General features: G+C 66.0%; 95 protein-coding genes, 1 other RNA gene, 3 pseudogenes and 2 riboswitches (2 of these 101 cut by a window edge). Of the genes and pseudogenes, 42 read left to right on the top strand and 57 right to left on the bottom strand.

The window, feature by feature from the left end; all coding sequences use genetic code 11:
* The 10 genes and pseudogenes from mraY to rsmI form a co-directional block, all read right to left on the bottom strand.
* A protein-coding gene (gene mraY / locus ACW7G3_RS08100) for a phospho-N-acetylmuramoyl-pentapeptide-transferase (RefSeq protein WP_456973648.1) crosses the window boundary here: on the bottom strand, positions 1-103 show its beginning. It extends 983 nt beyond the left edge of the window; only the first 103 of its 1,086 coding nucleotides appear in the window; it begins with the start codon at positions 101-103; its stop codon lies off the left edge, out of view.
* Complete coding sequence (locus tag ACW7G3_RS08095; protein ID WP_456982196.1) at positions 93-1,508, bottom strand: UDP-N-acetylmuramoyl-tripeptide--D-alanyl-D-alanine ligase; 1,416 nt, start codon at positions 1,506-1,508, stop codon at positions 93-95. The genes mraY and ACW7G3_RS08095 overlap by 11 nt, the downstream gene beginning before the upstream one ends.
* On the bottom strand, positions 1,505-2,989 hold the full coding sequence (locus tag ACW7G3_RS08090; RefSeq protein ID WP_456982195.1) for a UDP-N-acetylmuramoyl-L-alanyl-D-glutamate--2,6-diaminopimelate ligase: 1,485 nt from the start codon (positions 2,987-2,989) through the stop codon (positions 1,505-1,507). Before ACW7G3_RS08090 ends, ACW7G3_RS08095 begins: the two co-directional genes overlap by 4 nt.
* Positions 2,990-3,000: 11 nt before the next feature.
* Positions 3,001-4,731 (bottom strand): annotated as a pseudogene (locus tag ACW7G3_RS08085) (peptidoglycan D,D-transpeptidase FtsI family protein); the annotation flags it as partial.
* Positions 4,728-4,988, bottom strand: a complete 261-nt coding sequence (gene ftsL, locus ACW7G3_RS08080) for a cell division protein FtsL (RefSeq protein WP_456982406.1) — start codon at positions 4,986-4,988, stop codon at positions 4,728-4,730. The pseudogene ACW7G3_RS08085 and the gene ftsL, both read right to left, overlap by 4 nt.
* Positions 4,989-4,996: 8 nt before the next feature.
* Positions 4,997-5,959, bottom strand: a complete 963-nt coding sequence (gene rsmH / locus ACW7G3_RS08075; RefSeq protein WP_456982193.1) for a 16S rRNA (cytosine(1402)-N(4))-methyltransferase RsmH — start codon at positions 5,957-5,959, stop codon at positions 4,997-4,999.
* The gene (gene mraZ / locus ACW7G3_RS08070; RefSeq protein ID WP_456973753.1) at positions 5,956-6,402 is read right to left on the bottom strand and encodes a division/cell wall cluster transcriptional repressor MraZ; all 447 of its coding nucleotides are present in this window, start codon (positions 6,400-6,402) and stop codon (positions 5,956-5,958) included. The genes rsmH and mraZ overlap by 4 nt, the downstream gene beginning before the upstream one ends.
* A 435-nt stretch (positions 6,403-6,837) precedes the next feature.
* An RNA gene (gene rnpB, locus ACW7G3_RS08065) (RNase P RNA component class A) lies at positions 6,838-7,190 on the bottom strand.
* 11 nt (positions 7,191-7,201) lie between these two features.
* Complete coding sequence (locus ACW7G3_RS08060) at positions 7,202-8,110, bottom strand: alpha/beta hydrolase (protein WP_456982191.1); 909 nt, start codon at positions 8,108-8,110, stop codon at positions 7,202-7,204.
* A gap of 1 nt (position 8,111) precedes the next feature.
* A complete protein-coding gene (gene rsmI / locus ACW7G3_RS08055; RefSeq protein ID WP_456982190.1) occupies positions 8,112-8,975 on the bottom strand; it encodes a 16S rRNA (cytidine(1402)-2'-O)-methyltransferase in 864 nt (287 codons plus the stop codon).
* A gap of 122 nt (positions 8,976-9,097) precedes the next feature.
* Between rsmI and ACW7G3_RS08050 the strand changes: the two genes are divergently transcribed.
* The 4 genes from ACW7G3_RS08050 (at position 9,098) to ACW7G3_RS08035 (ending at position 13,411) form a co-directional block, all read left to right on the top strand.
* On the top strand, positions 9,098-10,462 hold the full coding sequence (locus ACW7G3_RS08050) for a penicillin-binding protein activator (protein ID WP_456982189.1): 1,365 nt from the start codon (positions 9,098-9,100) through the stop codon (positions 10,460-10,462).
* Positions 10,459-10,842: a YraN family protein gene (locus ACW7G3_RS08045; RefSeq protein ID WP_456982188.1), complete on the top strand. Its 384-nt coding sequence runs from the start codon at positions 10,459-10,461 to the stop codon at positions 10,840-10,842. Before ACW7G3_RS08050 ends, ACW7G3_RS08045 begins: the two co-directional genes overlap by 4 nt.
* Positions 10,843-10,944: 102 nt before the next feature.
* Positions 10,945-12,249, top strand: a complete 1,305-nt coding sequence (locus ACW7G3_RS08040) for an APC family permease (RefSeq protein ID WP_456973663.1) — start codon at positions 10,945-10,947, stop codon at positions 12,247-12,249.
* Between the two features lie 7 nt (positions 12,250-12,256).
* Complete coding sequence (locus ACW7G3_RS08035; RefSeq protein WP_456982187.1) at positions 12,257-13,411, top strand: MalY/PatB family protein; 1,155 nt, start codon at positions 12,257-12,259, stop codon at positions 13,409-13,411.
* A gap of 115 nt (positions 13,412-13,526) precedes the next feature.
* Here the strand turns inward: ACW7G3_RS08035 and thiL are convergent, their stop codons facing one another.
* From thiL to glyA, 8 genes are all read right to left on the bottom strand, one after another.
* A complete protein-coding gene (gene thiL, locus ACW7G3_RS08030; RefSeq protein WP_456982185.1) occupies positions 13,527-14,495 on the bottom strand; it encodes a thiamine-phosphate kinase in 969 nt (322 codons plus the stop codon).
* Positions 14,496-14,541: 46 nt separating this feature from the next.
* Positions 14,542-15,003, bottom strand: a complete 462-nt coding sequence (nusB, locus tag ACW7G3_RS08025) for a transcription antitermination factor NusB (protein ID WP_456973679.1) — start codon at positions 15,001-15,003, stop codon at positions 14,542-14,544.
* The gene (ribH, locus tag ACW7G3_RS08020) at positions 15,000-15,467 is read right to left on the bottom strand and encodes a 6,7-dimethyl-8-ribityllumazine synthase (RefSeq protein WP_456973681.1); all 468 of its coding nucleotides are present in this window, start codon (positions 15,465-15,467) and stop codon (positions 15,000-15,002) included. The genes nusB and ribH overlap by 4 nt, the downstream gene beginning before the upstream one ends.
* Before the next feature lie 75 nt (positions 15,468-15,542).
* Positions 15,543-16,646 (bottom strand): 3,4-dihydroxy-2-butanone-4-phosphate synthase, encoded by a 1,104-nt coding sequence (gene ribB, locus ACW7G3_RS08015; RefSeq protein WP_456982184.1) that lies wholly within the window; start codon positions 16,644-16,646, stop codon positions 15,543-15,545.
* A gap of 198 nt (positions 16,647-16,844) precedes the next feature.
* On the bottom strand, positions 16,845-17,450 hold the full coding sequence (locus ACW7G3_RS08010) for a riboflavin synthase (RefSeq protein ID WP_456982182.1): 606 nt from the start codon (positions 17,448-17,450) through the stop codon (positions 16,845-16,847).
* Between the two features lie 133 nt (positions 17,451-17,583).
* Positions 17,584-17,783: riboswitch (FMN riboswitch) on the bottom strand.
* 109 nt (positions 17,784-17,892) lie between these two features.
* Entirely contained in the window at positions 17,893-18,999 is a 1,107-nt protein-coding gene (gene ribD / locus ACW7G3_RS08005) for a bifunctional diaminohydroxyphosphoribosylaminopyrimidine deaminase/5-amino-6-(5-phosphoribosylamino)uracil reductase RibD (RefSeq protein WP_456982180.1), read from the bottom strand.
* A 54-nt stretch (positions 19,000-19,053) separates the two neighbouring features.
* Positions 19,054-19,593 carry a transcriptional regulator NrdR gene (gene nrdR, locus ACW7G3_RS08000; protein ID WP_456982178.1) on the bottom strand — a complete coding sequence of 180 codons (540 nt, stop codon included), beginning with the start codon at positions 19,591-19,593 and terminating at the stop codon, positions 19,054-19,056.
* Positions 19,594-19,611: 18 nt separating this feature from the next.
* The gene (gene glyA, locus ACW7G3_RS07995) at positions 19,612-20,880 is read right to left on the bottom strand and encodes a serine hydroxymethyltransferase (RefSeq protein WP_456982176.1); all 1,269 of its coding nucleotides are present in this window, start codon (positions 20,878-20,880) and stop codon (positions 19,612-19,614) included.
* A 190-nt stretch (positions 20,881-21,070) separates the two neighbouring features.
* On the opposite strand from glyA, the gene ettA reads away from it, so the two are divergent.
* Together ettA and pyrF are read left to right on the top strand one after the other, a co-directional pair.
* The gene (gene ettA, locus ACW7G3_RS07990) at positions 21,071-22,732 is read left to right on the top strand and encodes an energy-dependent translational throttle protein EttA (protein WP_456973693.1); all 1,662 of its coding nucleotides are present in this window, start codon (positions 21,071-21,073) and stop codon (positions 22,730-22,732) included.
* Positions 22,733-22,787: 55 nt separating this feature from the next.
* Positions 22,788-23,624, top strand: coding sequence for an orotidine-5'-phosphate decarboxylase (gene pyrF / locus ACW7G3_RS07985; RefSeq protein WP_456982174.1), 837 nt, complete (start codon positions 22,788-22,790; stop codon positions 23,622-23,624).
* Between the two features lie 329 nt (positions 23,625-23,953).
* Here pyrF and pncB read toward each other — a convergent pair whose 3' ends face one another.
* The 14 genes from pncB to gspE all read right to left on the bottom strand — a co-directional run bounded on the left by pncB (position 23,954) and on the right by gspE (position 37,787).
* Entirely contained in the window at positions 23,954-25,129 is a 1,176-nt protein-coding gene (gene pncB, locus ACW7G3_RS07980; RefSeq protein ID WP_456982172.1) for a nicotinate phosphoribosyltransferase, read from the bottom strand.
* Between the two features lie 64 nt (positions 25,130-25,193).
* Entirely contained in the window at positions 25,194-26,117 is a 924-nt protein-coding gene (locus ACW7G3_RS07975) for a glycosyltransferase family 2 protein (protein ID WP_456982171.1), read from the bottom strand.
* Positions 26,114-26,989 (bottom strand): glycosyltransferase family 2 protein, encoded by an 876-nt coding sequence (locus ACW7G3_RS07970; RefSeq protein ID WP_456982404.1) that lies wholly within the window; start codon positions 26,987-26,989, stop codon positions 26,114-26,116. Before ACW7G3_RS07970 ends, ACW7G3_RS07975 begins: the two co-directional genes overlap by 4 nt.
* 6 nt (positions 26,990-26,995) lie before the next feature.
* Positions 26,996-29,257, bottom strand: a complete 2,262-nt coding sequence (gene gspD, locus ACW7G3_RS07965) for a type II secretion system secretin GspD (RefSeq protein WP_456982169.1) — start codon at positions 29,255-29,257, stop codon at positions 26,996-26,998.
* A gap of 10 nt (positions 29,258-29,267) precedes the next feature.
* Positions 29,268-30,032 (bottom strand): hypothetical protein, encoded by a 765-nt coding sequence (locus tag ACW7G3_RS07960; RefSeq protein ID WP_456982168.1) that lies wholly within the window; start codon positions 30,030-30,032, stop codon positions 29,268-29,270.
* Positions 30,022-30,633 (bottom strand): type II secretion system protein GspM, encoded by a 612-nt coding sequence (gspM, locus tag ACW7G3_RS07955; RefSeq protein WP_456982166.1) that lies wholly within the window; start codon positions 30,631-30,633, stop codon positions 30,022-30,024. The genes ACW7G3_RS07960 and gspM overlap by 11 nt, the downstream gene beginning before the upstream one ends.
* Positions 30,614-31,825 carry a PilN domain-containing protein gene (locus ACW7G3_RS07950; RefSeq protein WP_456982165.1) on the bottom strand — a complete coding sequence of 404 codons (1,212 nt, stop codon included), beginning with the start codon at positions 31,823-31,825 and terminating at the stop codon, positions 30,614-30,616. Before ACW7G3_RS07950 ends, gspM begins: the two co-directional genes overlap by 20 nt.
* A complete protein-coding gene (locus tag ACW7G3_RS07945) occupies positions 31,818-32,675 on the bottom strand; it encodes a general secretion pathway protein GspK (protein WP_456982164.1) in 858 nt (285 codons plus the stop codon). Before ACW7G3_RS07945 ends, ACW7G3_RS07950 begins: the two co-directional genes overlap by 8 nt.
* A 17-nt stretch (positions 32,676-32,692) precedes the next feature.
* Positions 32,693-33,346, bottom strand: a complete 654-nt coding sequence (locus tag ACW7G3_RS07940; RefSeq protein WP_456982163.1) for a prepilin-type N-terminal cleavage/methylation domain-containing protein — start codon at positions 33,344-33,346, stop codon at positions 32,693-32,695.
* 8 nt (positions 33,347-33,354) lie between these two features.
* Positions 33,355-33,795: a type II secretion system protein XpsI gene (gene xpsI, locus ACW7G3_RS07935; protein ID WP_456982162.1), complete on the bottom strand. Its 441-nt coding sequence runs from the start codon at positions 33,793-33,795 to the stop codon at positions 33,355-33,357.
* Positions 33,792-34,241: a type II secretion system protein XpsH gene (xpsH, locus tag ACW7G3_RS07930; protein ID WP_456982160.1), complete on the bottom strand. Its 450-nt coding sequence runs from the start codon at positions 34,239-34,241 to the stop codon at positions 33,792-33,794. The genes xpsI and xpsH overlap by 4 nt, the downstream gene beginning before the upstream one ends.
* A gap of 18 nt (positions 34,242-34,259) precedes the next feature.
* Positions 34,260-34,637: a type II secretion system protein GspG gene (locus tag ACW7G3_RS07925; RefSeq protein WP_456973759.1), complete on the bottom strand. Its 378-nt coding sequence runs from the start codon at positions 34,635-34,637 to the stop codon at positions 34,260-34,262.
* A gap of 141 nt (positions 34,638-34,778) precedes the next feature.
* A complete protein-coding gene (gene xpsF, locus ACW7G3_RS07920) occupies positions 34,779-35,996 on the bottom strand; it encodes a type II secretion system protein XpsF (protein ID WP_456973715.1) in 1,218 nt (405 codons plus the stop codon).
* Between the two features lie 93 nt (positions 35,997-36,089).
* Positions 36,090-37,787: a type II secretion system ATPase GspE gene (gspE, locus tag ACW7G3_RS07915; RefSeq protein WP_456982402.1), complete on the bottom strand. Its 1,698-nt coding sequence runs from the start codon at positions 37,785-37,787 to the stop codon at positions 36,090-36,092.
* A gap of 222 nt (positions 37,788-38,009) precedes the next feature.
* On the opposite strand from gspE, the gene ACW7G3_RS07910 reads away from it, so the two are divergent.
* Entirely contained in the window at positions 38,010-40,454 is a 2,445-nt protein-coding gene (locus tag ACW7G3_RS07910; protein ID WP_456982159.1) for a protein kinase domain-containing protein, read from the top strand.
* Here the strand turns inward: ACW7G3_RS07910 and ACW7G3_RS07905 are convergent.
* Complete coding sequence (locus ACW7G3_RS07905; protein ID WP_456982157.1) at positions 40,433-41,056, bottom strand: ECF-type sigma factor; 624 nt, start codon at positions 41,054-41,056, stop codon at positions 40,433-40,435. The two genes, ACW7G3_RS07910 and ACW7G3_RS07905, sit on opposite strands and share 22 nt — an antisense overlap.
* 198 nt (positions 41,057-41,254) lie before the next feature.
* On the opposite strand from ACW7G3_RS07905, the gene ACW7G3_RS07900 reads away from it, so the two are divergent.
* Positions 41,255-41,605: a hypothetical protein gene (locus ACW7G3_RS07900; protein ID WP_456982155.1), complete on the top strand. Its 351-nt coding sequence runs from the start codon at positions 41,255-41,257 to the stop codon at positions 41,603-41,605.
* 51 nt (positions 41,606-41,656) lie between these two features.
* On the opposite strand, the gene ACW7G3_RS07895 is transcribed toward ACW7G3_RS07900, so the two are convergent.
* From ACW7G3_RS07895 to xerD, 5 genes are all read right to left on the bottom strand, one after another.
* Positions 41,657-43,549 (bottom strand): S8 family peptidase, encoded by a 1,893-nt coding sequence (locus ACW7G3_RS07895; RefSeq protein ID WP_456982153.1) that lies wholly within the window; start codon positions 43,547-43,549, stop codon positions 41,657-41,659.
* Between the two features lie 144 nt (positions 43,550-43,693).
* Entirely contained in the window at positions 43,694-50,830 is a 7,137-nt protein-coding gene (locus ACW7G3_RS07890) for an ESPR-type extended signal peptide-containing protein (protein WP_456982151.1), read from the bottom strand.
* Between the two features lie 752 nt (positions 50,831-51,582).
* Complete coding sequence (purL, locus tag ACW7G3_RS07885; RefSeq protein WP_456982149.1) at positions 51,583-55,497, bottom strand: phosphoribosylformylglycinamidine synthase; 3,915 nt, start codon at positions 55,495-55,497, stop codon at positions 51,583-51,585.
* 204 nt (positions 55,498-55,701) lie between these two features.
* Positions 55,702-56,505 (bottom strand): thioredoxin fold domain-containing protein, encoded by an 804-nt coding sequence (locus ACW7G3_RS07880; RefSeq protein WP_456982148.1) that lies wholly within the window; start codon positions 56,503-56,505, stop codon positions 55,702-55,704.
* 82 nt (positions 56,506-56,587) lie between these two features.
* Positions 56,588-57,559 carry a site-specific tyrosine recombinase XerD gene (gene xerD / locus ACW7G3_RS07875; protein WP_456982146.1) on the bottom strand — a complete coding sequence of 324 codons (972 nt, stop codon included), beginning with the start codon at positions 57,557-57,559 and terminating at the stop codon, positions 56,588-56,590.
* Positions 57,560-57,681: 122 nt separating this feature from the next.
* On the opposite strand from xerD, the gene ACW7G3_RS07870 reads away from it, so the two are divergent.
* Together ACW7G3_RS07870 and ACW7G3_RS07865 are read left to right on the top strand one after the other, a co-directional pair.
* Positions 57,682-58,272 (top strand): ComF family protein, encoded by a 591-nt coding sequence (locus ACW7G3_RS07870; protein ID WP_456982144.1) that lies wholly within the window; start codon positions 57,682-57,684, stop codon positions 58,270-58,272.
* A gap of 5 nt (positions 58,273-58,277) precedes the next feature.
* Entirely contained in the window at positions 58,278-59,135 is an 858-nt protein-coding gene (locus ACW7G3_RS07865; protein ID WP_456982142.1) for a helix-turn-helix domain-containing protein, read from the top strand.
* 59 nt (positions 59,136-59,194) lie between these two features.
* On the opposite strand, the gene ACW7G3_RS07860 is transcribed toward ACW7G3_RS07865, so the two are convergent.
* Positions 59,195-59,506: a type II toxin-antitoxin system RelE/ParE family toxin gene (locus ACW7G3_RS07860; protein WP_456982141.1), complete on the bottom strand. Its 312-nt coding sequence runs from the start codon at positions 59,504-59,506 to the stop codon at positions 59,195-59,197.
* The gene (locus tag ACW7G3_RS07855; protein ID WP_456982139.1) at positions 59,494-59,751 is read right to left on the bottom strand and encodes a type II toxin-antitoxin system prevent-host-death family antitoxin; all 258 of its coding nucleotides are present in this window, start codon (positions 59,749-59,751) and stop codon (positions 59,494-59,496) included. The genes ACW7G3_RS07860 and ACW7G3_RS07855 overlap by 13 nt, the downstream gene beginning before the upstream one ends.
* A 44-nt stretch (positions 59,752-59,795) precedes the next feature.
* Here ACW7G3_RS07855 and ACW7G3_RS07850 point away from each other — a divergent pair.
* The 3 genes and pseudogenes from ACW7G3_RS07850 to ACW7G3_RS07840 form a co-directional block, all read left to right on the top strand.
* A pseudogene (locus ACW7G3_RS07850) lies at positions 59,796-59,885 on the top strand (RDD family protein); the annotation flags it as partial.
* A gap of 173 nt (positions 59,886-60,058) precedes the next feature.
* Positions 60,059-60,346, top strand: a complete 288-nt coding sequence (nadS, locus tag ACW7G3_RS07845; protein ID WP_456973774.1) for a NadS family protein — start codon at positions 60,059-60,061, stop codon at positions 60,344-60,346.
* 70 nt (positions 60,347-60,416) lie between these two features.
* Positions 60,417-60,887, top strand: a complete 471-nt coding sequence (locus tag ACW7G3_RS07840; RefSeq protein WP_456982137.1) for an RDD family protein — start codon at positions 60,417-60,419, stop codon at positions 60,885-60,887.
* Between the two features lie 172 nt (positions 60,888-61,059).
* Here the strand turns inward: ACW7G3_RS07840 and ACW7G3_RS07835 are convergent, their stop codons facing one another.
* Complete coding sequence (locus tag ACW7G3_RS07835; protein WP_456982136.1) at positions 61,060-62,046, bottom strand: Rpn family recombination-promoting nuclease/putative transposase; 987 nt, start codon at positions 62,044-62,046, stop codon at positions 61,060-61,062.
* Positions 61,934-62,716 carry an XAC0095 family protein gene (locus ACW7G3_RS07830; protein ID WP_456982135.1) on the bottom strand — a complete coding sequence of 261 codons (783 nt, stop codon included), beginning with the start codon at positions 62,714-62,716 and terminating at the stop codon, positions 61,934-61,936. The genes ACW7G3_RS07835 and ACW7G3_RS07830 overlap by 113 nt, the downstream gene beginning before the upstream one ends.
* A gap of 1,082 nt (positions 62,717-63,798) precedes the next feature.
* Between ACW7G3_RS07830 and ACW7G3_RS07825 the strand changes: the two genes are divergently transcribed.
* From ACW7G3_RS07825 to ACW7G3_RS07800, 6 genes are all read left to right on the top strand, one after another.
* Positions 63,799-64,878, top strand: coding sequence for a hypothetical protein (locus tag ACW7G3_RS07825; protein ID WP_456982134.1), 1,080 nt, complete (start codon positions 63,799-63,801; stop codon positions 64,876-64,878).
* 122 nt (positions 64,879-65,000) lie between these two features.
* Positions 65,001-65,783, top strand: coding sequence for a HamA C-terminal domain-containing protein (locus ACW7G3_RS07820; protein WP_456982133.1), 783 nt, complete (start codon positions 65,001-65,003; stop codon positions 65,781-65,783).
* Positions 65,770-69,249 (top strand): DEAD/DEAH box helicase, encoded by a 3,480-nt coding sequence (locus tag ACW7G3_RS07815; protein WP_456982132.1) that lies wholly within the window; start codon positions 65,770-65,772, stop codon positions 69,247-69,249. The genes ACW7G3_RS07820 and ACW7G3_RS07815 overlap by 14 nt, the downstream gene beginning before the upstream one ends.
* Positions 69,250-69,792: 543 nt before the next feature.
* On the top strand, positions 69,793-70,233 hold the full coding sequence (locus ACW7G3_RS07810; protein WP_456982130.1) for a pilin: 441 nt from the start codon (positions 69,793-69,795) through the stop codon (positions 70,231-70,233).
* Positions 70,234-70,369: 136 nt separating this feature from the next.
* Positions 70,370-72,091 carry a type IV-A pilus assembly ATPase PilB gene (gene pilB, locus ACW7G3_RS07805; protein WP_456982128.1) on the top strand — a complete coding sequence of 574 codons (1,722 nt, stop codon included), beginning with the start codon at positions 70,370-70,372 and terminating at the stop codon, positions 72,089-72,091.
* A 163-nt stretch (positions 72,092-72,254) separates the two neighbouring features.
* Positions 72,255-73,523, top strand: a complete 1,269-nt coding sequence (locus ACW7G3_RS07800; protein WP_456982126.1) for a type II secretion system F family protein — start codon at positions 72,255-72,257, stop codon at positions 73,521-73,523.
* A 243-nt stretch (positions 73,524-73,766) separates the two neighbouring features.
* Here ACW7G3_RS07800 and ACW7G3_RS07795 read toward each other — a convergent pair whose 3' ends face one another.
* Both ACW7G3_RS07795 and ACW7G3_RS07790 read right to left on the bottom strand, forming a co-directional pair.
* On the bottom strand, positions 73,767-75,029 hold the full coding sequence (locus ACW7G3_RS07795) for a type II toxin-antitoxin system HipA family toxin (RefSeq protein WP_456982125.1): 1,263 nt from the start codon (positions 75,027-75,029) through the stop codon (positions 73,767-73,769).
* A gap of 4 nt (positions 75,030-75,033) precedes the next feature.
* Positions 75,034-75,315 (bottom strand): helix-turn-helix domain-containing protein, encoded by a 282-nt coding sequence (locus ACW7G3_RS07790; RefSeq protein ID WP_456973788.1) that lies wholly within the window; start codon positions 75,313-75,315, stop codon positions 75,034-75,036.
* A 164-nt stretch (positions 75,316-75,479) separates the two neighbouring features.
* On the opposite strand from ACW7G3_RS07790, the gene ACW7G3_RS07785 reads away from it, so the two are divergent.
* From ACW7G3_RS07785 to ACW7G3_RS07765, 5 genes are all read left to right on the top strand, one after another.
* Positions 75,480-76,655, top strand: coding sequence for an ATP-binding protein (locus ACW7G3_RS07785; RefSeq protein ID WP_456982123.1), 1,176 nt, complete (start codon positions 75,480-75,482; stop codon positions 76,653-76,655).
* Between the two features lie 133 nt (positions 76,656-76,788).
* Positions 76,789-77,652: a prepilin peptidase gene (locus ACW7G3_RS07780; RefSeq protein WP_456982121.1), complete on the top strand. Its 864-nt coding sequence runs from the start codon at positions 76,789-76,791 to the stop codon at positions 77,650-77,652.
* Positions 77,653-77,692: 40 nt separating this feature from the next.
* Positions 77,693-78,301: a dephospho-CoA kinase gene (gene coaE, locus ACW7G3_RS07775; RefSeq protein ID WP_456982120.1), complete on the top strand. Its 609-nt coding sequence runs from the start codon at positions 77,693-77,695 to the stop codon at positions 78,299-78,301.
* Positions 78,302-78,376: 75 nt separating this feature from the next.
* Positions 78,377-78,655: a type II toxin-antitoxin system RelE/ParE family toxin gene (locus tag ACW7G3_RS07770; protein WP_456973796.1), complete on the top strand. Its 279-nt coding sequence runs from the start codon at positions 78,377-78,379 to the stop codon at positions 78,653-78,655.
* Between the two features lie 12 nt (positions 78,656-78,667).
* Positions 78,668-78,967 (top strand): HigA family addiction module antitoxin, encoded by a 300-nt coding sequence (locus ACW7G3_RS07765; protein WP_456982118.1) that lies wholly within the window; start codon positions 78,668-78,670, stop codon positions 78,965-78,967.
* A gap of 234 nt (positions 78,968-79,201) precedes the next feature.
* Here ACW7G3_RS07765 and mutT read toward each other — a convergent pair whose 3' ends face one another.
* The 3 genes from mutT to ACW7G3_RS07750 all read right to left on the bottom strand — a co-directional run bounded on the left by mutT (position 79,202) and on the right by ACW7G3_RS07750 (position 84,389).
* The gene (gene mutT, locus ACW7G3_RS07760) at positions 79,202-80,239 is read right to left on the bottom strand and encodes an 8-oxo-dGTP diphosphatase MutT (protein WP_456982117.1); all 1,038 of its coding nucleotides are present in this window, start codon (positions 80,237-80,239) and stop codon (positions 79,202-79,204) included.
* Between the two features lie 307 nt (positions 80,240-80,546).
* Positions 80,547-83,288, bottom strand: a complete 2,742-nt coding sequence (secA, locus tag ACW7G3_RS07755; RefSeq protein ID WP_456982116.1) for a preprotein translocase subunit SecA — start codon at positions 83,286-83,288, stop codon at positions 80,547-80,549.
* Positions 83,289-83,468: 180 nt separating this feature from the next.
* Positions 83,469-84,389: a peptidoglycan DD-metalloendopeptidase family protein gene (locus tag ACW7G3_RS07750; protein ID WP_456982115.1), complete on the bottom strand. Its 921-nt coding sequence runs from the start codon at positions 84,387-84,389 to the stop codon at positions 83,469-83,471.
* An 8-nt stretch (positions 84,390-84,397) separates the two neighbouring features.
* On the opposite strand from ACW7G3_RS07750, the gene ACW7G3_RS07745 reads away from it, so the two are divergent.
* Positions 84,398-84,838 carry a DciA family protein gene (locus tag ACW7G3_RS07745; RefSeq protein ID WP_456982114.1) on the top strand — a complete coding sequence of 147 codons (441 nt, stop codon included), beginning with the start codon at positions 84,398-84,400 and terminating at the stop codon, positions 84,836-84,838.
* A gap of 656 nt (positions 84,839-85,494) precedes the next feature.
* Here ACW7G3_RS07745 and ACW7G3_RS07740 read toward each other — a convergent pair.
* Together ACW7G3_RS07740 and ACW7G3_RS07735 are read right to left on the bottom strand one after the other, a co-directional pair.
* Positions 85,495-87,993, bottom strand: coding sequence for a S9 family peptidase (locus tag ACW7G3_RS07740; RefSeq protein ID WP_456982113.1), 2,499 nt, complete (start codon positions 87,991-87,993; stop codon positions 85,495-85,497).
* A gap of 145 nt (positions 87,994-88,138) precedes the next feature.
* Positions 88,139-89,191, bottom strand: a complete 1,053-nt coding sequence (locus ACW7G3_RS07735; protein ID WP_456982112.1) for a GSU2403 family nucleotidyltransferase fold protein — start codon at positions 89,189-89,191, stop codon at positions 88,139-88,141.
* 172 nt (positions 89,192-89,363) lie between these two features.
* Positions 89,364-89,442, top strand: a riboswitch (S-adenosyl-L-homocysteine riboswitch).
* A 44-nt stretch (positions 89,443-89,486) separates the two neighbouring features.
* On the opposite strand from ACW7G3_RS07735, the gene ahcY reads away from it, so the two are divergent.
* Positions 89,487-90,980, top strand: coding sequence for an adenosylhomocysteinase (gene ahcY / locus ACW7G3_RS07730; RefSeq protein ID WP_456982111.1), 1,494 nt, complete (start codon positions 89,487-89,489; stop codon positions 90,978-90,980).
* A 154-nt stretch (positions 90,981-91,134) separates the two neighbouring features.
* Positions 91,135-92,097 carry a siderophore ABC transporter substrate-binding protein gene (locus ACW7G3_RS07725; protein ID WP_456982110.1) on the top strand — a complete coding sequence of 321 codons (963 nt, stop codon included), beginning with the start codon at positions 91,135-91,137 and terminating at the stop codon, positions 92,095-92,097.
* A gap of 106 nt (positions 92,098-92,203) precedes the next feature.
* On the opposite strand, the gene ACW7G3_RS07720 is transcribed toward ACW7G3_RS07725, so the two are convergent.
* Entirely contained in the window at positions 92,204-93,136 is a 933-nt protein-coding gene (locus ACW7G3_RS07720) for a M14 family metallopeptidase (RefSeq protein WP_456982108.1), read from the bottom strand.
* Positions 93,137-93,207: 71 nt separating this feature from the next.
* Entirely contained in the window at positions 93,208-93,765 is a 558-nt protein-coding gene (locus ACW7G3_RS07715) for a DUF3228 family protein (protein ID WP_456982107.1), read from the bottom strand.
* A gap of 236 nt (positions 93,766-94,001) precedes the next feature.
* On the opposite strand from ACW7G3_RS07715, the gene metF reads away from it, so the two are divergent.
* From metF to rfbD, 8 genes are all read left to right on the top strand, one after another.
* A complete protein-coding gene (gene metF / locus ACW7G3_RS07710) occupies positions 94,002-94,832 on the top strand; it encodes a methylenetetrahydrofolate reductase [NAD(P)H] (protein ID WP_456982105.1) in 831 nt (276 codons plus the stop codon).
* A gap of 219 nt (positions 94,833-95,051) precedes the next feature.
* Complete coding sequence (locus tag ACW7G3_RS07705) at positions 95,052-95,645, top strand: DUF4124 domain-containing protein (protein WP_456982103.1); 594 nt, start codon at positions 95,052-95,054, stop codon at positions 95,643-95,645.
* 181 nt (positions 95,646-95,826) lie between these two features.
* Positions 95,827-96,744 carry a branched-chain amino acid transaminase gene (locus tag ACW7G3_RS07700; RefSeq protein WP_456982400.1) on the top strand — a complete coding sequence of 306 codons (918 nt, stop codon included), beginning with the start codon at positions 95,827-95,829 and terminating at the stop codon, positions 96,742-96,744.
* 252 nt (positions 96,745-96,996) lie between these two features.
* The gene (locus tag ACW7G3_RS07695) at positions 96,997-98,631 is read left to right on the top strand and encodes a 4Fe-4S dicluster domain-containing protein (RefSeq protein WP_456982102.1); all 1,635 of its coding nucleotides are present in this window, start codon (positions 96,997-96,999) and stop codon (positions 98,629-98,631) included.
* A 145-nt stretch (positions 98,632-98,776) separates the two neighbouring features.
* Positions 98,777-99,838 (top strand): dTDP-glucose 4,6-dehydratase, encoded by a 1,062-nt coding sequence (gene rfbB, locus ACW7G3_RS07690; RefSeq protein WP_456982100.1) that lies wholly within the window; start codon positions 98,777-98,779, stop codon positions 99,836-99,838.
* Entirely contained in the window at positions 99,838-100,728 is an 891-nt protein-coding gene (gene rfbA, locus ACW7G3_RS07685) for a glucose-1-phosphate thymidylyltransferase RfbA (protein WP_456982399.1), read from the top strand. Before rfbB ends, rfbA begins: the two co-directional genes overlap by 1 nt.
* On the top strand, positions 100,725-101,291 hold the full coding sequence (gene rfbC, locus ACW7G3_RS07680; protein WP_456982098.1) for a dTDP-4-dehydrorhamnose 3,5-epimerase: 567 nt from the start codon (positions 100,725-100,727) through the stop codon (positions 101,289-101,291). The genes rfbA and rfbC overlap by 4 nt, the downstream gene beginning before the upstream one ends.
* A complete protein-coding gene (gene rfbD / locus ACW7G3_RS07675) occupies positions 101,288-102,187 on the top strand; it encodes a dTDP-4-dehydrorhamnose reductase (protein ID WP_456982096.1) in 900 nt (299 codons plus the stop codon). The genes rfbC and rfbD overlap by 4 nt, the downstream gene beginning before the upstream one ends.
* A gap of 6 nt (positions 102,188-102,193) precedes the next feature.
* Here the strand turns inward: rfbD and ACW7G3_RS07670 are convergent, their stop codons facing one another.
* From ACW7G3_RS07670 to ACW7G3_RS07655, 4 genes are all read right to left on the bottom strand, one after another.
* On the bottom strand, positions 102,194-103,432 hold the full coding sequence (locus ACW7G3_RS07670) for a glycosyltransferase family 2 protein (protein WP_456982094.1): 1,239 nt from the start codon (positions 103,430-103,432) through the stop codon (positions 102,194-102,196).
* Between the two features lie 162 nt (positions 103,433-103,594).
* Positions 103,595-104,944 (bottom strand): UDP-glucose dehydrogenase family protein, encoded by a 1,350-nt coding sequence (locus tag ACW7G3_RS07665; RefSeq protein ID WP_456982092.1) that lies wholly within the window; start codon positions 104,942-104,944, stop codon positions 103,595-103,597.
* A gap of 106 nt (positions 104,945-105,050) precedes the next feature.
* Positions 105,051-105,677 (bottom strand): CoA transferase subunit B, encoded by a 627-nt coding sequence (locus ACW7G3_RS07660; RefSeq protein ID WP_456982090.1) that lies wholly within the window; start codon positions 105,675-105,677, stop codon positions 105,051-105,053.
* An 11-nt stretch (positions 105,678-105,688) separates the two neighbouring features.
* Complete coding sequence (locus ACW7G3_RS07655; protein ID WP_456982089.1) at positions 105,689-106,441, bottom strand: CoA transferase subunit A; 753 nt, start codon at positions 106,439-106,441, stop codon at positions 105,689-105,691.
* 249 nt (positions 106,442-106,690) lie between these two features.
* On the opposite strand from ACW7G3_RS07655, the gene ACW7G3_RS07650 reads away from it, so the two are divergent.
* Genes ACW7G3_RS07650 through ACW7G3_RS07640 form a run of 3 tightly spaced genes read left to right on the top strand, consistent with a single transcriptional unit; the run spans position 106,691 to position 109,514 of the window.
* Positions 106,691-107,437 (top strand): electron transfer flavoprotein subunit beta/FixA family protein, encoded by a 747-nt coding sequence (locus ACW7G3_RS07650; protein WP_456982088.1) that lies wholly within the window; start codon positions 106,691-106,693, stop codon positions 107,435-107,437.
* Complete coding sequence (locus ACW7G3_RS07645) at positions 107,437-108,378, top strand: electron transfer flavoprotein subunit alpha/FixB family protein (RefSeq protein WP_456982087.1); 942 nt, start codon at positions 107,437-107,439, stop codon at positions 108,376-108,378. The genes ACW7G3_RS07650 and ACW7G3_RS07645 overlap by 1 nt, the downstream gene beginning before the upstream one ends.
* Positions 108,379-108,413: 35 nt before the next feature.
* On the top strand, positions 108,414-109,514 hold the full coding sequence (locus ACW7G3_RS07640) for a nitroreductase family protein (RefSeq protein ID WP_456982085.1): 1,101 nt from the start codon (positions 108,414-108,416) through the stop codon (positions 109,512-109,514).
* Between the two features lie 24 nt (positions 109,515-109,538).
* Here ACW7G3_RS07640 and ACW7G3_RS07635 read toward each other — a convergent pair whose 3' ends face one another.
* Both ACW7G3_RS07635 and ACW7G3_RS07630 read right to left on the bottom strand, forming a co-directional pair.
* On the bottom strand, positions 109,539-110,441 hold the full coding sequence (locus ACW7G3_RS07635; RefSeq protein WP_456982084.1) for a lysylphosphatidylglycerol synthase domain-containing protein: 903 nt from the start codon (positions 110,439-110,441) through the stop codon (positions 109,539-109,541).
* Positions 110,434-111,723: a polysaccharide pyruvyl transferase family protein gene (locus ACW7G3_RS07630; RefSeq protein ID WP_456982083.1), complete on the bottom strand. Its 1,290-nt coding sequence runs from the start codon at positions 111,721-111,723 to the stop codon at positions 110,434-110,436. Before ACW7G3_RS07630 ends, ACW7G3_RS07635 begins: the two co-directional genes overlap by 8 nt.
* A gap of 178 nt (positions 111,724-111,901) precedes the next feature.
* Between ACW7G3_RS07630 and ACW7G3_RS07625 the strand changes: the two genes are divergently transcribed.
* From ACW7G3_RS07625 to ACW7G3_RS07610, 4 genes and pseudogenes are all read left to right on the top strand, one after another.
* Entirely contained in the window at positions 111,902-112,846 is a 945-nt protein-coding gene (locus tag ACW7G3_RS07625; RefSeq protein ID WP_456982082.1) for a glycosyltransferase family 2 protein, read from the top strand.
* A gap of 135 nt (positions 112,847-112,981) precedes the next feature.
* Complete coding sequence (locus tag ACW7G3_RS07620; RefSeq protein WP_456982081.1) at positions 112,982-114,463, top strand: ArnT family glycosyltransferase; 1,482 nt, start codon at positions 112,982-112,984, stop codon at positions 114,461-114,463.
* A gap of 1 nt (position 114,464) precedes the next feature.
* Positions 114,465-115,154: a hypothetical protein gene (locus tag ACW7G3_RS07615; RefSeq protein WP_456982080.1), complete on the top strand. Its 690-nt coding sequence runs from the start codon at positions 114,465-114,467 to the stop codon at positions 115,152-115,154.
* A 48-nt stretch (positions 115,155-115,202) separates the two neighbouring features.
* Positions 115,203-115,343, top strand: a pseudogene (locus ACW7G3_RS07610) (IS3 family transposase) (it continues 949 nt past the right edge of the window).

Raw genomic sequence — 115,343 nt, 5'->3', positions numbered from 1 at the left:
TCAACGCCGTCAGCGCGGCCAGGATGCCGCGGAAGGTGAGGTAGTTGAACAGGCCGAAGAAGCTCTCCAGACCCTGCAGCCAGCGCGCCAGTTCAAGCAGCATCGGTGGAGCTCCCTTTGTTTTGCTGTGGCGTGGCGCCGTCTTCCAGCAGAGCTGCGACCACCCGTTCCATCGCGCTGCTGCGCGATCCCTTCACCAGCACCCGCGCCTGTGGATGCAGTTCGCCGCGCAGCGCGTCAATCAACGCTGCGTGGCTGTCGAAATTGCGGCCGCCCTCGCCGAATGCTTCCACCGCGGCCTGGCCAAGCTTGCCCATGGCGTACAGGCGGGCAATGCCGGCCTGTCTGGCGCGGTGGCCGACGCCGGCGTGCAGCGCCTGTGCATCGGCGCCCAGTTCGCCCATCTCGCCCAGCACCAGCCAGCCTTCACCCTGGATCCCGGCCAGCGTTTCGATGGCTGCCACCAACGACCCGGGGTTGGCGTTGTAGCTGTCGTCGATGAGCAGGGCGCCCGACGGCAGACGGTGGCGCACCAGCCTTCCCTGCACCGGGCGTGCGGCCGCCAGGCCGGTGGCAATCGCCTGCGGCGAGGCATCGGCCATGCCGATCGCCAGCGCCGCCGCGGCCAGCGCGTTGGCCACGTTGTGGCGGCCGGACAGGGGCAGCTCCACTTCGGCCTCGCCCTGCGGCGTGACCAGCGTGAAGCGCGAACCGTCCTCGCCCACATGCACGTCGCGCGCGGTCACATCGGCGCTGGCCTCCAGCCCGAAGCGGATCACCCGGCGCCCGTGCGAGCGGCCGGCAAAGAACTGTGCGAACGCATCGTCGGCGTTGATCACCGCCACCCCATCGGCCGGCAGCGCGTCGTAGATCGCACCCTTGGTCTCGGCCACGCCGAGCAGGCTGCGCATGCGCTCCAAATGCGCAGGCGCCACGTTGTTCACCAGCGCCACGTCCGGGCGCACCACGCCGGTCAGCCAGGCGATGTCGCCGGGCTTGCCCGCGCCCATCTCGTAGATTGCGTAGCGGGCGTCTTCCGGCGCATCAATCACCGACAGCGGCAGGCCGATCTCGTTGTTGCGATTGCCCGGGTTGGCGCAGGTCGAGCCCAGCGGCGACAGGATCGAAAGCAGGATCTGTTTCACGCCGGTCTTGCCATTGCTGCCGGTGATCGCCGCCACCCGGGTGGGACGGCCTTGCTGCATGCCGGCGGCAATGGCCGCCAGTGCATGCACCGTGTCCTTGACCACCACCTGCGGCATCCGCGCCGCCGACGGCCGCGACACCAGCGCTGCCCGGGCACCCAGCTCGGCAGCGGCTTGCACATGATCGTTGCCATCGAAGCGCTCGCCGACAATCGCCACGTACAGCGAGGCGCGCCCGTCGGCCGCGTCGAAGCTGCGGGTGTCAGTGCACATCGCGTCGATCAGCACGTCGGAGCCGTCGGTCACGCCGTGCAGGCGGCCGTTGGTCCACTGGGCGATGCGTGAGAGTGGCAGCGGATTCATGCCCTGCCCTCCAGCACTGCCTGCGCCACTCTGGCGTCATCAAAGGGATGGCGCACGCCGTCAATCTCCTGATACGGCTCGTGGCCCTTGCCGGCTACCAGCACGATGTCACCGGGGCCGGCAATGCCCACCGCACGTTCGATGGCGGTACGGCGGTTACGCTCGACGGTCACGGCGCTGCGATCGGCAAAGCCTTCCAGGATGTCGGCGACGATGGCATCGCCATCTTCCCGGCGCGGGTTGTCGTCGGTGACCACCACGGCGTCGGCCAGGCGTCCGGCGATCTCGGCCATCTGCGGGCGCTTGCCGCGATCGCGTTCGCCACCACAGCCGAACACGCACACGATCCGGCCACGCGCGTGGTCACGCAGGCTGGCGAGCGCCTGTTCCAGCGCATCCGGCGTGTGGGCGTAATCCACCACCACCAGCGGCTGACCGTCTCCATCCAAGTGGTTCCCGCCCAGACGATTCATGCGCCCGGCCACCGGCTGCAGCTGGCCAAGCACGTGGGCAATGTCAGAGGCGGATTCGCCCAGCGCGTCCAGCACCCCGGCCACCGCCAGCAGGTTGTCCACGTTGAAGCGCCCCAGCAGCGGCGTGCGCAGTGGGTACGTCTGGCCGCCGATATGCAGCTCAAAGCCAATGCCCGCTGCATCCAGGGTGATGTGTTCGGCCCGCACCCGGGCCTCCGCTGCCCCGCGGGCACTGGTGCCCACCCGGCGCAGCGCCTGCGGCAGCCCGGCATGCAATGCACGCCCGTGGACGTCATCGAGGTTGATCACCGCCGCCTGCAGGCCCGGCGCGGCGAACAGGCGCGCCTTGGCAGCGCCATAGGCCTGCATGTCGCCGTGGTAATCCAGATGGTCGCGGGTGAGGTTGGTGAACACGCCCACCGCGAAGCGGACCGCATCCGCGCGGCCCTGGTCAAGGGCGTGGGAGCTGACCTCCATCGCCACGGCAGCGGCGCCGGCGTCACGCAGCTGCGCCAGCAGCGCGTGCGTCTGCGATACCTGCGGCGTGGTGAAGCCGGTCGGCTCCACGTGGCCGTACAAACCTGCACCCAGGGTACCGACGCTGCCCGCGGTGCGGCCCAGCAGGGTCCAGGCCTGGGCCAGCATCTGCACGATCGAGGTCTTGCCGTTGGTTCCGGTCACCCCGACCACGGTCATCGCCGCGGACGGATTACCGTGGAAGCGATCGGCCATTTCACCAATCCGCGCGGTGAGGCCGGGCACGGCGATCGCATCGACCGGCACATCCACACCCTCGGGCGTCGGCGGCTCGAACACGATCGCCGCGGCCTTCGCTGCGCGCGCCTGCTCGAGGAAACGCAGCCCATGGGTGCCGAAGCCGGGAATGGCCAGAAAGGCATCGCCCGGCTGCAGCGCGCGGCTGTCCTGCGACAGCCCGCTCACCTGCAGCTCGGCAGGGACAGTTGTGATGTCAGGCAGCAGCGCTGCAAGAGGCATCGTGGCGCTCATTGCCTGTCCTCCTGCGCCGCCAGCCAGGTCTCGATGTCGTCCGGCGGCACGTCCATCAGCCGCAGCGCGCCTTCCATGACCTCCTTGAACACCGGCGCGGCCACCAGCCCGCCGTAGTAGCCCTTGGCGGGATCGGGGTCATCGATCACGATGGCCATCGAGAAGCGCGGGTTATCGACCGGCACCAGGCCGGCAAAGAAGGACACGTAGCGGCGCGAATAGCCGCCGCCGCTGGCCTTGCGCGAGGTGCCGGTCTTGCCGGCCACGTTGTAGCCCAGAATCCGCGCCTGGCGGGCGGTGCCGCCCGGCTCGGTCACCGTATGCATCATCTTCAACACGGCATCGGCCACGTCCGGCTCGATCGCCTGGCGCGTGTCCCCGTGCTGGCCCTTGATGAAGGTGGGCTGGGTCCAGAGGCCACCGTTGCCGATCGCCGCATAGGCCGCCGCCACCTGCAGCGGAGTGGCCGACAGGCTGTAACCGTAGGACATGGTCTGCTTGTCGGTCCCGCTCCACTGGCTCGGGTCGGCGAACAGGCCGGCTGCTTCACCCGGAAAGCCGCTGCGGGTGCTGGCGCCAAAGCCGAATGCACGCAGGACGTCGTGGAACTGCCGGTCGGTCAACATGGCCGCCAGCTTGCTGACGCCCACGTTGGAACTCTTGGTGATCACGCCGGTGACATCGAGCAGGCCGTAGTTGCGCACATCGGACGTGCGGAAACGGCCGTTGGCTATCCAGCCAGGGCTTGTATCAACCGGCGTGGTCGGGGTCACCACCCCGGCCTGCAGCGCGGCGGCAACGGTGATCGGCTTGATGGTGGAACCCGGCTCGATCAGGTCGGTGACCGCGCGGTTGCGGCGCGCATCGCGATCGTCGGCGCTGACCACGTGCGGGTTGTAGGCCGGCAGGTTGGCCATGGCCAGCACTTCACCGGTGGCCACGTCCAATACCACCGCCGAACCGGCGCTGGCGCCGGTGCGTACCAGGGTGTTGCGCAGTTCGCGATGGGCCAGGTACTGGATGCGCCGGTCGATGCTCAGCACCAGGTCCTTGCCCGGCTCGGCCGCACGCACCAGGTCCACGTTCTCGACGATCCGGCCGCGACGGTCGCGGATCACCCGCTGCGCGCCGGGACGGCCACGCAGCCAATCGTCGAACGCGAGCTCGACCCCTTCCTGCCCACGGTCATCAATGTTGGTGAAGCCCAGCACGTGCGCCATCGCCTCGCCCTGCGGGTAGAAGCGGCGATACTCGCGCTGGCTGAAGACTCCGGGCACGGCCAGGTCAAGCACCTTCTGCGCGTTGGCCGGATGGATCCGGCGCTGGCCCGGCAGGTACATGAATTCCTTGTCGGCGCGCTGGGCCACCCGGCGCGCCAGCTCATCGCCATCCACGCTGATGGCCGCGGCCAGCTCGATGATCCGGTCCGGATGCTTGACCAGCTCCTGCGGGTTGGCCCACAGCGAGGCCACCGGGGTGGAAATCGCCAGCGGCTCGCCGTTGCGATCGGTGATCATGCCGCGCGAGGTCGGGATCGGCAGTTCGCGCAGGAAGCGCGAATCCGCCTTCTGCTGGTAGAACGCGTTGTCGATCAGCTGCAGGTCCACGGCGCGCCCGACCAGCACCACGCTGCACAGCCCCATGGCACCGACCACCAGAGCCAGGCGGCCGCGCAGGTTGAAACGCGCGCGGCCCGGGCGCTGTGCCGGGCGGGCCTTGCTGCGGAAACGCTTGCCGATCATGGCCGCACCACCACGATGTCGACGGCTTCGGGGAACTTCATCCCCAGCCGTTCGCGTGCCACCTGGTCAATGCGGTTGCTTTCCGCCCAGGTGGCCTGCTCCAGCTGCAGGCGGCCGAAATCGATGTTGAGCTCGTCGCGATCGTGCTCCAGCCGGGTCAGCTCGACAAACAACTGGCGATGCTGGTGGCGTGCGTGGACCACGCCGATGGCGGTGATCACGCTGGCTGCCAGCAGCACCGCAACGATCAGGCGCATGGTCAGGATCACTGGCGCGCCTCCAGCTTTGCAGCCACGCGCAGCACCGCGCTGCGGGCACGTGGATTGCCCGCCAGCTCATCGGCATCGGCCTTGATGGCACCGCCGAGCGCGCGCAGGGTCGGCACGAAGCCGGCGGTCTCGGGCAGGCGACGGTTGGCCGGCGGCGGCTTGGCGCGGCCGGCAATGAAGCGCTTGACGATCCGGTCTTCAAGCGAGTGAAAGCTGATCACGGCCAGGCGGCCGCCCGGCTTGAGCGCGTCGTGGGCGGCTTCGAGCCCCGCTTCCAGGTCAGCAAGCTCGCGGTTGATGTGGATGCGGATGCCCTGGAACGAGCGCGTGGCCGGATGGATGTCAGGCTTGCCCGGCGCACGCCGCTGGCGCGGCACCGAGGCGGCAATCAGCTCGGCCAGCTCGCCAGTGCGGGTCAACGGCGCTTCGACGCGGCGGGCCACGACGGCACGGGCGATGCGCCGGCTCATGCGCTCCTCGCCGTAGGTCCACAGCACGTCGGCGATCTCGGCCTCGTCGGCCCGCGCAAGCCAGTCGGCTGCACTTTCGCCCGAGTCCGGATCCATGCGCATATCCAGCGGACCGTCCTTGCCGAAGCTGAAGCCCCGGCCGGCCACGTCCAGCTGCGGTGAGGACACGCCAAGGTCGAACAGCACCCCGTCCAGCCCGGCGGCCGTGGCTTCCCACTCCGCCAGCGCGGCGAAGCTGCCGCGACGGATGGCCACGCGCGGATCGGCGCCGAACTCCCGCTCGGCCACGGCGATCGCTTCGGGGTCCTTGTCCATGAGCAGCAACCGGCCTCCGGCTTCAAGGCGCGCCAGCACGCCGCGCGCATGCCCCCCGCGCCCGAACGTGCCGTCCAGATATGTACCGTCGCCGACCACCTGCAGCCCCTCCAAGGCCTGCCCGAACATCACCGGTAGGTGGCCGGACCGGACGTCCGCGCCACCGGCCGTCACAGCTGCAGACCCTCCAGGTCCTCACCAGCCATATCGTCATCGCCAAGGACCTGGCGAATCTGATCCTGGTGGGCCTGTTCGCTCCACAGCTCGAATTTGTCGCCCATGCCCACCAGCACGGCCTTGCGCTCGATGCCCACGGTGTTGCGCTGGCTGGCGGGAATGGAAATGCGTGCGCTGCCGTCCGGCTCCACCACGGCGGCCGCGCCAACCAGCTTCAGCTGCAGGGTGCGGTTGGTGGAGCGGGTGCGCGGAAGCGCGTTGACCTTCTCGCGGATGCCGGACCAGACGTCATGCGGGTACAGATAGAGGCCACCGGCGTCGAAGGGGTTGTACGTGATCACCAGACGATTGCCGGCGCGGGATACGTCTTCGCGCAGGCCGGTCGGGATCACCATCCGGCCCTTGTCGTCAATTGTGATGGCGTACTCGCCCTGGAACACGTTGGTCCTGCCCGTATGCCCGTCTGCGGCGGGCTTCAATTGGCGCGGTTTTCCACAAAATTCCCGGTAATCCCACGCACCGCCACCTTATGACCCGAGCTGGGGGTTGTCAACAAGCGGCCGCGGGAAAATTCATCAGGCAGGTCAATGACTTGCGAAACTGTTCACAGAGTTGTTCAAGGTTTATCCACAAGCTGCTGTTTAGCCTCAAATTTTGAGACCAGCGCCATTCTCAGCAGCAGTTGCGATAGAGACGCAATGCCCCCGACCGTGACCATCGTCACGGTCAATTCGCGCAAATTACGCGCCCGCAGCCCCCTGAGTCAGGGGGCGACTCGCGCCAGCGGCGCGAGTGGGGGTCTGGAAGTACAAGCGGGGCCCAAAGTTTGCTTTTGCAAACTTTGGGTTTTTCATGGGCGTAGCCCATGAAAAAGCTGGCGGAGCCGGCCTGTAAGCCGGGTTCTGTCGTGGGCAACCATTCCTCTAGGCGCATCGTCACCGATACGCTCAAGCAACCTACCCGGACCCGACGCGGGCAACGCCATGAGGTCCCTATTCGGTCTTGCTCCCGGTGGGGTTTGCCGTGCCGGCCTGTTACCAGGCTCGCGGTGCGCTCTTACCGCACCATTTCACCCTTGCCACGCATCCCGGAGGACCGTTCGGCGGTATCTTTCTGTTGCACTTTCCGTCGGCTCGCGCCGCCCAGGCGTTACCTGGCACCGTGCCCTGTGGAGCCCGGACTTTCCTCGGCACCCCCGAAGGGATGACGCGATTGCCCGGCCGACTCCGCCAGCGGTCATTATCCCACGTTGAGCCCCTCCCGCGCCGCTCCTACCGGGAGGCAGGCAGGATTTTCTTCGGCGATCTGGGCGACGAATGCCGTCATGGCATCGGCGAACGCCTGCGAACGGGTGGCATCGTTGTGACCGCGCCCGGGCACCACCAGCAGGCTGCGGCAGGAATCCGGCAGCGCGGTGGCTTCGTACAGCCGGCGGGTGAACTCCGGCGGCGTAGCGGGATCATCCTCGCCCACGACGAAGAGCACCGGCTCATCCAGCGCCACCACCACCGGCAGATTGCCCTGCTCGGCCAGGCTTCCTTCCAGATCGATCCTGCGTACCCACATGCGTTTCCACCATGGCAGGCGCGAACGCTGGTAAGCCACCCAGTCGGAAGTAGTGGTAACGCTGCTCTCCAGGACCAGGCCGCCAAGTTGCCGGTTGGCAGCCACATGACCGGCCATGAAGCTGCCCAGCGACTGGCCGTGCACGATCAAAGGCAGCGCCTGCAACGAGGCATCGCCAGCCACGTGGTCGTGGGCACGCAGCGCATCGCCCATCAGCGCATCCACGCCCGGACTCCCGGTACTGGTGCCGTAGCCGCGGTGGTCCACCAGCACCAGGTTGACCGGCAACGGGGCATAGACCCTTGCGCTGTAGGGTGCCGAGCGCCCGGTGCGGTAACCGTTGCCTCCGAAATACAACACCGTGGCCCGCGCATCGGGATGGGTCATGGCGAGCGTGTAGAGAGAGGCGCTGCCGGCGTCGATGCGGCCCTCCCGGAAATGGTGATCCGGGAACTCCTCACGCAGCACATCGAGCTCCGGAGCCTGGTCAGGCCGTGGGCTGACCAGATAGGCCTCGCGATAGGTGAAGGTACAACCGGAAAGCAGCAGCGCGGCGGCCATCAGGATCAGACTCTTGAACACTTCACCCCTCCCTGGATGATTGAACGGTTCCATACAGCGCCTTGCGCGGTGCACCGGTGATTTCCGCGGCAACCCGGGCCGCGGATGAGGGCGGCATGTGGTTGGCCAGCAGGGCGTAGACACGGCGGCCTTCGGCCAGGGCTGCCTCGGCATCGTCGCCGGCACCTTCCACCACCAGCACGAATTCGCCCTTGCGCTGGTCCGCGTCCGCGAGGACCCGCTGGTGAAGTTCTTCCAGGCTTCCGTCGAGGACGGTTTCAAACAGCTTGGTCAGCTCGCGCGCCAGCACCGCACGCCGCGCGGAGCCGAAGGCCGCGGCCATGTCTTCGAGCGCATCGGCAATGCGGTGCGAGGATTCGTAGAACAACAGGGTGCGGGGTTCGCCGGCCAGTTTCTGCAGGCGCTCGCGGCGGGCGCCGGGCTTGGCCGGCAGGAAGCCCTCGAAAGCGAAACGGTCGCTCGGCAGGCCGGCCACGCTCAGCGCAGCGATCAGGGCGCTGGGGCCGGGCACCGGGCTAACCTTGACCCCCGCGGCACGAGCGGCGGCCACCAGACGGAAGCCCGGATCGCTGACCAGCGGCGTGCCGGCATCGCTGACCAGGGCCAGCGACTCCCCTGCCTCCAATCGTTGCACCAATCGTGCGGCGAGCGACTGCTCGTTGTGTTCGTGCAGCGCCACCAGCTCTGCTTCGATGCCGAAATGCGACAGCAGCCGCCGGGTGTGGCGGGTGTCTTCGGCACAGACTGCGGCCACACCGGCCAGGGTCCGCTGCGCGCGGGGTGAAAGATCCTCGAGGTTGCCGATCGGCGTGGCAACGATGAACAGGGTGCCCCGGGAAGGGTCGCTGGCTGATTGGGCAGGCATGATGGCGACATCATAGTGCGACGGCGCCGCATCGCCTTCATGGGCCGGGCGGCGCCAGAACGGTAGAATCGCGGGCGATATCCCCAATGGACATGGAAACCATGCGCGTACAGGCGATTCGGATGGCCCTCCTCCTGGCAGCCCTGCTGCTGGCCGGCTGTACCTCGGTCCAGGTCAGCGGCCCTGCCGTGCCGGCCCAGCCCGCACATCCCGAGCTGGCGGCCGCCACCGAGCTGGCCCGTACCCACCAGTCGCTCAGCGGCGAGGCGCGTGCCGCCAATGCCGGCGATATCGAGCGCCTGCTGGCCCAGCTGGACGACGACACCCTGGCCCGCGGCGCCGCGGCGCTGGCGGAAGGCGATCCGCTGTACAGCTTCGTCGGCAGGGCCCTGATGGCCCGCGGCCTGCCGCTTCCGCGCCCGTTCGATCTGTCCCTGCTTTGGAACGTACAGGCGGGCAACCGTCCGCCCGCCGATCACGACAGTTACCGGCCGCCGTTGCGGTTGGCGGTCCTGCTGCCGCTGTCAGGCAGCGCTGCCGCCGCCGCTTCGCCGGTGCGCGACGGCCTGCTGGCCGGCTATTACGGCGAACGCCGCGCGCGGCCGGAAGTGGTGTTCTACGACACCATGGGCACGCCTTCCGGCGCCGTGGGTGCCTATGCACGCGCAGTGGCGGAAGGTTCCGACTACGTGCTCGGCCCGCTGACCCGTGGCGGGGTGGCCGCGGTGCTGGCCGACCCGGCGCGGCTGTCGGTCCCGGTGCTGGCACTCAACCGCGCCGGTGACGAAACCCCCACCGGCAGCTTCAGCTTCGCCATGGCACCGGAGGACGACGGCATTGCCGCGGCCAACCATCTGCTGGGGCAAAACGTGCAACGGGTGTTGGTGCTCAGCGGTGGCGACGACAGCGCCCGCCGCAGCGTGGAGGCGTTCCGCCGCCAGCTTGAAGCAGGTGGTGGCCAGGTGAGCGATCTGCTGGTGGTGATCGGTGAAACCCCGCCCGACATGGTCGAAGCCCTGCGCAACGCGATGCTGAAGGAGGAAGGCGCCCAGGCGGTGTTCCTGGCCCTGCGCGGTAGTGAGGCCCGGGCCATCGCGCCCCAGCTTGTGGAAGCCGGCTACGCGACCCGCCCGCGCGTCGGCACCTCGCAGCTGTTCGCCAGCGGCAACACCCAGAGTGACGCGGCGCTGGACGGCATCGCCTTCCCCACCGAGCGCTGGGCTTCCAGCGGGGTGGCCGGCCTGCCGATGGCATCGACCGTGGCGTCCACCCTGCCCACGGCCCGCGGGCCCGCGCAGCGGTTGTTCTCGTTCGGCTACGACGCCTGGCTCCTGACCGCGTTCATGGAACGCCTGGTCACCGGCACGGACGCCGAGCTGCGCGGCGCCACCGGTACCCTGCGCATCGACGGCTTCGGCAACATCCAGCGCACTCCGGCCTGGGCCACTTTCAGCGGCGGCCACGTAGTGCCGCTGGGCGGCGGTTGAGCAGCACCCGTGCACGCGGCGCGGTCGTGGAAGCGGCCGCCCGCGAGCACATGATCACTGCCGGGCTGCGCCCGGTGGCCGCCAACGCCAATTACCGGCTGGGCGAACTGGACCTGGTGATGCTGGACCGCGAGCGTTCCGGCACTTCAATTCTGGTATTCGTGGAAGTGCGCTATCGCCGCTCGAGCAGTTACGGCGGCGGCGCGGATTCCGTGGACTGGCGCAAGCAGCGCCGGATCATCCGCGCCGCCCAGCTGTTCCTGCTCGCGCACCGGCAGTACGCGGACGTGCCCTGCCGCTTTGACGTGATCGACGCCAGCGGCGATCCGGATGCGCCCACGCTGGACTGGATCCGCGACGCGTTCCGCGTGGACGGCTGAGTTGCAGGGGCTGCCTTCCTTCTTCACAACTGTGCCTACAATGTCGCCGATCCGAATACAGGCCAGGCGCATGATCCTTTCCGTACCGGTTACCGGTATCGCATGAGCAGCACCCAGGGGGAGAACAGGCCGCAGCCGGCACTGCTGCGCGCAGTCGGTCGCTGGCAGGTGGTGGGCCTGTCGATCAACGATGTGGTGGGCAGCGGCATCTACCTGCTGCCGGCGGCGGCATTCGCCATGCTGGGCTCTTTCAGCATCTGGGCGGTGTTGCTGGCAGGCATAACGGTGGGCTTGCTGGTGCTGTGCTACGCCAAGGCCTCCAGTTACTTCGACCAGCCCGGCGGCAGCTACCTGTACGCGCGGGAGGCGTTCGGGCCGTTCGTCGGCTTCCAGATCGGCTGGACCATCTGGCTGACCCGGGTGGTGGTGGCTGCATCGCTGAGCAACGGCCTGGCCGATGCCATCGCCCGCTTCTGGGAGCCCGCGGCCACGGCCGGGCCAGGCCGCACCGCAGTGATCGCCGGCTCGCTGCTGATGTTGACCACGATCAACATCATCGGCGTGAGCTGGGCCGCACGCGCGGCGGTGGTGCTGGTGGTGTGCAAGCTTGTGCCGCTGCTGCTGTTTATTTTCATCGGCCTCTTCCATATGGACTGGGGCCTGGCCTTCGGCGGGCCGGGGCCGCAGGACTATGGCCAACTGGGCGAGGCCGCGCTGCTGCTGCTGTTCGCCTACGCCGGCTTCGAGAACGTGCCGGCGGCGGCGGGCGAGTACCACAGCCCCAAACGCAACGTGCCGTTCGCCCTGCTGACCATGATCGTGGTGGTCACCCTGGTCTACGCCGCGGTGCAGATGGTGGCCCAGGGCCTGCTGCCGGACCTGGCCTCCTCCGCATCGCCGCTGGCGGACGCCGCGGCAATGTTCGGTGGCGAGGGCATGGCCTTCGTGCTCACCGTGGGCGCGGCGCTGTCGATCCTCGGCACCAACAACAACACGATGCTGCTCGGGCCACGCTTCCTGCACACGCTGGCGGCGGACGGCTACGGACCGCGTTACCTCGCCTCCATCCATCCGCGGTTCCGCACTCCGGCCGCCGCCATTGCCACCCAGTTCGTGCTGGCGCTGGCACTGGCACTCACCGGCTCGTTCGTGGCCCTGGCAGTGCTGTCGATGGTCACCCGCCTGCTGGGATACATCGCCACCGCGGCGAGCGTGCTGGTACTGCGGCGCCGTTACGGCGATCCGGCAGACGGGTTCCATCTGCCCGGTGGTCCGGTGATCCCGGTGCTGGCCCTGGTCTTGTCGGTGATCCTGTTGTTCAGTGCCAGCACGACCAACCTGCTGGCAGCCGTCGGTGCGATCGGCATCGGCACCCTGTTCTACCTTTCCCGCCGCCGCATCCGCTGACAATGCCATGAGCCACGAGGCCTTCGACGCCCTGACTATGGAACAGCTGCGCGACAGCGGCGCGCTGAAGTGGAACGCGTTTCCGGACTGCATCGGCGCCTTCGTGGCGGAGATGGACTTCGGCACGGCGCCGGTGGTGATGGCTGCGGTGCGCGACGCGCTTGATCGCGGCCAGATCGGGTATTTGGGCGACAGCCTGACCAGCGGCCTGGCAGAGGCCTGCAGCGACTGGCACCGCGACCGCTACGGCTGGGCGCCCGATCCAGCCTGGATCCAGCCGCTGCCCGACGTGCTCACCGGGCTGGAACTGGCCCTGCGCCACCTGCTTCCATCGGGAATGAAGGTTGTCCTGCCCACGCCCAACTACATGCCGTTCCTGCCGCTGCTGCGCATGCTTGGGCATGAGGTGGTGCAGGTGCCGATGCGGCAGACCGATAACAGCTGGAAGTTCGATTTCGATGCGCTTGAGGCGGCCTTCGCCGACGGCGCCGGGCTGCTGATCCTGTGCAATCCGCACAACCCGCTCGGCCGCGTATTCACCCGCAAGGAATTGAAGCAGCTGAGCGATATCGCTGGCCGCCATGGCGTACGGGTCTTCAGTGACGAAATCCACGCGCCGCTGGTCTTTGCCCCGCATCGGCACATCCCCTATGCCTCGATCAGCGAGGCCGCCGCACAGCAGGCCATCACCGCTACTTCGGCATCCAAGGGGTGGAACCTGGCCGGCCTCAAGTGTGCGCAGCTGATCCTCAGCAACCCGGAAGACCTCGCCGCCTGGCGGCGCATGCATCCGCTGGCCGGGCACGCCACCGCAACCCTGGGGGTAATTGCCAACACCGCGGCCTATCGGCACGGCGGGGCCTGGCTGGATTCGGTGATCGATTACCTGGAAGGCAACCGCCAGCTTTTGTCCGCCACGTTGGCGGCGGACATGCCGGGGATCGGGTACACCGCGCCAGAGGGCACCTACCTCGCGTGGCTGGACTGCCGGCCGCTGAAGCTGGAAGGCCCGGCCCGGCGGCTGTTCCACCGCGCCGGCGTGGCACTGACCGACGGCGCCGACTGCGGCGAGGCCGGCACCGGCTTCGTCCGTTTCAACTTCGCCCTGCCCCGCCCCATCCTGGGCGAGGCGCTGGCGCGCATGGCCCGGGCCATCGCCTGACGCCTGCAGCGCTGCCGGGGACCGGCGACGCAGTCATGCTGGACCTCGTCCCTCACGCACGCATTGATCAAAATCAGAATAAATCCGGCCCGGCCGTCCCAGCCTGCCGGGGTACTTAGCTGGAAAAGTGGACGTAGCCGGAGCGCGGCGGCGTCCATTTCACGCCGTCCGCGTCCCAGGCTTGCAGCCCCGTGCCGGCATGGATGGATCCGATCCGGGTCACGGTCACGTCTGCGGCGGCGGCGGCCGCAGCCACTGCTTCCCGGCGCGCGGGCGGAGCGGTGAAGCACAGTTCGTAATCATCCCCGCCACTTGCCTGCAGGGCCCGGCGCCGGCCTGCATCCAGATCCAGCGCATCCAGCGCCGCCGAAGATGGCAGCGCATCCACGTTGATGCGGGCGGCAACGTTGCTGGCAGCACACACGTGGCCCAGGTCAGCCAGCAGGCCATCTGACACATCGATGCACGCGTTGGCTACCCCCGCCAGCACCTGGCCCAGGGCCACGCGGGGTTCGGGGCGATCGAGCCGTGCGCGCAGCGCGGCTGCCACGGCAGTAGACGGTGCGTTCGTTCCATCTGCGGAGATCAGGGCAAGCGCCGCTGCGGCATCACCCAGCTGGCCGCTGACCCAGACGTCGTCACCATCGCGCGCATCATTGCGCCGCAGCGCAGATCCCGGCGCGACCAGGCCGTGCGCGGTGACGCCGATCGACAGCGGCCCGCGGGTGGTATCGCCGCCCACCAGCGCCACGTTATGCATCGCCGCAAGGCCCAGGAACCCATCCAGAAAGGCGTCCACCCAGCTCTCGTCTGACGTGGGCAGCGACAGCGACAGCAGGCACCAGACGGGCACGGCCCCCATGGCGGCAAGATCGGACAGGTTGACCGCCAGTGCCTTCCAGCCAATGTCGCCGGGGACACTGTCCTGCGGAAAATGCACGCCGGCGTTGAGGGTGTCCGCGGTAACCGCCAGCTGCATGCCAGCGGGCGGCTGCAACAGGGCGCAATCGTCGCCGATGCCCAGCACCACATCGGCGCGGGCCGCGGCACGGGCGCGAATACGAGCGATCAGATCGAATTCCACCGCCTGCCCTCCATCCAACTGCCGCCAGAGGCGGCAGGCACTGACCTCAGCGGCGTGGCGCCTGCGCCTCGGCCGCGCGCCACTGGGCCGACGCCTGGTCAAGCACGCCGTTGACGTAGGTATAGCCGTGCTCGGACCCGAAGCGCTTGACCGTGCGCAGCGCCTCGTCGATCACCACCCGGTACGGAACATCCAGGCGATGCTGCAGCTCGTAGGCGGCAATGCGCAGCATGGCCCGCTCGATCTGGTCCACCTCTTCCACCTTGCGGTCCAGGAACGGCTGCAGCGAGGCATCCAGCTCGGCCTGGTGGGTCAACACGCCGCGCACCAGATCCTCGAAGTACTCCAGATCGGCGACTTCATGGGCCTGCTCATGGGCGAACTGGGCGATCACCTCCTGGCTGCGCCCACCCGCCACCTGCCAGGTGTAGATGGCCTGCAGCGCGCGCCGGCGGGCACGGGTGCGCTGCGCGGGATCCACTCCATCAGGACGACGTGGCCTGTTCATGCCAGCTTCTCCATCAGTTCCGCCATCTCGATCACCACCAGTGCAGCCTCCTCACCCTTGTTGCCGTGGGAGCCACCAGCGCGGCGCTCCGCGTCTTCCGCGTCTTCCACCGCCAGCACGCCGTTGGCCACGGTGACCCCGGTATCCAGCGCGACCCGCATCAGCCCTTCGCTGCAACCGTCCGCCACCTGCTCGTAATGGCGGGTATCGCCGCGGATCACGCAGCCAAGTGCCACCACGCCCGCATAGCCGCCGGAAGCGGCCAGCCGCTTGGCGGCCATCGGGATTTCCCAGGCTCCAGGCACCCGGACCACGTCCACCGCTTCTTCGTCCACGCCGTTGGCGGCGAAAGCCCGACGCGCCCCGGCCACCAGGGTATCGGTGATGCGGGGGTTCCAGCGGCTGGCGATGATCACAAAGCGTGCGCCGGGAGGGGCACGCAGGTCGCCTTCGTAGTGGGTCATGCTGATACGGCTCCGGGAGGGGGGATCAAGTCTAGTGCATGGGCCGGCCGGGGCCGGCGGCGGCATGGGTTCCGGTTATGCCGGATCCACGTATTCAACCACCTCCAGACCGAAGCCCGGCAGCCCCACCTGCTTGCGTGCGGTGCCCATTGCGCGCAGGCGTCCGAAGCCCAGGTCCGACAGGATCTGGCTGCCGGCACCGTTGCGGCGCCACTCGGTCAGGTCGCTGCCACGCGTTGTGCCCGATGGCTCCGGGGTCTGGCGGATGCGCGCCAGCAGCGCATCGGCATCGGCGCGCTCTTCCAGCAGCACCAGCGCGCCGCTCGGCTCGGCGGCCAGCAACTCGAGCACCCCGCCCACGCTGAGGCCGAAATCGGCCCGCTGCCAGTGCAGCGCGTCAGCCAGCTGGTTCAGCGGCTGCACCCGCACCAGCGCGACATGTTCCGGATCGGGGGTGCCACGCACCAGGGCAAAGTGCAGCCCGTGGCTGAGCTGGTCGCGGTAGGTCACCAGCCGGAATGGACCATGAGGAGTCTGGATCTCACGATCGTCCATCCGCTGCACGGTGTGCTCGGTGGCCAGGCGGTAGCGGATCAGCTCTTCGATCGAGCCCATCTTGAGGCCGTGTTCGCGGGCGAACACTTCCAGCTCCGGGCGCCGCGCCATGGTGCCGTCAGGGTTGAGGATTTCGACCAGCACGCCGGCAGGCTCCAGGCCCGCCAGCATGGCCAGGTCCACGGCCGCCTCGGTGTGGCCAGCGCGGTTCAGCACTCCGCCCGGCTGCGCAGCCAGCGGGAAGATGTGGCCCGGCTGGGCAAGGTCGGCCGGCACAGCGTTCGGCTTGACCGCGGTGCGCACGGTGTGGGCGCGGTCGTAGGCGGAAATGCCGGTGGTCACGCCCTCGGCCGCCTCGATGCTGACGGTGAAGTTGGTGTGGTGCGAGGAAGTGTTGTCACGCACCATCGGCGGCAGGCCCAGCTGGGCGCAGCGCTCGCGGGTCAGCGACAGGCACACCAGGCCGCGGGCGTGGGTGACCATGAAGTTGACGTCGGAAGGGCGCACCAGTTCGGCGGCCATGATCAGGTCGCCCTCGTTCTCGCGGTCTTCGTCGTCGACGATGACGACCATGCGGCCGGCGCGGAGTTCTTCTAGCAGTTCAGGGATCGGGGAGAAGGGCATATCAGGTCTCGAGTCGGGTCGTTAAGGGGGATCGTGGGCCCGGGGGCTGGGGCACGCTGGCGGATCATTCGTAGGAGCGCGCCATGCGCGCGAAGTCGCGTGAATCCGGGCGGCATGCCGAGGCGTCGAAACCTGCGCGGTGGCCGACGGCACGCTTCAATGCCAGGCGTCACGCGGTTTCGCGCGCATGGCGCGCTCCTACGGGGGAGGCTGCGGGGCGGACATCAGGCGCTCGACGTAGCGGGCGATCAGGTCCACCTCCAGATTGACCGGATCGCCAACGCCGGTGCTGGAAAAACGGGTGTGCTCCACGGTGTGCGGAACCAGTGCCACTTCAAAGCCGGAATCGTCCACGCCGTTGACGGTCAGGCTGACGCCGTCCACGCAGATCGAGCCCTTCATGGCCACATAGCGGAGCACGGCGGGCGGTGCGGTGAAGCGCCAGCGCTGGGCGCGGGCGTCCGGTTCAATCCGGTCCACGTGCCCCACGCCGTCCACATGACCGCTGACCAGGTGCCCGCCCAGGCGGTCATCCGGCCGCATGGCGCGCTCAAGGTTCAGCGCGGCACCCTGCGACAGTCCGCCCAGGGTGGTCAGCGCCAGGGTTTCGTTGGACACATCGGCCTGGAACGAGGCCGCGTCGAACGCCACCACGGTCAGGCAGACACCGTTGACGGCGATGCTCTCGCCCAGCTGCACCGCTTCGAACGGAAGGGTGCCGGCCTCCACCACCAGGCGCACATCGCCGCCGCGCGGCTCACGGGCGGCCAGCCGGCCCACCCCTTCGATGATTCCGGTGAACATCAGGCGCACCCCTGCCCGCTCGGACGGGGCGCAATGAAAACACTGGAGAAGATGGAACAGGACATGGCGTTTCCCGCATTGGTGGCGAAAAACGTCCCGGGCGCAGGACACGCGCGCGGCTCACGGCCGCACGAATGGTCTTCTTTCATCCGGACTGTGGGGAACCGGTGCCGGGCATTGCCCACCGCCGCTTCCCGGACCGTCGGCTCCGGCATTGGACCGGATCTGCTGACCCTGCGGTTTGCACCACAGGCGCTCGCGGGCTTGCGGGACGCCGTTCCGGCCGCCGCGCCTACCGCCGGTGGGGACTTCCACCCCGCCCTGAAGACGTTTCTGGTTGGTTTGAGTGCCGGCGAACCGGCAGCGGAATTCTACCATCCGAGCCCGACGCCCGGCCCGGAACGCCGCGTTCCGCCCGCAGCCCCCCCCCGGGCGTAGGAGCTCAGGGCCCGCCTTGCGGCACGGGCCGCAGGCGGATGCGCAGGTCGTCGCCGAGCTTGCGGGTTTCAGCGGCGCGCAGGCAGTAGCGGTGGGCCATGTCTTCCACCTTCAGCCCGGCAAACAGCGGCCGTGCACTGTCGCCCAACAGCATCGGGGCCACATAGAGCAGCAGCTCGTCCACCAGCCCCGCCGACAGCAGCGCCCCGGCCAGGGTGGCGCCGGCTTCCACGTGCACCTCGTTGACCCCGCGCTCCACCAGCAGCTGCAGCACGGCGTTCAGGTCCAGCATGCCGTTGTTCATCGGCACCGCCGCCCGGGACGCTGACATGTCGCGCGGCGGCTTTACGTCGGGGGCGTGCAGGTACAGGGTGGGCGCATCGCCCTCGCGCACCCGGCCGCGGGCCACCGTGGCCAGGCCCGGATCCAGTACCACGCGGATGGGCGCCACGAACGGCGTGTCATCGCCCAGGCGCACGGTCAGCTGCGGATCGTCGGCCAGGATGGTGCCTGCGCCGGTGAGGATGGCGCCGGCGCGGGCGCGCCAGCGATGGCCATCCACCCGCGCGGCTTCGCCGGTGATCCACTTGGATTCGCCACTGGCCAGCGCGGTGCGCCCGTCCAGGCTCATGGCCAGCTTCACCCGCACCCAGGGACGACCCCGCTCAATGCGGGAAACAAAGCCGATGTTGAGCTCGCGCGCCTGCGCCTCCATCAGCCCGGAGACGGTCTCGATCCCGGCGGCCTGGAGACGCCCGAAACCCTTGCCGTCCACCTGCGGGAAAGGATCGCGCATGGCCGCCACCACCCGCACCACGCCCGCGGCCGCCAGCGCATCAGCGCACGGGCCGGTATGTCCGGCATGGGCGCAGGGTTCAAGGGTCACGTAGGCGGTGGCGCCACGGGCGCGCTCGCCGGCGGCCTCCAGGGCCAGCGCCTCGGCGTGCGCCTCGCCCTGGCGCTGGTGCCAGCCTTCCCCCACCACTTCACCGTCGCGGACCAGCACGCAGCCCACCATCGGATTGGGCTTGGTGGTGTACAGGCCGCGCTCGGCCAGGCGCAGCGCGCGCGCCATCATCTCGTGATCGGTCGCGCTGAATTGATTGGTCATGGAAACAGCCTTTTGCCCCGGATCAGGAATGTCATTGCGTTGCGGCGTGCGCCCTCAGCGCTTGCGGCCCTTGGCGGCGCCGGGGTCGGCGGGCAGAACTTCGCCCCCTACCCCCGGCAACGGCAGCTGGCCTTCGTCAGGCGAATCGCGCTCCAGCCGGTCCAGTTCATGGCGGAAATCAGCCACGTCCTGGAACGAGCGGTACACCGAAGCGAAACGCACGAAACCGATATGGTCGAGCTTGCGCAGCTCGGCGATCACGAACTCGCCGATCCGCCGCGACGGCACCTCGCGTTCAGTGGTCATGCGCAGCTGATGCACCACTGCCCGCACCGACGCTTCCACCTGCTCTTCCGGCACCGGGCGCTTGTGTAGCGCCCGGTCGAAACTCTGCCGCAACTTGCGCGTTTCAAACGCCTCCCTGCGGCCATCGCTCTTGATCACCGCAGGCAGTTTGAGCTCGATGGTCTCCAGGGTGGAGAAGCGCTCGCCACAGGCCTCGCACTCACGCCTGCGGCGGATGGTGGCCCCATCCTCCGAGGCGCGCGAGTCGATCACCCGGGTATCAACGTGCTGGCAGAAGAGGCAGTGCATCAGGCCCGCCGGGCGGGATCAGCCGTACACCGGATACTTGCGGCACTGGGCGGTGACCTGGTCACGCACGCGGGCAATCACTTCCTCGTCCGCCGGCGCGTCCAGCACGTCGCACATCCAGTTGGCCAGATCCACGCAGTCCTGCTCGCCGTAACCGCGGGTAGTCACCGCCGGCGTGCCGATGCGCAGGCCCGAAGTGACGAACGGCTTTTCCGGATCGTTCGGCACCGCGTTTTTGTTGACCGTAATATGGGCCCGGCCCAGCGCCTCCTCGGCAGCCTTGCCGGTGATGCCCTTGCCGATCATGTCCACCAGCATCAGGTGGTTCTCGGTGCCGCCGGACACGATCCGGTAGCCGCGCTCGATGATCGTCTTCGCCATGGCCTGGGCGTTCTTCACCACCTGCTGCTGGTAGGTCTTGAACTCCGGCTCCAGCGCCTCCTTGAAGGCCACCGCCTTGGCCGCGATCACGTGCATCAGCGGCCCGCCCTGCAGGCCCGGGAACACAATCGACTGCAGCTTCTTGCACATGTCGTCGTACATCTCGCCCGCGCCTTCGCGGCTGGCGACGATGATGCCGCCGCGCGGTCCGCGCAGGGTCTTGTGGGTGGTGGAGGTGACCACGTGCGCGTGCGGCACCGGGTTGGGATACACGCCGGCGGCGATCAGCCCGGCCACGTGGGCCATGTCGACGAAGAAGATCGCGCCAACCTTGTCGGCGATCGCGCGCATGCGAGCCCAGTCGATCACCTGCGAGTAGGCGGAAAACCCGGCGATCAGCATTTTGGGCTTGTGCTCGACCGCCTGCTTCTCGACCTCGTCGTAGTCGATCAGCCCGGCGTCGTCCACGCCGTACTGCACGGCGTTGAACAGCTTGCCGCTGATATTGGGCTTGGCGCCGTGGGTGAGGTGGCCGCCGTGCGCCAGCGACATGCCCAGAATGGTGTCGCCGGGCGAGAGCATTGACAGGTACACCGCCTGGTTGGCCTGCGAACCCGAATGCGGCTGCACGTTTGCATAGTCGGCGCCGAACAGCTGCTTGATGCGGTCGATCGCCAGCTGCTCGGCCACGTCCACATACTCGCAGCCACCGTAGTAGCGCCGGCCCGGATAGCCTTCCGCGTACTTGTTGGTCAGCTTCGACCCCTGCGCTTCCATCACCCGCGGGCTGGCGTAGTTTTCCGAAGCGATCAGCTCCACGTGGTCTTCCTGCCGCCGACCCTCATCCGCGATGGCCGCGGCCAGCTCGGGATCGTAGCCTTCGATGCGCGCGTCTTTGGGAAACATTCAACTTCTCCTGGTCGGGGCGGGGGGAATGGACTGATTGTAGCTTTTCGGCCGCTGCGGGCGGCGCCCGCCCGGCCGCGATCGGCCCGGTTGTGATACCTGCGGCCCGACCCCAGTTATAATGTCCAGATCCTGACACCTTTCCCGGTCCGTCTTACCACGGGCCGGTTTTCGCTTGCGGAGCCCCCCAATGTCGCAATACATCTACACCATGAACAAGGTGTCCAAGGTGGTGCCGCCCAAGCGGCAGATCATCAAGGACATTTCGCTCAGCTTCTTCCCCGGCGCCAAAATCGGCCTGCTGGGCCTGAACGGCTCCGGCAAGTCCACGGTGCTGCGGATCATGGCCGGCGTGGATACCGATTTCGAAGGCGAGGCGCGCCCGCAGGCTGGGATCAAGGTCGGCTACCTGGCCCAGGAGCCACAGCTGGATCCGGAGCACACCGTGCGCCAGGCGGTCGAGGCGGGCCTGGGCGAAGTGTTCCAGGCGCAGGCTGCGCTGGACGCGGTGTATGCCGCTTACGCCGAGGAAGGCGCAGACTTCGACGCCCTGGCCAAGGAGCAGGAGCGGCTGGAGGCAATCCTGGCCAGCGGCGACGCCAACACCCTGGAACAGCAGCTGGAAGTGGCCGCCGACGCGCTGCGCCTGCCGCCCTGGGACGCGGTGATCGGCAAGCTGTCCGGCGGCGAGAAGCGCCGCGTGGCGCTGTGCCAGCTGCTGCTGCAGAAGCCCGACATGCTGCTGCTGGACGAGCCCACCAACCACCTGGACGCCGAATCGGTCGAATGGCTGGAGCAGTTCCTGGCCCGCTACACCGGCACCGTGGTGGCGGTCACCCATGACCGCTACTTCCTCGACAACGCCGCCGAATGGATCCTGGAGCTGGATCGCGGCCGCGGTATTCCGTGGAAGGGCAACTACACCCAGTGGCTGGAGCAGAAGGAAGACCGGCTCAAGCGCGAGGAATCCTCGGAGAAGGCCCGCCAGAAGGCGATCCAGAAAGAGCTGGAGTGGGCACGCAGCAACGCCAAGGGCGGTCGCTCCAAGGGCAAGGCCCGCCTGTCCCGGATCGAGGAGCTGCAGTCGGTCGACTACCAGAAGCGCCAGGAAACCAACGAGATCTTCATCCCGCCGGGCGAGCGCCTGGGCACCAAGGTGATGGAGTTCAAGAACGTCTCCAAGAGCTTTGGCGACCGCCTGCTGATCGACGACCTGAGCTTCATCGTCCCGCCCGGGGCGATCATCGGCATCATCGGCCCCAACGGCGCCGGCAAGTCGACCCTGTTCAAGATGATCACCGGCCAGGAGAAGCCTGACTCGGGCACGATCGAAATGGGTCCGACGGTCGACATCGCCTACGTGGACCAGAGCCGCGACAAGCTGGAAGGCAACCACAACGTCTTCCAGGAAGTCTCCGGCGGCGCCGACATCCTCAATATCAACGGCATCGAGATCCAGTCGCGCGCCTACCTGGGCCGCTTCAACTTCAAGGGCCAGGACCAGCAGAAGATGGTGGGCACGCTGTCGGGCGGTGAGCGCGGCCGGCTGCACATGGCCAAGACCCTGCTGCAGGGCGGCAACGTGCTGCTGCTGGACGAACCGTCCAACGACCTCGACGTGGAAACCCTGCGCGCCCTGGAAGACGCGCTGCTGGAGTTCCCCGGCAACACTTTCGTGATCAGCCATGACCGCTGGTTCCTTGACCGCGTCGCCACCCATATCCTGGCGTTCGAGGGCGACTCGCACGTGGAGTTCTTCCAGGGCAACTATCGCGAGTACGAGGAAGACAAGAAGCGTCGCCTGGGCGATGACGCGGGTCCGAAGCGGCTGCGGTTCAAGGCGCTGAAGTGACCCTGGCGCGCCCGCGGACAACGCGGGCGCCTTTTGCGGGACGGTGGACACCGGCATGACTTTCATCGACAACTTGCGCAGCCGCTGGCGCACTGCGAACACACTGGTCTGCGTGGGCCTGGATCCTGAGCCGGCGAAGTTCCCGGCCAAGTTTGCCGACGATCAGGACGCCGTCTTCGCGTTCTGCCGCGACATTTCCGATGCGACGGCGGAGTTCGCCTGCGCGTTCAAGCCGCAGATCGCGCACTTCGCCGCGCTCGGCGCCGAAGACGCGCTGGATCGGCTGATCACGCACCTGCACCAGGCGCATCCGGCCGTGCCGGTGATCCTGGACGCCAAGCGCGGCGACATCGGCTCGACCGCACAGCACTACGCCGCCGAGGCCTTCGACCGCTACGGCGCAGACGCGGTGACCGCCAACCCGTACCTCGGCCGGGATTCGCTGCAGCCCTTCCTCGACCGCGCCGACCGCGGCGTGGTGATCCTGTGCCGCACCTCCAACCCTGGCGCCGCCGACCTGCAGGACCTGCCGGTCCGCGGCGCGGATGGCGGGGAGCGCCCGCTGTACCAGCACGTCGCTGAAACCATCGCCCGCGACTGGAACGGCAATGGCAACTGCGCCCTGGTGGTGGGTGCCACCTGGCCCGATCAGCTGCGCGAAGTGCGCGCAATTGTCGGTTCCGACATGCCACTGCTGGTACCCGGCGTGGGCGCACAGGGCGGCGACGTGGAAGCAGTGGTGCGCAATGCCCGCAGCGACGATGGCACCGGGCTGGTGATCAGCTCGTCGCGCGCAATCCTCTATGCCTCCGCCGGTGACGATTACGCCGAAGCCGCCGCCGCGGCCGCCCGCGACCTGCGCGACGCCATCAACCGCTTCCGCTCCGCCTGAACCGCCGGACTGGCACCGCGTAGGAGCGCGCCATGCGCGCGAAGCCGCGTGAATTCCGGGGGTCCCGCCGAGGCGTCGGCAACAACGCCGTGGCCGGCGGAACCTCTACCCCACGCGGTGCAGTTCCGGTTACCGCACGCGGCCCACAACGACCCGCGGACCATGATTCACGCGGCTTCGCGCGCATGGCGCGCATGGCGCGCTCCTACACGGGCGATACCGTACGGCCCGTTGGCACATCCGGCGATACCATGCCCACCCTGGCCCGTGGGCATAGCCGGCGGTACCATATGACCCCGGCGCCGGCCGCTTCCGTATCCGTATCCGCGTCAGGCCACCTGGAACACCTGGCGCAGGTAGGTCAGGTAGCCTGGATCATCACACATGGTCTTGCCCGGCGAGTCGCTGAGCTTGGCCACCGGCTGGCCGTTGCAGCGGACCATCTTCATCACGATGCTCAGCGGCGTCACGCCCAGGTCGTTGGTGAGGTTGGTGCCGATGCCGAACGACATCTTCGTCCTCCCGCGAAAACGCGCGTACAGGCGCATCACCTGATCCATGTCCAGGCCATCGCTGAACACCAGCACCTTGGTGTTCGGATCAAGCCGGTAGCCCTGCAGGTGGGCGATCATGCGCTCGCCCCATTCGAACGGGTCGCCGGAGTCATGGCGCATGCCGTCGAACAGCTTGCAGAAATACAGGTCGAAATCACGCAGGAAGGCATCCAGTCCGATCACGTCGGTCAGCGCGATGCCGAGGTCACCCCGGTATTCGCGCGCCCAATTGTCGAAGGCGGCGCTCTGCGAATCGCGCAGCCGCGGGCCCAGCGCCTGGAATGCCTGCAGCCACTCATGGGCCATGGTTCCCTGCGGATTGATGCCCAGCCGGCGGGCCAGATCCAGGTTGCTGGTGCCGGCAAACTTCGGCCCCAGCTCATCAGCCAGCATCTCCACCACTTCGCCGTGCCATGCGCGCGAGTAGCGCCGGCGGGTGCCGAAGTCGGTGATGCGGCAATCCTCATAGCCAACCCCTTCGCGCAGCTGGGCGGCCTTGTCGCGCAAGCGGCGCAGTCCCTCCACCCGCACTTCCGGCCCGGCCCCGTGGGCCATGTGCAGCTCGCTGATGATGGCCAGCAAGGGCACCTCGAACATGATCGTGTGCAGCCACGGCCCGGTGACTTCCAGCTCGATCCCGCCCTGCTCCGAATCCGAGCGGCGCAGTGAGACGTACTTGCGATCCAATCGGAACAGGCCGAGGAAATCGATGAAATCGGGCTTCATGAAGCGCAGCCCGGCCAGGTAGTCCAATTCCTCCGGGGTGAAACGGAGACTGCACAGCGCATCGATCTCCGCCGAAATCGCCTCCATGTGCTTGGCCAGATCAACGTCGGGCGTGCGGCAGCGGAAGCGATACACCGCGTGCGCGCCGGGATGCTGGTGCAGCACCGCCTGCATCATGGTGAGCTTGTAGAGATCGGTATCGAGCAGCGATTCAATGACCGGCATGGCGTCCTCGGATGGGCCCCGCGGCGGCCTTGTCAGCGGCTGCGCCGTCGGACTCGCCGGTGCTTCAGGCTCCGCCCTGCGAGCGGCTGACGGCCCGCAATACGGCGATGGGGAAACGGGCCCAGATGATCGCATACACCGCCAGGCGCACCGGCAGCGAGCGCTTGGGCGCCTCGAATCGCCTGAAGTAGCGGCCCAGGCCGCGATGCTTGTTCCACTCCACGAACACTGGCCGCGAGCGGCTCGACACCCCGCGCACGTGCATCACCCGCGCCGGATTGGCCACGCCGATGAGCGCCCCGGCCTCACGCGCGCGACGGCACAGATCGAGATCTTCGGCGTGCAGGCGGTAGCCTTCGTCAAACCCGCCCAGCTCCTCATACAGCGCGCGCGGCATCAGCATCAGCGCGCCCGATATCGCCTGCACCGGCTGCAGCGGCTGGCTGTCATCCGGGGTGATGGCCATTGTGGTGGCGGTACTGCCGCCGCCCAGCACGCCGCGGAGCATGGCGACAAAGTCCGGCTCACGCCGCCGCGCCGCAGGATCCCGCGCGCCATCCTCTCCGACCAGATCCGCCCCCAGCAGCACGCGTGGCAGTCCGTCGCCAGCCGCCGGCTCGTCATGTTCCCACGCCAGGGCAGTCATTCGCACAAACGTATCCGGCTCCACCATCAAATCGGGATTGACCATGGCCACCCAGCTGCCGCTCTCGTCACCCGCTGCCGCCACGCCCTGGTTGCAAGCCACGGCGAACCCCGGGTTGTCCGGATTGGCGATGAAGCGCACCCGCCGGTCGGCGGCCGCGTGCCGCTGGACGATTGCCATGGTCCCGTCATTGGAACCGTTGTCGACCACCCGCACGGCGGCCACCGACTCCGCCGCCCGCAGTCGCTGCAGGCATTCGTCAATCGTTGAAGCGCTCTGGTAAGTGACCACCACGGCGGTGACCGTATCGGCGCATTCACGCCTGTCGTTCTGCACGCTCATTCTTCCGCGTTCCCAACCTCGACGACTGCATCAAGTCCGGCAAACAGTTCGCGCTGCGGCGGCAGCGCCGCCAGTTCGGCGAGCGCCGCCTGCAGCCGTGCGCGGGTCTGCTGCAGCGGGTCACGCATGATGAAACCGGCCAGCCGCGGATGCCAGTCCGGCCAGCGCGAGGCCAGTGCATGCATATCGCCATCGCCCAGTCCGCCCTCTCCACCGCGGGCCACGAAGGCTCTCTCACACAGCACGTTGCGCCAGCCGAGACCCGACAGGCGCAGCGACAGGTCAATCAGCGCTGCATACCAGGAGCGGTAGCTGGAGCCATCCAGCCCGCCGGCCCGCTGGCGGGCGCTGCCGCGCAGCAACACCGCGTGGCCGACGGCCGAGGGCAGCTCCGGATACAGCGGCGGCAGCAACGCGCAGGCGTCGGCGATGCGGTCCAGGTCGGACGGGATCGGATCAATCTCGCCGATGCGTGGCCACGCGGTCGCCTCCCCGGCATTGCACCAGGGCGTGGCCGTGGCCACGGCCGCATCGCGCTGGAAGCAGGCTGCCAGCTCCTCCAGCCAGCCCGGCGCCGGGACTGCGTCGGGGGCCAGCACCGCCACATCGGCATCACCGCAGGCCTTCAGCGCTTCGCCCAGGTGCCCTGCCTCACCGATGCCGCGCTGGCGGCGACTGTAGTCCGCACGCAGGCGGGTGCCGGCCAGCCACCGTTCCACGATCGCCAATCCCCGCGGCCCCGCGCACGCGTCATCTGCCAGCCACACCCGCGTCCCTGCGGGCGTACCCGCATCCAGCGCGGCCAGGCAGGCATCCAGCGCATCGTCATCAGTCCCCAGCGGCAGCAGGACAACCGGCAGTCCGGACACCAGCCCGACTCAGTCGTCGCTGGGCGGCGTCGCGGCGCGCGCGGCCTCGGCTGCCTCAGCGGCCTCGCGCTCGTACATCGGCTCCATGGCACGGAAGCGACGACCGTACTCATCGGTCAGCCGGCGCGCCTCCAGCGGATTGCGCACGATCGTCGGGGTCAGCAGGATGATCACCTCGCTGCGCTCGTTGCGGATCCGCTGCTGGCCGAACAGGCTGCCGAATATCGGGATCCGGCTCAGCCCCGGCACGCCGGTGGACCCACGCACCGAGCCCTCGCTCATCAGCCCGGCCAACATCACCGTATCGCCCGACTGCACCGCGGCCTCGGTCTTCAGATAGCGGGTATCGATGCGCACGTTGCCGCGCTCGTCCACCTCGCCCAGCGGCGAGCTGACTTCCTGGGCGATATCCAGGAACACCATGCCGTCCTGGGTCACCCGCGGACGCACCTTGAGGATGATGCCGGTATCCAGGTACTGCACCTGGGACAAGGCAGTGTCGCTGCCCATGCCCGGGTTGATGGAGACCGAGTTGACCGGGATGCGGCTGCCCACGTTGAGCTCGGCCTCGGCGTTGTTGCGCACGAATACCGAAGGGGTTTGCAGCAGGCGCAGGTCGGTTACCTCGTCCAGCGCCGAGATGATCGCGGCCGCATTGCGGCCGAGGAAGGTCCAGCCCAGCCCCGCCGCCCCGGCGCCGGTCGTCGTGCCGGTCACGTTGCCGGCCAGCGTGCTCCAGGTAGTACGGTTGACCGCGTTCGGCAGCCCGACATCGGTCACCGCACGCTCGAAGAACCAGTTCACGCCGTACTCCAGCACGCCGTCCAGCGCCACTTCGACCACCTGCGCCTCGATGTGCACCTGCATGGGCATCACGTCCATGCGTTCGACCACTTCGCGGATCGATTTCCACGCCTGCGAGGTGGCCCGCACCAGCAGGGTATTGGTCTCTTCCAGCGCGGATACGCCGACCTGGTCGCCGTCGACCTCCAGGGTCACGCTGCCCGATCCGACGCCCGCTTCGCCCAGCTGCAGCTGGCCGCCGCTGGCCATGCCGCCCCGCCGGCCCTGAGAGTCCACGCCACCGCGGCGCCGGGAGTCGTCGCCAAACTCGCCACCACCCACCGGCAGGCTGCTACCGCGTCCGCCCACGCCGCTGCTGCGCAGGCTGCTTGATTGCAGGCCCGGCATCAGCGAGGCGCTGCCATCGTCCATCCGCCCGCCACCGGCGCCGAACACCTCGGCCAGACGGTCGGCCAGGTCCATGGCCTTGATGTATTTGAGTTCGTAGGAATACAGCCGCGCATCGCGCCCGGCGCTGTCGATCCGCTCCAGCCAGCGCTGCACCTCGCCCAGATAGGCCGGCTGCGGGGTGATCACCATGATCGCGTTGGCGCCATCGAGCGGCATGAAGCGGAACATGCCCGCCACCGGGGAGCCACTGTCCTCGCCGAACACGGTCTCCAGGTCGCTGACCACCTCCGAGGCGCGCCCGGACTCAAGCGGGAACACGCCCACCGACATGCCGGCCAGCCAGTCCACGTCGAATATTTCGATGGTGCGCAGGTAGTTCTCCAGCTCCGCGCGACTGCCTGACACGGTGATCACGTTGCGTGCGTTGTCTGCGCTGACGATGGCGTCCGGCCGCGCGTAGGGCTCGAGCACCTTTTCCATCTCGGTGGCCGAGATGTAGCGCAGCGGCACGGTGCGCACCTCGAAGCCGCGCGCATCCACCGCAGCACCGGTGCGCGGGGCCACGGTACCGGTGGCCATCGCGCCTTCGGCCGGCACGATGTTGTAGCGGCCATCGCTGTAGATCATGCGGGCGTTGTTCCAGCCCAGCACCATCTCAAGCATGCTCAAGGCGCCCGAAGCGCTCACCGGGCGCGGCGTCGCCAGGGTCACCGTGCCCTGTACTTCGGGGGCAATCACGTAGTTCTGTCCCAGCATGTCGCCCAGGATCGCCTTGACCACCGCGTGTACGGGCGCGCCTTCGAAATTGAAGGTGGACTCGCCACTGGTCGCGGCCAGGCCGGGTCGGGGGGCGCTGGCGGCGGACTGGTTGATGGTGTGTCCGCTGCCATAGCGCAGCTGCGCCTGGGGCGGGCCGGATTCCTCCAGCGGCTCGGACTCGATGCTGCTGCGGATCACCGGCTCGGGCATGCCCGCAGTGCCACCGCGTTGCATATGCGGCACCGGCGTGGCGCAGGCGGCCAGCAGGGTGGTGAGCAGGGCGGCCAGTGCTGCTTTGGACAGGACGGATGGCTTCATGGGATGCACTCTAAGGATTCTGCTGCTGCGGCGTGGGCGACGACGATGGTTGCTGCTCGCGCAGGCGCGCGCGCCTCGCCTCGATGCGGCGCCGAATGGCTTCCGCCTGTTCGTTGCGGTCGCTGGCCTCGTTGCCCGCGCCGGTTTCGGCGATCACGCCGGTGGCCGGAGCACCGCGGCGAACCGGCTCGCGCTCCGGAGTGGTGGCCTCGGCCGACGCTTCTTCCGGTGGTTCCCCACCGTCCATCGGGGTGGGAGGCTCCCCGCCGATGCCGTCGAACACCCGCAGCTCGAGCCTGAGCTCGCCGTCCGGGCCGTTGAAGACGGCGCTGCGCGGGCTGAGCGAAGTCAGCGTCCAGTCCGGTGCCAGCGGTGAAGACTCGCCCAGGCGGAAGCTGAGCGCCTCGCCCTCACCCTCGCGCGGCTGCACGATCGCCATTTCCAGGCGCGGTGTGATCAACACGCTGGTCAGGACCACATCGAAACCGCTGCCCTGGACATCACCGTCCGCCGCGCCTTCCAGCACGAAGGGACGGTACGTGCGGTCCTCTTCGAACAGCGCGCGATCGCGGATAGCCGAATACTGGGGCAGCGGGCCCAGGCCGTCGTCGATGGGGCTGCCAGCCTGCGGCAGCGGCTGCAGCAGGGCCGGATCTTCCGGCAGCGGCTCCACCCGTCCGCCGAGGCCGAATGCTGCCAGCGCCCAGGTACAGACCGCCCACAGTGCGACGGCGCCGAGCAACCAGGTCCTGGCGCCGGCCTCTTCAATCCGCATGGCCAGCTCCGGGCAGCGGCCGCAGGTAGCCGATCAGGTCGAAGGTGACATCCAGCCCCGCGCCCCGCCCCTCTTCCAGCCGCATCCCGCCCAGCTGGTGGGTCAGCAGGTTCAAATTTTCCACGAACAGTCGCGGGGTGCCACTTTCCAGTCCGTGCAGGATCGTGGCCAGCTCCGCTCCGCCGCAGTGCAGGCGCACCTGCACCACCGCCCGCGGGAAGCGCTGTTGGCGGACATCGGTCATTGGCGAGCGGTTGATGATGGCGCAGCTGCGGTTGCCGGGGCTGGCCTCGGCAACCACGGTTTCCAGCTGCTGCACCAGCGCCGCGGTGGCGCGCTCCGGGCTTGTCTCGGGCATGAAACCGGGCCGGCGCAGGGCCTGTTCCCGCTGCGCCTGCAGCAGCTCCAGCACCTGCGGCTGCTGCGAAAGGGCCATGCGCGCGCGCAGGTCGCGCTGCTGCAGCGAATCGATCCGCGCGCCCACTTCCTGCATCGGTCGCGTCCACCACGGGTGCACCAGCAGCAGGTATCCCAGCCCCAGCAGCAGGACCAGGATGCCCAGCGCCAGCCAGCGCTCGCGCTCAGGGATCGGGCTGCGCATTGGCGCCTCCTGATGTATCGGCAGCGGCCGGGGCAACGGGGCCTGGAGTGGATGCGACTTCAGCGGTGAGGGTGAAGCGGTCGCGGCGGCTGCGTGGATCCGGCTGCAGCGCGCCGGCCAGAGCGGGCGAGTGCCACAGCTCCGAGTCTCCGAGCTGCTGCACCAGGGCCGAGGCCTCGGTGCTCTGGCCAATCAGCAGCAGGCGGCCGTTCTCGACCGCCAGCTTTTCCAGGTAGGTGCTGTCCGGCAGCAGGCGGCTCAGTTCGTCAAGGATCTCGACCATGGCCGGCTGCGCGGCACGCAGCTCGTCCAGGTACTGCATGCCTTCGATATGGTCGGCGACCTGGCGGCGCTGATCCGAAGCCTGGCGGGCCTGGGCGATCAGCTGCTGCGATGCCTGCTCGAACGCATCCGCCGCCTGGCGGCGATTGTCCAGGACCATCCACATGGCGCTGGCCACTGCCAGCACCGCCAGCGTGGCCAAGGCAAGGTTCCAGCGCTGCCAGGGATCGGCGCGGTGTTCGCGCGCGGCTTCCGGCAGCAGGTTGATGCCCAGCGGCGAATCGTCGTCATCGTCCAGGTCCACGCCCGCCAGGCCGGTACCGGCACCGCCCAGCGCGGCGATGGCGGCATCGAAGGCCGCGCGCGGCACCACCACCAGCTCGACATCCAGCTGGCCATCGCTGCGGCGACGGATCAGCCGCGCATCGAAACACACTTCGTTGGCCGCGAATGGCGTCTGCCGGTCGATCTCGAAACCCAGCACCTCGCGCAGCCGGTCGGCAGCGGCGATGGGCACCGTCATCGGGCGTCGCAGGGCGGTGCCGGCCGGAAGCACCAGCCAGCGCGGCAGCGCCGACAGCTGGGCCGGAAGCAGCGTGTTCAGGATGGCAGCGCCCCCGTCGGCGTCGGCAGCAACCCACGGCAGGCGGGCCAGCTCCGGCTCCCCTTCGCTGTGTTCGAGCACCAGCGAAAGTTCATCACTTGCATGCCGCAGCAGCAGCCGGCGGCCATCCAGGCCCAGCAGCGCGCGCAGCCGGGCCGGCACCCAGGTCGCCAGCGCGCGGCCCCACCACAACCAGAACCCCAGCCACGGTCCCAGGCGGCTTCCCCCTTCGCGCCACAGCCGCTGGATCAACGACGGGGGCGACGGGGGCGTCGGGGGCGAAGCGATGTGGTCGGCATCAGTCATCGGGTGCCGAAGCGCCCTCCTTCCAGCGCAGGGAAACATAGGCCGCACCGGGCAGGGCGGTCCCCCCCGCCCGCACCACTGCCTGCAATCGCGCCCGGCGCCCGTCAGGCAGGCGCGCGAGGCTGTCGATACTATACGTTCCGCTGCCGCCTGCGACGAAGCCCTGGTCAGGCGCAAGCATGGGGTCGGGCTTGCGCATTGCCTCTACGATTTCCGGGTCCAAACCCATGGCCTGCAGGACCGGGCCGCTGGCCCAGCGCTGGTCGGGAACCGGCGTGGCATTGTGCACGGTCACGTGCGGAGCCATGCGCGCTGCCAGGTCGGCGGGCATGCCGAGTACCAGTTCCAGTTCAGAAACAGTTTCGAACCACGCGTTCCTCGGCCCGTATGGCAATCCGGCCGCCGCGTACTGGGGGGCTTCGGCGGCGCCCACCAGCTGTCCCAGGTCGTCCTCGTCACGCCAGTCTTCAATCGCCGCGGCCAGCACCTGCGCTTCGACCTCATCCGTTCCCAGCGCCACCATCAGGGCCGCAAGCAGGGTCTGGTCGGCCACGTTGAGGTCGATCTTGCCGCGCTCGTCGACGATCCGCACCTGCACCGGCATGCCGGCGAACTCCCAGTCATACGGGCGCCCATCCGGCAGCCAGGCAGTCAGCGGGTCGCGATCGGCCAGCCGCAGCATGGCGTATTCCAGCCCCGCCCTCGCCGCCTGGTCCGCCACCACGCCGCGATACAGCACACGGCCCTGGATCTGTTCGATCCGCGCCGAGAATGCGAACGCCCCCACCAGGGCCGCCAACAGCGCCACCAGCCACATCACCAGCAGCAGCGCAGCGCCGCGCTGGGTCATGGGGGTCCGTCTACTGCTCAACGTCGCCGTCCTCCCGGGTATCCCTGGCCCTGGGCCTGAAAAGGGGCCACCACCAGGGTCGGCCATGCACCCTCGCGCTCGCCTTCCACTTCGATGCGGACCAGCAGCGGAAGCCGCTGCGGATCGGGCCACTCATCCAGCCAGTCGGTCATCCCGCCCTGCGCATCAGGGCCGCGATAGCTGAAACGCACGTTGGCCAGCTGACCGGCCAGCAGCTCGGGTGGACGCGCCGGCTCGTCGCGGAACACCTGCCCCGCAAGGACGGTGGCGAAGGAGACTTCCAGCCGCAGCCCGTCACGATCCCGGGCCGCGACCACCTCATGCAGCGCCGGCCCCCCATGACCCAGATACGGCGGCACATCGCTGACAAACAGCATGTGGTCCCGCCCGCCGATGAAGTACACCGGGTCCGGGCCGGCCAGGTCATGTTCAAAGGTCAACGCATGGGCCGAGGCCAGCCGGCTGCGCAGGAATCCCTGCACGGCCCGGATCCGCTCGCTGCTGGCCACCAGAACCTCCCCCCTTTCCACCGTGGCGGTGGCGGCGCGCAGGGTGGCAAAGGCCAGTGCAAGGCCGGCAGCCAGCAGCGCGGTGGCCACCAGCACTTCGATCAGGGTGAATCCGCGCGCGTGCCGCGTCGTCATTGCCATCCGGCCGCTCACAGCGACCCTCCCGCAGGGTCCGGCTGCACCAGCCGCAGCGAATCCACCTGCAGACTCTGCGCCGGGCCGCCATCGCCCCATTCAAGACGCAGCCGCAGCGCCATCAGCTGCGGACCGGCGACATCTTCAAGCAACTGCGGCGGCTGGGCGGGATCCACCCACGGAGCCACTTCAAGCGTCCAGCGGTAGCGTCCCGCATCCAGCTCGCCCTCGCGCCGGCCCGGCTGCAGCACTTCGCCCACGCCAGCCTGGGCGATCAGCGACTGCGCGTGCAGCGCCGCGCGCCCGGCATCGGCCGACCAGCGCACCTGGCGGGTGGCACCCGACAGCGTACCCAGCAACAGGGTCAGCGCCAGGGCCAGCACGGAGAAGGCCACCAGCACTTCGATCAAGGTGTAGCCGCGCTGGCGGGAACCCGGGCGTGCCCGGCCCCTCACCGCTGGCCCCGATGGATGCGCACTTCCCCGGTCAGCCAGGCCACGTCGATATCCCAGCGCGCGCCGCCGGATTCCAGCCGCACCCGGCCGCCGGTGGAAGCGCCGTCGTCGAAAAACACAACAGCCCCTTCATCACCGCGCAGCTGCGCCTCGCGGGCGCCGGTGAACTCCACTTCCATGCGCGCAGGGATCCGTCCGCTGCGGTCACGCGGCGCCTGCCAGGTACGGGCCACCGGATCGATGGTGAAGCGCTGCGGCGTGCCGGTGGCCAGAGCATGGGCGCGGGTGAAGCGCAGATTTGCGGCGATGTCCTTGGCCGCCGAGCGCATCTGCATGCGTTCCAGCCCTCCGCCCAGCACGCCCACCGCCAGCAGGCTGGCGATGGCGATCAGGGCCACGACCGCGATCACTTCCAGCAGTGAAAATCCGCGCTCGCGCCTGCCCATCCGGCACTCCCAACCCGGCTACTGCCGGATGCTGATGTCCGCATTGACGCTCTCGCCGCCGGGTTGGCGATCCGCGCCGTAGCTGACGATGTCAAAACGGCGGCCATCACCCGGCACCCGGTATTCAAACGGGGTGTTCCAGGGATCATTCAGTTCGCCCTGTGTCGCATACGGGCCCAGCCATCCGCTCACTCCCGAAGGCTGCACCACCAGGTCGCCGAGGCTGCCGGGCAGGGTGCCGGTATCCATCTCATAGCCTTCCACCTTGTCGACCAGGGTCTGCACCTGGGCCTGGGCCAGGTTGACCCGGGCGCGGTCGCCGCCGCCCAGGATGCGGCTGGCGGCAAACGCCACGATGCCGCCGATCAGCACCACCACCACGATGATTTCGATCAGGCTGAAGCCGTGCTCCCGCGACCCCGTGCGCCGGGAGCCGGCGCGGCCCGCCGGTTGCCGGCGTCCGTCCGCGAAACCCTGTCCGACCGGAGAAATGAAATGTCGACCCGCCCTGCGGCAATAACGATAGGAATTCATACGTCAACCTATGACATTGGTGAGATCGTAAATGGGAACCAGCACCGCCAGGATCACCACCCCGACGATGCCGGCCAACAGCAGGGTAACCACCGGCACCAGCGCCGCCAGCATGCGGTCCAGCGCCTGCCCGGTTTCCTGTTCGAAAGTATCCGCGGTCTTGAGCAGCATTGAATCCAGCGCGCCGGACTCCTCGCCGACCTGGATCATCTGCAGCGCCAGTCGCGGAAAACGCTTGTTCCGCCCCAGCGCCGACGACAGGCCCACCCCGCCCTTGACCTCTTCGGCCGCGGCTTCGACATCGGCCGCCAAGGCGGTGTTGCCGAGCACGTTGCGGCCGATGCCCAGCGCCGCCAGCAGCGGCACGCCATTCTTCAGCAAGGTGCCCAGGGTGCGCGCCAGCCGGGCGGTTTCCAGCCGCGCCACCAGCGGACCGGCGATCCGGGTACCCAATAGCCAGCCGTCGAAGCGTGCGCGGAACGCCGGATCACGCAGCCTGCGGTCGAACCACAGCAGGGCCAGCAGCGGCACGGCCAGCATCAGCAGCCACCAGTCGCGCACCAGCTCGCCCACGCCCAGCACCAGCCGGGTGAACAGCGGCAGGTCCGCATCCAGGCTTTCATACATGCCGGCGAACTGCGGCACCACGTAGCCCAGCAGGAACAGCAGCGACAGGCCCACCATCACCACCAGGATGGCCGGATAGATCAGCGCATTGATCACCCGACCACGCAGCTCACTGCTGCGCTCCAGGTAATCGGCCAGCCGCTGCAGGGTTTCATGCAGGGTTCCGCCGGCCTCACCCGCGCGGACCATGTTCACGTACAGGCGCGAAAACGCCCCATGCTGACGCTCCAGCGCCTGTGACAGCGGGCTGCCGCCGCGCACCGCATCGCGGATGTCACTGATGGTGCGCTTGGCGGCTGCATCCTCCGGCAGGTCCAGCAGGATGGTCAGCGCCCGGTCCAGCGGCTGTCCCGCGGCCAGCAGGGTCGCCAGCTGCTGGGTGAACTGCACCAGCCGCTGGCCGGCGAAAGGCTTCGGCCGCAACAGCGCGCGCCAGTTTGTGCGGCCGCCACCCTCGCTTGCAGGTCGCGCCTCGACCGGCATGTGCCCCTGCTCCTGCAGGCGCTGCACCACCTCAGCTTCGCTGGCGGCTTCCATCACGCCGTCGAGCGTCTCGCCGCGCGCGTTGAGTGCCTTGTAGCGGTACTGGGCCATCATCAGCGCCTGAGGTTGATGTTTCGCAAGGTGGTTTCGGTGGAGAAGGAAAAGCGCAGCTCCATGATTGCTGCCGCCAGCAGCCGGAAAACCCTATGCATCTTCCGTGACCCTCAACACTTCCTCGATGGTGGTCACCCCGGCCAGCGCCTTGACGATCCCATCCTCATACATGGTGCGCATGCCGTGCTGGCGGGCGATCTGTTCGATCTCGCCCATGCCGGCGTGGCGCATCACCGCCCGGCGCAGCTCGTCGTTCATGACCAGGAACTCCATGATCGTGGTCCGCCCCAGATAGCCGGTCGAAGTCAGCTCCGACGGGCGCGGGTGATACAGCATGATCTCGCCGTGCGGCTGGAAGCGCCGCAGGCCGAACTTCTCGATCTCTTCCGCGGAAGCCGGATAGCGCTCCGCATGGGTGGGCTCCAGCTGCCGCACCAGGCGCTGGGCCAGGATCCCGTTCACCGTCGAGGTCAGCAGGTAATCCTCCACCCCCATGTCGAGCATGCGGCTGATGCCGCCGGCGGCGTTGTTGGTATGCAGCGTGCTCAGCACCAGGTGGCCGGTGAGCGCGGACTGGATGGCGATGCGCGCGGTCTCCAGATCGCGCATCTCGCCGATCATGATGATGTCCGGATCCTGGCGCACGATCGAGCGCAGCGCATTGGCGAAATCCAGCCCGATCTGCGGCTTGGCCTGGATCTGATTGATGCCCTCGATCTGGTATTCGACCGGATCCTCGACCGTGATGATCTTGACGCCCGGGGTGTTGAGTTTGGACAGCGCGGTATACAGGGTGGTGGTCTTGCCCGAGCCGGTCGGCCCAGTGACCAGCAGGATCCCGTGCGGCTGCTCCAGCACCTTCTGAAACTGCGGCAGGAATTGATCGGTGAAGCCCAGCCGCTCGAAGTCGAACACCACCGTCTCGCGGTCCAGCAGGCGCATCACCACGCTCTCGCCGTGCGCGGTCGGCACCGTGCTTACGCGCAGGTCCAGCTCCTTGCCCTGGACCCGCAGCATGATCCGCCCGTCCTGCGGCAGCCGCCGCTCGGCAATGTTGAGCCGGGCCATGATCTTGACCCGGCTGATCACGGCGGCGGTCAGGTTGGCCGGCGGACTCTCGCCTTCCACCAGCACCCCGTCCACCCGGTAGCGGACCTTGAGCCGGTTCTCGAACGGCTCGATATGGATGTCGGACGCGCGCAGCTCCACCGCCCGTTGGATCACCAGGTTCACCAGTCGGATCACCGGAGCTTCGCTGGCCAGGTCGCGCAGGTGCTCCACGTCGTCCATGTCGCCCGCCTCGCCATCGGCGGTTTCCACGATCGCGCCCATCGCGCTGCGGCCCTGGCCGTACCAGCGCTCGATCAGGTCATCGATTTCCGAACGCACACCCACGACCGGCTGCACCTGGCAACCGGTGGCCAGATGCACCGCCTGGATGGCGTAATCATCGAACGGATCGGCCATCCACAGCACGAGTTGCGCCTGCGATTCGCCCAGCGGGCACACGTGGAACTGGCGCAGGAACCGTGGTGACAGCGGCTGCGCGCCCTCGATCAGCTCCGGCGGCTCGCCGGGAAGCTCCTTGCCCGCCACCAAACGCAGCCCCAACACGGCGGCACAGGCCTCGGCATGGTCACGTTCGGATATCAGCCCCAGCCTGCCGAGCAGGCCAAGCAGGCTGCCCCCGGCCTCATCATGCAGGCGTTGCGCGCGTGCAAGGTCGGGTTCCTTCAGCTTGCCCTGGTCCAGCAAGGCCGTAATCACGCGTTGTTCGGCCGACGCCACGCCGGGCGCCTGCCCACCGGCAGGTCTGCTTCCTGTCGCCGTATCGAGGGCTGGATTCACAGCGCTGGTCCTGTCTGCGTTGACTAGCGCAACTGTACAACGTCCGGGAATGAACCTTCCTCGCGCCGCTCCGGATGGCGCTGGCTATACTCCGGATGAACGGAGCAGGCTGGGGAGGCTGGTATTCCGTCCACTCCACAGCGTTTCCGGGGGGAAAGGAATATGGACGCGACGCGCTGGAAGCGTGTGTGGGAGCTGTTCGATGCAGTGGTGGACAAGCCCCACGCAGCGCGCGCGGCAGCACTTGAGGCGCTGGAACCGGAAGCGCCCATCCGCGAAGAGGTGCTGGCCATGCTGGCCCAGGACGATGCGCCAACCTTGATGACGGACAGTGCCGCTGTCGCCAAGCCGATCCTTTCACCAGGCACCATGGTGGGCTGCTGGCGCATTGAATCGCTGCTGGGCCGCGGCGGCATGGGCGAGGTGTACCTGGTCACCCGCACTGGCGAAGACTTCGAGCAGCGCGCCGCGCTGAAGCTGATGCTGCGCATGGAGTCCGACGAGGACCGCGCACGCTTCGCCGCCGAGCGCCGCATCCTCGCGCGTCTGGAACACCCCGCCATCGCACATCTGCTGGATGGCAGCGAATACCAGGGCACGCCGTACGCGGTCATGGAATACGTGGATGGTCAGCCGCTGAACGAATATGCCCGGGGCCTGCCGCTGCGCCAGCGCCTGGAGCTGGTGCTGCAGGCCTGCGATGCGGTTGGCCACGCGCACCGCCATCTGGTGGTACACCGCGACCTGAAGCCGGGGAACATGCTGGTGACCGGCGACGGCCAGCTCAAGTTGCTGGACTTCGGCATTGCCAAGAAGCTGTCGCCCGATGCGCAGGCAGCGGCCGATGTCACCCAGGTGATCCGGGCATCTCCGGATTACTGTGCTCCCGAGCAGCTCGATGGCGGCACCATTTCCACTGCCACCGACGTATACGCGCTGGGCGTGATCCTGTTTGAACTGCTCACCGACGCGCGTCCTTGGCAGCTGGGCGGAATGCCCCTCATCCGTGCACTGGAGCGACTGTCACTGCAGGACCCACCGCGGCCCAGCAGTCGACTCCGAGGTGCCGCAGCCCGGGCATTGCGCGGGGATCTGGACAACATCGTGCGCAAGGCGCTGCAACCGCAGGCGGACCAGCGCTACCGCACCACCGACGAACTGGCCGACGACATCCGCGCCCATCTGGCGCAGCGTCCGGTCAAGGCCCGCAAACCCACCATCCGCTACGTGCTGGCACGCGCTTTCCGCCGCCACAGCCTTGCGTTCGCGCTGGCGGGCGTTGCCCTGGTGAGTCTTGCGGCGGGAGTCACCGGCGTGGTGTTGCAGGGCCGCGAAGCCGCCATGGAGCGCGACCATGCCCGGCGCGAGATCGCACGCAATGACGCAGTCCGCCAGTACATGATGCTGATGTTCCGCGCCGCCGGCGAGCTGCAGGGCGAGGGCGACATGACTGCACGCGATGTGCTGGCACGTGCTGCCATGCAGGTGGGCCAGCACTACGGCGACGACCCCGTTGCCTATGCCGATGTCTCGCTGGCACTGGCTGAACTGTTCTTCCAGATCAACGATTACACCGGCGCCCGCCCACTGCTTGAGCGACTCGTGGAAGGCGTCGCAGGCGCCCAGCCCGACGTGCGCGCCATGGCCTTGCACGACCTGGCCCAGCTCAGCTTTCGTGAGAGCCGCACCGACGACGCCTGGAGCCTGCTGCAGGAAGCACAGTCATTCTGGCAGGCCGAGCCCCGTCGCTATGGTTCCGAACTGCTGGAAAGTCGACTGCTGCAATCGCAGCTTGAGCGTGCCAATGGTGACGTCGATCTGGCACTGCGCACGCTGGAAGAAGCCCTTCCCCAGCGGATCGAAATGTCCGGCGAGGTGCACCACCAGACGGCGGTGTTGGCGAACAACCTGGGCATTGCCTATTTCCAGTCCGGCCGGCTGGAAGATGCTGCACGGCAATTCCGGCACGCGCACGAACTATGGCGGACCCTCGGCGAGGATCGCAGCGCCGACGCGCTCAACACCCTCAACAACTGGGCCGCCGCGGAAGCACGGCTGAGTCGTCCCGAATCTGCCGTCAAGATCATGGAAGAAGCGCTCGCCCTGCGCCGTGAGCTGTACGGCCCGTCGGGGGCCAAGGCCGCCCTGATGAACAACCTGGGCAAGACCCTGATCCAGCTGGACCGGCATGCGGAAGCCATTCCACTCCTGCAGGCGGCGATCGAAATGGGCCGCATCCACGCCGGCGGCGACACCGGAGCGATCGTGATCGCCGCCAGCCTTGGGCTGGCAGAAGCACTGGCGGGAACCGGACAGTCCGGACCGGCACAAAACCTCATCGATGAGGTCGGGCCGCGCATTCTGGAGACCTACGGCGTGCCGCACGTTTTTTCAGCGATGCTCTCCATCGCCCGCGCCCACGTACACCGTGCCAACGGTGCGGATGAGGTCGCCAATGCCATGCTCCAGGGGGCTCGCCAGGAACTGATCGGGTTGGGACCGGGCGGCGCGAACCTGCTGCCGCAGCTGGATCGGCTGCAGCAGCGCTGGAACAGTGGACCCGGAACTCCTGTCCCGGTGCCAGCTCAGTCGATCGCGTCGGAGTAATCCGCCAGCCGGCTCGCCAGCCGGCTCGCCAGCCAGGCGCGGGCTTTGACCCAGTCCCTGCGCACGGTGCGAGTGGTGATACCCAGAATGTCGGCAGTTTCCACTTCGGTATAGCCGGCGAAATAGCGGCACTCCACCACGCGGGCCAGCCGAGACTGGATCTGCGAAAGCTCTTCGATGGCCTCCCCAATGGCGACGCCCACTTCGTCCGTCTCGGCCGACCACAGCGTCTGCGTTTCCATCACGTGCAGCGCTTCATCCAGCGACAGCGGAACCACGCCCTCCCCGCGACGCAACCGTGAGCGCGAACGCGCCTGGTCAATCAGCACGTGGCGCATGGCCACCGCGGCTGCGGCCAGGAAGTGCTTTCTGCTGGCCCAAGGTCCACCACGCAGCATCTTCAGATAGGCCTCATGGATCAGCGCCGTGGTCTGCAACGTGCCGCTGCGTGGCATCTGCGCGCGGATGCCACGCGCCGCGCGACGCATGTCCGGGTACAGGAGGGGGGCCAGCTCTACCGCACTGGCGCAGATCTCCATCGTTGCCTCGTCATCCAGCATCGCTTCATCCCCCATTGCGGCCCGTCCTTCGACGGCGGCCATGAATGTCCTTTTCCAAGCCCGGTTCAACGTAGACGACTATAGGACAGGAGGACAGCCACCATGCATCTCAGGTTTCCAACGCTTGCCATCACGGCCCTCATGCTCCTCAGCTGCGGCAGCGATCACGCCCCGGCCACCGGCCAGGAACTGCAATCCAGTCCACCCATCACTTCCTCCACACGTGCCTCCGGACCAGTGTTGGGCAGCCATGACATCGCCGCCCAGGTGGTAAGCATGCGGTTTCCGTTCCCGGTCATGCCGGACTGGGTGGAGTGGCAAGGCCTGGAATCCCACGACCTGATGCGCCAGATGCTATCCAGCACCTGGCTTCACGATGGTGATCCGGCTGCACAGGCTGCCGCTTACCGGCAGCAACTGAACGCGGCTGGCTACCGCATCGGTCCGGGACAGCTGTCGGGCAACACCGAGGCGGCCTTTACCGGCAGTGGCTCCATCGCCGGACAGCCCTATCGTTTCACCATTGATTTTTCTCGAGCGTCCGCTGGCGAACAGCACGTGGTGCTGGTATTCACTCCCTGCACTGTATGAAAAACCCCGGCCGGAGCCGGGGTCGTTGGAGCGCTTACGTACCTCAACAGATCAGTTGTGACGGGCCTGCAGGGTGACGTTGCTGTAGGCACCTGCCAGCTTGACGTAGTACGTGCCTGCTGCCGGGTTGTTGATGCGCACCGTCTCGTTGTTGCCGGGACGGGTGGAGCTCCAGTCGGCCGCCTCAGCACCAGGTTCCGCATCAAGGCTGACGTACAGCGATACGTTGCCACTACCGCCACTGGTGGTGATGCTCAGCGGACCCTTCACGCCAGCCGGCACTTCGATCGCATACAGCGTCTCGCCGCCGACCGTACCCGAAAGCCCGCGCACCGGCACCTTGTTGGTGATCGGCGTGGCTACGATGCCGGGCTCCTCACACTCTTCGACCTCCGGATCGCAGGGCTCTTCGATGGCCTTGGCCAACAGCGCCTCGAGATTCAGGATCCCCGCACCCATCGGGTTGGACGGTGCAGTTGTGAACGCACGCGCCGTCTGCATCAGCAGGCTGCGCATCTGCTCCCGGTCCAACGGCATATCGACAACGCTCTGGACCATGGCAACGGCCGCGGCAACGTGCGGGGACGCCATCGACGTGCCCTGGAAACCGCGCAGGATCCACGCGCCATCCACGTCATACAGTGGTCCCTGGTCACCGCCATTGGTCACCTGCCAGATCGCCCGGTCGTTACCGTCTGCAGTGATGCTGAAGTCACCACCCGGCGCGGAGATGTCCACGGCCGGTCCCCAGCTGGAGTAGCCCGACTTGTTGCCTGCCACGTTGGTGGCACCAACGCTGATCACACCGTCGCAGGAGGACATGGTGTAATCGCCCGCATTGGCGTTGTCGTTGCCGGCGGCCACCACGATGATGGTCCCGGTGGCGTTCACCTGGTTGATCGCATCCTGGTACAGGGCCGAACATGCTGTCGGCGCCACGCTGCCCAGGCTCATGTTGATCACCTCGGCCGGGTTTTCATTGATCGGCAGGCCCGGTACCTCGATGCCGGCTGCCCACAGCATGGCGTCGGCGATATCGCTGCCCAGTCCGCCGCACGAACCCAGGGCGCGGAGCGGCATCACCTGGGCACCGTGTGCAAGGCCAGCCATCCCGCTGCCATTGTTGGTTTCCTGTGCCACGGTGCCGGCAACGTGCGAGCCGTGCCAGGAGCTGGTGTCGGCCGGGTGAGGATTCGTTCCGAGCTGGGTGCAGTAGTTCGCTTCCACCCAGTCACCCAGATCCCAGCCCCCCGGCACGCGTTCATCTGCATCACGGCGTGAGATCTCTGCCCAGCTGATCATGTCGTAGCCGGGAATCACATTCGCCTGCAGGTCCAAGTGGTTCTGCACGATGCCGGTGTCGATGATGGCCACCACCACCCCTTCACCGGTGCTGATCTCCCAACCTGCTTCGGCACGAACCCCGCCGGGGCCGTCCCTGAAGTTCCACTGGTAGGAGTACTGGGGATCGTTGGGCGCGGCGGCCGGAGCCATGTTGCCCATGTGCTGGTAGAGCCGGTCCGGCTCGGCCACCGCGATGGTCGGGTCAGCTTGCAGCTCGCCCAGGAACCGCGCGGACTCCATTGCCGACAGGCGGCGGGAGGTGCTGACGACATGCCAGCCGGGCGCGCCCATTCGCCCTTCGATCTTCGCGCTCAGCGCTGCAGCAGCGCCGGTTGCATTCGTGCCACGCAGCGATGCACCCAGGCCGGCGCGACCGACCGCACTCTCAAGTGTCATCGACTTGATCCGATCATCCACGGTCCTGCCTGCAGGCGCGTTGAATTTGACGACGAAGCGGTTGCCGGGCGTACCCGCCGCCGGGGCCGCGACCGGATCGTGCATCTTCGCCTCAAAGATCTGCTCCGAAGCAGAAGCTCCCAGGCTGGTCGCTCCCACCACCATCGCGGCGGCGACCGCGAGGCTGAGTCTGTATTTTTTCATTAGGTATCTCTCCTTGGTGCTACGTTTTGAATGGCTGCCATCTGGCCTTCGTCTTGCATCAAAAACAGGCTCCTTCGCCTGATGCATCCTTGCCGGGGTCACCCCCGCCCCCCTCTTCGAACTCTGAAGTCCTGTGACGCCTGCTCACCAGCCGAAGCCGGCACCCACGCCAACCGACTTCTCGTCACCGCTGAACGCACCACCGATGGTGATCGTTGCGCGCTCGCTTAGCGCACGCTGGTAGCCCACGGACAGTGCGCGCTCACCACCCTGGAAGCCGACACCGACCCCCACCCGGTTCTGGGTGCGGATGCCGGCGGCGCTGGTGGCCATGTTGAGCATTGCCGCACCCATGGCGCCCTGGCGGTCCATACGACGATCCACGTCATGGAAACGACGCTCCACGTCCCCACGGAAGGTGTCGAAGTTGTCATTCCACACCGCCATGCGCTGGTCGGTATAGGCATTGGCCGAAGACAGGGTCTGCGTCGCCACGTTGTCGGTATAGGTCCGGGACTCTGCAGCCACGGTATTGACCTGGGCGACATTGGCCGCGTCGGTCCCGGCTGTGCCGGCCGCCACGTTGACGATCTGGCGTTCGCTGCCCGCACTGCCCACCGACACCGTGTCGGCCCGGTCCGCTACCGAACCCTGGCCCAAGGCAACCGCCCCCTCGGCAGTCACCGAGGCACCCTGACCCACGGCGGTACCGGACGCTGCGCTGACCGTGCTGCTTTCACCCACCGCCACGGCGTTGGTCGCGTCAGCCGTGATCGTGGCATTGGCGCCCACCGCGGTGCTGCCATCGGCACCCACGTAGGCGTTGCTGCCAATCGCGATGTCATTCGGCCCGTGCGCGTAGGCGCCATCACCCAGAGCCATTGCGTTCGGAGCACCCGCGTGTGCACCCGGCCCAACCGCGACACCGCTGCCGGCAGCGTCGAAGGCGATGACTTCTGACGCACCCGCTTCGCTCACCGCCATCGGCTCGCTCATGATGCTCATAGTGCTCATGGCAGTCATCATTCCTACTCTGGGTGCCGCAGCGCTCATTCCTTCCAAGCTGGTCACACGCTGACCAAGCAGTCCGATCTCCGCATCGAGTGCTCCCAGTGCTTCGCCTACGTTGCCGTAGTAACTCCCTTGCACGGAGAACACCGTCCCGATCATCCGGCCGTTGGCGTCGACCACGGTCCCGCCGCCAAGCGCGGTGGCGACTGAGCCCATGGAGGCGAATACCTGCGCACCGGTCACCGCATCCGAGCTGCCGCTGCGGATCCGGCCGGGTGCCAGGTTGGTCAGCTGCGTGCCCTCCTCGCCTGCAAGCGTCACCATGTTGCGGGCATCACCGTCATACAACACCGCGCTGTCAGCCAGCTCGGTGACGCCTTCGCCGACTTGGGTGAGCTGGGCCAGGTTGACCGCATCGGTGTCCTGGGTGCCCGCCGCCACGTTGGTGATCTGACGCTCATTGCCGGCAGACCCGACCGAGACCGTCCGGGCACGGTCCGCCACCGAGCCGGAACCAAGCGCCACGGAGTTGAGCGCACCCTCCGACACCGAGGCTCCCGCGCCGATAGCGATCGCGCTTTCCGCATTGGCCAGTGAATTGGTTCCGATGGCGATGGCGTGGATGTCGTTGCCAAGCGCCTGATGGCCAATCGCGACCGAGTAGTTGTCGTACGCGAAAGCACCGCGCCCCACCGCGACCGCACTGATTCCGGGAGACCAGCTTCCGGACCCGATCGAGACGGAACGCCGACCCGTTGCATAGGAATCCACGCCGATGGCGGTCGCCTCCTCACCGGTTGCCCAGGCGAAACTGCCATAAGCAGTCGCGCCGAACTCGGTCGCCCAGGCATATGAACCCGTCGCCGTGCTCTGTTCTCCGTTGGCCCGGCTGTTGTCGCCCAAGGCGACGGCGTACCCACCTTGCGCATGGGCTTTGTTGCCGGCCGCCAGGCTGAACTCGCCTTCTGCCCGCGCACCGTAACCAAGCGAAGCCGAATTGCTCCCGGTTGCCTGGGCACCTGCGCCTACCGCCGTCGCCTGGTCAGCAGCCGTAGCCCCGACGAATACAACGTTCCCATCCGGATCCTCGATCGGCCAGCCGAACTCGTCGAATGCTTCGCCCATCCCGCCAATGGCGGTACTGGCAGAGCCGAAAGCCTCTGCGCCGGCACCAAATGCGGAGCTGTTCTCACCGGCGGCAGTGGCGTTGAACCCCACTGCGGTGGCGAGCTGATCCCCAGCGAACGCACCACTGCCGAATGCCGAAGCGCCCATCCCGTACGCGCTGCTGGCAGAGCCGACAGCCGTCGAATAGTCGCCTTCCGCATAGGCATCCGAGCCTGCCGCGGTCGCCTCCTCGCCCAGCACGTACGCTTCGCCTTCGCCGCTGGCACGGAAGTACTTCGTGTTCGATGTCACTGCATCCAGCTGGCCCAGGTTCACCGCATCGGTCGCCTCACTACCTGCGGCCACATTGGTGATCTGGCGCTCATTGCCGGCCGAGCCAACCGAGACCGTGTTCGCCCGGTCAGCTTCCGATTCGGCACCCAGCGCCACGCTGTTGGCCGCAGAGGCACTCGCCAGGAAGCCAACTGCCGTCGAATCGTCGGCCTGCGCGTAGCTGCCGCTGCCCAATGCAGTGGATCCGTCGCCGTCCGCGTAGGCCAACGTGCCCAGCGTGGTCGCCTGCACGCCGGTCGCCTCGGCCAGCGTGCCGACCGAGGTCGCGCCCAGGCCGGTCGCCCAGGCGCCGTTGCCCAGTGCCGTCGACGCCACGCCGCTCGCTTCAGTGTTCTGCAGGATGAAGCCCGGCAGGCCGATGATCAGGTCGCCGTAGTCGGCAATACCGCCCACGGCCAGGCTGTAGTTGCCGCTGGCATCACTGCCGTAGCCGACCGCCGTGCCGAACTCACCGGTCACCGCACTGAACGCGCCCACCGCGGTCGAATAATCCATCCCCGCATTGGCCGAATAGCCAACCGAAGTGGAATGCAGCCCGGTAGCCATCGAACCGGCACCAGTCGCGGTGCTGAACGCCCCGAGCGCCTGTGCGCCAGCGCCGAACGCCGACGACCCCACCTCCAACGCCGTCGTGGTCTGGTCCAGCAACACCTCACCGGTGTTCGGATCCTCGAAGTAGAGCAGGCCGCCTACCGCGGTGGAAGAATCGCCCTCGGCCACAGCGTTGTAGCCCGATGCCGTGGCGTACTGGCCCCACGCCTGTGCGCCGCTGCCGAACGCCGAAGCGCCCTGTCCCAACGCCCAGCTGGTTGAACCGATGGCGGTGGTGTAATCGCCCTCGGCAAAGGCATCCGAGCCCGATGCCGTGGAGTCCTCACCAAATGCCAGAGCCTCGCCCTCGCCGGTCGCGCGGAAGTACTGGTTGTAGGCGGTCGCCTCTTCCAGCTGGCCCACGTTCACTGCGTCCGTCGCTTCGGTGCCGTCGGCCACGTTGGTGATCTGGCGCTGGTCGAAAGCCGAGCCCACCGACACCGTGTTGTCACGGTCGGCTTCCGAGCCCACGCCCAGTGCCACCGAGCTTGCCGCCGTCGCGTATGCGTCGGCACCCAGCGCCACAGACTCATCTCCGGACGCCATCGACCAGGCACCCAGTGCCGTGCTGTTGTAGCCCGGCGCATACGCCGCCGCGCCTACCGCGGTGGCGTAATCACCCGTCGCCTCGGTCGGCAGCAGGCCGAAGAAGCTCGAGCCGCCCACCGCCACGCTGTTGTAACCGCTGGCGTTGGCGCCCTCACCCACCGCCACCGAAGACTCGCCGCTGGCGTTGGAAGCAAAACCCACCGCCGTCGCGCCATCTGCCAAAGCCTCTGCGCCGTAGCCCAGGGCCGAAGCACCGAAGCCACCGGCCACGCTATAGCCGCCATAAGCCGACGCGGCATCTCCGGTCGCTTCGCTGCGGAAGCCCGTCGCCGTCGCGTGCTGGCCCGTTGCCACCGCTTCATAGCCGGTCGCAGTTGCGTAGGCACCTTCGGCCACCGCACCAGCACCGGTCGCGGTCGTCCCGATTTCGCTGGCATAGGCCCCATCACCCACCGCAACGCTGGACTCGCCGTATGCCTGGGCGTATGCGCCCAGTGCCACCGAGTTCACGCCATCGGCCACCGTGTTGAAGCCCACCGCCGTTGCGCCATCGGCAAATGCCATCGAGCCCGCGCCATAAGCGGATGCACCATCACCAAACGCGTTGCTCGCTTCGCCGGCGGCCGTAGCGTCATCACCGTCCGCCCAGGCCCCCGCATCGCTGTTTTCACTACCGGTTGCCTTGAAGTACTTGCTGGTGTTGTCAGCCACCTCGGCGACGGCATTGAGCTGGTCCAGATTCACCGCATCGGTGCCCTCGGTACCGGCCGCCACGTTGGTGATCTGGCGCTCATTGCCAGCCCAGCCCACGGACACGCTGTCTTCGCGATCAGCCATCGAGCCGGCACCCAGTGCCACGCTGTTAGCGGCCGACGCGTAGGCGCCGTAGCCAAGCACCGTGCTGTCATCGGCCTCGGCCCAGGAGGATGCACCCACCGCAGTGGAGTTCTCACCATCAGCGCTGCTGATCCAGCCCATCGAAGTCGCGTAGTCACCGGTGGCCCACGCCCCGGCACCCATCGCCGTGGTGCCCTCGCCGGACGCCTGGGTAGGGATGAAACCGAAGACGGTGCCGCCCACGGCCACGCTTTCCAGGCCCAGCGCCTCGCTGTACTCACCCACGGCCACGCTGGACTCACCCGTAGCCCACGCCCCCGTGCCCACCGCAGTGGCGTAACCCGCTACTGCTTCCGCGCCGTAACCGAGCGCAGTCGCGCCCGTTGCAGACGCAGCGCTGTAGCCGCCATAGGCGGAACTGGCCAGCGCCGTTGCCTCGCTGCGGAAGCCGCCAGCGGTGGACTGCTCCCCGGATGCCAGTGACTCGGCACCCAGCGCCGTGGCCACGTCACCCGTTGCCTCGGCCCAGAAGCCAACCGCTGTCGCTTCTTCGCCAGAGGCCGCGCTCAGGGAGCCGGATGCCACGCTGCCATCTCCGGTGGCCATGGCTGCAGCACCGGTGGCCGTCGAGAACAGGCCTTCGGCCACGCTCTCCGCACCCACTGCCACCGCGTAATCAGCGCTGCCCTGGGCGGAGGCGCCCAGTGCCAGCGTGCTTTCTCCGTCGGCGGACGCGCCGTAGCCAACCGCCGTGGCGTCCTGTCCGTAGGCATAAGCCCCGCTGCCAAAAGCCGAGGCGCCCTGTTCGAACGCGCTCGCTCCGGAGCCCATGGCCGTGGCGTAGTCGCCATCCGCCATGGCGTCCGAACCAGCCGCGGTTGCTTCTTCGCCCTGGGCGAAAGCCTCTCCATCGCCGGTCGCGCGGAAGTACTGCGTGTCTTCTGTCACCGCCTCCAGCTGCGCCAGGTTCACCGCATCGGTGCCCTCGGTGCCTGCTGCCACATTGGCAATCTGCCGCTCGTTGCCGGCCGACCCCACCGACACCGTGCTGGCACGATCCGCCTCCGACTCCGCACCCAGCGCAACGCTGTTGGCCGCAGAGGCACTCGCCAGGAAGCCAACCGCCGTCGAGTCGTCGGCCTGCGCGTAGCTACCGCTGCCCAGCGCGGTGGAACCGTCGCCCTCCGCGTAGGCCAGCGTGCCCAGCGTGGTCGACTGCACACCGGTTGCTTCGGCCAGCGTGCCGACCGAGGTAGCACCCAGCCCGGTTGCCCACGCGCCGTTACCCAGTGCCGTTGACGCCAAACCGCTCGCTTCGGTGTTCTGCAGGATGAAGCCCGGCAGGCCGATGATCAGGTCGCCGTAGTCGGCAAGGCCGCCGACCGCGAGGCCGTAGTCGCCGCTGGCATCGCTGGCGTAGCCCACCGCCGTGCCGTAAGCGCCGGTCACCTCCGCAAACGGACCCAATGCGGTCGAGTAGTCCTGCCCGGCAAAGCTTCCGTAACCCGCTGCGAGGGCCTGATGGCCCGCGCTCTCGCTGAACGAACCGACTGCGGTCGAGTGATTGCCTTCCGCCACGCTGCCGTAACCAGCAGCGGTTGACTGGGAACCTTCTGCGGTCGCGGCTGCACCCGTCGCGGTGCTGAACGCCCCGTTCGCCTGTGCGCCAGCGCCGAACGCCGAAGAACCCACCTCCAGCGCGGTGGTCGTCTGGTCGAGCAGAACCTCACCGGTGACTGCATCCTCTACGTAGAGCCAACCGCCCACCGCGGTGGAAGAGTCGCCTTCGGCCACCGCGTTGAAGCCGGAGGCCGTGGCGTACTGGCCCCAGGCCTGCGCGCCGCTGCCGAAGGCCGAAGCGCCCTGGCCCAGCGCCCAGCTGGCCGAACCGGTGGCGGTGCTGTAATCACCTTCGGCCGCCGCGTTGGAGCCCATGGCCGTCGATTCCTCCCCATCGGCCCAGGCTTCGCCTTCGCCGGTGGCGCGGAAGTACTGGTTGTAGGCAGTCGCCTCTTCCAGCTGACCCAGGTTCACCGCGTCCGTTGCATCGGTGCCGTCGGCCACGTTGGTGATCTGGCGCTCGTTGCCAACTGAGCCCACTGACACCGTGTTGTCACGGTCAGCCACAGAGCCTGCACCCAGTGCCACGCTGTTGTCGGCATTGGCCAGGGCCAGTGCACCCACCGCCGTGGACAGCTCGCCCCAGGCCTCCGCTTCGGCGCCCATCGCGGACGCGCCCAGCCCCATTGCCAGCGCACGCTCGCCGAGGGACACGGTGGCATATCCGACGGCGTAGCTCTTCCAACCTACAGCTGTGGACATCTCGCCGTCGCTCCAGGCACCGGCGCCCAGCGCCACCGAACGACCCCCGCTGGATTCGGCAGAGAAGCCCCCGGACCTACCGCCCAGCGCCACGCTTTCCGTCCCGCTGGCGATACTGTTCTCGCCCACCGCTGTGCTGCTCAGCCCGCTGGCTTCGGCCCAGGCACCCACCGCGGTGGCGTAGTTCCCACTGGCGACCGATTGAGCCCCAATTGCCACGGCATTGACCCCACTCGCATCGGCAGACCCCGCCACGGCGCACTGATTGCCGTTGCCAGGCCCCTGGGTCGGGCAAGGCGCATTGTTCCCTACCTCAACCGATTGCGCCCCGGCCAGTCCCCAGGCGCCCGCAAACAGAAGTGCGCAGATCGCGAGCAGCGGCTTGCGCCGTCGCCCAGCAATGCTTCCTCCCTCGCCCGGGGTCCCCGCGCTGTCACTACTCGCCAACTCCGAGGCCACAACCAGCTGACCCAGTGCCCTGCTCCAGACCTTGCGATGGATACGATTCATTTGGACTGTCCTTTTCTTTCGAATGCGGGTGGGGTTACGAAGTGCATGACCGCTGTACGCTGCGGCGCGGAGTGCAGCCGGGGCGGTGTTTGGAATCAGTACGGCGCGAATCGGGGGGCGCGGCACAGAACGTGACGCGCACAGAACCACAGTTCCCCTGCTGGGATTGAAGATGACAAATGAACGCTCCCCGAACGACAAATCCTTGACGCCGAATAGACCTCAATATTGCTGTTCAGGTCAAGTATTGCCGTAAGACGTCAGAAATTAACGCGCAATGCTCCACATCAGTGCCGCACATCACGTATCTAGAACGACGTACTTTTGGCTTCACTGGTGGACACCTTCAGTCGTCTTGACGCAGCCCGAACGATTTGTTTCACGGGCTTCCCGCCTCAAACCGGTCAGCGAAGACGATCGGCAACATGATTGCTGCAGATGCACATGCGATCAGGGCCCGGGTTGACGAAGTCGCTCCTTGAGAGCAGCCAGGCGCCGCGGACCCGAACCCTTGTAGGAGCGCGCCATGCGCGCGAAACCGCGTGAACTATCCTGTGCGGCGGCCCCATCACCATGCCGTGACCTAAGCCGCGCTGGCCGCCCGCAGTCACGCGGCTTCGCGCGCATGGCGCGCTCCTACAGAAGATGGCCAACGGCGCACTGGCCCGCGCGTGAAGCGCGGCTCAGCGCACGCCACAACGCAAGCGGCCCCGCAATTGCGGGGCCGCATCAGCGCCAATGGAGGATGTGCGTCAGCCCACCCAGCGGCGGGCGTTGTGGAAGATCCGCATCCAGGGCGACTGGCCGGGCCAGTCGGCGGGGTGCCAGCTGAAATTGAGACTGCGCAGGGTGCGCTCGGGGTGCGGCATCATGATCGTGGCGCGGCCGTCTTCACTGCACAGGCCGGCCACCGCATCGGTGGATCCGTTGGGGTCAGCTGGATACGAAACCGCCGGAGCACCGTCGCCTTCCACGTAGCGCAGGCCCACGCGGGCTGCGACGCGATCCGCCTCCGAGAGGTATTCGGCCCGGCCCTCACCGTGCGACACCACCACCGGGATCCGCGATCCGGCCATGCCGGACAGCAATACCGAAGGCGATTCCACCAGTTCCACCATCGCCAGGCGCGCTTCAAACTGCTCGCTGCGGTTGCGCTGGAACATGGGCCAGTTGCCGGCACCGGGGATGATGTCGCGCAGTTGCGACATCATCTGGCAGCCGTTGCACACGCCCAGCGAGAACGTATCCGGGCGGGTGAAATAGGCTTCAAACGCCTCGCGCACCGCCGGATTTTCCAGGATCGAGGTCGCCCAGCCGCGGCCCGCGCCCAGCACGTCGCCGTAGCTGAAGCCACCGCAGGCCACCAGGCCCTTGAACCCATCCAGCGCCACCCGCCCTTCCAACAGGTCGCTCATGTGTACGTCCACCGCGGCAAAACCGGCGCGGTCGAAGCCGGCGGCCATCTCGATCTGGCCGTTCACACCCTGCTCGCGCAGGATCGCCACCTTCGGCCGGGCCACGCCGGTCACCGCCGGCGCCTGGCCTTCAGCTGGATCAAACGTCAGCACCGGCTGCAGGCCCGGCGCATCAAAATCGCGCCGCCCCGCGCGCTCGGCATCGGCGGATTCGGGGTTGTCGCGCAGCCGCTGCAGCGCATGGCTGACCGACCACCACGCGTCGAACAGCTCCTGCCAGCTCCATTCCACCACCACCTGGTCGTCGCCCAGCACGCGGATGGAGGCGGCCGAGGTCGGCCGGGCGATGCGCTGCGCGCATTCCACCAGGCCGTGGCGAGCCACCAGGTCGGCAAACTCGGCGCGGTGCTCGGTAGCAATCTGCACCACCGCGCCCAGTTCCTCGTTGAACAGGGTACGGAACACATCTTCGCTGCGGTCATCGCCCCAGTCGTCCAGGTCGATATCCAGGCCGCGACGCGAGGCAAACGCCATCTCGCACAGCGTGGCGAATGCGCCGCCGTCGGAGCGGTCGTGGTAGGCCAGCAGCAGGCCCGCTTCGCGCGCATCGCGCACCAGCTCAAACAGCGCGCGCAGGCGCCCGGGGTTGTCCAGGTCCGGGCAGGCGCCGCCGAACGCGCCGTGGCACTGCGACAGCACCGATCCGCCCAGCCGCTGCCGCCCGCCGCCCAGGCCCAGCAGCCACAGCTCGGTATCCATGCGCGGCGACAGCAGCGGGGTCAGCTGCGCCGACACATCGCGCACCGGCGCAAACGCGGTCACCACCAGCGACACCGGCGAGACCGAGGAATGATCCTCGCCCTCGTGCTGCCAGCCGGCCTGCATCGACAGCGAGTCCTTGCCCACCGGGATGCTCAGGTCCAGCGTCGGGCACAGCTCCATGCCCACCGCCCTGACCGCATCAAACAGGCGCGGGCCCTCGCCCTCGTGGCCGGCGGCCGCCATCCAGTTGGCTGAGAGCTTGATCCGCTCCAGGCTCTCCAGCGGCGCCGCACACAGGTTGGTGATCGCCTCGCCCACGGCCATGCGCGCCGCGGCCTCGGGATCGATCAGCGCCAGCGGCGTGCGTTCGCCCAGGGCCATCGCTTCGCCGGCATTGCCCTCGTAATCGGACAGGGTGATCGCGCAGTCCGCCACCGGCAGCTGCCACGGCCCCACCATCTGGTCGCGCGCGGTCAGCCCGCCCACGGTGCGATCGCCAATGGTGATCAAAAAGCTCTTGGAAGCCACGGTCGGATGCGCCAGCACCCGCAGCCCGGCTTCATGCAGGTCGATGACCTTGGTGTTGAGCGCCGGGAAGCGCGAAGGCGCCGGGCGCGACTCGTCGCGGTGCACCTTGGGCGCCTTGCCGAACAGCACGTCCATCGGCAGGTCGATCGGGTGCGGACGGCCTGCTTGCGCGGCATCGGCGCGCGGGCCATCCGAACCCCCATCGCCATTCGCCGTGACCCCGTAGCCGACCAGCAGGTGCTCCTCGGCCGTGGCCGTACCGACCACCGCGAACGGGCAGCGCTCGCGCTCGCACAGCGCGGTGAATTCCTCCAGCCGCGCCGGCGCGATCCCGATCACGTAGCGCTCCTGGGATTCGTTGCACCACAGCTGCATCGGCGACAGCGACGGATCGTCGCTGGGCACCTTGCCCAGGTCGATCACCCCGCCCACGTCCGAGTCGTGCAGCAGCTCGGGGATGGCATTGGAGAGCCCACCCGCGCCCACGTCGTGGATCGTGAGGATGGGACTGTCCTCGCCCAGCGCCACGCAGCGGTCGATCACTTCCTGGCAGCGGCGCTCCATTTCCGGGTTGTCGCGCTGCACGCTGGCGAAATCAACCGACTCGTCGCTGGTGCCGCCGGCCACCGAACTGGCCGCACCGCCGCCCAGGCCAATCAGCATCGCCGGCCCGCCCAGCACGATCACCAGATCGCCCGGCGACAGGCGCTTCTTCTCCACCTGGATCCGGTCCACCGCGCCCAGCCCACCAGCCAGCATGATCGGCTTGTCGTAAGCCCAGGCGAACTGCGCATCCACCGGCAGCTCGAAGCTGCGGAAATAGCCCACCAGGTTCGGGCGGCCGAACTCGTTGCCGAACGCCGCCGCGCCCAGCGGCCCGTCCAGCATGATTTCAAGCGCCGGTGCCATGCGCGGGTTCAGCGCGCGCGGCTGTTCCCACGGCTGCGGCAGGGTCGGAATGCGCAGGTGCGAAACCGAATACCCCGCCAGCCCCGCCTTGGGCCGCCCGCCGCGCCCGGTGGCGCCCTCGTCGCGGATCTCCCCGCCCACGCCGGTCGCCGCGCCCGCATAGGGCGAGATGGCGGTGGGATGGTTGTGGGTTTCCACCTTGATGCAGAACGCGCTGTCGGTGAGCGGCTCGGCGCGGTATTCGGCGCTGACCGGATCCGGGCGGAACCGGCGCGCCTCAAAGCCCTCCACCACCGCCGCGTTGTCGCTGTAGGCGGTCAGGGTGTGTTCGGGCGTGACCGCGTGGGTGTTGCGGATCATGCGGAACAGCGAATGCGACTGGTCCTCGCCGTCCAGCGTCCAGCTGGCGTTGAAGATCTTGTGCCGGCAGTGCTCGGAGTTCGCCTGGGCGAACATCATCAGCTCGACGTCGGACGGATCCCGGCCCAGCGTGCCGAAGCGGTCGCGCAGGTATTCAATCTCATCTTCCGCCAGCGCCAGGCCCAGACGGGCGTTGGCCTCTTCCAGGTCCGCCAGCGCAATGCGCTCCAGCTCGCCGCGGCCCGGCGTGCGGAACAGCGCATCGGCCTCGTCGTGGGCTTCCAACAGCGACTGGGTCATGGGATCGTGCAGCAGCCGCTCCAGCGCGGCGGCCTCGGCCGCGTTCTCGGGCCAGCCGGCGATATCCAGGCGCGTGCCGCGCTCCACCCGCTTCACCTCAACCCCGGCGTGAGCCAACAGCTCACTGGTCTTGCTGGCCCACGGCGAGATGGTGCCCAGCCGCGGCGCGACGAAGCGCGATACCGCGCCCCCGGCCAGCGGCTCGGCCCCGGTGCCAGCCTGCAGGATCCGCGCCAGGGCGCCCACATCGGGCTCGGCGCCGACTTGCGGCTGGATCCAGTACACGTGCCAGGCCCCCACCACGCGGGGAGCCGAAGGGAACAGTTTCAGACGCGCCTGCAGGCGCTCAAGCCGGAACGGCGACAGGGCGGGAAGGCCCTCGAGGACGATCATGTCCAACACACGGAAAAGGCGGCCCGCCATTGTACCGGACAGCCATCCCCCCGACGATGTCCCTACCCACGTAGGAGCGCGTCATACGCGCGAAACCGCGTGAATCCGGGCGTTGGAACGGGGTTTCGGCCACGACGCGGTCACCGCCCCCCACCGCGTGCCGTTTTTCACGCGGCTTCGCGCGCATGGCGCGCTCCTACAAAATCAGGGCGTACCGGCTGCCATCTGATCCAGCGCGTCGCGCAGCGCGGCTGGCGGCATGTACCCCGGCATCTGCATGCCGTCCTCGGTCACGATCAGCGGCGTGCCCTGCAGGCCCACGCGCTGGCCCAGCTCCCACTGCTCGGCCACCGGGTTGTCGCAGCTGGCCGAGGCCACGCGCTTGCCGTTCTTGGCATCGGTCATGGCCTGCTTCGGGTCATCCGCGCACCACACCGACACCATTTTCCCGTAGTCCTCGCTTTCCAGCCCCATGCGCGGGAAGGCCAGGTACTGCACCTCGATCCCGAGCCGGTTGTACTCCTCGATCTCCTGGTGCAGGCGGCGGCAGTAGCCGCACTCCACGTCGGTGAACACCGCCACGGTGTAGCGCGGATTCTCCGGAGCGAACACGATGCGCTCTTCCACCGGCGACAGCTTCATCAGCTCCTTGCGCACCTTGGCCAAACCGTCCTGGCTGAGGTCGCGACGCGCCTCCACGTCATACAGGCTGCCCTGGATCAGATAGCGCCCGTCGTTGCTCACGTACACCACCTGGCCGCCGACCACCACTTCCTGGTAGCCGTCGATCGGGGCCGGCTCCACGCTGTCCACCTGTATCTGCGGATTGACCTGGGCGATCGCCTCCAGCGCGCGCGCCTTGGGCGTGCCCGGCTCGGCCTCCACCCGGGGCGAGTCCAGTGCGGGCGTTACAGGAATCGCATCCGCGCCATCCGCCTCCGGATCCGGCGCCTGCGCACAGGCTGACAGGCTGAACGCGCAGAGCAGGACAAACAGATAAGGCTTCATACAGGCGGGAACCTCGGAGCGGACGGGAGGGACATTATTCCACGCCGACCCCCACCCGCGGCTGAGCGTGGCGTAGGCCGACCTACGCGCGTGGGTGGTGGTGGGCGTGCAACTGCTTCAGCTTTTCCCGCGCTACCAGGGTGTAGATCTGCGTGGTGGAGAGCGAGCTGTGGCCCAGCAGCATCTGCAGCGCGCGCAGGTCCGCGCCGTGGTTGAGCAGGTGGGTGGCGAAACTGTGGCGCAGCCCGTGCGGGCTCACCCGCTGCGGATCAATCCCGGCCAGCGCCGCGTACTTCTTCACCGCCAGCCAGAACGCCTGCCGGCTCAGTGGCCCCCGCCGCGGCCCGAGGAACAGCGGCGTCCCGACGCCCGCTCCGGCCGGCACCCGCCCGCCAGCCAGCAGCGGGCGTGCCTCTTCCAGGTAACGCTCCAGCCAGTGCTGCGCCTCCTCGCCCAGCGGCACCAGCCGCTCCTTGCCGCCCTTGCCCGCCACCCGCAGCACGCCCTGGCGCAGGTTCACCCCGTTGGCCGGCAGCCCCACCAGCTCGCTCACCCGCAGCCCGCAGGCGTACATCAGCTCCAGCATGGCCTTGTCGCGCAGCCCGGCCGGCGCATCCACGTCCGGCGCCGCCAGCAGCGCATCCACCTGGCTTTCGGTCAGCGCCTTGGGCAGCAGCCGGCCCAGCTTCGGCGCCTCGATCAGCGCCGTGGGGTCGTCACCGCGCGCCCCGCGCTGCAGCAGATGCCCATAGAACGCCCGCAGCACCGACAGCAGCCGCGCATTGCTGCGCGCCGAATAGCCTTCCCGCGTGCGCCAGGCCAGGTAACCGTGCAGCACCTCCCGGTCTGCGCCGGCCAGCCCCCCGCCGCGCCCGTCATTCCAGCGCGCCAGCATGGCCAGATCACGGCGGTAGCTGTCCAGGGTCTGCTTCGCCAGCCCGCGCTCGGCCCAGATGGCATCAAGAAACGTATCGATCGCGCGCGCGTCCCCGTCCGCGAGGGGCGGCAATTGCATCGCCTTCTGGCGGCGGTCGGCGGGGGTACGGCTGGGCATGGAGGAAACGATACCTGCTGATGACGGAAACCAGGATGACCCGGGCCCCTCCAGACATCCGGGCAGCGGCATACAATATCTTGTATATAAGTGATGACACCAAGCCAAGGAGTGGCCCCGGTATGCAGGTTGAAGTACGAAAGCTCGAAGGCAGCTGGGATCTGGGATATGCCCTCCACAAGCACATGCTATCCAGCGTTTATCTCGGCGAGGACCAATACGGTCACGCCCGGTTTGACAACACCCGGTCCGAGCCGGGAGAGGCGCTTTACAAGCTCAAGTACCGGAGTGACTGGAGCCAGATCGCGCCCCTTGCTGCCCAAATCCAGGCTTCCCTGCTCCCTCTTTTCGGCCCAGTGGGCTTGATCATTCCCATGCCGCCCTCAATACCTCGCCGTCGCCAGCCCGTACATGAACTTGCCAATGAACTGGGACGCATCACGGGCATCCCGATGTTCGACAACATCGTGATCAGGTCTCCTCCTGTAAGAGGCGCCCCCTCCTTGAAGGATCTGCACGCACGGGAGGAAAAAGATGCCGCACTTGAAGGCAGGTTCAGCATCAATCCCGGCATCGTCAATGCCGGACACTGGAACGCCCTGGTGCTAGACGACCTCTTCGATACTGGAGCAAGCATGGAGGCCGCCTGCAAGGCACTGCGGACTTACAGCAAGATCAATCACATCTACGCCGCCGCAATCACCTGGAAATAGCACGCATGACAAAGGTCTTCATCGCCGGATCCATCTCCATCAACCGCCTTCACCCCAAGGTCGAGGAGCGGATCGCCAATGTCGTTGCCTCCGGACTCAACGTGGTCGTAGGCGACGCAGACGGCGCGGACACGGCCATCCAGGAGTGTCTTCACAGCCACCGTGCGGCCAACGTCACCGTGTACTGCACCGGGGATTCGCCACGCAACAACATCGGCGACTGGCCGGTGCATCGCGTCAACTCAAGCGCCAGGGCAGGCAGCCGGGCGTACTACACAGCCAAGGATGTGGAAATGGCCCGCAACAGCGACTACGGGCTGATGATCTGGGACTGCAAAAGCACGGGGACCTTGAGCAACGTCCTGGAGCTTCTGGACAGAAAAAAGAAGACCATCGTGTTCCTCAATAAGCATCAGGAGTTCGTGACTGTCCGGGATGTTGCCGGTCTGGAGCAACTCCTCTCCTTCATGTCGCCACATGCCCGCAGCCAAGCCGAGAAAAAGATCAGCCTCTCATCACGCATGTCCGACCTTTCGCAGCCACAATTCGCCCTCCCCATGGTCGGCGGCAACATCCCCCTCGCGACACGGCCCGCCGAAAACAAGGAGGAAGTCCCTGAGGACTCCGCCTACTCCACTGAAAGCATGAAGCTGCGTTCAGAGCTCATGTCCGCCCTGAAACATCACATTGCCACCGCTCATCTCAGCCAGTCCCAAGCTGCCAACGTGTTTGGGGTCACCCAGCCGCGAATTTCCGACCTGACCAGAGGCAAAGTCGGCCTTTTCGGGTTGGACACCCTGGTAAACATGGCCGCCACTGCGGGCCTTCGGGTGGAAATGCATGTGAGAGCGTCATCGGATTGAGCCAGCCGGCTGGTGACTGCCGCTATTGCGCCTTACCGATGGCTACATCACCAGCCTGTTCAAGGCTTGGCACGAGACGTCAGCCGCCCCTTACGAACCAATTGCTCCGCACGCATGACGTACAGGATGAACACCTTGTACCCATCGTAGCGATAGAAGACGCGACAAGGCGGCTCCACAACCTGCCTATACCGTGACCGCCCAAGCTCCTCTGGGCGGCTACCGCTCTCTGGATGATCAGCAAGTTGCTCGACATGGGCAAAGACGCGTTTGACCAACTCTGAAGCAGCAGCCGGGTCCTCCAGCGCGATGTAGTCGGCGATCGCATCCAGATCGCTCAGCGCAGGCTCTGACCAGACTATTTCAGCCATCGACCAAGGCGTTTCCTGGCTTGTGCATGAGTTGCCACGCGGCCCTCCGCAATCGCCTGCTCACCGCGAGCAATTCCCTCAAGAACGCTCATTCGCTGCTGCATAAGCTGGAAGCTCTCGACGTCCACCAGATACGCACTTGGCAAGCCGTGCTGCGTGATGAGAATAGGCTCCTTGTCCCGCTCAATATCAGAGAGGAGTTCGGTCGCCTGGCGCTTGAGAGTGGTGACAAGTTCTGTACGCATGAAGTGACACTAAAGTATCACTCCCTGCCGCGCAAGCACCGGGAGGCTTTTTCTGGGCCTGGTTTGATCGGGACCGGCTGACCTGGCATAACCGCGCCAGCGGCACCCGGCTGATCCGCGAAGCCAAACGCTGATCCGGCGGGACACACCCCCGCGGCATCCGCCAGAAAATCATCTATGTACGCCATTGACGCACGTGCGCCAATGGCGTACTTTTGCCTTTATGATCTTCATCGAGACCTCCGTATTTACGCGGCAAGTTGAAGCACTGCTGCGTACTGCGCGTCCTTAACGAAAGGTGGTAGCCATGGATAAAAAGCTGTTTTCCGAGTTGGTCGAAAGCATGACCGAGATGGACGAAATCGTCCGCGGCGAGCGTGCGCCCAGTCGGGAATTCCACGTTGATGCAACCGACGTAAAACGCATCCGCGCCGCAACCAATCTCTCCCAGGTCAAGTTCGCACGCCTGATCGCGGTTGAGGTGGGCACCCTTCGGAACTGGGAGCAAGGCCGACGCGAACCAACCGGCCCCGCCAAAGCGCTTTTGCGGGTCATCGAGAAAGAACCCGAAGCCGCCATTCGCGCCCTGCGCTGATACGCCGACCAAACGGCAAGGACATCAGCCTTGGTGCCTTGCCAACCAGCACCACTTGTATCCTTGTCCGATGGACGAGACACCAGCCGCAGAACCCTCCCCGCCAAGCGCCCACATTCCCTGGCGCCTGCTCGCCCTGTTCTACGACCTGTGGCCGGCGCTGGCGCTGTGGTTCCTCACCGCCGTGCCGTTCATGCTGGTGGATGCCGCCATCCACGGCGACGTGCGCCATAACATCGAGCCGTTCAGCCTCACTCAGTGGCTGCTGTGGATCACCTGCTGGGTGGTGGCCGGCATCTACGCCACATGGAGCTGGCGCCGCGGCGGCCAGACCCTGGGCATGCGTCCGTGGCGGATCCGGCTGGTAGCCGCGGATGGTGCCACGCCCAGCTGGGGGGCTTTGTGGCGGCGCTATCTGGTGGGCACTGCATCGCTACTGCTAGCCGGCGCCGGCTTTTTCTGGGCATGGTTTGATCGTGATCGGCTGACCTGGCACGACCGCGCCAGCGGCACCCGGCTGATCCGCGAAGCCAAGCGCTGATCGGCATACCGGTCGATGCCGCGGACTTCCTGCCCTATGTCGACCGCATGCTCCGCGAGCGCAGGCAAACGTGGATCGATTGATCGTCGAACGTAAGCTCGACTCGCTCCAGCGATGCATCGAGCGCGTTGCCAGTCGACGCCAGCCCCCGACCGGCCTCCTTGGCCCACGCTCACCGAACCGCCTGAAACACCTCTTCCAGGCTCGGCGCATCCAGCAGCCGCTCGGCCCACAGGCCCACGGTCTCGGCGTCCGCGGCCGCCAGGCGCGCCAGCGCGGCCTCCGGAAGCGGCCCGAAGCGTCGCGTCAGCAAGCGCTGTACGGTTGCACGCTCGCCTTCCAGGCGCCCCTGCTCCAATCCCTGCTCCAACCCCTCCCGCTTCCACTCCCGGGTCCACTCGGTCACGCGTTCTGCAAGCATGGTTTCGGTCTCCTCAAGGGTCTCGGTGCGGGGGACTTCCTGTCCGGGAATCATACGCCGCAGGGCCACCCGGTGAATCCACACCGTGAACGCACGCCGAAGGCTGTCGTGTTCAGGCGTTGCCAGCTGCAGCCGCAGCCGCGCGATTTCGTACTGCAGCGTTTCCAGATCCCGACTGGCCTCCAGCGCCAGCAGGCGGCTGACCGCGTTGTCCGCCCGCTCGGCCTGCTCCGGCGCCACCTGACCCTCATCGAACAGAAAGTAGCGGAATCGCGGCTGGTAACGGGACAGTGTGCCGCCGGCCGGCGCCGCCAACAGTGGCTGCAGCAGCTTCGGCGCATTCCAGCGCGGCCGGCCGTTATAGATCACCAGCGGAAACACCGGCGGCAGCCGCTTGTCTGCGGTCAACTGCTTCGAACGCACCAGGTCCTGCCACAGCAAACCGACATAATTCATCAGCCGCAGGGCCATCCAGCGATCACTGCGACTCTGGAATTCAAGCAGCAGGTAGAGGTAGAGCCACCCGCCATCATCGGCCATGCGCACCCGCCACACGACATCATCACTGCGCTGCTGGAGGCGATCGGCGACGTAATGGCCGTTGACCCGCTCAAGGGTGGCGAAATCAAGCCGCCGCACCCAGTCTTCCTGGACGAATCCTTCCAGCAGTTCCCGCACCATCAGCGGATGCGAGAACAGCAGCTTGTAGGCACCGTCGTGCGCTTCCCGGGCTGGCATTGGACCTCCTTGTCCAATGGGCGAGGTAGCCAGAATCGCAGAACGCTGCCGCAGCGTCTGTCGGAAAACCCCCCTGCCCATCGTGGGAAAACCCGATGTCGCGCCTTGCGCCGCGCGCGTCCACCAACTCCCCATACTCCGCGCGCGGCTCCGCTACCCCGGATCGTGAATCGAGCCGCTGCTCGTGCACCTGCGCCAGCAGTTCGGCCAGGGTCGTTGCGCCATCGAAGATCGCCTGCCCCAGCACCGGCAGGGTAGGCCTGGCCAGGTCGGCCATGTGGCTGGCCGCCACCGCATCGCCCTGGGCCGAGATGGTGTGGATCACGCGATCGAGCGCATCAAACTGATCCGGCGTGACACCAAAGACGAATCCGCCCACCGCTGGCGTGGCGCCGCATCCCGACACCCCAGCCTCCACTGCGGATGGCTGAGCGCGCCACCGCACCTCGCCCAGCACCAGATCCAGCTGCTCCGCCAGCCTTTCCAGGCAGAACGCCAGATCGATCAGCCGCACCTCCGGCGCGCACTCCAAAGACTCGTCCGCGATGCGCGGCTGGGCCAGCCCCGCCAGAAACCTGATGTGATCCCTCAATTGCACCAGCCGAAACTGGCTCTCTTCCGGCAACTGATAGCAAAGCTCATCCTGATGGTTCGATTCATGCGCGGTCATCGCTGTTTCCTCCTTCCATGGGATAGCCGCCCGCCACGGAACGGCGGACGGGAAGTCGGGAGGTTCGAAACCGCGTACAGACGGCGGGCGTATTTCCCCGAAGGGTGTTGTATTAGCCGCCCTCCCGACGCAGACATCGCGTCGGAACGTGCCCGCAGCAGCACGGGCACAAAAAACCCACCGGCTTGACGGAGGTGGGAACCGCTGTACGAGGAGTTTCGACGCTCCTTGCGGCCCAGCCTGCAATAGGGTTGCGGAGGTGTCAAGCCGCCGAGCGCCTCCCCCACAGCAACGATCTGTTTCCGGGCTCATTTCGCTTTTGTCACGGCGCGCTTGGTGGCCGCCTTCTTCCTTGCCCGGGACGGGTGACCCGGACATAACCCTCTTCATTCCACACAGCCAGGTCGTCAGCTTGTCCGCCTGCAGGCCGGATCAATCTGCACCGACGCCGAAAACCCCGGCGAAGAAGAAGCAACTACTGACCAAAGCCGGACGAGACCATCCAGTTGACTGATGGCCTTGCCACCATCGGATTCACCGCCAACAATCAGCAAGACCTCTGCTCACTATTCGCCTATAGTGTTCGAGCAACGGGAAGGGAGAACCAGCCCACGCGTGAAACGCAGGGACGACTCGAGATGAATTTCTATCCTTATCCAGCCGTGGCGGTAGGGAAGCAGTCCAACGACTTGATTGCGGCGGACACGCATTCACCTCTTTTCTCACGGTCATTCCCAAATACCCGTCCAGGCGGGTACTTTGCGCACCCATCAGTCGTGGCCACCGCGATATCCAGCAACTGGAAGTCATGCTGATCGGCACTGTCTGACCCGCAACAAGAGCCTGCTGAACGTAAATGACACCAAGCTCCTCCGCGAGATGACGGTGCATGAACTCCTGAAGACCCCCGCGGGGCAAGCCGAAGAATGAGGTTCGTGACTTCAAGTTGTTGCTCGGTTTGTAGCCGCAAGAACCGCAGACGCAACCACACCTGACCCCTCAATCTTCGTCGCACCCACATCCAACCTGCCATGCATCCTCCCCCGCACCTCGGACCACACCAGCCACCCCGACCTATTCGATTGCCGGTCACCCGTGAAATCGCGGACATCCTGTGTTGGCTTCAGAAACGATGGGCGCCGGTTGGCACCTTGGCGCTGTCGTTGCCGGTGATCTACGCCTACCACTACGCAATCGAGGAAAACGTTCCGCTCAGTGTCGTCGGCGGCAGCATGATCGCCATCTATCCGGCCATGCTGGCACTGCTGACCATGGTTGCACTTCTGTTGCTTGTTTTTTCCCTCTTTCCGACCGTACTGCTGCTGACACCAATAAACAAAAGTGGCTATCGGCTGATCGATCCAATGGTCGATCCGTCGAGTAAAAATTCACAGCGGAAGGAATTGCTATTGCGCTGGTCCGCGAGCCAGGCCTTCTACGTCATTGGCCTGGGATGCTTTGCCTTCTCCCTGTCAGCAGACCTGATCCTGCAAAGCGCCAAAGTTTCTAGGATTGCCTTGGGTGGGGTGGCACTGGCTTTCCTAGTGTTGGCCATCTGGCTTCCCATGCACACCAGCCCGGAGAGGGAAAACCCTGACAGAAAAGCTTCCTTTGGCTTTTGGATCTCAGCTCTTGGCACAGCGGCACTTCAATTTCTCCTGGCCGCCGTCATCATCCAAAGTGCTGCCCAGACAACTTTCGGCAGATCAAGCATCATCTGGTTGCTCTGCACCAGCCTGATTTTCAGCCTTCTCCTTGCGATCTGGCAGCTTGTTGCCGCCAAGTTCTTTGCACGCTGGAACATGGTGCAGCGGCCCCTCGCCGCCGCATGTACCTTCACTGTCGGCCTGATGAGCCTGCTTGCCCTGTTTCCGCCTGCCGCCAGTCGCCTTGCCAGCGTCGCGCTCTCCGCTCCAGCTTCAGGCGGGCATCGCAACGTGCAGCCACAATGGACTGCCGATACGCCAGCGAGCCGCAGCACCATTACGTGCATGCGCATTCTGGCAATTGATGGCGATCACTATATCGCTCGAAACTTGGACAACCTGGAAATTACGCTCTTCATTCCTCGCGGAGAAGTCGCCGGCTTGGGAGCTTGCACGAAGAATTCGAATTCGGCTTCTCCGACATTAAAACAAGCCCCGCAGGCTTCAGTAGTCTGATTGATCTTCAACCGAACTGAGCGTGGGCGCCGCTTCGCGCTCACCGCATGAGCTTTGCCACCATCTGGTAAGGTCGCCTTGGCGCGCGGATCGTGGTAACCAACGGGGGGGAGCAGGACGCCATGGGGCTTTACGGGAAGTGGTGCAAGGCCACCAAGGAAGAGAACAAGCGCAAGCATTACTGGACCTACCTCGAGAAGGAAGGTGGGCGCGATGCGGTCCACGATGCGCTGGTGAAGACCGTCCGCTCGCACTACGACCGACTTGAAAACATTGCTGACGATGTAAAGCGGCTGGGCTATGAAGTTGCCAGCGAGATCCTTCGGGCCGAAATGCCCCAAACAGCAAGAAGCCGCTCTGGAGACCTGGGCGAGATCCTCGCAACGGAACTCGTGGAAGAAGAGGTTGGCCTGCGCGTACCGGTGCGTCGCCTCCGCTACAAAGATGGCCGCAGCATGGCCATGCGTGGCGACGACTTCATCGGCGCCGGCTACGATGGCGCCGGCGAAAAACTCTGGCTCCTGAAAGGCGAAGCCAAGAGCAACCAGAAGCTTGGCAAGACTACCGTTACGAACGCCCGCAGCGTACTCAACCGGGACAGCGGCCGCTGCACGCCCGACTCCCTAGTATTTGTCGCAAATCGCCTGCTGGAAAGCCACGACACCGATGACAACAGCCTCGGCCGCAGCCTGCGCGATGAAGTCGGCCTGAAGTCACTGCGCGCCGATCGCATCGACCACATGCTGTTCACCGTCTCCGGCAACGGTCCTCACGCCTCGCTCAAAGAGGATTTGGAGACCGCCAGCTCCAATCGGGACCACTACGTCGTGAACATCCACCTCCATGACCACCAGGACTTCATCAAGCAAATCTATCTGAAGGCCGAAGACCTTGGAAACGACTGACGAGCTGACCGCGTTCCTCACGACCGCAACCGCCGACGGCATTCTTGGCCGCCTACTGTATCGGGGTGCCGCCTGGTCGCTGATGCGCGAGGACGGCGTACTTCCGGCCAACGCACCCGCCTTCAGCGCAACGATCGAAACCGACCTGGCTGAACACGGCTTCGCCCTGCTCCGGGGCGCAATGGCCCTGCGCGTCCGAACAGGCGCATCGGAATTGACTAACACGGCCTTCGAGCGCGCCGCCAACGCATTTGAAGCCCTGGTGCGCAACGGTGACCCGGAAGCCCCCGATCGCGGGTTCCGTCGCACCATTGCAGCAGCCGCTTACCACCTGGCCGGCTTCTCTGCCGTCGCCTACTCGCTCTTCAACGGAGAGGCCGACGACCTCAACGCCACCCCGGGCGAGACGGCGATTCGCCACCTGATACTGCGTGACCTCGACCGGCTGCGCAGGCTCGTGCGCGACTGGCTCAGCGACGAAGACCATGGCGACGAAAGGATCGCCGAGTCCCTGCGAAGCGATGATCCCGACATCGACGAAGCCCTTTCCGTCATCCTCGACACCACCATCTGCCGCTCCTTGGCATTCTTTGAATTCGCGCTTGAAACCGGCGACCCCGAGCCACTTGAAAGTGCACGGGCCCTGCTTGCCACCACCGTTAGCTTGGCGGACAACGCCGGCCATGTGCCAACGTGGTGGACTGCAAGTCTCTGCCTCCATCTGATCGACGACCTGTGGCAGCATTCGCTACACCAGACCCTGCCGGTCGACCCGCCGGAGGGCGCGGAGGAAAGCTATCCCAACCTGCGGCGGATGTTCATTTCCTCGCTGTATGCCCGCAGGACCTCGGAAGTGGAACTGTGGCCATCACAGCGCGAAGCCGCCCGTCGCTCCACCGACGTAACCGACGACTTGGTCGTCGCCCTGCCCACCAGCGCCGGCAAGACCCGGGTGGCCGAGATCGCCACGCTGATGACACTGTCCTCCGGGCAGAGGGTATTGATCGTCACGCCACTGCGCGCACTTTCCGCACAGACCGAGCGATCCTTCAGACGGACGTTTGCCCCGCTCGGTTTCAGCGTCTCTTCACTCTATGGCGCCAGCGGCCTTTCGGCCGGTGACGAAGACGCGCTGCGTACCCGCAAAATCATCATCGCGACGCCTGAAAAGCTCGATTTTGCACTCAGAAACGATCCCACGTTGATCAACGACGTTGGCCTGATCGTCCTGGACGAGGGGCACATGATTGGTCCGAGCGAACGGGAAATCCGCTACGAGATCCTCGTGCAGCGCCTCCTTCGACGCGCCGATGCACCGGGACGCCGGATCGTCTGCCTTTCCGCCATCCTACCCAGCGGCGACGAACTCGATGACCTCACCGCCTGGATCCGCTCCGACGAGCCCGGCCAGCCGGTGCACTCCAGCTGGCGCCCAACCCGCCAGCGCTTCGGCATGTTGGCCTGGCGGGGCGAGGACGCGCTGCTGCGACTTGACCTTGATGACGACGGCCCTTTCATTAACAGATTCGTCGTGGAAAGACCAGCGCTTGGACAAGAAAGAAAGCCCTATCCTCGCGGCAACTCCCACCTCACCCTGTTCGCGGCTTGGGAGTTTGCCAGCCAGGGCAAACGCACCCTGATCTTCTCCACCCAGGCGAACTGGGTCGAAAGCTACGGCAAACAGGTTGTCGACCTCTGCAAGCGCGGCTACCTAGACTCACTGCTAGACGATGACGCCTCAATCGCGCGCGCCCTGGAAGTCGGCAACGAATGGCTCGGAGAGGATCACCCCGCCATTGTCTGTCTCAAGGCCGGTGTCGCCATCCATCACGGTCGGCTTCCGAGCCCGTTCCTGCGAGAGCTGGAGCTTCTCCTGACCGAAGGTGTGCTGAAAGTCATCGTTGCTTCTCCAACCCTATCCCAAGGCCTCAATCTAAACGCTGCCGTGCTGCTGGTACCCGCGCTGTATCGCGCCTCCGAGAAGATAAAGGGCGAAGAGTTCGCCAATGTGGCGGGCCGGGCCGGGCGCGCCTTTGTCGATGCCGAAGGATTGATCGTCCACGTGATGTTCGAAGATATCCAGTGGCGGACCAGGGAATGGAAGGCACTTGTTGCTTCTACCAAGGCCAGGACACTTCGCAGCGGCCTGATCCATGTCGTCGCAGAGATCCTCGAACGGCTGGCACAGATTGGAGTTCTGAATCGCGACGACGCTTGGGAGTATCTCGCCAACGCACGCGAAGCCTGGGGCTCACCCGACGAAGACCCGCGAACATTTGATCACGGCTTACCCGTGGCAGAGCGCCAGCCGCCGGACGAGGACGGCGGAGGCATCGACGAAGAACCCCTGCCTCAGCTCGTTGAACGTCTCGACACCATCGTTTTCGGGCTGGTCGAAGCGTTGGAAGCCAACGAGGCTGACCTGCCCAAGCTGCTGGACGAAGCCCTCAGGGGATCGCTTTGGGCCCGGCAACTCGCTCGTCAGTCGGAGGACGTCGCCCCGTCACACAAAAGGGTGCTCCTGGCCCGAGCCGCCCTCATTTGGAAAAGCACCACTCCCCTGGTTCGCCGCGGACATTTCTCCATGGGCGTCGGGCTGGAGGCGGGTCTGGCCATCGACGCCATGGCCGCCGAACTGGCCGACCTTCTCGACCGGGCAGACAGCGCGGCTCTGCGCGGCGACACCGATGAACTCGCCGACGCACTTGGCAGGCTGGGAGAGCGTCTGCTGTTCATGCGGCCATTCATCCCCGACACGGGGAGCGCGCTGCCGCCCAACTGGAAGACCATCCTGCACAGCTGGGTTGCCGGCGAGCCCGTCTCCAGCATCGGCCCACACAATATGCGGGCTGTCGAAGACGCCTTCACCTACCGCCTGGTCTGGGCATTGGAAGCCGTCCGGACCCGCCGCATGGCTTTGGGCTGGTCACCCGACACGGTGACGGGTAGTGCGGCGGCGGCGGTCGAAACTGGCGTTCCCCGGTTCATGATGGCCATGCTGATCCGCGCCGGCCTGCCGTCACGCCGGGCCGCCATAGCGGCCATCGAACAGACGGAACCTGCCTTCGTCACCTCCGCCGACATGCGCGCGTGGCTGCAGTCGGACGAGATCACCGCCCGTACCGACGCTGGCGACTGGCCGACGCCCGACACCGCCGCGCTCTGGGCGCGCTTTCGGACCGAGGCGCTCAGCGGGGGCATCCAGCGCTGGTCGATCAAGCGCTTCAGGCGCCTGCTGGACACTGGTGCCGTGCCGCCCGCCGGACTTTACCGGATCATCACCGATGACGGAGACGGGCGGGCCTGGTTGGCCACCGCCGATTACCAACCCGTCGCTGCCTTCAGGAACCCGACCGTTGACCCCAAACCCAGCCTGCTCTCGGGGCGGCTGTCGGGCAACACCAGGTTGGTCGACGTGTTGCGCGTCGGCCGTGGAGAACCGCTCTGGCCACCTGCCGATCCCTAGGGTGTGCCGTGTGAGGTTCCATGGACTCCCGCCTTCGCGGGAGTGATGACCGGCGTGACCCTCAAGGCTGTACGAACAGAACCCTGATGTCCCGATCAGCAGCCTCAAAAGCGCGGAAATCGGTATCAAGTGGTGATAAGAGCTACATCCCGCTCCTTGGCCTGGGCGCAGATCCACAAGTCGTTCTCGTCCATCCGGAGGGCTGGACACCCTGGTACACAGGGCTGCCACTGCGGGCTCGTTAAGGATTTGCGGCGCAAGTCGCGACGACCGTCACACTTCTCCACACCTAGGGCAAACCCCAGATCCAAACTTTGTCAGTTCACGTCAACAAGTGACGCGAAAAAGCACCGCCACCGCAGCCAGTTGTCCGTCAACTGTGACCCGCCCCGAACAACCCACTTGACCGCTTCCACAATGTCCACCTTGGCACGCATCATGCGTACTCTTCACTGCACGTGCGGTATCGCACGGCTGCCCAAAGGACCCGGCGCCAGCCGACCATGCGGCACGTGACTTCAACAACTCCTAGGGGATACACAAATGAAAAAGTCCATGCAGAAGGGTTTCACCCTGATCGAACTGATGATCGTTGTGGCGATCATTGCCATCCTGGCGGCGATTGCGCTGCCGGCTTATCAGGACTATGTGGCCCGCTCGCAGGTTACGTCAGGGTTGGCAGAAATCACCGGCGCCAAAACCGCGTACGAAGTGGGCATTAACGAAGACAAGATCGCCGCCTACTACACCAATGACAACATGGGACTTGCAGCTACCACCGAGCGCTGCACCATGACCACAACCGCACCGGTTGCTGGCGTCGGCACTCCGGCACTGCAGTGCCTGCTCTCGGGTAATCCGCGGGTCGACACTGCCACGGTGAATCTGAATCGCGATGTCGATGGAGTGTGGACGTGTACTGTCACGACCCGACCTGGCAACTGGAAGGATTCTTACCTGCCGGGCGACTGCACCGCACCTTAATTTGCACCGCCACTGAAGCATGCACATGAGAAAAGGCCGCCACCGCGGCCTTTTTTCTTGCTTGCTGCCAGCCAGCGAACCCCAAAAGGCTACTGCAATAAATTATGATCCTGTAAGGCCAACCTCATAGACATTTATGTCATCTACCGCCAACCCAAATCTTTTAGGAATCACCGGGATTGCTCGCCGCCTAGTCTTGGACAGCGCACTGGACGAGGGTGCGGCGCGCGAGGCACTGGACAAGGCTACCGCCGAGCGCAAGCCAGTTGCCCTGTGGCTTCGAGAGAAGAAGGCGGTAACCGCTGCCCAACTGGCCGCAGCCAACTCCATTGAGTTCGGCATGCCGCTGTTTGACCCGTCGGTCATGGACGTCGGCCAGGACGCAATCAAACTCGTTAGTGAAGAGCTGCTGCGTAAGCACAACGTGCTGCCGCTGTTCAAGCGGGGCGGAAAGCTGTTCGTCGGCACCAGCGACCCCACCGGCAGTCATGCGTTGGACGAGATCAAGTTCAACGCCAACCTGGTGGTGGAACCAATCCTGGTGGATGAGGACATCTTGCGGCGGACGCTGGAACTGTGGCTGGATGCCACAGACAGTTTCGGCGACGCGTTGGAGGATGCGGAAGGACTGGAGAACCTGGATGTCGGTGGCGACGAAGCAGGAAGTGACAGCGGCAGTGACGTCAAGGGTGACGACACCCCAGTCGTCAAGTTCATCAACAAGGTGCTGGTGGATGCGATCAAGAAGGGCGCATCCGACATCCACTTCGAGCCCTACGAGACCGACTATCGGGTGCGCCTGCGCATCGACGGCATCCTGAAGCAAGCGGCAAAGATGCCGGTGAAGTTGAACCAGCGCATCACTGCCCGGCTGAAGGTGATGGCCCAACTGGATATCGCCGAGAAGCGGGTGCCCCAAGACGGCCGCATCAAGCTCAATCTCAGCAAGACCAAGCAGATCGACTTCCGCGTAAGCACCCTGCCCACCTTGTTTGGCGAGAAGGTGGTGCTGCGCATCCTGGATGGCAGCGCGGCCAAGCTGGGAATCGACAAGCTGGGCTATGAAGAAGACCAGAAGCAGCTGTTCATGGAGGCGATCCAGAAGCCTTACGGAATGGTGCTGGCGACCGGCCCCACCGGCTCGGGTAAAACGGTGAGCCTGTACACCGCGCTGAACATCCTCAACAACGATGAGCGCAACATCTCCACGGTGGAAGATCCGGTGGAAATCCGGGTATCGGGGATCAACCAGGTACAGATGAACGTGAAGCGCGGCATGACCTTTGCCGCCGCGCTGCGCAGCTTCCTGCGCCAGGACCCTGATGTGATCATGGTGGGCGAGATTCGTGACCTGGAAACCGCCGAAATCGCCATCAAGGCCGCCCAGACCGGCCACATGGTGCTCAGCACCCTGCATACCAACGATGCCCCGCAAACCATCGCCCGCATGATGAACATGGGGGTGGCGCCGTACAACATCACCAGTTCCGTGACCTTGGTGATTGCCCAGCGCCTGGCCCGGCGACTGTGCAACCGATGCAAGAAGCCGCTGGAATTGCCCGAAGCGGCGCTGCTTGCCGAAGGCTTTACCAGCGATGAAATCCACGAAGGCCTGAAGATCTACGATGCGGTGGGCTGTGACGAGTGCACCAGCGGCTACAAGGGCCGCTCCGGCATCTACCAGGTGATGCCGATGAGCGAGGAGATCCAGGAGATTGTGCTGCAGGGGGGCAATGCGTTGCAGATTGCCGAGGCGGCACAGAAGGCCGGGGTGCGAGACCTGCGCCAGTCCGGATTGATGAAGGTGAAGCAAGGAGTCACCAGCTTGGCGGAAATCGACCGGGTGACGACCGACTAGTTCGACCGTTGCGGTGCCCACTGGATGATGCAGGTGGCGTTCTGGGACGGAGGGCGGGCCAAACCCGGCTCGGCGTCACACTGCCGAATTACACAAGTGCCCGCGACCCGCTACCATGCTGGAATCGACCGGCTGGGGAGGCCGGGCCAGGGGAGTCACAACAATGTCCATGAGCCGTACCGCCGCCAGGAAGTCCGCACGATCCGCCGGGACAGCGCGCCAAGGCGTGACCCTGGACACCTTTGTCTGGCAAGGCACCGACAAGCGCGGCCAGAAGATGAAGGGCGAGCAGCAGGCCAAGAACGCCAACCTGCTGCGCGCCGAGCTCCGCCGCCAGGGCATCATGCCTACGGTGGTCAAGGCCAAGCCCAAGCCGCTGTTCGGCAGCACCGGCAAGACCATCACCCCCAAGGAAATCGCCGTATTCATGCGGCAGATTGCCACCATGATCAAGTCCGGCGTGCCCATCGTGCAGTCGTTGGAGATCATCGGCAACGGGCACAAGAACCCGAAGATGATGGAGATGGTGAACGCCATCCGCCTCGATATCGAGGGCGGCAGTCCATTCAACGAGGCGCTGGGCAAGTACCCGGTACAGTTTGATGAGCTCACCCGCAATCTGGTGAAGGTGGGTGAGGCCGCGGGCGTGCTGGAAACGGTGCTGGACAGCATCGCCTCCTACAAGGAAAACATCGAGACACTGAAGGGCAAGATCAAGAAGGCCCTGTTCTACCCAATCACGGTGGTCGCGGTAGCGATCATCGTCAGCGCGGTCCTGCTGATTTTCGTGGTGCCGCAGTTCGAATCCGTATTCGAAGGGTTTGGGGCAGAATTGCCAGCCTTCACCCAGATGATCGTAGCTGCCAGCAAGTTCATGGTCAGCTACTGGTGGATGATTCTGGGCATCATTGTGGCTGCACTTTTTGGCTTCATTTTTGCCTACAAGCGTTCACCCGCCCTGCAGCACTCCATGGATCGGCTGATGCTCAAGATCCCGATCATCGGCCAGGTGCTGCACAACGCAGCCATCGCCCGCTTCGCCCGCACCTTGGCCACGACCTTCCAGGCCGGGGTGCCGCTGGTGGAAGCCTTGGAATCGGTTGCCGGCGCCACTGGCAACCTGGTGTATGAGCAAGCCACCCACCGCATCCGCGAAGACGTGGCCGTGGGCTACCAGATGAACATGGCCATGAAACAGGTGAACCTGTTTCCGCACATGGTGGTGCAGATGACCGCCATCGGCGAAGAGGCAGGCGCGCTGGACACCATGCTGTACAAGGTGGCGGACTTCTACGAGGAAGAGGTGAACAACGCGGTGGACGCGCTGAGCAGCCTGATCGAGCCGCTGATCATGATCTTCATCGGCGTGGTGGTGGGCGGCATGGTGATCGGCATGTACCTGCCGATCTTCAAGCTGGCCGCGGCGGTCTAGGCACACCGCAGCCGCGCGCACCACACGGAATGCCCCGGACCTCCGGGGCATTTTTCTTTATGGCGCCCGGGGAGGCCTCCCGGCGCGGTGGAGCGGCCCCCGCTGTTGTAGGAGCGCGTCTTACGCGCGAAGCCGCGTGAATCGCGGCGGTGGGTCGGGGCATCGGGTACAGCGCGGTCCCCGAAGCCGCGCCGCGCGGCCACATGTCACGCGGCTTCGCGCGTAAGACGCGCTCCTACCAGGTCAGGATGAACCGGATCCCCGCTGTCGGGACGACGCGGCGAACACCATCCCCGCTTCCCACACCGGCCGCAGTCGTTCGACCAGATCATGCGGAATGCGTTCGTCGGCCTGGGCCGATGCCAGGGTGGCATGCAGGCTGTCGGCGATGCGCTGGAACACGTGGGCGGGCGCGCCCACGCCGCATACGTCGCGGCCGAAGCGGGCCAGATCTTCTTGCAACGGGTAGCTTTTTGACCGCTGTTTCGTCCCCGCCCACAGGCGCAGGGCCAGGGTGCTGTCTTCCAGCTCGGGGCCGCCGGGCGAACGCTGGTAGCGGTAGATGCGGGTGCTGACCACGTCGAACATCGGCGCCAGCCGGATGTCGTCCGCGCGCCCCTGGTAGAGCACACCGAAGTTCTTCAAATGTGCATCGCCATTGCCGACCATGACGGAAAACGCCAACTGCTCGAAGAAGCGCCGCAGCTCGGCTTTCCCCCTGGTGATCATGCCCAGCAGGCCGGCCACGCTTTCATAGCTGCCGTGGTATTTGCGCTCGGACAAGGTGTCGCGCACACGCAGGCCCATGAGCGAGGCAACGTCCTCAAAACCCAGGCGCGTGCCGTCTTCGGCAATGTCGAAGCGGTCCACGATCAGCATCCGGCCGTCGTGGCTCAGGTCCACGCGGGCGGTCTGGATGCCGGCGCGGGCGGCGGCGGTCATGCACAGGTACTCGTTGGCGGCCAGGCCCGGATAGCTGTCGCTTGCGGTCTTCACGATCAGGGTGGGGATGGGGATGCTCGCCCGGTCGGGCACCATGATCTTGGGTTGCATGCCGGCTATGCCGATTCCGGTGGACAGGTAGGCAGCCACGAGTTCGTCGAAGACGGCTGCGCTGTAACGCAGGCCGAGCAGTTCTTCGCGGGCCAGGACGCGTGGCGGCGCGGGCACGCTGTAGCCGGACAGACGGTAGCCCAGGCGGCCGATTCCGTTGTGGCCAATCATGGCCAGCAGGCGCATGGCGGTCATGGCCTGCTTGGGGAACTGCTGCCGCAGGCGGTTGAACAGGTCGCCTTCGGGCAGATTCTGGTCCATCACCGGAAACAGGTCGCCATCGCGCCAGGTGAGCCGGGTGGGCGGCATCAGCAAGCCGACGGAGGGCTGGTCTTCAACGGGATTCAGGTAGCGGTATTCATAGCCTGATTGCCGCAACAGCTGGCCGGACAGCTCGCCGGCAACATCGAGCTCCAGCAGGCGGATCTGTTCGGGAATGGAATCGGCGGCCATGGGATCAGTCCTGTGGCTCGCCGCCATCGCCGAAGCGCTGGCGCATTTCATCCATCGTGGGCAGGCCGGCCTTTTCGATGCGCAGCACGCAGCCCATGGCCTGAAGGATGTCCAGCAGCGCGCTGGCAGTGATATCGCCGCCGGACTCCAGGCGATGCAACAGATCGCGGCTACGGCCGGATTGCCGCGCCACCCACACCGCCCGCTGTCCTTCGCGCTGGCGCAGGTGACGAACCGTCTGACCTAGGTCATGCAGGGAACGGATGGGGAGCAGCGGGCTCGACATGTCGCGAACTTAGGACATTATGGACAGATAATCAACTGGTGTCTTTTATTCAGTACATCAGTCGGTTCACATGGAGGGCACCTTCGCGCGTCCAAGAAGGCAGTCGGCCGGTGGAGCTCTCATACATATAGACTTTGTAGTTTCCAATATGTATAGATAGCGCCATGTTCCTTCCACGCGCTCTGGCTCCTACCCTGCTGCGCTTGGCGCAGGGCTTTCCCGTGGTCGCCGTGACCGGGCCTCGCCAGTCCGGCAAGACCACACTGGCGCGCGAGCTGTTCCCCGACAAAGCCTACGTGAGCCTGGAAGACCCGCAGGAGCGCGCCTTTGCCGACGAGGACCCACGCGGATTCCTGGCCAGGTTCGAGCAGGGCACCATCTTCGACGAGGCACAGCGCTGGCCGGACCTGTTCTCATACCTGCAGGGCATGGTGGATGCGGACCGGACGCCAGGGCGCTTCGTGCTGACGGGTTCGCAACAGTTCGGTCTGCTGTCCGGCGTCACCCAGTCGCTCGCCGGACGGGTGGGCATGACCCGCCTGCTCCCGCTGTCGCTGCAGGAGCTGCCCGCGGCGCGGGACGACGCCCTGGGCCTGGATGGGCTGTTGCTGCAGGGCATGTACCCCGCCCTGCATACACAGCCGCTGCTGCCTGCCGACTGGTTTGCCTCCTACGTGGCCACCTATGTCGAGCGCGATGTGCGGCAGGTGCTGAACGTGCAGGACCTTTCCACCTTCCAGCGCTTCCTGCGCCTGTGTGCTGCGCGCACCGGACAGCTACTCAACGTCAGCGCGCTCGCAGGCGAGACGGGCATCTCCAACCACACCGCGCGCGCCTGGCTGTCGGTGCTGGAGGCGAGCGACCTGGTCTTCCTGCTGCCGCCCTACCATCGCAACTTCGGCAAGCGCCTGGTCAAGTCGCCCAAGCTGTATTTCGTCGATACCGGCCTGGCCTGCTGGCTGCTGGGGATCCGCGATGCCGAGACGCTGGCCCTGCATCCGCTGCGTGGGGCCGTGTTCGAGACCCTGGTGGTGGGCGAGTTCGTGAAATCCCGCCTCAATGCCGGGCTGCCGCCGGACCTGTATTTCTGGCGGGACAACAATGGCGTGGAGGCCGACCTGGTCTTCGAGGTGGATGGGCGGCTGCAGCCGGTGGAGATCAAGTCCGGCGCCACGGTCACGTCCGACTATATCCGTGCAGGCCAGAAGGCCGGGCGCTTCGCGGGCGAAGAGGCTCTGATGCCGTGGCTGATCCACGGTGGGAATGATGCGTACGAGCGTAGCGGCGTGCGCGTCATGGGCTGGCGCAGCCTGGGTGACAAGCCGCGTGGCGAGGGATGAGGCGGGGATCCGCGTCGATTTGAGGTTGCACATGTGGCACCATCCTGAAGGCTGGCCGGCGTGCATCGGGGAACGTCCTGGACGTGATGCGCTTTCCGCCCGGCTGATCCCTTTCACCTGATACCGGATACCCATGGCGTACCTCGACACAAACCCCGCGCTCGGCTACCCGCTGGCGGCCGGGCTGGGACTGCTGGTGGGCAGCTTCCTCAACGTGGTGATCCTGCGCCTGCCCAGGCGCATGGAGTGGGAGTGGAAGCGCGAGGCGCGCGAGGTGCTGGAGCAGCCGGAGATGTACGATCCGCCGCCGCCAGGGATCGTGGTGGAGCGCTCGCACTGCCCCAGCTGCGGGCACCAGCTGTCGTGGTTCGAGAACATTCCGGTGCTGAGCTGGCTGGCGCTGCGCGGCAGGTGCCGCAGCTGCCGCACGCCGATCTCGGTGCAGTACCCGCTGGTGGAGCTGATTACCTCGCTGCTGTTCGTGGCCTGCGTGTGGAATTTCGGGTTCGGCTGGCAGGGCTTCGGGGCGATCGTGTTCACCTCGTTCCTGGTGGCGCTGTCGGGGATTGATCTGCGCACCCAGCTGCTGCCCGATCAGCTCACCTTGCCCCTGATGTGGCTTGGGTTGATTGCAGCGGCCGACAATCTGTATATGCCCGCCAAGCCTGCGCTGCTGGGGGCGATCGTGGGCTATGTGAGCCTGTGGTCGGTGTGGTGGCTGTTCAAGCAGATCACCGGCAAGGAAGGCATGGGCCACGGGGACTTCAAGCTGCTGGCGGCGCTGGGGGCGTGGTGCGGGCTGACGGGGATTTTGCCGATCGTGCTGCTTTCGGCGCTGTCGGGGGCGATCATTGGCTCGGTGTGGCTGGCGGCGAAGGGGCGGGATCGTGCTACGCCCATTCCGTTCGGGCCTTATCTGGCTATTGCGGGGTGGATCGTGTTCATGTGGGGCGATCAGCTGATTGGCGCCTATATGCGGTATGCGGGGTTGGGGTAGCCGGCTTCCACTGGCGATCCATGGCAGGTACAAAGCCCGCATGAGTGATTACATCATTGGCCTGACCGGCGGGGTGGCGTCCGGCAAGAGTGCGGTGGCGCAGCGGTTCGAGGCGCTGGGCATCACGGTGGCGGATGCCGACGTGGCCGCACGCGCGGCGGTAGCGGTGGGCAGCGAGGGGCTGGCCGCGGTGGTGGACACGTTCGGCGCCGAGGTGCTGGCGCCCGACGGCGCGCTGGACCGGATGGCGATGCGGCGGCGGGTGTTCAACGATGATGCGCAGCGGTTGAAGCTGGAGGCGATCGTGCATCCGCTGGTGCGCCAGCTGGTGCGCCAGGAATGCGAGGCGGCTCAGGGGCCCTATGCGATCGCGGCGATCCCGCTGCTGGCCGAGGCGGGCCGCGATGCGTATCCGTGGCTGCAGCGGATCCTGGTGGTGGACGTTCCCCGCCAGGTGCAGCTGGAGCGGCTGCTGGCCCGCGACGGCATCGACCATGCGCTAGCCGACCGGATGATCGAAGTGCAGGCAACACGGGCCGAGCGGCTGGCGATCGCCGACGACATCATCGTCAACGATGGTCCGCTGGAAGCGCTGGAGCAGCACGTGGCTGCGCTCGACCGCCGCTACCGGAAGCTGGCCCTTCTGTAGGAGCGCGCCATGCGCCCCCAAAGCCACCAGCTTGTACGTTTGACGTAATACGACTCACGTAATACCCTCATCTCCGTGATCCAGTCATTCCGCTGCCGCCATAGCAGGGCGCTGTTCGAAGGCGGAAATCCTCGTCCGTTCCGGGCCATTCGGGCAGCAGCAGAACGCAAGCTGCAGTTGCTGGACTCCGCGCAGACGCTCGACTTCCTGCGCAGCCCGCCAGGCAACCGGCTGGAAGCCCTGCGGGGAGACCGGTCCGGTCAGCACAGCATCCGCATCAATGACCAGTGGCGGGTGTGTTTCGTCTGGACTGACGGCGGTCCTGCTGAGGTCGAGATCGTCGACTATCACTGAATGAGGTTCATCATGTCCCGTCCCACCAATGCCATGCGTCCAATCCATCCCGGCGAAATCCTGCGCGAGGATTTCATGCAGCCGTTGAGCCTGAGCGCCAATGCGTTATCGATCTCGCTTGGCGTACCGGCAACGCGTATCCACGAGATCGTGAATGGACGGCGCGCGATCACAGCCGACACCGCTGCCCGCCTGGCGCGGCACTTCGGTGGCGACGCAGCATCCTGGCTGGCACTGCAGAATGCTTACGACCTGAAGACCCTGCCCAACCTGTCTGAAATCGAACGAACCGTGCGCCCGCGGGCGGCCTGAGACACGCGCTTTCGGGCTGCTCCCGCATGCCCGCTGGAAGTGCTGGAGCAGCACGTGGCTGCGCTGGACCGCCGCTATCGCAGGCCAGCCCTTCTGTAGGAGCGCGCCATGCGCGCGAAGCCGCGTGAATCGTGGCGCTGGCCCGGGGCTTCGTCCACCGCGCTGGGAACCGACGCCCCGGCGCGATAATCAATGTCACGCGGCTTCGCGCGCATGGCGCGCTCCTACCGGGAACTAATTTGCGGAGGGCCAGAGGGCGCGGATGGCGGCGATGCCTTGGGCGCCGTGCTGGCGGGCTTGGGGGATGTGGGCCGGGGTGAGGCCGCCGATGGCGTAGATGGGCAGGGAGACGGTTTCGCGCAGGGCGGCGAAGCGGGTCCAGCCGAGGCCGGGGGCGCCGGGATGGCTGGGGGTGGGCATGACCGGGCCGAGCAGGGCGAAGTCGCAGCCGAGCCGCTGGGCGTGCTGCAGTTCGGCTTCATCGTGGCAGGAAGCGGCGAGCGGGAGCGATGTGGGCAGCGGGCGCTGTTGGAGTTGGGCGAGCTGGCTGGAGCGCAGGTGCACGCCGGCACCGGTAGCGCGGGCAAGTTCGATATCGCCGCTGAGGAAGGCCTGAGCGCCGGCGGCGTGGGCCAGGGCAAGGGCTTGCCGAAGGAGGGATTCGCGTCGAACGGCGCAAAAGGCATGCGATGAGTGCCCTGCATCCGGCAGGCGAAGGTGCAGGCGGCGAATGCCGGAGGCCAGGGCGCGCTGGATGTCTTGCAGCCACTGCGCATCCTGCGCCGCGTCAGCGCCGGGCTGCGCTGCGGTGTCCGCCAGGCTGCCTTGCGGCCGGCCGTCGCCCTGGCCAGGTGCCGGGGTCACGAGATAACAGTCGGGCTCGGTGAGCGCGGCGACCACGGGGATGTCGGCGGGGGGCATGGCGTAGCTGGCCAGCTTGTGCAGCGGCACCCAGGCCAGAGCCTGGCCTTCCTGGCCGCGCGGCACGCCCTTCCAGGCGCTGACCAGGCGCACATCCAGGCGCAGGCGCTTGTTGGGATAGGCCTGAGGGACGGTGATGAGGTGGGCGCCCGGCTGGACGTGGATGCCGAGCTCTTCCTGCAGCTCGCGCACCAGGGCCTGTTCGGGGGTTTCTCCAGGCTCGACCTTGCCGCCGGGGAATTCCCACAGGCCGGCCAGGTCGCGGCCGACGGTGCGGCGGCTCAGGAGAACGCGGCCGCGCGGATCAGTGATGGCGGCGGCGACGACGTGGACGGGGCGTTGCTCAGCCATGGGCACTGTAGGAGCGCGCCAAGCGCGCGAAGCCGCGTGAACATGATCGTCCGGCAAGGCGTCGGCAGGTACGGCGTGTCCGAAGCCGCACCGCGTGGCCAATGGTCACGCGGCTTCGCGCGCGTGGCGCGCTCCTACGGACGGGGCCGCGATTTTTCCGGGCACCGAGGTTCACGCGGCTTCGCGCGCATGGCGCGCTCCTACGGACGGAACCATTTCGTGGGGCGACGCGGGTGGGGCCTGGAGTTTGGCGGGTACCGGGGTTCACGCGGTTTCGCGCGCATGGCGCGCTCCTACGGGGGTTCGATCAGGTGAGCTGGCCGTGGCAGTGTTTGTACTTCTTGCCACTGCCGCAGGGGCATGGGTCGTTGCGGCCGACCTTGTCGCCGTCGCGCACGACAGGCTGCTGCTGCAACTGGGGACGTTCGCCACGCCCATCCACCTGCGCAGCTTCCTCGTCGGAACCGTAGCCGCCGGCGTCGGCGTGCTGGAAGTCGGCCTGGCGCAGGCGCGCTTCGATCTGGCGGCGCTCCTCGGCTTCCATCGCGGCGATCTCCTCTTCGCTGCGGATGCGCACGCGCGCCAGCAGGGTCACCACTTCCAGCTTGACCTTGTCGAGCATGTCGGAGAACAGCTCGAAGGCTTCGCGCTTGTACTCCTGCTTGGGCTGCTTCTGGGCATAGCCGCGCAGATGGATGCCCTGGCGCAGGTAGTCCATGCGCGCCAGGTGCTCCTTCCAGTTCTGGTCGACCACGTTGAGCATGATGTGCTTTTCCAGCATGCGCATGGTCTCGGTGCCCACGGCGGCTTCCTTGTCGGCAAACAGCTTGTCCACCTGTTCGGAGACGTGGTCGGCAATGCCTTCGGAGTCCAGCTCCTGTTCGCTCTTCACCATGCCCTGCAGGTCCAGGGTGAGGCTGAACTCTTCGGCCAGCGCGGCTTCCAGGCCCGGCAGGTCCCACTGCTCGTCGATGGACTGCGGCGGCACGTGGCGGGTGACCAGGGCCATCACTGCGTCCTGGCGGATGGCGAGGATGTTGTCCTCCACGCTGTCGGCTTCAAGCAGCTCGTCGCGCTGGCCGTAGATGACCTTGCGCTGGTCGTTGTTGACGTCGTCGAAGTCCAGCAGGTTCTTGCGGATATCGAAGTTGTGGGCTTCCACCTTGCGCTGCGCGTTGGCGATCTGCTTGGTCACCAGCGGGCTTTCGATGATGTCGTCTTCCTTCAGGCCCATGCGTTCCATCACCTTCTGCACCCAGTCGGCGGCGAAGATGCGCATCAGGCTGTCTTCCAGCGACAGGTAGAAGCGGCTTGAACCCGGGTCACCCTGGCGGCCGGAGCGGCCGCGCAGCTGGTTGTCGATGCGGCGCGACTCATGGCGCTCGGTACCGATGATGTGCAGGCCACCGGCCTCCTTGACCTGCTGGTGGCGCTGCTCCCAGTCGGCGCGCAGCTGGGCCTTCTGCTCTTCGGTGGCTTCTTCACCGAGCTCGGCCAGCTCCACTTCCAGCGAGCCACCGAGCACGATGTCGGTACCGCGACCGGCCATGTTGGTGGCGATGGTGACCGCGCCGGGCTGGCCGGCGTTGGCCACGATCTGGGCTTCGCGCTCATGCTGCTTGGCGTTGAGCACCTCGTGGGTGATTCCGGCCTTCTTCAGCTCCTCGGACAGCAGCTCGCTGACCTCGATGGAGGTGGTACCCACCAGCACGGGCTGGTTGCGGGCGTTGCACTCCTGGATATCACGGGCCACGGCGCGGAACTTGCCGGCGCGGTTGAGGAACACGGCGTCGGGATTATCGATGCGGACCATCGGCCGGTTGGTGGGGATGACCACCACTTCCAGCCCGTAGATGCTCTGGAACTCGGACGCCTCGGTATCGGCAGTGCCGGTCATGCCCGAGAGCTTGTTGTACATGCGGAACAGGTTCTGGAAGGTGACGCTGGCCAGGGTCTGGTTGTCGCGCTGGACCGGCACGCCCTCCTTCGCTTCCACCGCCTGGTGCAGGCCGTCCGACCAGCGCCGGCCCTTGAGGGTACGGCCGGTGAACTCGTCGACGATGATCACTTCGCCGTCGCGGACGATGTAGTCCACGTCGCGCTGGTAGATGGCATGCGCGCGCACGGCGGCGTTGAGGTGGTGGACGATGTGGATGTTCTGCGAGTCGTACAGACCCTCGTCTTCGTCGAGGATGGCGGCTTCGCGCAGCAGGCGCTCGGCGTTTTCCTGGCCGGCCTCGGACAGGTGGATCTGCTTCTGCTTCTCGTCGACGTAGTAATCGCCCTCGCCGTCTTCCTCTTCCTGGGGCACCAGGGAGGGGATGATGCGGTTGACCTTGATGTACAGCTCCGGCGATTCCTCGGCCGGACCGGAGATGATCAGCGGGGTGCGGGCCTCGTCGATGAGGATGGAGTCGACCTCGTCGATGATGGCGTAGTTCAGGCCGCGCTGGTGGCGGTCGGCCTTGGACAGCGCCATGTTGTCGCGCAGGTAGTCGAAGCCGAACTCGTTGTTGGTGCCGTAGGTGATATCGGCCTTGTAGGCGTCAGCCTTGGTGGCGTGGTCCATGCCCGGATACACCACGCCCACGCTCAGGCCGAGCCAGCTGTAGAGACGCCCCATCCAGCCGGCGTCGCGGCGGGCCAGGTAGTCGTTGACCGTGATCACGTGCACGCCCTTGCCTTCCAGGGCATTGAGGTACGTGGGCAGGGTGCCGACCAGGGTCTTGCCCTCACCGGTGCGCATCTCGGCGATCCGGCCCATGTGCAGCACCATGCCGCCGATCAGCTGCACGTCGTAGTGGCGCATGCCCAGCACGCGCACGCTGGCTTCGCGACACACGGCGAAGGCTTCAGGCAGGATCTGGTCGAGCGTTTCGCCGTTGGCGATGCGCTGCTGGAACTCAGGGGTCTTGGCCTGCAGCTCGGCGTCTGGGAGCGCCTTCATCTGCTCTTCAAGGGCGTTGATCTTGTCGACAAGCTTCTGAAGCTGTTTGAGCTGGCGTTCGTTGCGGCTGCCGAAGACGCTGGTGAGCAGGCGATTGAGCATGTGTGGTTGGAATCCGTTTGCAGGGGCTCCGGACCGCAGCCCGGGCGCTGGAAATGAAAAAGGGCGCGAGGCGCCCTTTTCACGGCAACTTCGGATTGTACCGTGGGGATGGCCCGGGCGCGTTTCAAGTTTTCGCGGGGCGTCGGGGCGGGGCGTCGGGGACGTGGCCCCGACCTGCGGTCAGCCCCGGCTGGCGGCCTCGGCCAGGAACTCGCGCGGATTGAGCACGCGGCCGTCTTCCCACACTTCAAAGTGCACGTGGGTGCCGGTGGAGCGGCCGGTGGAGCCGGCCTTGGCCACTTCCTCGCCCGAGCGCACCAGATCGCCGACGCGCACGCTGTTGCTGGTGTTGTGGGCGTAGCGGGTGACGTAGCCGTTGCCGTGGTCCACTTCCACCACGTTGCCGTAGCCGCTGCGCCAGCCGGCGTAGCTGATCACGCCATCGGCCACGGCCATGACCGGGTCGCCATGGCGGGCGCGGAAATCAATGCCGCGATGGAAGGCGCGACCACCGCTGAAGGGGTCGGCGCGACGGCCGTAGCCGGAGGTGACATAGCTGCTGACCACCGGGGAGCGCGAGGGGATGGCCGAGCGCTCAAGCTGGCGATCGAACAGCAGCGCCTCCAGCACGGAGAGCTGCGAGCCCGAGGCGCGGAGCTGGTCTTCCACGTGGGTCAGCTCCTGGATCAGGCCGCTGACCGGCATGTCTTCTACCGGACCGACGCCGCCCAGGGCGACCGGCTCATTGAAATCGAATTCGCCGTCGACCAGCTTGCCGGCCCGGGCCAGGCGCTCGCCCAGGGCGTTGAGGCGGTTGGCCTGGGCTTGGAGTTCTGCCACCCGCGCGGCCATGGCGTTGACTTCGCGCTGGGCCTTGCGGCGGGTGTCTTCGACAGATTTTTCCTGCTGCTGCAGTTGGGCCTGGAGACGCGAGGTCTCGGCGCTGCTGATGCCGGCGCCGCAGACGATGCCTACCGCCACCACCAGACTGGCCGCCGCTCCGGGCCGGCGCAGGGCCATCACGCGAAGTCGTCGTGAGCCGTGCAACAGTCCGTTTTTGATGCGCTGGCGCGCCTGGCTGCAAATGCTGTGTAAAGTCATGCTTTCAAATGTCTCGTTTCCGATCCCATCCCAGACGCCCCAGCCGCCCTGCCAAAGCTGCGCTTGATGCGCTGCTGGCCGACGGTGCCGGCGATCCGGTCCGCCGGGCCATGTGGCTCGAAACAATGGACCGCAGATTGCATTCCCTTCTGCCCCCAACGCTGGCCGCGCGTGCGCGACTGGGCAACGTGGATGGCAAGAGGCTCGTTTATCTCGTCGAATCGCCCATCTGGCATGCCAGGCTGCGCCTGGCCGGCCCGGAGATCCTTGCGGCGGCCCGATCCATCGGGCTGGATGTCACGGAGTTCGTGGTCAAGACCACGCGGCCGGTTCCCCGGGCTCCCCGGCCCCGGGCTGCCATGCGTTCGCTTTCACCTCACGCTGAGCAGGCTCTGCGTGAGGTGGTGGCAACGCTTTCCGATGACGGCACCGGTAAGGACACCTCCTGAGACGGGCGCCGCCCGGACCTTGCCAGGGAACGGACGACGACGAGGCATCCTAACGGGCGGGCGGGACCGGCAAGTTAACGTGCCGCTAACGAAGTAGGAAGTTTTCGTTAATTTTTTGTTAGGCCTTTACGGGATGCTCACTTTTGTGAGTGTGGTCGCGGATGGTGCCCACGTGCCTGTCTTTCGACTTTCCCGGCTTCGAAGTTTGTTAGGGGAAAGCCGATTCTTCTTTTTATCGTCGCGAGCTGATGGGCCCCGCCGCGGCCGGGAGGCCCTCGCTGCTCATGTCCCCCGGCATCCGCCTGCGGCGGATGCCTCCTCCTTTACTTCGCTGCGAAGGCCTCCCGGCCACAACGGGGCTCGGCTTGCGGTGGGGCCTTGCGGTGGGGCTGGGCTGGTGCGGGCTGCGCGGGGGGCGGCGGCTCATCAGCTGTCGAGGCGCCTCCACTGTAGGAGCGCGCCACGCGCGCGAAGCCGCGTGACGCCTGGCGTCGGGGCGTGGCTCCGGAACTCGTGTTGGTACCGAAACCCTGCGGCGAACCACAGTTCACGCGGCTTCGCGCGCGTGGCGCGCTCCTACAACATGACGCCCCAAGGTGTGGCGCTCGCCCGCCGGCGCGGGACTCGGACCGGCCGGTGGGGCTTCACTGCCGTGCTCAGAACGCGGTGGCGGGGGCCTGCTTCACGTGCTCTTCCAGCCACGCGTCGGTTTCGTAGAGCATGTGCAGAATCGATTCGCGAGCGCGGTAGCCGTGCGATTCGTTGGGCAGCATCACCAGCCTGGACTGCCCGCCCATGCCTTTGATCGCGGCGAACATGCGCTCGCTCTGCATCGGGAAGGTGCCGGAGTTGTTGTCGTCCTCGCCGTGGATGATCAGCATCGGCTCGTTGATCAGGTCGGCGTGGTGGAACGGCGACATGGTCAGGTAGGTGTCCTTGGCATCCCAGTAGTTGCGCTCTTCGGCCTGGAAGCCGAACGGCGTGAGGGTGCGGTTGTAGGCGCCGCTGCGGGCGATGCCGGCGCGGAACAGGTCGCTGTGAGCCAGCAGGTTGGCGGTCATGAAGGCGCCGTAGGAATGGCCGCCAATGGCGATGCGGTCGGGGTCGGCTACGCCGCGGCGGACCACTTCATCCACCGCTGCCTGGGCACTGGCCACCAGCTGCTTCAGGTAGGTGTCATTGGGCTCGGTGTCGCCCTCGCCCACGATCGGCATGGCCGGCCCGTCGAGCACGGCGTAGCCGCGGGCCAGGAAGCCCAGCGGGCCCCAGTAGCTGATGCGGTTGAAGGCGTGCGGGGAGCCGATCACCTGGCTGGCGGCGTCGGCGGAGCGGAACTCGCGCGGGTAGGCCCACATCAGGGTCGGCAGGGGGCCGTCGCGCTGCGTGTCGTAGCCGGCGGGCAGGTACAGGGTGGCGGTGAGCTCGACGCCGTCGGCGCGGGTGTAGCGGATCTGTTCCTTGCTGACGTCGCGCAGCTGCGGGGTCGGGTGCGGGAAGTCGGTCAGGGCCACGGGCTCGGCCGCGTCGGCGGACAGATCCAGCACGTAGATGTTGGTGGGCTCGACCGGGGATTCCCGGGTCAGCAGCAGGCGGGTGCCGGAGTCATCGAGCAGGGTCGCGGGGCGCTCCAGGTACGGGGCCTGCGAGTGGAACAGGCGGGTGGTGTCCTTCGTGGCCAGGTCGAAACGGTCCACGAATGGGCGGTCGCCTTCGGGCGAGGCGCCGTTGCCGATCAGGAACAGGCTATTGCCGTCCGAGCCGGTGAGCAGGCGACCGTTGCCGGCTTCGTCGGAGACCAGCACCGGGCTGCCGGGATCGCCGTAGCGGTCTTCGGAGGAGCGGTCGAACAGCAGCTCTGGCGCGCGGTCCGGGTGATCGGGGGCAATGCGCCACTGGCGGGTCTGGCGGTCGCGCCACCAGAATTCGTCGATCAGGGCCAGGTCACCGTTGCCCCAGGTGGCGCCGCGATAGCGATAGCCGAGGTCGGCGAGCTTCGCCGGAGCGCCGGCAAACGGGGCAGCGTGGGCGAAGACGCTGTCGCGCACCTCGGCATCCACCGCGGGATCGCCGCCGTCCTGGGCTTCGGCCCAGACCAGGGTGGCGGGCGCATCGGCGCGCCATTCGATCCGGCGCACGCCTTCGGCCACCGCGTCGCGGCCCGAGGGCAGGCCTTCGATCAGCGGCAGGGCGGCGACTTCATGCACCACGGCGCCGGTGGCGGCATCGCGCACTTCGATCCGGCGCGGGAAGCTCCAGTACGGCACCTGGTAGGAGAACGGGCGCTCGATGCGCTGGCTGAGCAGGTACTGGCCGTCCGGCGAGGCGGCGATGCCGGTGTAGAGGTCCGGTGCACCCACCGGGCTCACGCTGCCGTCCAGCGCCACGATGGCGGGCTGGCTGCGCAGGTAATGTGCGAACACCTGGGCATCGTGCTCGTTGGACAGAAGGTCCTGATAGGTGCGCAGCTGGGTGATTTCACCACCCGGACCGGTTTCCTGGATGTTCGGGCCGCTCGGCACGCCATCGGTTTCCGGCGCGTCACCCTGCCCCTGGGGCCGCAGCTGGACCAGAAGGCGATTGCTATCCGGCATCCAGTCAAATCCACGGCCGGAGACTGCGTTGAGCGGCTGACTGACCAGGCGGCGGGCGCTGAGGGCCTGCACATCCACCAGCCACAGCTCGACCGCGCCGACGCGGCTGTCCACATGGGTGAAGGCAATGTGGCGCTGGTCGGGCGACCAGGACAGCGAGGCCAGCGCCAGCGGCTGCGGCAGGCCCTGCACCGGGCGCGCTTCGCCGCCGTCGACCGGCTGCAGCGACAGGTCGGTGCCGAAGGAGAAGCGGCTCTGCGAGTAGGTGCGCGGATTGATCCGGGTGCCGGCCAGGCGCAGTTCCGGCTGGGCAACCACTTCGATGCCGGGCAGCGCGGGTGTTTCGACGAAGGCGATGAGGTCGCGGCGCGGCGAGAGCATCATCTGCGGCGCGGTCGGCGCGTCCACGATGGCCTGCAACTCCGGCGGCGGCAGCAGGTAGCCGGATTCGGCGTTCGCGGCAGCGGGCGCAGCGCCCACCTGGGCCAGCGAAAGCGGCGGTGCGAACATCAGCCCGGCCGCAACCAAGGGTGCGGCGAGGTACCGGAGGGCGGGCTTGGCCATCGGCTCAATCATCCTGAAAGGGTCAAACTCCCAGCCTAGCTGCTGCGGCGCAACCCTGCCCCGTGGCTTCGGTCATGGGCCATGCGGCGCACCCGGATGTGCCTGGCTGCGGTACCGACCGAACCCCGGAGCGCGCCATGCGCCTTCATTTCGCGCAACCCAGCATCCGTTCGATCACCGGATCCGGGCTACGCTCCAGCAACCGCCGCAGGCCCTCGTGAGCACGTGACGCCCAACCCGGGCCGCGCGCCAGGAGGTCGTGCCATGCGTCGGTGACCTGGATCGACAGTCCCGCTTCGTCCAGCGCCCGCAGCAAAGCCGCGCTTTGTTGGAGGTCCTTGTCCGCTTTCGCCCTGCTCGCGGGCGCCCGCTCACCTGCAACGATCAGCTTGTGCAGAGCATACCGGGCCGGATGTGGCACGTTCGTCAGCACCACGCCGGCATTCGCGACCAGTGCCGCGTGTTGTACGTCTTCGAGCAGGTATTCCATGAACTTCAGGGGTTGCAACAGCACGCCCAATTGCGGGTGACGGAAAGGCGCGCCGCCACCCCGACCGCGCGGTGTCAGGAAATCGATGCGGAACTCCGGGTCGCGCGGATCCAGCCAGGACGCGCCTGTCGTGCCGTCCATGTGCTGGATTGGCAGCAGGCCCATCTGCAACGACTCGATCGCCTCGCGCATATCGATCTGGATGTCCGTCGGCAACGCGATCGTCATCGTCCTGCCCGCGTGCGCGAAATCCACATCCTGGGTGCGCAGCGCATCCGTCCAGCGCACCCCCAACATGCCGCCCATGGCCAGGAACGCATGCGTTCCCACCAGCACGCCGCCGGCGCGAAAGAACCCGTAATCGGCTAAGCGCTGCACGATCCTGAAATGTCGCGGCAGCATGGATGCGTGCCCTAGCGCGATCGCCGCCTGTGCCAACCGCTCCAGCGCGCGCGTCGCCCCACCCCGCCGGTGCGCCTCCACCAGCGTACGCACCTGTTCATTGTCCGGGCCGACGTAAAACTGCCGCTTCTGTCCGGGCGTCGCCATGAACTGGAAATACCAGTAAACGCGTCCCTTCACCTGCTTGCGGGCGAAAGTACCGCCAAGGCTGCCTATCGAGCGCGTCAGTTCCGCACCCTGGGCAGCTTCCAGCAATTGTGCGTAGGTGGTTTGCGCGGATGCGGAAAGGGTTTCGTACGCTGCCATGCGCTACCTCCCTGTTCGTGGTGATGACGAGGCTAGCCGACAAGTTATACGCAATCAACATGTTTTTGCGTATAACTTACTTCTCACCGCCGGATGGACTTCGAAAGAGCCACAGTGTGGCGGTCAGGGCGCGTGGGGTTTCGGCCGTGCCGCTCACCTATAATGGCCGGTCTCCGTCGAGGGGCGCTGCGACCGTGGAAACAGCACGGCCAGGCTCGGCGGGATCTGAACGTGAACGGCGCCCGGTTGCCTTTACCCTCCCCCGCTGCGGCGGCGGGATTGAACCGGAGCAGACATGAACGCACAGGTGAAGACCGGCTCGGAACGAGCCAGCTCTGAACGAGTATTTTCCCAGGACGGCGACTACAAGGTTGCCGATATCTCGCTGGCCGACTGGGGCCGCAAGGAAATCGACATTGCCGAGCACGAGATGCCGGGCCTGATGTCGATCCGCCGCAAGCACGCGCCCGACGCCCCGCTCAAGGGCGTGCGGGTGACCGGCTCGCTGCACATGACCATCCAGACCGCGGTGCTGATCGAGACCCTGAACGACATCGGCGCCGACGTGCGCTGGGCCTCGTGCAACATCTTCAGCACCCAGGACCACGCCGCCGCCGCGATCGCCGCAGGCGGCACCCCGGTGTTCGCCTGGAAGGGCGAGACGCTGGAGGAGTACTGGGATTGCACCCTGGAAGCGCTGAGCTTCCCCGACGGCAAGGGCGCTGACGGTAAAGATAAATTTCTTGGCCCTGAAATGGTTGTGGACGACGGCGGCGACGTGACCCTGCTGATCCACAAGGGCTACGAGCTGGAGCAGGGCGACGAATCGTTCGTCAACAGCCCGGCCGCCAGCCACGAGGAGCGGGTGATCAAGAACCTGCTCAAGCGTGTGGCGGCCGAACGCCCGGGCTTCTGGACCACCGTGGTCCGCGACTGGAAGGGCGTGTCGGAAGAGACCACCACCGGCGTCAACCGCCTCTACCAGCTGGCCCAGCAGGACAAGCTGCTGGTGCCGGCGATCAACGTCAACGACTCGGTCACCAAGAGCAAGTTCGACAACCTCTACGGCTGCCGCGAGTCGCTGGCCGACGGCCTCAAGCGCGCGCTGGACGTGATGCTGGCCGGCAAGGTGGCGGTGGTCTGCGGCTACGGCGACGTGGGCAAGGGCTGTGCAGCCTCGCTGCGCGCCTATGGCTCGCGCGTGATCGTCACCGAGATCGATCCGATCTGCGCGCTGCAGGCGGCGATGGAAGGCTTTGAAGTCACCACGCTCGAGGACACCCTGGGCCGCGCCGACATCTATGTCACCACCACCGGCAACAAGGACATCATCACCGTAGAGCACATGAAGGCGATGAAGGACCAGGCGATCGTGTGCAACATCGGCCACTTCGACAACGAGATCCAGGTCGAAAAGCTGCAGGCGATACAGGGCCTGACACACGTCAACATCAAGCCGCAGGTGGACAAGTACACCTTCGCCGGCGGCAACAGCATCTTCCTGCTGGCCGAGGGCCGGCTGGTGAACCTGGGCTGCGCCACCGGCCATCCGAGCTTCGTGATGTCCAACTCGTTCGCCAACCAGACCCTGGCCCAGATCGAGCTGTGGGCGAACCGCGACAGCTACGAGAACAAGGTCTACATTCTGCCCAAGCACCTGGACGAGGAAGTGGCCCGCCTGCACCTTGAGAAGATCGGCGTGAAGCTGACCACGCTCAGCAAGGACCAGGCCGACTACATCGGCGTACCGGTGGAAGGTCCGTTCAAGGCCGAGCACTACCGCTACTGATCCGGCCTGCCCTCGCCCCATCAGGGGCGGGCGGCTCAGCGATACGACGGGCGCCTTCGGGCGCCCGTTTTTCATTGTGTGCCCCACCCTTGCTGGTGAGAACAACTCTCATTAACATTCGCCAGCCACTATCGGCGACGCCTTCGGAGCTTTCATGCGATCCATCCCCCTCGTTCTTGCCGCCCTGCTGGCCGTGGCCGCTCCACTGCACGCCGAATCGATTGCCATCAAGCACGCCCAGGGCGTGACCACGGTGGCGGAAGCCCCGGCGCGCACGGTGGTGTTTGATCTGGCAGCGCTGGACAACCTGCATGCGCTGGGGGTGGAGGTGACGGCGGTTCCCGATGCCAATTTCGCCGGACACCTGGCCCAGTACGCGGACGCGCGCTACGCCAAGGTGGGCACGCTGTTTGAACCCGACCTGGAGGCGGTGCGTGCACTGGCACCGGACCTGATCATCGTCGGCGACCGTTCGGCTCCTTCGTACGATGCGCTGGCGGAGATCGCGCCGACCCTGGACCTGACTCCGTCCACCGACAATTTCTTCAACGACGTGCTGGCCGGGATCGAATCAATGGGCCGGCTGTACAACCGCGAGGCGCAGGCAGCCACGCTGGCCGCCGAGCTGCGGGAACTGCGCGATCAGGTGACTGCGCGGGCGGAAGGCCAGCACGCGGTGATGCTGTTTGCGCTGAACGGCAACGCTTCGCCCCACGCCCCGGGCGCCCGCTTCGGCACCCCGCTGGATGCACTGGGCCTGGCCTCCACCCTGCCCGCGCTGGATGCTCCATGGGTGCGCACTGCCGATACCCGCAGCGCGCGGCCCAAGCCCGGCAGCCCGGAGGCCGAGGCGGCCCGCGCCGCCCAGGCACAGGCGCTGACCGAAGCAATGCAGGCTGACCCCGATTGGCTGGTGGTATTGGATCGAGGCCCGGCCACCGGCGGCGGCGAAGCCACCGACCTGTCGGAGATCGAGGCGGTGACGACCACCTCCGCCTGGCAGGCCGGCCGGGTGTTCCGGCTGGATCCGGCCGGCTGGTACCTGTCCGCGGGCAGTCATACGGTGCTGCGCGAGACGCTGGAACAGTTCCTGCAGGAGCTTGAGCACGCCCGCTGAGCTGAAAGCGGAATTCCCCAGCCCGCGTAAATCCTGTCTCACGGCAACGGCCCCCTGATGGGGGCCGTCTGCTTCTACAGGGATGGGACTGGGATCCCGGCGGATTTCAGCCCTGCAGCGGATGCGCGAGCGCGTAGTCAATGGCCGCCCGCACGGCGGCGATCTGGGCGGCATTGCACTCTTGCCCAGTGGCAGAAGCACTGTCGGGATAGACCTCGGTGGTGGTGACGTAGCCGGCGTCGCCCACGCTGGCGCACAGGCCCAAGGCCTTGACCGCGTAGTTGATGACCCCGGGCGCCACCATCGGAGAGCCGATGATGGTTCCGTCCGGATCCGCCGGGGCGATGTGGGTGACCTGCTCCACCGCCGCAATCACCGCCCGCTGGAAGTCCGGCTGCGGATTTGCGCTGTCATCCACCAGATAGAAGCCATCGGGAATGGTGCCGGGTTCGAATGGGTTGCCATCGCGCGCGGCCAGGGCCGGACGGAACTCCGACTCGTCGGTATCGGTGGTTTCGTGCAGGTCGATATGCATCACCACCTTGCCCGGAAGCGACGCCACCAGGCGCTGCAGCGCGGCTGATTCGGGAGCCGGGCTGTCGGGGAAGAAGGAGCGGTTGGGGTCGACCGCGGCCGGGTTCCAACGCTGGAAGTGTTCGTAGCCCCACGGACTCACACAGGGCACCACCACCAGATTGGCCCGACCGGCGTAGTCCTGGCCGTGATCGGCCGCAAACTGCAGCGCACCGTGCACGCCGCTGGTCTCGTAGCCGTGCACGCCTCCGGTGACCAGCATCACCGGCAGCGCGTCATCCCAGTCGCGGCTTTTGAGTGCCAGCAGCGGGTAGCGACGACCGTCGTATTCCAGAACGCCGTACTCCTCCACGTTCCAGGCTCCGGCCAGCTTTTCAACCGCCAAAACCACATCGTCGTGGTGGCTGCGCTGGCGCTGCTGGCGCGATTTCCACAGCGTGCGCTCGGTATCGCCCCAAGGCTGGCCGGGGGTGCCAATGGGATAGAAGGGTGCGGTGTTGGACATCATCAATCCTGCAAGTGCGAAGAACCCCTGCGACTGTAACAGCGCCCTCCTACCGGGCCAGGGGTAAAGAGTCAGGGACGCCAGTTGGCATTGTTGTTCCAGAAGTCGACGGCCCGGCGGTAGGCGCCCCGGTCCATCGGCACGCCGGAGCCACCCTCCTCCACGCCCAGCGCATTGCGCATCATGGTGATCGGAGCCATCGGAATCTCTGCCGGCTCGGCGGTGTAGAGGCAGCCCACCACGCCCCATTCGCCGTCGATCGGCACGCCTTCTTTGGCCAGCTGCTCCGCGCTGTAGAGGATCACCACGAAGTAACCGGCCACCGGCGGCTCCACGCCTTCGAACCAGCGCACCAGCACCGGCAGCTCAGCCTTCGAGCGTGCCTCGTAGGCCGAGCGCAGCAGGTGCCGGTTGTCATCGGTGATGGGCACGGTCAGGCAGCGGGTGGATGTCCAGTTGCGATACACGTGCAGCTTGCAGAACGGCGCATAGCCGTCGAGCACCTTCAGCGGCGGCTGCGTGTTGAGGTGCTGCTGGAACTCCTGCGGGCTGCAGTCCTGGATGGTGTTGCCACGGCCCTGGTCGGGAAACAGGCGGGCGCGGGCGAAGGGAGTCAGGATGATGGTCATTCCCCCAGTCTAGCGATCCCTCCCATGCTGTAGGAGCGCGCCATGCGCGCGAAGCCGCGTGAATTGCGGCTCGCGGGTGAGCTTCGGTCGGAGCGACACATCCGGCGCCCCACCGCGGGGATCAACGTCACGCGGCTTCGCGCGCATGGCGCGCTCCTACCGGGGACACCCGATGGATCTTCACATCCATCGCGATAAAGAGATATGATTTTGCGTCACCCGAGCGACTGCAAGCAATGACCCCGATCAGCTTCGAGTTCTATCCGCCAAAGAACGAAGACCAGCAGGCCCAGCTTGGCCGTACCGTGCGCAGGCTGACAGCGCACAGCCCCGAGTACGTGTCCTGCACCTTCGGCGCCGGTGGCTCCACCCTGCGCTACACGCCGGAGACCGTGCGCCACCTGCACCAGGAGTACGGCATGGACGCGGCGCCGCACCTGTCGTGCGTGGGCGGTACCCGCGAGGAAATCCGCGACCTGCTGCGCCTGTACCGGGCCATCGGCTGCCGCCGGCTGGTGGCCCTGCGCGGCGACCTGCCCTCCGGCATGGGCCGCATCGGCGACATGCGCTACGCCGCCGAGCTGGTGGAGTTCATCCGCGAGACCGCGGGCGATCATTTCCGCATCGAAGTGGGTTGCTATCCGGAGACCCACCCCGAAGCGGAAGACGCGCTGGCCGATCTGCACTACTTCAAGGCCAAGGTGGATGCGGGAGCGGATGCGGCCATCACCCAGTATTTCTACAACGCCGATGCCTATTTCCACTTCGTGGATGCAGCGCGCGATGCCGGGGTCGAGGTGCCGATCATCCCGGGGATCATGCCAATCTCGAACTTCTCCCAGCTGCGCCGGTTCTCGCAGTCCTGCGGGGCCGAGATCCCGCGCTGGATCACCCGCAAGATGCTGGCCTATGCCGATGATGCCGCTTCGATCCGCGATTTCGGCGCTGACGTGGTGGCGGCCCTGTGCCAGCGCTTGATCGACGGCGGCGCTCCCGGCCTGCATTTCTACACGCTCAACCTGGCCAGGCCGACGCAGACCGTGCTGCAGCGGGTCGGGATCGCCTGACACCTGTCGACAACTGTAGGAGCGCGCCACGCGCGCGAAGCCGCGTGACATCTGGCCCCGCCGCGCAGCCCCGGATACGACGAACCGGCCGACGCCTTGCCGCGAAACATGATTCACGCGGTTTCGCGCGCATAGCGCGCTCCTACAGGCGGTATCTTCTGATCGCTGGCCCGGGCGCCCTGGCTTCCCGGCGCAGGACGCCCGCGGTAGTCTGGCCGGATGATCCGGGCCTGCCTCCCAACGCTGCTCCTTTTCGCGATTGCCACGCTGGCGCTGCCGCGGCCGGCACAGGCGCAGATCAACCGCTGCACCGCACCCGATGGCACATCAATCTACACCGACCGCGATTGCAGCCAGATGGGCGCGGTGGAACGGCTGCCGCGCGATCGCACCGCCGCCGCCAGCCAGAACCGCTACCGCGGCTGCGCGCGCAGCATCCACCAGCTGATCCGTGAGATGACCGCGGCCATCGACGCCGGCGATGTGAACCGCCTGGCCGGCGTGTACCACTGGCCGGGCACCTCAACCCGCGGCGGCCACGGGCTCATGGACCGGCTGGACCGGATTGTCCGCAACCCGGTGGTGGATATCGTCGCCATACGCGCCGCCAGACCGGTGGTGGCCGCCCAGCAGCCCGGCATCAGTGCCACCTTCGCCAGCACCCTGCAGGTACGTAATGCCGCGCCCGCCCCGGCCGTACGTGCGCCGCCCGTGGCGCTGCGCGTGCACCAGCTGGCCGGCGACAGCTCCGTCCCGCTGCGAACCACCTTCACCCTGCGCCAGCACCTCGACTGCTGGTGGGTCTCACTGTAGGAGCGCGCCATGCGCGCGAAACCGCGTGAATCGTGTTTCGCGGGAAAGCTTCGGATGGGTCGTCGTAACCGGTGCCTCACGGCTTCGCCAGGTGTCACGCGGCTTCGCGCGCATGGCGCGCTCCTACAGGGGGGCTGGGATGGCTTCTGGCAAACTGCGAACCTTCCCTTTGACGACGGAATTGCCCATGCAATACCCCGAATGGATCTGGCACAACGGCAGCATCAAGCGCTGGGCCGAAGCGACCACCCACGTGATGGCCCACGCGCTGCACTACGGCTCGTCGGTGTTTGAAGGCATCCGCAGTTACAACACGCCGAACGGGCCGGCGATCTTTCGCCTGACCGACCACAACCGGCGGCTGTTCCAGTCGGCGAAGATCCACGAAATCGATATCCCCTACACGGTGGATGAGCTCAATGCCGCCTGCCGCGAGGTGATTACCCGCAATGGCTTCACCTCGGCCTATCTGCGGCCGGTGGCCTGGCGCGGCCTGGGCGGGTTCGGGCTGTCCGCCGATACCCCGGTTGAAGCGGCGGTGGCCACGTGGCAGATGGGCGCCTATCTCGGTGAGGACGTGCTGGAAGCGGGCATCGACGCCTGCGTCTCCAGCTGGCAGCGCTTCGCGCCGAACACGATCCCCGCAGGCGCCAAGGCGGGCGGCAACTATCTGTCCGGCCAGCTGGTCGCGCGTGAAGCACGGCGGCTGGGCTTTGGCGAGGGCATTGCCCTGGCCTCCACCGGCCTGCTGAGCGAGGGCGCGGGCGAGAACCTGTTCCTGGTGTTCGACGGCGCCCTGCACACCACCCCGGTCAGCGCGGCCCTGCTCAACGGCCTGACCCGGCACTCGCTGATCACCCTGGCCCGGGCCAACGGCATCGAAGTGGTGGAGCGCGACCTGCCGCGCGAATACCTGTACCTGTGCGACGAGCTGTTCATGTGTGGCACCGCCGCCGAGATCACCCCGATCCGCTCGGTGGACGGGCGCCAGGTGGGCGCCGGCAAGCCCGGCCCGGTGACCCGACGCCTGCAGGAGCTGTTCTTCGGCCTGTTCAACAGCACCACCCCCGACAAACACGGCTGGCTGGAGATGGTTTGACGCATCCATCCGGAACGACCCGAACCCCCGGTAGGAGCGCGCCGCGCGCGCGAAGCCGCGTGAATTCAATCTGTGCCGGGGGGCTTCGGCCGCGACACACCCACCGACGCCGCCCCCCATAGCCAATCGTCACGCGGCTTCGCGCGCATGGCGCGCTCCTACAATGGAACGATCAGCATCGCGTGACACGCGGATTTGCCGGGGCTGCAACAAACCCGCGACAATCGGGTGGATGAAATCCGGGAAGAGAGCATGAACCAGCCTGCAGAAACCGCCGAACGCGACGTGATGGAATATGACGTAGTCACAGTGGGCGCCGGGCCCGCGGGGCTGGCGTTCGCGATCCGGCTCAAGCAGCTGGATCCGGAGATCAACGTCTGCGTGATCGAGAAATCCAGCACCATCGGCGCGCATATCCTGTCCGGCGCGGTGATCGAACCCGAGCCGCTGGACGCCCTGCTGCCCGGCTGGCGCGACAACCCGCCGCCGATCTGCGTGCCGGCGAAGGAAGATGAATTCTGGCTGCTGACCAAGGACGGCGGCCGCAAGGCGCCCTTCATCCCGCCGGGCATGAACAACCACGGCAACTTCATCGTCTCGCTCGGTGCCATGTGCGCGTGGCTGGCGCCGCAGGCGGAGGCGCTGGGCGTGGACGTGTTCCCCGGCTTCGCCGCCGCCGAAACCCTGCACGACGACGCCGGCAAGGTGCTGGGCGTGCGCATCGGTGACATGGGCATTGCCAAGGACGGATCGCACAAGCCCGGCTACACCCAGGGCATCGATATCCACGCCAAGGTGACCGTGCTGGCCGAAGGCGCGCGCGGGCACCTGACCAAGCGGCTGGTCAAGCGCTTCAAGCTGGACGAGGGCCACGACCCGCAGGCCTACTCGATCGGCCTCAAGGAGCTGTGGCAACTGCCCGAAGGCCGCACCACGCCAGGGAAGATCGTGCACACTCTCGGCTGGCCGGCCGACAGCCACACCTACGGCGGCAGCTTCATCTACCACCTGGAAAACAACCAGGTGGCGATCGGGTATGTCACCGGGCTGGATTACAAGGATCCGAATTACAAGCCCTGGGAAGCGTTCCAGCAATTCAAGCACCACCCGATGGTCAAGCCGCTGCTGGAAGGCGGCAGCATCCTCTCGGCGGGCGCCCGCGCCATCGCCACCGGCGGCTGGCAGTCGGTGCCCACGGTGGACATGCCCGGCGCGCTGCTGATCGGCGACACCGCCGGCCTGCTCAACGTGCCCAAGATCAAGGGCACCCACCAGGCCATCCGCAGCGGCATGCTGGCCGCCGAGCACTTGGCCGGCAACGCGCTGACGCCGGAAGGCTATGACGCCAAACTGCGCGACTCGGCGGCAATGAAGGAGCTGCGCAAGGTCCGCAACGTCAAGCCCGGCTTCAAGAAGGGCATGTGGCTGGGCCTGGCCAACGCCGCCTGGGAAACCGCGACCGGCGGCCTCTCGCCGTGGACGATGAAGGTGACGCCGGACTGGTCGTCACTTGAGAAAGTGGACGAATACGAAGCGCCCGACCGCCACTGGCTGGTACAGCGCGAACTCGCCCCGCGCGACCGCTTGGCCGGCGTGTACTTCGCCGCCACCGACCACGACGAAGACCAGCCCGTGCACCTGATCGTGCACGACCCGGAAATCTGCGTGACCCGCTGCGCGGTGGAATACAACAACCCCTGCACCCGCTTCTGCCCGGCGAGTGTGTACGAGATCGTCGAGGACGCGGAGGCAAAGCACGGCAAGCGCCTGCAGATCAACGCCGCCAACTGCGTGCACTGCAAGACCTGCGACATCAAGGACCCGTACGAGATCATCACCTGGGTCACGCCGGAAGGCGGCGCCGGCCCCAACTACCAGAACCTGTAGGGGCGCACTGGCGAATTGCTGATGCCGCGTCTGAGCTGGTCACGGGCCTTCGGGGTGCCCTACCCTGCTGCCACCGCTACAATCTTGATCGCCCTGCCATCGTTGGCAGTGGCAAACTTCCAGATCTTCAATAGGCCCCAATTACATGGATAGAAAAACTTGGTTCGTGACCGGCGGCGCCGGCTTCATCGGCGGAAATTTCGTGCAGGACGCGGTCGTGGCTGGTGTCAAGGTCATCAACCTCGACCTGCTGACCTACGCAGGGAACCTGGACACGCTGGAATCCCTCAAAGGCAATCCTGGGCACATCTTCGTCGAGGGCGACATTGGAGATCGTGAACTGGTGTCACGGCTGTTAGCCGAGCACCAGCCGGACGCGATCCTGAACTTTGCCGCCGAGAGTCACGTCGACCGTTCGATCGATGGCCCCGCCGAGTTCATCCAGACCAACGTGGTGGGCACGCTGGCCCTGTTGGAATGTGCACGCGACTACTGGCGCGAGCTTCCGCAGGAGCGCAAGGACGCCTTCCGCTTCCTGCATGTCTCCACAGACGAAGTCTACGGCTCCCTGGGCGAAACCGGCCTGTTCACCGAGACCACTCCCTACCAGCCGAATTCGCCTTACTCAGCGTCCAAGGCCGCGTCCGACCATCTTGTCCGCGCTTTCCACCACACCTACGGGCTGCCGGTGCTGACCACCAACTGCTCCAACAACTATGGGCCCTACCAGTTCCCGGAGAAGCTCATACCGCTGGTTATCGCCAAGGCCGTGGCCGGCGAACCGCTGCCGATCTACGGGGACGGGAAGAACGTGCGCGACTGGTTGTTCGTGAAGGACCACTGCAGTGCCATTGCCCGAGTACTCGAGACCGGCCGCATTGGCGAGGTCTACAACGTTGGCGGCAATGCCGAAAAACAGAACATCGAGGTGGTGGAGACGATCTGCCGGCTGCTTGATGAGCGACGCCCTCGCGAGGACGGCCAACCGCGCGCCAGCCAGATCACTTACGTCCGTGATCGTCCAGGCCACGACCGCCGTTACGCCATCGACGCCGGCAAAATTCGCAGCGAACTCGGCTGGTCCCCGGCGACAAGCTTCGAAGAAGGCATTGCGGCCACGGTCGACTGGTATCTGGCCAATACCCACTGGACCCAGCGGATTCTGGACGGCGACTATCGCCTCGAACGGCTCGGTGAGGAGGTCTGATCATGGCGCGCAAAGGAATCATCCTCGCAGGAGGCTCCGGCACCCGGCTGTGGCCTGTCACCCAGGCCATCAGCAAGCAACTGCTGCCGGTATACGACAAGCCGATGATCTATTACCCGCTGAGCGTGCTGATGCTGGCCGGGATCCGTGAAGTCCTGATCATCAACACGCCCCACGAACAGGAACTGTTTAAACGCCTGCTGGGCGACGGTTCGCAGTGGGGAATGGAACTGCAATACGCGGTGCAGCCGAGCCCGGACGGGCTCGCCCAAGCCTTCACCATTGGCCGTGACTTCCTCTCCGGCAATCCAAGCTGCCTGGTACTGGGTGACAACATCTTCTACGGCCACGGCCTCACCGACACCCTGCGCCGCGCCCACGCCCGCACCAGTGGTGCGACCGTATTCGGCTACCATGTCAGCGATCCGGAGCGTTATGGCGTCGCCGAACTCGACGCGTCCGGCAAAGTGATCAGCATCGAGGAAAAGCCGGATGAGCCGCGGTCGAACTACGCCGTGACCGGCCTGTACTTCTACGATGACACCGTGTGCGAGCGGGCCGCCAACCTGAAACCGTCGGCACGCGGGGAACTCGAAATCACCGACCTGAACCGCGAATACCTCAACGAGGGCTTGCTGCACATGGAGCCTTTGGGGCGCGGCACAGCGTGGCTCGACACGGGCACCCACCAGTCCCTGATGCAGGCTTCCGCGTTCATCGAGACCATCGAGGCCCGACAAGGCATGCGCATCTGCTGCCCGGAGGAAATCGCCTGGCAGCAGCGTTGGATCGATACCGAGCAGCTGATGAAGCTGGCTGAGCCTCTGCTCAAGAACGGATATGGCCAGTATCTGGCTGAACTGCCGCGACACGGTCGACAGGACGTATGAAGATCATTGAAACGTCACTTCCGGGCTGTCTGGTGATCGAGCCCAAGGTCTTCGGCGACGACCGCGGCTTCTTCATGGAAAGCTGGAACCGCGACCGGTACGCGGCGTCCGGCGTCGGACCCGAATTTGTCCAGTCCAACCTGTCGCGCTCCGCCCGCGGCGTGCTGCGTGGCCTCCATTACCAGTGGCCGAATCCGCAGGGCAAGCTGGTCAGCGTACTGGAAGGCGAGGTATACGACGTGGCCGTGGACATCCGGCGCGGTTCGCCCCACTTCGGGCAGTGGACTGCGGTGGTCTTGTCGGCGGAAAACAAGCGGCAGTTCTGGATCCCGGAAGGCTTCGCCCACGGCTTTGTGGTCACCAGCGAAACGGCGTTGTTCACCTACCTGTGCACCGCACCCTATGACGCCGACGCCGATGCAGGCATCGCCTGGGACGACCCGGCCATAGGGATCGATTGGCCCGTCGCCAATCCTTCCCTTTCCGCAAAGGACGCAAAAGCTCCACGCCTCGCCGAAGTTGCCAGCGCTCGCCTGCCCGTCTACTCGGTCGCGGACGCATGAGGATCCTCCTGCTTGGCGCCAACGGACAGGTCGGCTTCGCTCTGCACCGCAGCCTGGTTGCACACGGGGAGATCGTGCCAACAACGCGCAGCGGAACGCTGCCCGGCAGCAACGCGGCATGCGAAAAGGCTGACCTCGACCGGCCCGGCAGCCTCCCGGCACTCGTCGAACGGATCAACCCCGACATCGTGGTCAACGCCGCCGCGTACACGGCGGTCGACAAGGCGGAAAGCGAGCCGGAAGCGGCTCATCGCGCCAATGCGGAATCAGTGGGTACGCTCGCGCGCGCCTGCGCCGACCGGGGGATCCCGCTGGTCCACTATTCAACGGATTACGTGTTCCCGGGCGATTCCAGCAGACCCTGGCGCGAAGATGATCCCACGGCCCCGCTTGGCGTGTATGGCTCCAGCAAACTGGCCGGCGAGGAGGCAATTCGTGACAGCGGCTGCCGTCATCTGATCTTCCGTACTGCGTGGGTCTACGGCTCGCGCGGACACAATTTCCTGCGCAGCATGCTGCGCCTGGGCGCGGAGCGTCAAGAGTTGCGGGTGGTGGCCGACCAGTTCGGGTCCCCTACCCCGGCTGCCTGGATTGCGCAGGCCACCGCGCTGGTCCTGACGCGTCGCGGAGAAAAGAGCGGCACTTGGAACCTCGTCGCTGGCGGCGAGACTTCCTGGCACGGGTTTGCCGAAGCCATTTTTGAAGCAGCGGTGCAATCCGGAATGCTGGAGCGTGCACCCTCCACGCTTCCTATCACCAGCGCGGAGTATCCCACCCCGGCACGGCGGCCCGCCTATTCGCGGCTCGACACCGGCAAACTGGCGCGGGATTTCGGCATCCAGCTGCCGGACTGGCGTGACGGCTTGCTCCAAGTGATGGGCGAGTTGGCTGGCTGAGCCCGGTCAGCCACCAAGCAGCACCAGGATATCTTCAGCGCCACTCACTGAAGACCAACCTCGCGGGGATTTCGCGGGGTGACTTTTTCCTGAGGCCAACCGGAGTTTCCGCGCGGCGGGAAGATCGACACCTACCAGTCGCATCCACGCCTCTGACGATGGGCTGCCGTCGGTCACAACAGCCTGCACCGCCGTCCCATTTCGCGTGAGCAACCAGCGTCCGGTGGCCCTCCAAGCCGGAGACCATATCGTCACGCCGCGACCACGCATTTCCAGGATCCGCTCCTCAGGGAGAGCAGCGCCCGGGAAGAAGTCCACGGCGCATCCATGATCAGCCAGCGACTCCAGAGTTTCCAGGAACTTTCTGTCGGGCACGTTGCTTGCACTCGCCACGATCCACCCAGCACCGGCTTGGCGGATCGCGAGATCGACATCAGTCCCAGGTGCCGGATGCTGTTCATGCAAGGTCTGCTGCCAACGCTTGTGGAACTTGTGCCGGTTGACGACCTGTGCCGATTTCATGCCACGCTTCACGTCGGTTCCGGCGCTCATCCCTTCCATGTGCACCACCATTGAACCCGGCTCATAGACAACCCGCGCCCCTGACGCCCGTACCCTCATGGCAAGATCAGTGTCCTCGTAGTACCCAGGTGCGAACAACGGGTCGAAGCCGTCGAGATCATGAAAACGTTCGCGGGTCAGCGCCATCACCGCGCCGGAGCAATAATGAACATCTCGCCGGGTCAAGTAGCGCGGATCCTCAGCAAGGCCGCCACGGCCATAGTTCCATCCGCTCCCATCCGCGAACACCAGTCCGCCCGCCTCCTGCAGGCGACCATCCGGATACTGTAAACGGGCTCCGACCAAGTCGATGCCGGGCTCTTCCAGCCTGGCAAGCAGCGGCTCGAGCCATCCGGGCGTCACCAGCGTGTCGCTATTGATGAACACCAGGTAGCGGCCGCGTGCAAGGCTTGCCCCCTTGTTGCAGGAGCCGACGAATCCCACGTTTTCGGGGTTGGTATGGCAGGTAATGCCCGGATGCGTCCGGAGCCGATCGACGCCAGGCTCCGTGGATGCGTCGTCGACAACCACCAGTTCCAAGAGCGCTGGATTCTCGGTTGCGCCCAGGACGGCACGCAGACATTGCAGCGTCATCTGGATCTGGTTGAAGACCGGAACCACGACGGAAACGAGTGGCGCTTCGGGGTTGCGCCACTCATCCAGATCCGTTTCGCTTGCGAGCAACCAGCGCCCCGGTCCGGGCGTCCGGGCCCGTTGCTCCATCCTCGCAGACCAAAATGATCGCGCCGCCCTGAAGAGCGCCGCCGGAGAGTGCGAGCCGGTGGCCCGGAAATGTCGCAACAGCGCGCGGACGTTCGTGTCCTGCATTGATCGGCGACGCGCGGGTCAGCCCGCAGCCAACGTGGCCACGGATCGTCCCCTGCCAATCCCGTAATGCGCGATGCCCGCAGCTTCAACCTCTTCCGGATCGTACATATTGCGCGCGTCGAACAGCACCCTGTCCGCCAGCTTGTCGCGTAGCTCGGGGAATCGGGGACTGCGGAATTCCCGCCATTCGGTGATCGCCACCAGGGCGTCGGCTCCCTCCAGCGCCTCCTCCGCCGAGTTACAGAGCACCAGGCCATCGCGGTCACCATAGATCCGGGCGGCTTCCCTGTGTGCCTCGGGATCGTAAGCGCGAACCAGCGCCCCGGCCTCCCATAGCTGGGCCATGAGGGTACGGCTTGAAGCAGCCCGCATGTCGTCAGTGTTCGCCTTGAATGCAAGCCCCCACAACGCGAACGTCTTGCCGGCGACGCTGCCACCGTAATGGCGCTGGATCAGCTCGAAAACATGTTTCTTCTGTCGCTCGTTGACTGCTTCCACCGCGTCCAGCAGTTCCGGCTCGTGGCTGACTTCCCTGGCGGTGCGGATCAGCGCCTGCACGTCCTTGGGGAAGCAGGAGCCACCGTAGCCGGCCCCCGGATAGATGAAGTGCCATCCGATCCTGGGGTCAGAGCCAATTCCCTTGCGCACCATTTCGACATCAGCCCCGACGCGTTCGGCGATGTTGGCGACCTCGTTCATGAAGCTGATCTTGGTGGCGAGCATCGCGTTCGCCGCATACTTGGTCAGCTCAGCGGATCGGACATCCATGACCACGAAGCGCTCGTGGTTGCGCACGAAGGGCGCATAAAGTTTCTTGAGGGTCTCGACTGCGTTCCGGGAGCGCGCACCGATCACGATGCGGTCCGGGTGCATGCAGTCCTCGACCGCTGCACCTTCCTTGAGGAACTCCGGGTTGGAAACGACCTCGAAGTCGATGTCCACGCCGCGCGCTTCCAGTTCTGCGGCAATCGCGGCATCCACTCGTGCGGCCGTACCAACCGGCACCGTGGATTTGTTCACCACGACCGCCGGACCTTGGAGGTGGCGCCCGATGGTGCGGGCAACCGCCAGCACATATTGCAGGTCTGCGCTGCCGTCCTCGTCCGGTGGCGTGCCGACTGCAATGAAGATCAGCCCGCTGTTCGAGATTGCGGCCGGGCCATCCGTAGTGAAGTGCAGCCGGCCAGCGGCGTGGTTGGATACGACCAGGGGCTCAAGCCCAGGCTCATAGATGGGCAAAATGCCCTGTCCCAGGCTTTCGATCTTTGCTGCATCGACATCGACGCAGATGACATCGTGGCCAATCTCCGCGAGGCAGGTTCCGGTGACAAGACCGACGTATCCGGTCCCGAAAATAGCGACTTTCATTGGCTTCCCTGTGGCCTGGATCGATAACCGTGCATTTTAGCCCGGAACGGGAATGTTCCGCTTACACAGCTGCCACACTGGCCACGGATGCTGCACTACAACCGGCCTACGACACCGGGACACCGGTCTTCTCCCGCAGCTCGTCTTCGGTGACTCCGGGGGCGAGTTCGACCAGCTTGAGACCCTCGTCGGTGACATCCAGCACGCCCAGGTCGGTGATGATGCGGCTGACCACGCCCACGCCGGTCAGGGGCAGGGTGCATTCGGGCAGGATCTTGTGGTCGCCGTCGCGGGTCACGTGCTCCATCAGCACCACCACCCGCTTGACGCCGGCCACCAGGTCCATGGCGCCGCCCATGCCCTTGACCATCTTGCCGGGCACCATCCAGTTGGCCAGGTCGCCCTTGTCGGTCACCTGCATCGCGCCCAGGATCGCCAGGTCGATGTGGCCGCCGCGGATCATGCCGAACGAATCGTGGCTGCCGAAGTAGCTGGCACCCTGGCGGGCGGTGACGGTCTGCTTGCCGGCGTTGATCAGGTCGGCGTCCACTTCTTCTTCGGTCGGAAACGGGCCAATGCCGAGCAGGCCGTTTTCCGACTGCAGCCACACGTCGACGCCGTCGGGGATGTGGTTGGCCACCATCGTCGGCAGGCCGATGCCGAGGTTCACATAGGCGCCGTCGGTCAGTTCCTGTGCGGCGCGCTGCGCCATCTGGTCACGGGTCCAGGCCATGTCGTTCTCCTTCAGTCGGCGCGCACGGTGCGCTGCTCGATCCGCTTTTCGGGGGTGGGGTTGTGGACGATACGGTCCACAAAGATGCCCGGCAGGTGCACATGATCCGGGTCGAGCTCTCCGGTATCCACGATCTCTTCCACCTCGACCACGCAGACCTTGCCGGCCATCGCACAGGCCGGGTTGAAGTTGCGTGCGGTCTTGCGGAACACCAGGTTGCCGGAGCGGTCGGCCTTCCACGCCTTCACCAACGCGATATCGGCAGTGAGTGCGGTTTCCATCACGTAGTGCTTGCCGTCGAACTCGCGCGTCTCCTTGCCCTCGGCCACCACGGTGCCGTAGCCGGTGGCGGTGAAGAACGCCGGAATGCCCGCCCCACCGGCGCGCAGGCGCTCGGCCAGGGTGCCCTGCGGGTTGAACTCCAGTTCGAGCTCGCCACCCAGAAACTGGCGTTCGAATTCCTTGTTCTCGCCCACGTAGGAGGAAATCATCTTTTTGATCTGCCGCGTTTCCAGCAGCTGGCCGAGGCCGAAGCCGTCCACGCCGGCGTTGTTGGAAATCGCGGTGAGATCCTTCACGCCTGAATCGCGCAGCGCGGCGATCAGGGCTTCGGGGATACCGCAAAGGCCGAATCCTCCAACCGCCAAGGTCTGTCCATCGGCCACCACGTCGGCAAGTGCCGCATGCGCATCCGGGAAAACCTTGTCCCTGGGATTGCTCTTCGTAGCGGCGGTATCGCCGGCTACGGCTGTCGCCTCAACCATCGTGCAGTCCTCGGAGAATGCCTGCGTACAAGTGTACCGTGCGCCCAGGCGGCGCCTATCGGACGAAGGGGTAGTATTGCGCCGCCACGACCCTGCTGCTGGCAGCCGACTGGAAGACCGACGCGACGAATGCGTGCACCTGACGCCAGGGTGGTTCGCATCCTGCGCCGCTGCCCGGTAAAATCGCGGGAATCTCCCCCTTCCGGCAGCCCACTGGCAGCCCGGCAACGTCTAAGGAACCCCCGATCGATGAAAATCCTCGTCGGCTACAAGCGCGTGGTGGACTTCAATGTCCGCATCCAGGTCAAGCCGGACGCCTCCGGCGTGGTCACCGAGGGCGTGAAGCTCTCGCCCAACCCTTTTGATGAAATTGCACTGGAAGAGGCCCTGCGCCTGCGTGATGCCGGCACCGCCACCGAGGTGGTGGTAGCCACCATCGCCCCCGCCAACGCCCAGTCACACCTGCGAAACGGCTTGGCCATGGGTGCCAACCGCGCCATCCACGTGGTCGCCGACGAGGAGATCCAGCCGCTCACCGCTGCCCGAGCGTTCCTCAAGCTGATCGAGAAGGAACAGCCTGACCTGGTGATTTTGGGCAAGCAGGCCATCGACGACGACGCCAACCAGACCGGCCAGATGTTGGCCACCATCTGGGGCCGCCCGCAGGCCACCTTCGCCAGCAAGCTGGTGATCGAAAGCGGCAAGGCGACAGTCACCCGCGAGGTTGATGCCGGCCTGGAGACGCTGGAGGTTGATCTACCTGCCGTGGTCACCACCGACCTGCGCCTGAACGAGCCGCGCTTCATCAAGCTGCCCGACATCATGAAGGCCAAGAGCAAACCGATGGAGACCATCGCGTTCGCCGATCTGGGTATCGAAGCGGGCAATGGGCTCAAAACCACCCATTACGCCCCGCCGGCCCAGCGCAGCAAGGGCGTGATGGTCAAGGATGCGGCCGAGCTGGTCGCTGCACTCAAGTCGAAGGGGTTGCTGTAATGGCCAAGGTACTGATTGTCGCCGAGCATCACGACGGCGCGTTGAATGCGGCCACCGCGAAGTGCGTGACCGCCGCCCAGGCGCTGTCGCCGGACGCGATCGACATCGTCGTCCTGGCCGCCGACCCGGCCACGGCTGCCACCCAGGCTGCCGCGATCGCCGGTGTCACCCGGGTGTTGACGGTCGCCAATGTCGCCAACGCGCAGCCGATCGCCCAGGTACTGGCGCCGCAGGTGGCCAAACTCGCTGACGGCTACACCCATGTTTTCGGCCCATCGACCACCTTCGGCAAGGACCTGATGCCGTGCGTGGCCGCCCTGCTCGGCGTGGCCCAGATCTCCGACGTGATGGAAGTCGAGTCCAGCCACGTGTTCAAGCGCCCGATCTATGCCGGCAACGCGATCATTACGGTCGAGGCACCTGCCGCCGACACGGTCGTTGCGACCATCCGCACGGCGTCCTGGTCGGAAGCGGCCAAGGGCGGTAATGCCGCAGTGGAAGCCGCGTCGGTCGACGTCGCCCTGCCCGGCCACACCCGCTTCATCGAGCTGGCCGCCGGCAGCTCGGACCGCCCCGACCTGCAGAGCGCCAAGCGCGTGGTCTCCGGCGGCCGCGGCGTCGGCTCGGAAGACAACTTCAAGATCATCTACGACTTCGCCGACAAGCTCGGCGCCGCCGTCGGTGCCTCGCGCGCGGCGGTTGATGCTGGCTATTGCCCCAACGAGATGCAGGTCGGCCAGACCGGCAAGATCATCGCACCGGAGCTTTATGTCGCGATCGGCATCAGCGGCGCGATCCAGCATCTGACGGGGATCAAGGACGCGGGGACGATCGTGGCGATCAACAAGGATGGCGATGCGCCGATCTTCGAGATTGCGGACATTGGTCTGGTAGGGGATCTGTTCAAGGTTCTTCCGGAGCTTGAAGATGCTCTTGCTTGACTCGGCACCGTCACCCTGCGGCATCCGGAAATAGCATGCTCAACTTGCTCAAAACAGTCGCGAAGAACCTGCTTGCCATCGTCTGGATCCGACGATCCTATGAAGTCGTGTTGCGACTTGTTCTTGAGATCCTCGCGGCGAACCGGCTGACGTCGCTGATCTATAGCATCCTCAGTATTCCCTCATTCAACCGCGAGCAATTCGCGGTACTTCGGGGTCGCCGCGACTATTATCGAAACCTCAACAAGGCGCGACTGTCGAGAACCGAGCTACGGCGGAACATTCACCGGCTGGAGAAGGGAATTTTAATGCGGCCCCGGCGCAGTGTTTTCGCGCTGGACTATCTCATCGAAACCATCGAATTCTACGAAGGGGCAATTGCGCAGTCATCTGCGGGCAATGCCGCGGATGACGGCGAACTCATTTGGGCGTATGGCGTTCTCAACGACTACTTGTCCATCGTTGACGCGGCACACCCGGTCGTGGCTCAAGCACAAGCCCGTTTTGAAGCCACCAACAGTATCTTCCGGCCGGAAGACAATCGCAGGATCCCTTACGCGCGCGCCCACGGCACCAAGAGCGACACCCGTTACGAGGATCTGTTGAAGCTCGCGCAACAACGCCGCTCGGTGCGCTGGTTCGAGCAACGATCAGTTCCCAGGGAACTGATCGACCAGGCATTGCTCGTCGGCCGTCAATCACCGTCCGCCTGCAACCGTTTGCCATATGAGTTCCGCATCTTCGACGATCCTGCGATGGTGAAGCAGGTCGCTACCATTCCATTCGGATCCGCCGGCTACTCACATCAGATCCCGACCGTGGCGGTTGTCGTCGGACGCCTCAACCACTACTTCAGCCCCCGCGACCGGCATGTAATCTATGTCGACAGCGCGTTGGCATGTATGCCGTTCATGCTCGCGTTGGAAACCTTGGGACTGGCGTCGAGCGTCATCAATTGGCCGGATTTCGAACCGCTCGAGAGAAAGATGCAAGCAACCCTCGATCTCGATGTCGACGAGCGCGTCATCATGCTTATCGCTATTGGCTATCCAGACCCAGAAGGGCTGGTAGCGTTCTCGGAAAAGAAATCGCTCGACGTGATTCGTCGCTACAACGATCTGGGCCGGAGACACTGATTTCCGGCCGTCGACCTCGGTCAGTTACCGTTGCCTGCGAGCTTCCAGCATCGTCAGGATCGGCTCCTGCACTAGAACAAGGCCGACATCAACCAATAGATAGACCACTCGGGCCAGGATGGTAACCACCAACGCCTCCCCGGCAGGCAGATAGGGCAGCAAACCCAAGGTCAGTATTCCGTCTCGCACTCCGAGCCCGGCGGGTGCGAAGGGAACCATGAATCCTACTGCGTAGCCGGCGGCGAACAAGCCGGTCGCAAATATCAGCGAGATATCCAGATCACATGCCCGGGCAAGCATCCAGAATGCAACTCCCAGCATCGCCCATATCCCGGCCTGCGTCAGAATGACCCTTCCCGATGGCAACGCCAGGCGCATGTAGTGCTTGGCTACGTGACGCTTCCAGACTACGAGCACGACCATCCCGAGCATCACCGCGAGAATCCCGATACCCAGCCACCAAGCGAGCGCGGGGGTCAGGCTATCCAACACGATGTCGGTTACTCGCGGACCGGTCAGCAGCACCCCAACCAGCGCCGCGCCTGCGACGATCCAGAGGCTCTCGACAAGAAGCGCGTCACGAATCGGGCCGTAACCTGCGCCTCGGGCACGGTACGCCGCGGCACGCCCGACAAACTGCCAGATCGAGCCGGGCAGGTACTTTCCGAGCTGACTCAGGTTATACAGCCGTGCCGCAGTCACGAAATCGAGTGGTATGCCATTTCGGCCCGCTGCAATACGAGCGTTCTCGGCCAGCAAGCCTTTGGCGAGCACTGTCACGAACACGCTGGCAGCTAACAAGACTGGCGAGACATGCCGCAACATCTCGACGATGTCCGCCCGGGAGCGATAGACAAGCACGCCGGCTGCGGCCACGACGCAGGCGACCCAAGCCCATTTGGCAAGGGAAACCAGGCGCTTACGCAAGGTCGGCGCCCAGCGACGGCGTCAACAGCGCGAGAATCGGACGTTCCGCGCTCGCCTTCACGGCCGGCAGCTGTTCCATGATCCTCGAATGCATCTCCGCGCGTTGCTCGAACACCCGCTCCACAGCCGCCCGAAGTTCGTGTGGACTGAGCTGTTGGTAATCCATGACATTGGCGTCCATGCCGAAGCGCGCCATGACCTCAGCATATTTGTGGCTCCAGCCGAGCACCGCAGCCGGAACCCCAAGTGACAGGGCCCCGACCATCGCATGGAACCGTGATACCAATACGATGTCCATCTGTGCGATGAGGCACTTGATCCCCGCCGCATTGACATCGAAATCCAGGATCAACGGTGCCTGCTCGATGTTCGCTCGCAGGCAATCGTCAAGAATCCGACGGATAAGAGGGAGATCGTTGTTGCGCTCTGCATCTCCGGCGACATCCCGCGTGGCATTCGGAAACAGCACCACAATGAATCCTTTCGCGCTCAGGTCGCAAACCAGTTCTCCAAGTACGGACTCGTACTGACCGCCCTCTTGTCGAGATTTGACGGCTACCACCGCGCTGGGACAGATGCCGACGACGCCCCGTACCTCCTTCCCATTGCGCAGTACATCCAATCGCTCGAACAGCTTCCTCAGCGGGGCATCGCCTTCGTGCGTGAGGCTCCAAGCTTCATGAAAGTTGAATGCGATGTCATCGGCTTGCGCAAAACGTACACCGGAGAAGCCAGACTGCGCGAGGTGCTCAAAGGTGCGCCCGCCACGCGCCCAGACCATGCGGCACATCGGCAACACCAATCGGGCAAACAGTCGATTGACCGGGCGGTCAAACGGCCCCATTGCCTGCGGCATCTTCACCACTCGCGTCCCCAACAGCCAAGCCGGTAGCAGGGTCAGCGTGTTGAATGGCAGGAATTTTTCGCGGCCGTCGATGAACGCAACCCCAGCAAGGTCGACCAAGGCAGTGGAGTTGCCCAGCGCGCGGATCGCAACCGGGGCCAAGGCTAGAATCCGATGACCAAATACCCGGCGCAACACACCGAAGAGCAAGGCCCATGGCAGCAACCAAGCGACCAATGCCAGCGGCGTGGAGCTATGCAGGCTAACCCGTGGATCATCGACGATCCGACGATCGTCGTCGGGGTAGTAGGTGAAAACGTGGAATCGCAGGCCAGGGCTGGCGTCCGACAGCCGCCCTATTACGGTCTCCAGCATGGCCTGGGCGCCCCTGTTGCCGTAGCAGGTGGCCGCGATGATGGAAAATACCTTTGGTTCCACGAACACTCCTCGTTAGCCAGTTGCCTGCGCGTGCGTGCGCGGCGCGAGAGTTTAGCAGTTACGGGAACAAACTGTCTGTCTGCACGGCGCTGCTACCGGCGGATGCACTTTAGTAGGGGCATCGTGATAGAGTAAAGGGCTGCGCCCGGAACTGGCTTAATCTAGGACTCACGTCAACATGAAGCTCATCATCCAGGTTCCCTGCTTGAACGAGTCGGGCACCCTCGCCATCGCACTGGGTGCGTTGCCGCGACAGGTGCACGGCTTTGATACGGTCGAATGGTTGATCATCGATGATGGCTCGACCGACGGCACCGGCGCACTGGCAAAGGAGCTAGGGGCAGATCACGTAATTCGCCATCCAATCAATCGCGGTTTGGCAGCAGCTTTTATGACCGGTCTGAGTGAATGCCTGCGACTGGGTGCTGATGTGATCGTCAATACTGATGCCGACAATCAGTACGAAGGTTCCGACATACCTAAACTCACCGCCCCGGTTCTTGCCGGCGAGGCCGACATGGTGATCGGCACGCGGCCCATTAGCGAGACCGAGCATTTTTCATGGGTGAAAAAAAAGCTGCAGCACTTAGGTAGCTGGGCCGTCCGCGTGGCCAGCAAGACCGAAGTCGAAGATGCACCGAGCGGATTTCGTGCAATATCACGCGAAACCGCGCTGCGACTGAACGTTTTCAACGCCTATACCTATACATTGGAAACCATTATCCAGGCTGGCCAGAGCAACCTGCGGATTGCTTCGGTCCCGGTACGTACCAATGCCGATCTGCGTCCATCCCGCTTAGTCAAAAGCATTCCGAGTTACGTTAAGCGCTCGTTGCTGACAATCATTCGGGTATTTGTGATCTACCGGCCGCTGGCGCTGTTTGTTTATATCGGTTCTGTTTTCATGGCAATCGGCCTTGCTACCGGCCTGCGCTTTGTCTTCTACTACCTGCAAGGCTCCGGCGAGGGCCATGTACAGTCGGTTATTTTTGCGTCGCTGTTCATTACCCTCGGAGTACTGCTCTACATGATGGGTTTGATCGGCGACCTGATTGCCACCAATCGAAAACTGTTGGAGCGAGTCAGCCTGCACATGCGGCGACTTGATCTGTCGAGAAAGTGACCGTCATTTGTTCCGCCGATGGCGAGCCCTGTCTTCTGGCTTGCTGCCCCTATTTTTTAGGTTAGAGCGGCAGCTATTCTTGCCGTTTTTCTGAGCTATCGCATCCGTCAGCCAACAATCACCTAGGAGACTCCGATGATGCAATCGGCAGCACCGTCACGAATCCTCCCGGTCGCTGCCTTGGTTGCGCTGATCTTCCTAATCAAATTCGTGGCTTACGCGTGGCTGGTGACCCCGCTGTGGGATATTCCGGACGAATCCGGTCACTACTCCTACGTGGAGGACATCACACAGGGAACCTGGCCGGTTATTGGTGAGGCGCGGATGAGCAAGGACGTCACCAAGTCCTGGAAGGGCTCGCATGCGAAACCCGGCATGAATTGGATCGCGCAGCATCCACCGATGTTCTATGTGGCGGAGGCCCCAGTCGTTCTGGCAGCACAAGCCGCCGGGTTCGACTTCGAGCAGCGGGTCCGCTCCGCGCGCATGCTCGGCGGATTGTTCGGCGCCTTAACGATCCTCGGACTTGCTCTCTTTCTGGCGCGTGCCACCGGGCGGGATGAACTGGGGCTGGCAGGTGCGATCTTCCTCGCTGCCACGCCGATGTTCACCCACCTTAGTACCGGCGTCAGTCACGACACCATGGTGGCGTGTACGGCTGCCTGGGGCGCTTATTGGTGCGTCCAGTGGCTTCACGAGGACAAGTTTCGGCATCTGCTATACGCCGGTGCGTTGATCGCACTATGTACTGTCACCAAGCTGACCGCGCTAGCTATGGCGGTCCCACTATTCTTCGCCCTGGCTTGGCGCTTGTGGCGTCAACGCAAGACGTTGGGTCGCCACCAGTGGCTCTATCGAACCGTCGTGTTGTGGCTGGTGATGTTCACCCCGATATGCCTATGGGTAGTGCACAACCTTACCACTGTCGGACAGATATTTCCGGACACAGGGGAGATCTACGACAGAAACTTGGTTCCGATCGGCTTTTTCGAACTGATGCTCAACTTCCCATTTTGGCAGCATACCTTGCTCCACCTCATCGCACTGGTAGGTTGGAATGGCTCCGAGAATGGGGCGCTGAAGTGGATCCAAGCCAATGGCCTAATGGCCCGTTACTTCTTGGCATTCTTCGGTGTAACGGCACTCGCGATTCTGGTCAAACCCTTCGTATCGTGGCTCGGGTCACCATGGAAGTCTGCGGCGATCGGGCTGGCACTCGCGTTGATCGCCTGGGCGTGCTGGACCCTGCCGTTGACGCAGCTGGCAGGCTGGCTGTGCCTATTACTGTTCGCCGCGCTCGTTTTCACGGCGGTTTCCAATGGCCGCCGCTTCATCGCGGCCGATGGTATGGGCTGGCTACTCGCCACCTCGGCGCTATGTGTACTGTTCTTCGCATTCGTCTATTACGAACATCTGTGGGCCATATTCGCCGGCACGCTGCGCGCCACCCACGGTCGTTACCTCTACCCGGTGATGCCGTTTTTGCTGCTCGCGCTGCTATGGCCGTTCCGGAAGCGCTTAGCGAGTCAGGTAATCCTTGGTGGGGCCGTCATCGCCATGCTGTTTGCCGATGGCTTCTACCTACGGCAGGTATTCGCCCTGTACGGACAACTATGACATGATCCAACGTCGGACTCTCATCCTCACCCTTGCAATCGGTCTGTTCCTCGCCTCCGCGTGCTTGGTCTGGTTGCCGTTCTACACTCAGAACACTCTTTACGAGTCGGGTGGCGGCGGCGCAGTGCCCGCGGGAGAAATCACCGCGAGTTTTGGCCTGAGCCAGAACGTCATTCCTGCAGGCTCTGATTTGCCGACCGCCGATGGCCTGGAATATTGCTTCGGCATCCGCTTTGCCACCTACCAGAGAATCAACCGGGGCTATCTGCTGGTGAATTGGCAGCAGGACGGCCGTCAAGCTAACTGGCGCGTGGACGCCAGTAGCTTAAAGGACAACACTTTCCGGTACTTCTGTCCCGATGTGCCTTTCTCTCCATGGCAGCCATTCGAGCTGCAAACGAGTGGGGTCGATGGGGATCCAGGCCGCTCCGCAACACTATGGCTAGTGGATGACAATCGCCTAGGTCAAGCAGCGGTGAAGAACGCGACCGTTAGTGACAAGGCATTGCAGCTTGAGGTGACCGCTCGCAAGCGCATCGACCTTCCCGCGACGCTCCGGGTAAATCGTGGCGCCTTCCTGCTCGGCTGGATATGCACGTTGTTCGTTGGCATCGTCGCGCTGGCTTTTGCTTTCTGGGTAACACCATCCCCGTTGGAGAGGCCTAAAATGGCAGTCCCCCCCGCAGATTAGCTGACGCCAGAAGTGGAATTTTCTCGTACGCTTTCCCGAGGAGGTTCCATGAAGAAGTCCCGCTTTACCGACAGCCAGATCATCGCCGTGCTCAAGCAGGCCCAGGCCGGCACGCCGGTCCCGGAGTTGTGCCGCGAGCATGGCATCAGCTCGGCCACGTTCTACAAGTGGCGCAGCAAGTTCGGCGGC

The organism is Luteimonas sp. A478, from assembly GCF_054052025.1.
This window is presented reverse-complemented; position numbering and strand designations above follow the sequence as displayed.

Bases quoted from the DNA above. Each gene is read 5' to 3' on its own strand.
- ACW7G3_RS08095 (WP_456982196.1), bottom strand. From the start codon at position 1,508: ATGAATCCGCTGCCACTCTCACGCATCGCCCAGTGGACCAACGGCCGC.
- ACW7G3_RS08090 (WP_456982195.1), bottom strand. From the start codon at position 2,989: ATGAGCGCCACGATGCCTCTTGCAGCGCTGCTGCCTGACATCACAACT.
- ftsL (WP_456982406.1), bottom strand. From the start codon at position 4,988: ATGCGCCTGATCGTTGCGGTGCTGCTGGCAGCCAGCGTGATCACCGCC.
- rsmI (WP_456982190.1), bottom strand. From the start codon at position 8,975: ATGCCTGCCCAATCAGCCAGCGACCCTTCCCGGGGCACCCTGTTCATC.
- ACW7G3_RS08050 (WP_456982189.1), top strand. From the start codon at position 9,098: ATGGCCCTCCTCCTGGCAGCCCTGCTGCTGGCCGGCTGTACCTCGGTC.
- ACW7G3_RS08040 (WP_456973663.1), top strand. From the start codon at position 10,945: ATGAGCAGCACCCAGGGGGAGAACAGGCCGCAGCCGGCACTGCTGCGC.
- ACW7G3_RS08035 (WP_456982187.1), top strand. From the start codon at position 12,257: ATGAGCCACGAGGCCTTCGACGCCCTGACTATGGAACAGCTGCGCGAC.
- nusB (WP_456973679.1), bottom strand. From the start codon at position 15,003: ATGAACAGGCCACGTCGTCCTGATGGAGTGGATCCCGCGCAGCGCACC.
- ribH (WP_456973681.1), bottom strand. From the start codon at position 15,467: ATGACCCACTACGAAGGCGACCTGCGTGCCCCTCCCGGCGCACGCTTT.
- ribB (WP_456982184.1), bottom strand. From the start codon at position 16,646: ATGCCCTTCTCCCCGATCCCTGAACTGCTAGAAGAACTCCGCGCCGGC.
- ACW7G3_RS08010 (WP_456982182.1), bottom strand. From the start codon at position 17,450: ATGTTCACCGGAATCATCGAAGGGGTGGGCCGGCTGGCCGCCCGTGAG.
- ribD (WP_456982180.1), bottom strand. From the start codon at position 18,999: ATGACCAATCAATTCAGCGCGACCGATCACGAGATGATGGCGCGCGCG.
- nrdR (WP_456982178.1), bottom strand. From the start codon at position 19,593: ATGCACTGCCTCTTCTGCCAGCACGTTGATACCCGGGTGATCGACTCG.
- glyA (WP_456982176.1), bottom strand. From the start codon at position 20,880: ATGTTTCCCAAAGACGCGCGCATCGAAGGCTACGATCCCGAGCTGGCC.
- ettA (WP_456973693.1), top strand. From the start codon at position 21,071: ATGTCGCAATACATCTACACCATGAACAAGGTGTCCAAGGTGGTGCCG.
- pyrF (WP_456982174.1), top strand. From the start codon at position 22,788: ATGACTTTCATCGACAACTTGCGCAGCCGCTGGCGCACTGCGAACACA.
- pncB (WP_456982172.1), bottom strand. From the start codon at position 25,129: ATGCCGGTCATTGAATCGCTGCTCGATACCGATCTCTACAAGCTCACC.
- ACW7G3_RS07975 (WP_456982171.1), bottom strand. From the start codon at position 26,117: ATGAGCGTGCAGAACGACAGGCGTGAATGCGCCGATACGGTCACCGCC.
- gspD (WP_456982169.1), bottom strand. From the start codon at position 29,257: ATGAAGCCATCCGTCCTGTCCAAAGCAGCACTGGCCGCCCTGCTCACC.
- ACW7G3_RS07960 (WP_456982168.1), bottom strand. From the start codon at position 30,032: ATGCGGATTGAAGAGGCCGGCGCCAGGACCTGGTTGCTCGGCGCCGTC.
- gspM (WP_456982166.1), bottom strand. From the start codon at position 30,633: ATGCGCAGCCCGATCCCTGAGCGCGAGCGCTGGCTGGCGCTGGGCATC.
- ACW7G3_RS07950 (WP_456982165.1), bottom strand. From the start codon at position 31,825: ATGACTGATGCCGACCACATCGCTTCGCCCCCGACGCCCCCGTCGCCC.
- ACW7G3_RS07945 (WP_456982164.1), bottom strand. From the start codon at position 32,675: ATGACCCAGCGCGGCGCTGCGCTGCTGCTGGTGATGTGGCTGGTGGCG.
- ACW7G3_RS07940 (WP_456982163.1), bottom strand. From the start codon at position 33,346: ATGGCAATGACGACGCGGCACGCGCGCGGATTCACCCTGATCGAAGTG.
- xpsH (WP_456982160.1), bottom strand. From the start codon at position 34,241: ATGGGCAGGCGCGAGCGCGGATTTTCACTGCTGGAAGTGATCGCGGTC.
- xpsF (WP_456973715.1), bottom strand. From the start codon at position 35,996: ATGGCCCAGTACCGCTACAAGGCACTCAACGCGCGCGGCGAGACGCTC.
- ACW7G3_RS07910 (WP_456982159.1), top strand. From the start codon at position 38,010: ATGGACGCGACGCGCTGGAAGCGTGTGTGGGAGCTGTTCGATGCAGTG.
- ACW7G3_RS07905 (WP_456982157.1), bottom strand. From the start codon at position 41,056: ATGGCCGCCGTCGAAGGACGGGCCGCAATGGGGGATGAAGCGATGCTG.
- ACW7G3_RS07895 (WP_456982153.1), bottom strand. From the start codon at position 43,549: ATGAAAAAATACAGACTCAGCCTCGCGGTCGCCGCCGCGATGGTGGTG.
- ACW7G3_RS07890 (WP_456982151.1), bottom strand. From the start codon at position 50,830: ATGAATCGTATCCATCGCAAGGTCTGGAGCAGGGCACTGGGTCAGCTG.
- purL (WP_456982149.1), bottom strand. From the start codon at position 55,497: ATGATCGTCCTCGAGGGCCTTCCCGCCCTGTCGCCGTTCCGGCTTGAG.
- ACW7G3_RS07880 (WP_456982148.1), bottom strand. From the start codon at position 56,505: ATGAAGCCTTATCTGTTTGTCCTGCTCTGCGCGTTCAGCCTGTCAGCC.
- xerD (WP_456982146.1), bottom strand. From the start codon at position 57,559: ATGCCCAGCCGTACCCCCGCCGACCGCCGCCAGAAGGCGATGCAATTG.
- ACW7G3_RS07870 (WP_456982144.1), top strand. From the start codon at position 57,682: ATGCAGGTTGAAGTACGAAAGCTCGAAGGCAGCTGGGATCTGGGATAT.
- ACW7G3_RS07865 (WP_456982142.1), top strand. From the start codon at position 58,278: ATGACAAAGGTCTTCATCGCCGGATCCATCTCCATCAACCGCCTTCAC.
- ACW7G3_RS07860 (WP_456982141.1), bottom strand. From the start codon at position 59,506: ATGGCTGAAATAGTCTGGTCAGAGCCTGCGCTGAGCGATCTGGATGCG.
- ACW7G3_RS07855 (WP_456982139.1), bottom strand. From the start codon at position 59,751: ATGCGTACAGAACTTGTCACCACTCTCAAGCGCCAGGCGACCGAACTC.
- nadS (WP_456973774.1), top strand. From the start codon at position 60,059: ATGGATAAAAAGCTGTTTTCCGAGTTGGTCGAAAGCATGACCGAGATG.
- ACW7G3_RS07840 (WP_456982137.1), top strand. From the start codon at position 60,417: ATGGACGAGACACCAGCCGCAGAACCCTCCCCGCCAAGCGCCCACATT.
- ACW7G3_RS07835 (WP_456982136.1), bottom strand. From the start codon at position 62,046: ATGCCAGCCCGGGAAGCGCACGACGGTGCCTACAAGCTGCTGTTCTCG.
- ACW7G3_RS07830 (WP_456982135.1), bottom strand. From the start codon at position 62,716: ATGACCGCGCATGAATCGAACCATCAGGATGAGCTTTGCTATCAGTTG.
- ACW7G3_RS07820 (WP_456982133.1), top strand. From the start codon at position 65,001: ATGGGGCTTTACGGGAAGTGGTGCAAGGCCACCAAGGAAGAGAACAAG.
- ACW7G3_RS07810 (WP_456982130.1), top strand. From the start codon at position 69,793: ATGAAAAAGTCCATGCAGAAGGGTTTCACCCTGATCGAACTGATGATC.
- pilB (WP_456982128.1), top strand. From the start codon at position 70,370: ATGTCATCTACCGCCAACCCAAATCTTTTAGGAATCACCGGGATTGCT.
- ACW7G3_RS07800 (WP_456982126.1), top strand. From the start codon at position 72,255: ATGTCCATGAGCCGTACCGCCGCCAGGAAGTCCGCACGATCCGCCGGG.
- ACW7G3_RS07795 (WP_456982125.1), bottom strand. From the start codon at position 75,029: ATGGCCGCCGATTCCATTCCCGAACAGATCCGCCTGCTGGAGCTCGAT.
- ACW7G3_RS07790 (WP_456973788.1), bottom strand. From the start codon at position 75,315: ATGTCGAGCCCGCTGCTCCCCATCCGTTCCCTGCATGACCTAGGTCAG.
- ACW7G3_RS07785 (WP_456982123.1), top strand. From the start codon at position 75,480: ATGTTCCTTCCACGCGCTCTGGCTCCTACCCTGCTGCGCTTGGCGCAG.
- ACW7G3_RS07780 (WP_456982121.1), top strand. From the start codon at position 76,789: ATGGCGTACCTCGACACAAACCCCGCGCTCGGCTACCCGCTGGCGGCC.
- coaE (WP_456982120.1), top strand. From the start codon at position 77,693: ATGAGTGATTACATCATTGGCCTGACCGGCGGGGTGGCGTCCGGCAAG.
- ACW7G3_RS07765 (WP_456982118.1), top strand. From the start codon at position 78,668: ATGTCCCGTCCCACCAATGCCATGCGTCCAATCCATCCCGGCGAAATC.
- mutT (WP_456982117.1), bottom strand. From the start codon at position 80,239: ATGGCTGAGCAACGCCCCGTCCACGTCGTCGCCGCCGCCATCACTGAT.
- secA (WP_456982116.1), bottom strand. From the start codon at position 83,288: ATGCTCAATCGCCTGCTCACCAGCGTCTTCGGCAGCCGCAACGAACGC.
- ACW7G3_RS07750 (WP_456982115.1), bottom strand. From the start codon at position 84,389: ATGACTTTACACAGCATTTGCAGCCAGGCGCGCCAGCGCATCAAAAAC.
- ACW7G3_RS07745 (WP_456982114.1), top strand. From the start codon at position 84,398: ATGTCTCGTTTCCGATCCCATCCCAGACGCCCCAGCCGCCCTGCCAAA.
- ACW7G3_RS07740 (WP_456982113.1), bottom strand. From the start codon at position 87,993: ATGGCCAAGCCCGCCCTCCGGTACCTCGCCGCACCCTTGGTTGCGGCC.
- ACW7G3_RS07735 (WP_456982112.1), bottom strand. From the start codon at position 89,191: ATGGCAGCGTACGAAACCCTTTCCGCATCCGCGCAAACCACCTACGCA.
- ahcY (WP_456982111.1), top strand. From the start codon at position 89,487: ATGAACGCACAGGTGAAGACCGGCTCGGAACGAGCCAGCTCTGAACGA.
- ACW7G3_RS07725 (WP_456982110.1), top strand. From the start codon at position 91,135: ATGCGATCCATCCCCCTCGTTCTTGCCGCCCTGCTGGCCGTGGCCGCT.
- ACW7G3_RS07720 (WP_456982108.1), bottom strand. From the start codon at position 93,136: ATGTCCAACACCGCACCCTTCTATCCCATTGGCACCCCCGGCCAGCCT.
- ACW7G3_RS07715 (WP_456982107.1), bottom strand. From the start codon at position 93,765: ATGACCATCATCCTGACTCCCTTCGCCCGCGCCCGCCTGTTTCCCGAC.
- metF (WP_456982105.1), top strand. From the start codon at position 94,002: ATGACCCCGATCAGCTTCGAGTTCTATCCGCCAAAGAACGAAGACCAG.
- ACW7G3_RS07705 (WP_456982103.1), top strand. From the start codon at position 95,052: ATGATCCGGGCCTGCCTCCCAACGCTGCTCCTTTTCGCGATTGCCACG.
- ACW7G3_RS07695 (WP_456982102.1), top strand. From the start codon at position 96,997: ATGAACCAGCCTGCAGAAACCGCCGAACGCGACGTGATGGAATATGAC.
- rfbB (WP_456982100.1), top strand. From the start codon at position 98,777: ATGGATAGAAAAACTTGGTTCGTGACCGGCGGCGCCGGCTTCATCGGC.
- rfbC (WP_456982098.1), top strand. From the start codon at position 100,725: ATGAAGATCATTGAAACGTCACTTCCGGGCTGTCTGGTGATCGAGCCC.
- rfbD (WP_456982096.1), top strand. From the start codon at position 101,288: ATGAGGATCCTCCTGCTTGGCGCCAACGGACAGGTCGGCTTCGCTCTG.
- ACW7G3_RS07665 (WP_456982092.1), bottom strand. From the start codon at position 104,944: ATGAAAGTCGCTATTTTCGGGACCGGATACGTCGGTCTTGTCACCGGA.
- ACW7G3_RS07660 (WP_456982090.1), bottom strand. From the start codon at position 105,677: ATGGCCTGGACCCGTGACCAGATGGCGCAGCGCGCCGCACAGGAACTG.
- ACW7G3_RS07655 (WP_456982089.1), bottom strand. From the start codon at position 106,441: ATGGTTGAGGCGACAGCCGTAGCCGGCGATACCGCCGCTACGAAGAGC.
- ACW7G3_RS07650 (WP_456982088.1), top strand. From the start codon at position 106,691: ATGAAAATCCTCGTCGGCTACAAGCGCGTGGTGGACTTCAATGTCCGC.
- ACW7G3_RS07645 (WP_456982087.1), top strand. From the start codon at position 107,437: ATGGCCAAGGTACTGATTGTCGCCGAGCATCACGACGGCGCGTTGAAT.
- ACW7G3_RS07640 (WP_456982085.1), top strand. From the start codon at position 108,414: ATGCTCAACTTGCTCAAAACAGTCGCGAAGAACCTGCTTGCCATCGTC.
- ACW7G3_RS07625 (WP_456982082.1), top strand. From the start codon at position 111,902: ATGAAGCTCATCATCCAGGTTCCCTGCTTGAACGAGTCGGGCACCCTC.
- ACW7G3_RS07620 (WP_456982081.1), top strand. From the start codon at position 112,982: ATGATGCAATCGGCAGCACCGTCACGAATCCTCCCGGTCGCTGCCTTG.
- ACW7G3_RS07615 (WP_456982080.1), top strand. From the start codon at position 114,465: ATGATCCAACGTCGGACTCTCATCCTCACCCTTGCAATCGGTCTGTTC.